At 62.5% G+C, this 109,806-nt stretch carries 123 protein-coding genes (2 of these 123 running past the window's edge); 66 read left to right on the forward strand and 57 right to left on the reverse strand.

Annotated features, from left to right (window positions below):
• The 3 genes from VCK47_RS13135 to phbB form a co-directional block, all read left to right on the forward strand.
• Positions 1–345 carry the 3' portion of an EAL domain-containing protein gene (locus tag VCK47_RS13135; RefSeq protein ID WP_322890425.1) on the forward strand. Its footprint begins 462 nt before the window's first position, so only the last 345 of its 807 coding nucleotides appear in the window; its start codon lies beyond the left edge, outside the window; its stop codon occupies positions 343–345.
• Positions 346–490: 145 nt separating this feature from the next.
• The gene (locus VCK47_RS13140) at positions 491–1,666 is read left to right on the forward strand and encodes an acetyl-CoA C-acetyltransferase (RefSeq protein ID WP_322890424.1); all 1,176 of its coding nucleotides are present in this window, start codon (positions 491–493) and stop codon (positions 1,664–1,666) included.
• Between the two features lie 59 nt (positions 1,667–1,725).
• Positions 1,726–2,451, forward strand: coding sequence for an acetoacetyl-CoA reductase (gene phbB / locus VCK47_RS13145; RefSeq protein ID WP_322890423.1), 726 nt, complete (start codon positions 1,726–1,728; stop codon positions 2,449–2,451).
• A 91-nt stretch (positions 2,452–2,542) separates the two neighbouring features.
• On the opposite strand, the gene VCK47_RS13150 is transcribed toward phbB, so the two are convergent.
• The 3 genes from VCK47_RS13150 to VCK47_RS13160 all read right to left on the reverse strand — a co-directional run bounded on the left by VCK47_RS13150 (position 2,543) and on the right by VCK47_RS13160 (position 3,795).
• Positions 2,543–2,710 carry a DUF465 domain-containing protein gene (locus tag VCK47_RS13150; protein WP_322890422.1) on the reverse strand — a complete coding sequence of 56 codons (168 nt, stop codon included), beginning with the start codon at positions 2,708–2,710 and terminating at the stop codon, positions 2,543–2,545.
• A 118-nt stretch (positions 2,711–2,828) separates the two neighbouring features.
• Positions 2,829–3,605 carry a tRNA1(Val) (adenine(37)-N6)-methyltransferase gene (locus VCK47_RS13155; RefSeq protein ID WP_322890421.1) on the reverse strand — a complete coding sequence of 259 codons (777 nt, stop codon included), beginning with the start codon at positions 3,603–3,605 and terminating at the stop codon, positions 2,829–2,831.
• Entirely contained in the window at positions 3,577–3,795 is a 219-nt protein-coding gene (locus tag VCK47_RS13160; RefSeq protein ID WP_019953444.1) for a DUF2007 domain-containing protein, read from the reverse strand. Before VCK47_RS13160 ends, VCK47_RS13155 begins: the two co-directional genes overlap by 29 nt.
• Before the next feature lie 55 nt (positions 3,796–3,850).
• On the opposite strand from VCK47_RS13160, the gene VCK47_RS13165 reads away from it, so the two are divergent.
• Positions 3,851–4,849 (forward strand): polyprenyl synthetase family protein, encoded by a 999-nt coding sequence (locus VCK47_RS13165; RefSeq protein WP_322890420.1) that lies wholly within the window; start codon positions 3,851–3,853, stop codon positions 4,847–4,849.
• 2 nt (positions 4,850–4,851) lie between these two features.
• On the opposite strand, the gene VCK47_RS13170 is transcribed toward VCK47_RS13165, so the two are convergent.
• The 3 genes from VCK47_RS13170 to map all read right to left on the reverse strand — a co-directional run bounded on the left by VCK47_RS13170 (position 4,852) and on the right by map (position 8,285).
• A complete protein-coding gene (locus tag VCK47_RS13170; RefSeq protein ID WP_416236676.1) occupies positions 4,852–5,883 on the reverse strand; it encodes a TRAP transporter substrate-binding protein in 1,032 nt (343 codons plus the stop codon).
• 86 nt (positions 5,884–5,969) lie between these two features.
• The gene (locus VCK47_RS13175; RefSeq protein ID WP_322890418.1) at positions 5,970–7,469 is read right to left on the reverse strand and encodes an alpha/beta fold hydrolase; all 1,500 of its coding nucleotides are present in this window, start codon (positions 7,467–7,469) and stop codon (positions 5,970–5,972) included.
• A gap of 3 nt (positions 7,470–7,472) precedes the next feature.
• The gene (gene map, locus VCK47_RS13180) at positions 7,473–8,285 is read right to left on the reverse strand and encodes a type I methionyl aminopeptidase (RefSeq protein WP_322890417.1); all 813 of its coding nucleotides are present in this window, start codon (positions 8,283–8,285) and stop codon (positions 7,473–7,475) included.
• 126 nt (positions 8,286–8,411) lie between these two features.
• Between map and VCK47_RS13185 the strand changes: the two genes are divergently transcribed.
• Genes VCK47_RS13185 through VCK47_RS13200 form a run of 4 tightly spaced genes read left to right on the forward strand, consistent with a single transcriptional unit; the run spans position 8,412 to position 11,353 of the window.
• Positions 8,412–9,134 carry a competence/damage-inducible protein A gene (locus VCK47_RS13185; RefSeq protein WP_322890416.1) on the forward strand — a complete coding sequence of 241 codons (723 nt, stop codon included), beginning with the start codon at positions 8,412–8,414 and terminating at the stop codon, positions 9,132–9,134.
• Positions 9,131–9,886: a GNAT family N-acetyltransferase gene (locus tag VCK47_RS13190; RefSeq protein WP_322890415.1), complete on the forward strand. Its 756-nt coding sequence runs from the start codon at positions 9,131–9,133 to the stop codon at positions 9,884–9,886. Before VCK47_RS13185 ends, VCK47_RS13190 begins: the two co-directional genes overlap by 4 nt.
• Positions 9,861–10,427 carry a peroxidase-related enzyme gene (locus VCK47_RS13195; RefSeq protein WP_322890414.1) on the forward strand — a complete coding sequence of 189 codons (567 nt, stop codon included), beginning with the start codon at positions 9,861–9,863 and terminating at the stop codon, positions 10,425–10,427. Before VCK47_RS13190 ends, VCK47_RS13195 begins: the two co-directional genes overlap by 26 nt.
• On the forward strand, positions 10,424–11,353 hold the full coding sequence (locus VCK47_RS13200) for an OmpA family protein (RefSeq protein WP_322890413.1): 930 nt from the start codon (positions 10,424–10,426) through the stop codon (positions 11,351–11,353). The genes VCK47_RS13195 and VCK47_RS13200 overlap by 4 nt, the downstream gene beginning before the upstream one ends.
• 5 nt (positions 11,354–11,358) lie before the next feature.
• Here the strand turns inward: VCK47_RS13200 and VCK47_RS13205 are convergent, their stop codons facing one another.
• The 8 genes from VCK47_RS13205 to ilvD form a co-directional block, all read right to left on the reverse strand.
• Complete coding sequence (locus VCK47_RS13205; RefSeq protein WP_322890412.1) at positions 11,359–12,096, reverse strand: GGDEF domain-containing protein; 738 nt, start codon at positions 12,094–12,096, stop codon at positions 11,359–11,361.
• A 92-nt stretch (positions 12,097–12,188) separates the two neighbouring features.
• On the reverse strand, positions 12,189–13,094 hold the full coding sequence (locus VCK47_RS13210; RefSeq protein ID WP_322890411.1) for a LysR family transcriptional regulator: 906 nt from the start codon (positions 13,092–13,094) through the stop codon (positions 12,189–12,191).
• A gap of 184 nt (positions 13,095–13,278) precedes the next feature.
• Complete coding sequence (locus tag VCK47_RS13215) at positions 13,279–15,303, reverse strand: NADPH-dependent 2,4-dienoyl-CoA reductase (protein WP_322890410.1); 2,025 nt, start codon at positions 15,301–15,303, stop codon at positions 13,279–13,281.
• A 118-nt stretch (positions 15,304–15,421) separates the two neighbouring features.
• Positions 15,422–15,913, reverse strand: coding sequence for a fasciclin domain-containing protein (locus VCK47_RS13220; protein WP_322890409.1), 492 nt, complete (start codon positions 15,911–15,913; stop codon positions 15,422–15,424).
• Between the two features lie 123 nt (positions 15,914–16,036).
• Positions 16,037–16,402 carry a hypothetical protein gene (locus VCK47_RS13225; protein ID WP_322890408.1) on the reverse strand — a complete coding sequence of 122 codons (366 nt, stop codon included), beginning with the start codon at positions 16,400–16,402 and terminating at the stop codon, positions 16,037–16,039.
• An 11-nt stretch (positions 16,403–16,413) separates the two neighbouring features.
• A complete protein-coding gene (locus tag VCK47_RS13230) occupies positions 16,414–17,187 on the reverse strand; it encodes a DUF6478 family protein (RefSeq protein ID WP_322890407.1) in 774 nt (257 codons plus the stop codon).
• 29 nt (positions 17,188–17,216) lie between these two features.
• Positions 17,217–17,816 (reverse strand): dihydroxy-acid dehydratase, encoded by a 600-nt coding sequence (locus tag VCK47_RS13235; RefSeq protein ID WP_322890406.1) that lies wholly within the window; start codon positions 17,814–17,816, stop codon positions 17,217–17,219.
• Positions 17,817–17,820: 4 nt separating this feature from the next.
• Positions 17,821–19,554 carry a dihydroxy-acid dehydratase gene (gene ilvD, locus VCK47_RS13240; protein WP_322890405.1) on the reverse strand — a complete coding sequence of 578 codons (1,734 nt, stop codon included), beginning with the start codon at positions 19,552–19,554 and terminating at the stop codon, positions 17,821–17,823.
• Between the two features lie 108 nt (positions 19,555–19,662).
• Between ilvD and VCK47_RS13245 the strand changes: the two genes are divergently transcribed.
• The 6 genes from VCK47_RS13245 (at position 19,663) to VCK47_RS13270 (ending at position 26,113) form a co-directional block, all read left to right on the forward strand.
• The gene (locus tag VCK47_RS13245) at positions 19,663–20,568 is read left to right on the forward strand and encodes a type II CAAX endopeptidase family protein (protein WP_322890404.1); all 906 of its coding nucleotides are present in this window, start codon (positions 19,663–19,665) and stop codon (positions 20,566–20,568) included.
• A gap of 55 nt (positions 20,569–20,623) precedes the next feature.
• Positions 20,624–21,544 carry an acetyl-CoA carboxylase, carboxyltransferase subunit beta gene (gene accD / locus VCK47_RS13250; RefSeq protein ID WP_322890403.1) on the forward strand — a complete coding sequence of 307 codons (921 nt, stop codon included), beginning with the start codon at positions 20,624–20,626 and terminating at the stop codon, positions 21,542–21,544.
• Positions 21,545–21,573: 29 nt separating this feature from the next.
• A complete protein-coding gene (locus VCK47_RS13255; RefSeq protein WP_322890696.1) occupies positions 21,574–22,815 on the forward strand; it encodes a folylpolyglutamate synthase/dihydrofolate synthase family protein in 1,242 nt (413 codons plus the stop codon).
• Positions 22,812–23,318: a hypothetical protein gene (locus tag VCK47_RS13260; protein ID WP_322890402.1), complete on the forward strand. Its 507-nt coding sequence runs from the start codon at positions 22,812–22,814 to the stop codon at positions 23,316–23,318. The genes VCK47_RS13255 and VCK47_RS13260 overlap by 4 nt, the downstream gene beginning before the upstream one ends.
• Before the next feature lie 250 nt (positions 23,319–23,568).
• A complete protein-coding gene (locus tag VCK47_RS13265; RefSeq protein WP_322890401.1) occupies positions 23,569–25,260 on the forward strand; it encodes a tetratricopeptide repeat protein in 1,692 nt (563 codons plus the stop codon).
• Complete coding sequence (locus tag VCK47_RS13270; RefSeq protein ID WP_322890400.1) at positions 25,247–26,113, forward strand: 4-(cytidine 5'-diphospho)-2-C-methyl-D-erythritol kinase; 867 nt, start codon at positions 25,247–25,249, stop codon at positions 26,111–26,113. Before VCK47_RS13265 ends, VCK47_RS13270 begins: the two co-directional genes overlap by 14 nt.
• On the opposite strand, the gene rsmD is transcribed toward VCK47_RS13270, so the two are convergent.
• Together rsmD and VCK47_RS13280 are read right to left on the reverse strand one after the other, a co-directional pair.
• Positions 26,101–26,664 (reverse strand): 16S rRNA (guanine(966)-N(2))-methyltransferase RsmD, encoded by a 564-nt coding sequence (rsmD, locus tag VCK47_RS13275; RefSeq protein ID WP_322890399.1) that lies wholly within the window; start codon positions 26,662–26,664, stop codon positions 26,101–26,103. The genes VCK47_RS13270 and rsmD overlap by 13 nt on opposite strands.
• Entirely contained in the window at positions 26,661–27,875 is a 1,215-nt protein-coding gene (locus VCK47_RS13280) for an NAD(P)/FAD-dependent oxidoreductase (protein ID WP_322890398.1), read from the reverse strand. Before VCK47_RS13280 ends, rsmD begins: the two co-directional genes overlap by 4 nt.
• An 88-nt stretch (positions 27,876–27,963) precedes the next feature.
• On the opposite strand from VCK47_RS13280, the gene VCK47_RS13285 reads away from it, so the two are divergent.
• A complete protein-coding gene (locus VCK47_RS13285; protein WP_322890397.1) occupies positions 27,964–28,455 on the forward strand; it encodes a peroxiredoxin in 492 nt (163 codons plus the stop codon).
• Positions 28,456–28,678: 223 nt separating this feature from the next.
• A complete protein-coding gene (locus VCK47_RS13290; protein WP_322890396.1) occupies positions 28,679–29,545 on the forward strand; it encodes an alpha/beta hydrolase in 867 nt (288 codons plus the stop codon).
• 117 nt (positions 29,546–29,662) lie between these two features.
• Here VCK47_RS13290 and VCK47_RS13295 read toward each other — a convergent pair whose 3' ends face one another.
• From VCK47_RS13295 to VCK47_RS13325, 7 genes are read right to left on the reverse strand one after another with little or no spacing between them, the layout of a single operon-like run.
• The gene (locus VCK47_RS13295; protein WP_416236677.1) at positions 29,663–30,499 is read right to left on the reverse strand and encodes a mechanosensitive ion channel family protein; all 837 of its coding nucleotides are present in this window, start codon (positions 30,497–30,499) and stop codon (positions 29,663–29,665) included.
• Between the two features lie 10 nt (positions 30,500–30,509).
• Positions 30,510–30,809, reverse strand: coding sequence for a 4a-hydroxytetrahydrobiopterin dehydratase (locus VCK47_RS13300; protein ID WP_322890394.1), 300 nt, complete (start codon positions 30,807–30,809; stop codon positions 30,510–30,512).
• Positions 30,806–31,990, reverse strand: a complete 1,185-nt coding sequence (locus tag VCK47_RS13305) for a GNAT family N-acetyltransferase (RefSeq protein ID WP_322890393.1) — start codon at positions 31,988–31,990, stop codon at positions 30,806–30,808. Before VCK47_RS13305 ends, VCK47_RS13300 begins: the two co-directional genes overlap by 4 nt.
• 30 nt (positions 31,991–32,020) lie before the next feature.
• Positions 32,021–32,773: a glycerophosphodiester phosphodiesterase family protein gene (locus VCK47_RS13310; protein ID WP_322890392.1), complete on the reverse strand. Its 753-nt coding sequence runs from the start codon at positions 32,771–32,773 to the stop codon at positions 32,021–32,023.
• Positions 32,770–33,231: a RidA family protein gene (locus VCK47_RS13315; RefSeq protein WP_322890391.1), complete on the reverse strand. Its 462-nt coding sequence runs from the start codon at positions 33,229–33,231 to the stop codon at positions 32,770–32,772. The genes VCK47_RS13310 and VCK47_RS13315 overlap by 4 nt, the downstream gene beginning before the upstream one ends.
• Before the next feature lie 55 nt (positions 33,232–33,286).
• Positions 33,287–34,591, reverse strand: coding sequence for an HlyD family type I secretion periplasmic adaptor subunit (locus VCK47_RS13320; protein WP_322890390.1), 1,305 nt, complete (start codon positions 34,589–34,591; stop codon positions 33,287–33,289).
• Entirely contained in the window at positions 34,588–36,327 is a 1,740-nt protein-coding gene (locus VCK47_RS13325) for a type I secretion system permease/ATPase (protein WP_322890389.1), read from the reverse strand. The genes VCK47_RS13320 and VCK47_RS13325 overlap by 4 nt, the downstream gene beginning before the upstream one ends.
• Before the next feature lie 300 nt (positions 36,328–36,627).
• On the opposite strand from VCK47_RS13325, the gene VCK47_RS13330 reads away from it, so the two are divergent.
• Positions 36,628–37,611 (forward strand): formylglycine-generating enzyme family protein, encoded by a 984-nt coding sequence (locus VCK47_RS13330; protein ID WP_322890388.1) that lies wholly within the window; start codon positions 36,628–36,630, stop codon positions 37,609–37,611.
• Between the two features lie 131 nt (positions 37,612–37,742).
• The gene (locus VCK47_RS13335) at positions 37,743–38,108 is read left to right on the forward strand and encodes a hypothetical protein (RefSeq protein WP_322890387.1); all 366 of its coding nucleotides are present in this window, start codon (positions 37,743–37,745) and stop codon (positions 38,106–38,108) included.
• Positions 38,109–38,118: 10 nt separating this feature from the next.
• Here VCK47_RS13335 and VCK47_RS13340 read toward each other — a convergent pair whose 3' ends face one another.
• The gene (locus tag VCK47_RS13340; RefSeq protein WP_322890386.1) at positions 38,119–40,275 is read right to left on the reverse strand and encodes a PBP1A family penicillin-binding protein; all 2,157 of its coding nucleotides are present in this window, start codon (positions 40,273–40,275) and stop codon (positions 38,119–38,121) included.
• A 270-nt stretch (positions 40,276–40,545) separates the two neighbouring features.
• On the opposite strand from VCK47_RS13340, the gene VCK47_RS13345 reads away from it, so the two are divergent.
• From VCK47_RS13345 to VCK47_RS13365, 5 genes are all read left to right on the forward strand, one after another.
• A complete protein-coding gene (locus tag VCK47_RS13345; protein WP_322890385.1) occupies positions 40,546–40,884 on the forward strand; it encodes a P-II family nitrogen regulator in 339 nt (112 codons plus the stop codon).
• A gap of 25 nt (positions 40,885–40,909) precedes the next feature.
• Positions 40,910–42,262 (forward strand): ammonium transporter, encoded by a 1,353-nt coding sequence (locus VCK47_RS13350; RefSeq protein ID WP_322890384.1) that lies wholly within the window; start codon positions 40,910–40,912, stop codon positions 42,260–42,262.
• Positions 42,263–42,484: 222 nt separating this feature from the next.
• Positions 42,485–43,486: an N-acetyltransferase DgcN gene (gene dgcN / locus VCK47_RS13355; protein WP_322890383.1), complete on the forward strand. Its 1,002-nt coding sequence runs from the start codon at positions 42,485–42,487 to the stop codon at positions 43,484–43,486.
• Between the two features lie 58 nt (positions 43,487–43,544).
• Positions 43,545–44,504: an N-acetyl-D-Glu racemase DgcA gene (dgcA, locus tag VCK47_RS13360; protein WP_322890695.1), complete on the forward strand. Its 960-nt coding sequence runs from the start codon at positions 43,545–43,547 to the stop codon at positions 44,502–44,504.
• Positions 44,501–45,367, forward strand: a complete 867-nt coding sequence (locus VCK47_RS13365; RefSeq protein WP_322890382.1) for a D-amino-acid transaminase — start codon at positions 44,501–44,503, stop codon at positions 45,365–45,367. The genes dgcA and VCK47_RS13365 overlap by 4 nt, the downstream gene beginning before the upstream one ends.
• Here VCK47_RS13365 and VCK47_RS13370 read toward each other — a convergent pair.
• Genes VCK47_RS13370 through dapD form a run of 3 tightly spaced genes read right to left on the reverse strand, consistent with a single transcriptional unit; the run spans position 45,364 to position 46,803 of the window.
• Positions 45,364–45,696, reverse strand: coding sequence for a hypothetical protein (locus tag VCK47_RS13370; protein WP_322890381.1), 333 nt, complete (start codon positions 45,694–45,696; stop codon positions 45,364–45,366). The two genes, VCK47_RS13365 and VCK47_RS13370, sit on opposite strands and share 4 nt — an antisense overlap.
• Positions 45,693–45,974, reverse strand: a complete 282-nt coding sequence (locus VCK47_RS13375) for a hypothetical protein (RefSeq protein ID WP_322890380.1) — start codon at positions 45,972–45,974, stop codon at positions 45,693–45,695. Before VCK47_RS13375 ends, VCK47_RS13370 begins: the two co-directional genes overlap by 4 nt.
• 1 nt (position 45,975) lies before the next feature.
• Complete coding sequence (gene dapD / locus VCK47_RS13380) at positions 45,976–46,803, reverse strand: 2,3,4,5-tetrahydropyridine-2,6-dicarboxylate N-succinyltransferase (protein WP_322890379.1); 828 nt, start codon at positions 46,801–46,803, stop codon at positions 45,976–45,978.
• Between the two features lie 83 nt (positions 46,804–46,886).
• On the opposite strand from dapD, the gene VCK47_RS13385 reads away from it, so the two are divergent.
• Positions 46,887–47,732, forward strand: coding sequence for an LOG family protein (locus VCK47_RS13385; RefSeq protein WP_322890378.1), 846 nt, complete (start codon positions 46,887–46,889; stop codon positions 47,730–47,732).
• Between the two features lies 1 nt (position 47,733).
• On the forward strand, positions 47,734–48,219 hold the full coding sequence (locus VCK47_RS13390) for a gluconokinase (protein WP_322890377.1): 486 nt from the start codon (positions 47,734–47,736) through the stop codon (positions 48,217–48,219).
• Here VCK47_RS13390 and VCK47_RS13395 read toward each other — a convergent pair.
• Positions 48,202–49,245 (reverse strand): LacI family transcriptional regulator, encoded by a 1,044-nt coding sequence (locus tag VCK47_RS13395; protein WP_322890376.1) that lies wholly within the window; start codon positions 49,243–49,245, stop codon positions 48,202–48,204. The genes VCK47_RS13390 and VCK47_RS13395 overlap by 18 nt on opposite strands.
• 201 nt (positions 49,246–49,446) lie before the next feature.
• Between VCK47_RS13395 and VCK47_RS13400 the strand changes: the two genes are divergently transcribed.
• The 7 genes from VCK47_RS13400 to VCK47_RS13430 all read left to right on the forward strand — a co-directional run bounded on the left by VCK47_RS13400 (position 49,447) and on the right by VCK47_RS13430 (position 57,921).
• On the forward strand, positions 49,447–50,673 hold the full coding sequence (locus VCK47_RS13400; protein ID WP_322890375.1) for an ABC transporter substrate-binding protein: 1,227 nt from the start codon (positions 49,447–49,449) through the stop codon (positions 50,671–50,673).
• Between the two features lie 85 nt (positions 50,674–50,758).
• Positions 50,759–51,679 (forward strand): sugar ABC transporter permease, encoded by a 921-nt coding sequence (locus VCK47_RS13405; protein ID WP_322890374.1) that lies wholly within the window; start codon positions 50,759–50,761, stop codon positions 51,677–51,679.
• Positions 51,672–52,571 carry a carbohydrate ABC transporter permease gene (locus VCK47_RS13410; RefSeq protein WP_322890373.1) on the forward strand — a complete coding sequence of 300 codons (900 nt, stop codon included), beginning with the start codon at positions 51,672–51,674 and terminating at the stop codon, positions 52,569–52,571. Before VCK47_RS13405 ends, VCK47_RS13410 begins: the two co-directional genes overlap by 8 nt.
• A 3-nt stretch (positions 52,572–52,574) precedes the next feature.
• Positions 52,575–53,654, forward strand: a complete 1,080-nt coding sequence (locus VCK47_RS13415; RefSeq protein ID WP_322890372.1) for a sn-glycerol-3-phosphate ABC transporter ATP-binding protein UgpC — start codon at positions 52,575–52,577, stop codon at positions 53,652–53,654.
• Positions 53,654–56,026 (forward strand): beta-mannosidase, encoded by a 2,373-nt coding sequence (locus VCK47_RS13420; protein WP_322890371.1) that lies wholly within the window; start codon positions 53,654–53,656, stop codon positions 56,024–56,026. The genes VCK47_RS13415 and VCK47_RS13420 overlap by 1 nt, the downstream gene beginning before the upstream one ends.
• A gap of 19 nt (positions 56,027–56,045) precedes the next feature.
• The gene (locus tag VCK47_RS13425) at positions 56,046–56,792 is read left to right on the forward strand and encodes a sugar phosphate isomerase/epimerase (protein ID WP_322890370.1); all 747 of its coding nucleotides are present in this window, start codon (positions 56,046–56,048) and stop codon (positions 56,790–56,792) included.
• Positions 56,793–56,802: 10 nt separating this feature from the next.
• A complete protein-coding gene (locus tag VCK47_RS13430) occupies positions 56,803–57,921 on the forward strand; it encodes a Gfo/Idh/MocA family oxidoreductase (RefSeq protein WP_322890369.1) in 1,119 nt (372 codons plus the stop codon).
• A gap of 27 nt (positions 57,922–57,948) precedes the next feature.
• On the opposite strand, the gene VCK47_RS13435 is transcribed toward VCK47_RS13430, so the two are convergent.
• From VCK47_RS13435 to VCK47_RS13445, 3 genes are all read right to left on the reverse strand, one after another.
• Entirely contained in the window at positions 57,949–58,119 is a 171-nt protein-coding gene (locus tag VCK47_RS13435) for a hypothetical protein (protein WP_019953499.1), read from the reverse strand.
• 48 nt (positions 58,120–58,167) lie between these two features.
• Complete coding sequence (rlmN, locus tag VCK47_RS13440; protein WP_322890368.1) at positions 58,168–59,343, reverse strand: 23S rRNA (adenine(2503)-C(2))-methyltransferase RlmN; 1,176 nt, start codon at positions 59,341–59,343, stop codon at positions 58,168–58,170.
• 125 nt (positions 59,344–59,468) lie between these two features.
• A complete protein-coding gene (locus VCK47_RS13445; protein WP_322890367.1) occupies positions 59,469–59,999 on the reverse strand; it encodes an invasion associated locus B family protein in 531 nt (176 codons plus the stop codon).
• Positions 60,000–60,196: 197 nt separating this feature from the next.
• On the opposite strand from VCK47_RS13445, the gene VCK47_RS13450 reads away from it, so the two are divergent.
• From VCK47_RS13450 to VCK47_RS13490, 9 genes are all read left to right on the forward strand, one after another.
• Entirely contained in the window at positions 60,197–61,186 is a 990-nt protein-coding gene (locus VCK47_RS13450; protein WP_322890366.1) for an asparaginase, read from the forward strand.
• A 21-nt stretch (positions 61,187–61,207) separates the two neighbouring features.
• Positions 61,208–61,996, forward strand: a complete 789-nt coding sequence (locus VCK47_RS13455; RefSeq protein ID WP_322890365.1) for an exodeoxyribonuclease III — start codon at positions 61,208–61,210, stop codon at positions 61,994–61,996.
• Positions 61,993–63,018, forward strand: coding sequence for a zinc-binding dehydrogenase (locus tag VCK47_RS13460; protein WP_322890364.1), 1,026 nt, complete (start codon positions 61,993–61,995; stop codon positions 63,016–63,018). Before VCK47_RS13455 ends, VCK47_RS13460 begins: the two co-directional genes overlap by 4 nt.
• 112 nt (positions 63,019–63,130) lie before the next feature.
• Complete coding sequence (gene rsfS / locus VCK47_RS13465; protein WP_416236678.1) at positions 63,131–63,568, forward strand: ribosome silencing factor; 438 nt, start codon at positions 63,131–63,133, stop codon at positions 63,566–63,568.
• The gene (rlmH, locus tag VCK47_RS13470; RefSeq protein WP_322890363.1) at positions 63,568–64,038 is read left to right on the forward strand and encodes a 23S rRNA (pseudouridine(1915)-N(3))-methyltransferase RlmH; all 471 of its coding nucleotides are present in this window, start codon (positions 63,568–63,570) and stop codon (positions 64,036–64,038) included. Before rsfS ends, rlmH begins: the two co-directional genes overlap by 1 nt.
• 103 nt (positions 64,039–64,141) lie before the next feature.
• The gene (gpmI, locus tag VCK47_RS13475; protein WP_322890362.1) at positions 64,142–65,656 is read left to right on the forward strand and encodes a 2,3-bisphosphoglycerate-independent phosphoglycerate mutase; all 1,515 of its coding nucleotides are present in this window, start codon (positions 64,142–64,144) and stop codon (positions 65,654–65,656) included.
• On the forward strand, positions 65,653–66,720 hold the full coding sequence (locus tag VCK47_RS13480) for a hypothetical protein (protein WP_322890361.1): 1,068 nt from the start codon (positions 65,653–65,655) through the stop codon (positions 66,718–66,720). The genes gpmI and VCK47_RS13480 overlap by 4 nt, the downstream gene beginning before the upstream one ends.
• Positions 66,721–66,733: 13 nt before the next feature.
• On the forward strand, positions 66,734–68,071 hold the full coding sequence (locus VCK47_RS13485; protein WP_322890360.1) for a S41 family peptidase: 1,338 nt from the start codon (positions 66,734–66,736) through the stop codon (positions 68,069–68,071).
• 90 nt (positions 68,072–68,161) lie between these two features.
• Positions 68,162–69,379, forward strand: a complete 1,218-nt coding sequence (locus VCK47_RS13490; protein WP_322890359.1) for a PLP-dependent aminotransferase family protein — start codon at positions 68,162–68,164, stop codon at positions 69,377–69,379.
• Here the strand turns inward: VCK47_RS13490 and VCK47_RS13495 are convergent.
• A complete protein-coding gene (locus VCK47_RS13495; protein WP_322890358.1) occupies positions 69,364–71,010 on the reverse strand; it encodes an electron transfer flavoprotein-ubiquinone oxidoreductase in 1,647 nt (548 codons plus the stop codon). The genes VCK47_RS13490 and VCK47_RS13495 overlap by 16 nt on opposite strands.
• A gap of 214 nt (positions 71,011–71,224) precedes the next feature.
• Here VCK47_RS13495 and greA point away from each other — a divergent pair, with 214 nt between their 5' ends.
• Genes greA through zapE form a run of 10 tightly spaced genes read left to right on the forward strand, consistent with a single transcriptional unit; the run spans position 71,225 to position 79,428 of the window.
• Entirely contained in the window at positions 71,225–71,695 is a 471-nt protein-coding gene (gene greA, locus VCK47_RS13500; protein WP_322890357.1) for a transcription elongation factor GreA, read from the forward strand.
• Positions 71,696–71,709: 14 nt separating this feature from the next.
• The gene (locus VCK47_RS13505; protein ID WP_322890356.1) at positions 71,710–72,639 is read left to right on the forward strand and encodes a hypothetical protein; all 930 of its coding nucleotides are present in this window, start codon (positions 71,710–71,712) and stop codon (positions 72,637–72,639) included.
• Positions 72,640–72,643: 4 nt separating this feature from the next.
• Positions 72,644–73,579: an AEC family transporter gene (locus VCK47_RS13510; protein WP_322890355.1), complete on the forward strand. Its 936-nt coding sequence runs from the start codon at positions 72,644–72,646 to the stop codon at positions 73,577–73,579.
• Positions 73,580–73,589: 10 nt separating this feature from the next.
• A complete protein-coding gene (gene fghA / locus VCK47_RS13515) occupies positions 73,590–74,420 on the forward strand; it encodes an S-formylglutathione hydrolase (protein WP_322890354.1) in 831 nt (276 codons plus the stop codon).
• A complete protein-coding gene (locus tag VCK47_RS13520) occupies positions 74,417–74,863 on the forward strand; it encodes a YaiI/YqxD family protein (protein WP_322890353.1) in 447 nt (148 codons plus the stop codon). The genes fghA and VCK47_RS13520 overlap by 4 nt, the downstream gene beginning before the upstream one ends.
• Positions 74,860–75,813, forward strand: a complete 954-nt coding sequence (locus tag VCK47_RS13525; protein ID WP_322890352.1) for a DMT family transporter — start codon at positions 74,860–74,862, stop codon at positions 75,811–75,813. The genes VCK47_RS13520 and VCK47_RS13525 overlap by 4 nt, the downstream gene beginning before the upstream one ends.
• 28 nt (positions 75,814–75,841) lie before the next feature.
• The gene (locus VCK47_RS13530; RefSeq protein ID WP_322890351.1) at positions 75,842–76,465 is read left to right on the forward strand and encodes an HAD family phosphatase; all 624 of its coding nucleotides are present in this window, start codon (positions 75,842–75,844) and stop codon (positions 76,463–76,465) included.
• Positions 76,462–77,376: an ornithine cyclodeaminase gene (locus tag VCK47_RS13535; RefSeq protein WP_322890350.1), complete on the forward strand. Its 915-nt coding sequence runs from the start codon at positions 76,462–76,464 to the stop codon at positions 77,374–77,376. Before VCK47_RS13530 ends, VCK47_RS13535 begins: the two co-directional genes overlap by 4 nt.
• A gap of 16 nt (positions 77,377–77,392) precedes the next feature.
• Positions 77,393–78,316 carry an alpha/beta hydrolase gene (locus VCK47_RS13540; RefSeq protein ID WP_322890349.1) on the forward strand — a complete coding sequence of 308 codons (924 nt, stop codon included), beginning with the start codon at positions 77,393–77,395 and terminating at the stop codon, positions 78,314–78,316.
• Positions 78,317–78,366: 50 nt separating this feature from the next.
• Complete coding sequence (gene zapE, locus VCK47_RS13545) at positions 78,367–79,428, forward strand: cell division protein ZapE (RefSeq protein WP_322890348.1); 1,062 nt, start codon at positions 78,367–78,369, stop codon at positions 79,426–79,428.
• A gap of 121 nt (positions 79,429–79,549) precedes the next feature.
• Here zapE and VCK47_RS13550 read toward each other — a convergent pair whose 3' ends face one another.
• From VCK47_RS13550 to VCK47_RS13560, 3 genes are read right to left on the reverse strand one after another with little or no spacing between them, the layout of a single operon-like run.
• A complete protein-coding gene (locus VCK47_RS13550; protein WP_019953522.1) occupies positions 79,550–79,858 on the reverse strand; it encodes a P-II family nitrogen regulator in 309 nt (102 codons plus the stop codon).
• Position 79,859: 1 nt separating this feature from the next.
• Entirely contained in the window at positions 79,860–80,837 is a 978-nt protein-coding gene (locus tag VCK47_RS13555) for a sodium-dependent bicarbonate transport family permease (protein ID WP_322890347.1), read from the reverse strand.
• A 9-nt stretch (positions 80,838–80,846) separates the two neighbouring features.
• Positions 80,847–81,494 carry a carbonic anhydrase gene (locus VCK47_RS13560; RefSeq protein ID WP_322890346.1) on the reverse strand — a complete coding sequence of 216 codons (648 nt, stop codon included), beginning with the start codon at positions 81,492–81,494 and terminating at the stop codon, positions 80,847–80,849.
• Positions 81,495–81,606: 112 nt separating this feature from the next.
• Here VCK47_RS13560 and VCK47_RS13565 point away from each other — a divergent pair, with 112 nt between their 5' ends.
• From VCK47_RS13565 to VCK47_RS13575, 3 genes are all read left to right on the forward strand, one after another.
• Positions 81,607–82,023, forward strand: coding sequence for a hypothetical protein (locus VCK47_RS13565; protein ID WP_322890345.1), 417 nt, complete (start codon positions 81,607–81,609; stop codon positions 82,021–82,023).
• A gap of 80 nt (positions 82,024–82,103) precedes the next feature.
• Positions 82,104–83,480: a leucyl aminopeptidase family protein gene (locus tag VCK47_RS13570; RefSeq protein WP_322890344.1), complete on the forward strand. Its 1,377-nt coding sequence runs from the start codon at positions 82,104–82,106 to the stop codon at positions 83,478–83,480.
• A complete protein-coding gene (locus VCK47_RS13575) occupies positions 83,477–84,292 on the forward strand; it encodes a C40 family peptidase (RefSeq protein WP_322890343.1) in 816 nt (271 codons plus the stop codon). Before VCK47_RS13570 ends, VCK47_RS13575 begins: the two co-directional genes overlap by 4 nt.
• Here VCK47_RS13575 and VCK47_RS13580 read toward each other — a convergent pair.
• The 4 genes from VCK47_RS13580 to VCK47_RS13595 all read right to left on the reverse strand — a co-directional run bounded on the left by VCK47_RS13580 (position 84,289) and on the right by VCK47_RS13595 (position 85,848).
• Complete coding sequence (locus VCK47_RS13580; RefSeq protein WP_322890342.1) at positions 84,289–84,747, reverse strand: hypothetical protein; 459 nt, start codon at positions 84,745–84,747, stop codon at positions 84,289–84,291. The genes VCK47_RS13575 and VCK47_RS13580 overlap by 4 nt on opposite strands.
• Positions 84,744–84,911, reverse strand: coding sequence for a hemin uptake protein HemP (hemP, locus tag VCK47_RS13585; protein ID WP_322890341.1), 168 nt, complete (start codon positions 84,909–84,911; stop codon positions 84,744–84,746). The genes VCK47_RS13580 and hemP overlap by 4 nt, the downstream gene beginning before the upstream one ends.
• 126 nt (positions 84,912–85,037) lie before the next feature.
• Positions 85,038–85,376: a DUF2794 domain-containing protein gene (locus VCK47_RS13590; RefSeq protein ID WP_322890340.1), complete on the reverse strand. Its 339-nt coding sequence runs from the start codon at positions 85,374–85,376 to the stop codon at positions 85,038–85,040.
• A gap of 205 nt (positions 85,377–85,581) precedes the next feature.
• Positions 85,582–85,848, reverse strand: coding sequence for an I78 family peptidase inhibitor (locus VCK47_RS13595; protein WP_322890339.1), 267 nt, complete (start codon positions 85,846–85,848; stop codon positions 85,582–85,584).
• Positions 85,849–85,946: 98 nt separating this feature from the next.
• Here VCK47_RS13595 and VCK47_RS13600 point away from each other — a divergent pair, with 98 nt between their 5' ends.
• Complete coding sequence (locus VCK47_RS13600) at positions 85,947–87,059, forward strand: S-(hydroxymethyl)glutathione dehydrogenase/class III alcohol dehydrogenase (protein WP_322890338.1); 1,113 nt, start codon at positions 85,947–85,949, stop codon at positions 87,057–87,059.
• Positions 87,060–87,088: 29 nt separating this feature from the next.
• The gene (locus tag VCK47_RS13605) at positions 87,089–87,829 is read left to right on the forward strand and encodes an NYN domain-containing protein (protein WP_322890337.1); all 741 of its coding nucleotides are present in this window, start codon (positions 87,089–87,091) and stop codon (positions 87,827–87,829) included.
• On the opposite strand, the gene VCK47_RS13610 is transcribed toward VCK47_RS13605, so the two are convergent.
• Both VCK47_RS13610 and VCK47_RS13615 read right to left on the reverse strand, forming a co-directional pair.
• Positions 87,826–88,449, reverse strand: coding sequence for a TetR/AcrR family transcriptional regulator (locus VCK47_RS13610; RefSeq protein ID WP_322890336.1), 624 nt, complete (start codon positions 88,447–88,449; stop codon positions 87,826–87,828). The genes VCK47_RS13605 and VCK47_RS13610 overlap by 4 nt on opposite strands.
• 79 nt (positions 88,450–88,528) lie before the next feature.
• Positions 88,529–88,711, reverse strand: a complete 183-nt coding sequence (locus VCK47_RS13615; RefSeq protein ID WP_322890335.1) for a hypothetical protein — start codon at positions 88,709–88,711, stop codon at positions 88,529–88,531.
• Between the two features lie 145 nt (positions 88,712–88,856).
• Between VCK47_RS13615 and mbfA the strand changes: the two genes are divergently transcribed.
• Entirely contained in the window at positions 88,857–89,834 is a 978-nt protein-coding gene (gene mbfA / locus VCK47_RS13620; protein ID WP_322890334.1) for an iron exporter MbfA, read from the forward strand.
• Here mbfA and VCK47_RS13625 read toward each other — a convergent pair.
• The 5 genes from VCK47_RS13625 to VCK47_RS13645 all read right to left on the reverse strand — a co-directional run bounded on the left by VCK47_RS13625 (position 89,774) and on the right by VCK47_RS13645 (position 94,511).
• Complete coding sequence (locus VCK47_RS13625) at positions 89,774–90,409, reverse strand: GNAT family N-acetyltransferase (protein ID WP_322890333.1); 636 nt, start codon at positions 90,407–90,409, stop codon at positions 89,774–89,776. The two genes, mbfA and VCK47_RS13625, sit on opposite strands and share 61 nt — an antisense overlap.
• Positions 90,406–92,487, reverse strand: a complete 2,082-nt coding sequence (gene glp, locus VCK47_RS13630) for a gephyrin-like molybdotransferase Glp (protein WP_322890332.1) — start codon at positions 92,485–92,487, stop codon at positions 90,406–90,408. The genes VCK47_RS13625 and glp overlap by 4 nt, the downstream gene beginning before the upstream one ends.
• Positions 92,487–92,978, reverse strand: coding sequence for a molybdopterin-guanine dinucleotide biosynthesis protein B (gene mobB / locus VCK47_RS13635; protein ID WP_322890331.1), 492 nt, complete (start codon positions 92,976–92,978; stop codon positions 92,487–92,489). The genes glp and mobB overlap by 1 nt, the downstream gene beginning before the upstream one ends.
• Positions 92,975–93,556, reverse strand: a complete 582-nt coding sequence (mobA, locus tag VCK47_RS13640) for a molybdenum cofactor guanylyltransferase MobA (RefSeq protein WP_322890330.1) — start codon at positions 93,554–93,556, stop codon at positions 92,975–92,977. Before mobA ends, mobB begins: the two co-directional genes overlap by 4 nt.
• A 73-nt stretch (positions 93,557–93,629) precedes the next feature.
• On the reverse strand, positions 93,630–94,511 hold the full coding sequence (locus VCK47_RS13645) for a formate dehydrogenase accessory sulfurtransferase FdhD (RefSeq protein WP_322890329.1): 882 nt from the start codon (positions 94,509–94,511) through the stop codon (positions 93,630–93,632).
• Between the two features lie 60 nt (positions 94,512–94,571).
• Here VCK47_RS13645 and VCK47_RS13650 point away from each other — a divergent pair, with 60 nt between their 5' ends.
• Together VCK47_RS13650 and VCK47_RS13655 are read left to right on the forward strand one after the other, a co-directional pair.
• On the forward strand, positions 94,572–95,294 hold the full coding sequence (locus tag VCK47_RS13650) for an AzlC family ABC transporter permease (protein WP_322890328.1): 723 nt from the start codon (positions 94,572–94,574) through the stop codon (positions 95,292–95,294).
• Complete coding sequence (locus VCK47_RS13655) at positions 95,291–95,626, forward strand: AzlD domain-containing protein (protein WP_322890327.1); 336 nt, start codon at positions 95,291–95,293, stop codon at positions 95,624–95,626. The genes VCK47_RS13650 and VCK47_RS13655 overlap by 4 nt, the downstream gene beginning before the upstream one ends.
• Here VCK47_RS13655 and VCK47_RS13660 read toward each other — a convergent pair.
• The 4 genes from VCK47_RS13660 to VCK47_RS13675 all read right to left on the reverse strand — a co-directional run bounded on the left by VCK47_RS13660 (position 95,616) and on the right by VCK47_RS13675 (position 97,371).
• On the reverse strand, positions 95,616–96,224 hold the full coding sequence (locus VCK47_RS13660; protein WP_322890326.1) for a hypothetical protein: 609 nt from the start codon (positions 96,222–96,224) through the stop codon (positions 95,616–95,618). The two genes, VCK47_RS13655 and VCK47_RS13660, sit on opposite strands and share 11 nt — an antisense overlap.
• Before the next feature lie 6 nt (positions 96,225–96,230).
• The gene (locus VCK47_RS13665) at positions 96,231–96,371 is read right to left on the reverse strand and encodes an aa3-type cytochrome c oxidase subunit IV (RefSeq protein ID WP_322890325.1); all 141 of its coding nucleotides are present in this window, start codon (positions 96,369–96,371) and stop codon (positions 96,231–96,233) included.
• A 71-nt stretch (positions 96,372–96,442) separates the two neighbouring features.
• Positions 96,443–96,898: a DUF6173 family protein gene (locus tag VCK47_RS13670; protein WP_322890324.1), complete on the reverse strand. Its 456-nt coding sequence runs from the start codon at positions 96,896–96,898 to the stop codon at positions 96,443–96,445.
• Positions 96,899–96,909: 11 nt separating this feature from the next.
• Entirely contained in the window at positions 96,910–97,371 is a 462-nt protein-coding gene (locus VCK47_RS13675; RefSeq protein ID WP_322890323.1) for an Lrp/AsnC family transcriptional regulator, read from the reverse strand.
• A 105-nt stretch (positions 97,372–97,476) separates the two neighbouring features.
• Here VCK47_RS13675 and VCK47_RS13680 point away from each other — a divergent pair, with 105 nt between their 5' ends.
• Positions 97,477–97,716 (forward strand): DUF6356 family protein, encoded by a 240-nt coding sequence (locus VCK47_RS13680; RefSeq protein WP_322890322.1) that lies wholly within the window; start codon positions 97,477–97,479, stop codon positions 97,714–97,716.
• Positions 97,716–98,507 carry a class II glutamine amidotransferase gene (locus VCK47_RS13685; RefSeq protein WP_322890321.1) on the forward strand — a complete coding sequence of 264 codons (792 nt, stop codon included), beginning with the start codon at positions 97,716–97,718 and terminating at the stop codon, positions 98,505–98,507. The genes VCK47_RS13680 and VCK47_RS13685 overlap by 1 nt, the downstream gene beginning before the upstream one ends.
• Here the strand turns inward: VCK47_RS13685 and VCK47_RS13690 are convergent.
• Both VCK47_RS13690 and VCK47_RS13695 read right to left on the reverse strand, forming a co-directional pair.
• The gene (locus tag VCK47_RS13690) at positions 98,492–99,529 is read right to left on the reverse strand and encodes an MBL fold metallo-hydrolase (RefSeq protein ID WP_322890320.1); all 1,038 of its coding nucleotides are present in this window, start codon (positions 99,527–99,529) and stop codon (positions 98,492–98,494) included. The two genes, VCK47_RS13685 and VCK47_RS13690, sit on opposite strands and share 16 nt — an antisense overlap.
• Positions 99,529–101,235, reverse strand: a complete 1,707-nt coding sequence (locus VCK47_RS13695; protein ID WP_322890319.1) for an acyl-CoA dehydrogenase — start codon at positions 101,233–101,235, stop codon at positions 99,529–99,531. Before VCK47_RS13695 ends, VCK47_RS13690 begins: the two co-directional genes overlap by 1 nt.
• Before the next feature lie 114 nt (positions 101,236–101,349).
• Here VCK47_RS13695 and VCK47_RS13700 point away from each other — a divergent pair, with 114 nt between their 5' ends.
• The gene (locus VCK47_RS13700; RefSeq protein WP_322890318.1) at positions 101,350–102,297 is read left to right on the forward strand and encodes an L-threonylcarbamoyladenylate synthase; all 948 of its coding nucleotides are present in this window, start codon (positions 101,350–101,352) and stop codon (positions 102,295–102,297) included.
• A gap of 8 nt (positions 102,298–102,305) precedes the next feature.
• On the opposite strand, the gene VCK47_RS13705 is transcribed toward VCK47_RS13700, so the two are convergent.
• From VCK47_RS13705 to ubiA, 5 genes are read right to left on the reverse strand one after another with little or no spacing between them, the layout of a single operon-like run.
• Complete coding sequence (locus VCK47_RS13705; RefSeq protein ID WP_322890317.1) at positions 102,306–102,857, reverse strand: AAA family ATPase; 552 nt, start codon at positions 102,855–102,857, stop codon at positions 102,306–102,308.
• Between the two features lie 21 nt (positions 102,858–102,878).
• Complete coding sequence (locus VCK47_RS13710) at positions 102,879–103,637, reverse strand: NAD(P)H-dependent oxidoreductase (protein ID WP_322890316.1); 759 nt, start codon at positions 103,635–103,637, stop codon at positions 102,879–102,881.
• A gap of 5 nt (positions 103,638–103,642) precedes the next feature.
• The gene (locus VCK47_RS13715; RefSeq protein ID WP_087209665.1) at positions 103,643–103,969 is read right to left on the reverse strand and encodes a hypothetical protein; all 327 of its coding nucleotides are present in this window, start codon (positions 103,967–103,969) and stop codon (positions 103,643–103,645) included.
• Entirely contained in the window at positions 103,966–105,882 is a 1,917-nt protein-coding gene (locus tag VCK47_RS13720; protein ID WP_322890315.1) for an OmpA family protein, read from the reverse strand. The genes VCK47_RS13715 and VCK47_RS13720 overlap by 4 nt, the downstream gene beginning before the upstream one ends.
• A 56-nt stretch (positions 105,883–105,938) precedes the next feature.
• On the reverse strand, positions 105,939–106,904 hold the full coding sequence (gene ubiA / locus VCK47_RS13725) for a 4-hydroxybenzoate octaprenyltransferase (RefSeq protein WP_322890314.1): 966 nt from the start codon (positions 106,902–106,904) through the stop codon (positions 105,939–105,941).
• A gap of 12 nt (positions 106,905–106,916) precedes the next feature.
• On the opposite strand from ubiA, the gene VCK47_RS13730 reads away from it, so the two are divergent.
• The 4 genes in view from VCK47_RS13730 to VCK47_RS13745 are tightly spaced (at most 58 nt apart) and all read left to right on the forward strand, a layout consistent with a single transcriptional unit that may run on beyond the window.
• Positions 106,917–107,639 carry a 16S rRNA (uracil(1498)-N(3))-methyltransferase gene (locus VCK47_RS13730; RefSeq protein ID WP_322890313.1) on the forward strand — a complete coding sequence of 241 codons (723 nt, stop codon included), beginning with the start codon at positions 106,917–106,919 and terminating at the stop codon, positions 107,637–107,639.
• On the forward strand, positions 107,609–108,475 hold the full coding sequence (locus tag VCK47_RS13735) for a GNAT family N-acetyltransferase (protein ID WP_322892292.1): 867 nt from the start codon (positions 107,609–107,611) through the stop codon (positions 108,473–108,475). Before VCK47_RS13730 ends, VCK47_RS13735 begins: the two co-directional genes overlap by 31 nt.
• Complete coding sequence (locus VCK47_RS13740; RefSeq protein ID WP_322890311.1) at positions 108,468–108,986, forward strand: hypothetical protein; 519 nt, start codon at positions 108,468–108,470, stop codon at positions 108,984–108,986. Before VCK47_RS13735 ends, VCK47_RS13740 begins: the two co-directional genes overlap by 8 nt.
• A 58-nt stretch (positions 108,987–109,044) precedes the next feature.
• Positions 109,045–109,806 carry the 5' portion of a glutamate--cysteine ligase gene (locus tag VCK47_RS13745; protein WP_322890310.1) on the forward strand. Its footprint extends 609 nt past the window's final position, so only the first 762 of its 1,371 coding nucleotides appear in the window; the start codon lies at positions 109,045–109,047; its stop codon lies off the right edge, out of view.

Below are 109,806 nucleotides of genomic sequence, written 5' to 3' on the forward strand. Positions count from 1 at the left end.
TCCGCGATGATGCTGCCCGATGTGATGATCCGCTTCATGGCGGAAATGCAGCCCAAAGGCGTGGCCTTTGCGCTGGATGGTTTCGGCGCGGGGATGACGGCGTTCCGCCATCTCAAGGATTTCTTTTTCGACCTTGTGAAGATCGACAAAAGCTTTGTACGTGGCATCGACCGCGACCCCGACAATCAGGTTCTGGCCGAAGCGCTGATCACCGTCGCCCACCAGTTCGAAATGTTCGCCATCGCCGACGGTGTCGAGACCGAGGAGGAGGCCGCATTCCTGCGCAGCATCGGTGTGGATTGTCTGCAAGGTTATCTTTACGGCGTGCCCCGGTTCACCTTCTGAGGTTGATTGAAATCAAGGCAGGGAAATTGAATTGCCCTCTATGGTTCAACCCAATAGCATGACCCAAACGGGGGGAAGTGGGCTTGCGCATGTCCGGCGTGTGGGTCGCATCCTTTCGGCGGAACAAACCTGAAGGGACCAATCCATGACCAATGTTGTTATCGCATCCGCAGCGCGCACCGCTGTCGGCAGTTTCGGCGGCGCCTTTGCGAACACGCCCGCGCATGATCTGGGCGCGGCAGTTTTGTCAGAGGTCGTGGCGCGTGCTGGCATCGACAAATCCGAGGTGAGCGAGACGATCCTTGGGCAGGTGCTGACCGCCGCACAGGGCCAGAACCCCGCCCGTCAGGCCCATATCAATGCGGGCCTGCCGATCGAGGCTGCGGCATGGAGCATTAATCAGGTCTGCGGGTCGGGCCTGCGCGCCGTGGCGCTGGGTGCGCAGCATATCCAGCTGGGCGATGCCGATATCGTGCTGGCGGGTGGTCAGGAAAATATGACGCTCAGCCCCCATGCCGCCCATCTGCGCGCCGGTCACAAGATGGGCGATGTGTCCTACATCGACACGATGATCCGTGACGGGCTGTGGGACGCGTTTAACAATTACCACATGGGCCAGACGGCCGAAAACGTCGCCAACCAGTGGCAGATCACCCGCGACATGCAGGACGCATTCGCCGTTGCGTCCCAGAACAAGGCCGAAGCCGCGCAAAAGGCCGGTAAATTCGCCGACGAGATCATGGCCTTTACCGTCAAGACCCGCAAAGGCGACATCATCGTCGATCAGGACGAGTATATCCGCCACGGCGCCACAATCGACGCGATGCAGAAACTGCGCCCCGCCTTCACCAAGGACGGGTCGGTCACGGCCGCCAATGCCTCTGGCCTGAACGACGGGGCGGCGGCGACGTTGCTTATGTCCGCCGATAACGCCGAAAAGCGCGGGATCGAACCGCTCGCACGGATCGCGTCCTATGCGACGGCGGGGCTTGACCCGTCGATCATGGGTGTCGGTCCTGTCATGGCCAGCCGCAAGGCCTTGGCCAAGGCGGGCTGGCGCGTCGAGGACCTTGATCTGGTCGAGGCGAACGAAGCTTTTGCCGCACAGGCCTGTGCCGTCAACAAGGACATGGGCTGGGACCCTGCCATCGTGAACGTGAACGGCGGCGCCATCGCCATCGGCCACCCGATCGGCGCATCCGGCGCGCGCATCCTCAACACCCTGCTGTTCGAGATGAAGCGCCGCGGTGCCAAAAAGGGCCTGGCCACGCTCTGCATCGGGGGCGGCATGGGTGTCGCGCTTTGCGTCGAACGGTTCTGACGACAGGGGCGGTCGGCTGACGGCCGCCCATACGACAATAACAAACGGGAGGAGAGACTATGGGACGTGTGGCACTTGTCACGGGAGGATCGCGCGGCATTGGCGCGGCCATTTCAACAGCCTTGAAGGATGCAGGCTATACCGTCGCCGCGACCTATGCGGGCAATGACGAAAAGGCAGCCGCCTTTAGCGCCGAAACCGGCATCAAGACCTATAAATGGGACGTCGGCAATTACGAGGCCTGCGCCGCCGGCATCGCATCGGTCGAGGCGGATATTGGCCCGATCGAGGTGCTTGTCAACAACGCGGGCATCACCCGCGATGCGCCGTTCCACAAGATGACGCCGCAGCAGTGGCAAGAGGTGATCGACACCAACCTTTCGGGCGTGTTCAACATGACCCACCCCGTCTGGCCCGGCATGCGAGAGCGGAAATTCGGCCGGATCATCACGATTTCGTCGATCAACGGCCAGAAAGGCCAGTTCGCGCAGGCCAACTATGCCGCCGCCAAGGCCGGTGACATCGGTTTCACCAAGGCGCTGGCGCAAGAAGGCGCGCGCGCGGGCATCACCGTGAACGTCATCGCCCCCGGCTATATCAACACCGAGATGATGAGCACGATTCCTGAAAAAGTGATGAACGAAGTGATCCTGCCGCAGATTCCCGTTGGACGTCTGGGCGAAGCATCGGAAATCGCGCGCGCGGTGGTGTTTCTGGCCTCTGACGATGCGGGTTTCGTCACGGGGTCCACAATTTCGGCCAACGGCGGTCAGTATATGTGCTGACCCCGTTCAGGGCAGAATAAAGAAAGGCCGCGCCCTGATGGCGCGGCCTTTTGTTTTTGCTGGCAGCCCGTGGGCCGACGTCAGCGGTTATTCAATGTGTTGCAAGGCGGGTGATCTCTTCCTTGATCTGCAACTTTTTCTTCTTGAGTTTCGCCAGCTCAAGATCATCCACGCCGGGCGAGCGTTGCAACACCTCGACATGGTCCGAGAGGGTTTGGTGCTTTTTCTTCAGTTCCTGCAAATGCGAACTCAAGCTCATGATCTTCCTCCTGCTGGTTGAACGTAACGGAATTGCAACACGATTCAGACCCGCTGTCACGCGGCAGTGCAGCAATTCCCCTCTCACCGCAGCTTGGCAGCCAATTCCTGCCAAAAGATTAACGATCCATGGGCAGATCGGCGCCGTTGCGTAAAATTCGGGCGACCTGCGGGGTATAGCTGTCCTTGTCGCCGTCATGCGCCGTGCCTACATGCATCTCCAGCGCGGGCAGCAGACAGAACGGTGCGCGCCCTTCCTGTCTTGCGCGCAGGATGAACAGGCCGGGCGCTCGCGCTGGCCGCCCGGCGATAGGCAAAACCACCACTGATCCCAGCCGCCCTTGCAGGGCTGACAGGACCTCTGGCAGGCGTTCGATCCGCTGGATCATGGTCAGATACCCCTTGGGCGCAAGCCGCCGCGCCCCGATGTCGAGCCAATCCGCCAAGGGCGTGTCGCCCCCGAGCGCCGTATCCCGCCCGGGGTCGCTGGCCGCCGTACCGGTGTCGCGGTCAAAATAGGGCGGGTTCATGATGACATGATCGAATCGCCTCTGGCGCAGATCAGCAGGCAGCGCGCGCAGATCGGCGGTGATCACCTCAAGCGGCAGGTCATTGGCCACCGCATTGCGCCGCGCAAGATCGGCATATGCGGTCTGCACCTCGACCCCCGTCAGCGCCAGCCCCGGCACCCGCCGCCCGAGACACAAGGCCGCAGTCCCGACGCCGCAGCCCAGTTCCAGCACCGACTGGCCCGCGCGTGCGGTAATACTGGCGGCCAGCAGCACCGGATCCACGCCCGCACGATAGCCGTGGCGCGGCTGCAGTATCTGCAAGCGCCCGCCCAGAAAGGCGTCCTGCGTCACATCCTCAGTCACGCCCCAGATCGATCTCGCCATCGCGCATCACGGCTTCGGCCATGAACAGGTCGCGGTCATGCACCATCAGGCGGCGCGGCATGATGCCGATACTGCCTTCCATGATGCTCATATTGTCGTCGAAGGTGAACCAGTCTATACCTTCCGCGTCCAACAGGGCGGTTGCAAAGGCGATGACGGTCACGTCATTGGTGCGTAAAAGCTCTTTCATACCCAAGGATTAAGGCGCTGCTGCTCCCTTGTCCATTCACATGACGGAACCTCGCATGAGCCTTGATCACGCCGCCACCAAACCACACGAACAATTGGCGGCCGCCTTGGCGGATGACCTGACAGCGGTCAACGCGATGATCCGTGAACGCATGGCTTCCGAACATGCGCCGCGCATCCCGCAGGTCACGGCGCATCTCGTCGAGGCGGGCGGCAAACGCCTGCGCCCGATGCTGACCTTGGCTGCGGCGCGGATGTGCGGCTATGACGGACCTTACCATATCCATTTGGCGGCGACGGTTGAATTCATCCACACCGCGACCCTGCTGCATGACGATGTCGTCGATGAAAGCAGCCAGCGGCGCGGGCGGCCCACGGCGAACCTGCTTTGGGACAATACATCCAGCGTGCTGGTCGGCGATTATCTGTTCGCGCGGTCATTCCAGTTGATGGTGGAAACCGGATCACTGCGGGTGCTCGATATCCTTGCCAATGCCTCGGCCACCATCGCCGAAGGCGAGGTGCTGCAACTGACCGCCGCCGCCGATCTGGCCACCACCGAAGAGATTTACATCAAGGTCGTGCGCGGCAAGACCGCCGCCTTGTTTTCAGCCGCGATGGAAGTGGGTGGAGAGATTGCAGGACAGGACGCCGCCATCAAACAGGCGCTGTTCGATTACGGCGATGCCTTGGGCATATCGTTCCAGATCGTCGATGACCTTTTGGATTACGGCGGTACCAAAGCCACCGGCAAGAACATTGGCGACGATTTCCGCGAACGTAAGCTGACCTTGCCGGTGATCCGCGCGGTCGCGGCTGCGGATGCCGACGACCGCGCCTTCTGGACCCGCACGATCCAGAAAGGCCGTCAGGAAGACGGTGATCTGGACCATGCAATCGCGCTGCTACACCGGCACGGCACGCTGGAAAGCACCCGTCAGGATGCGATTCTCTGGGCGGCCAAGGCCAAGGATGCGCTGGGCGTCATCCCTGACCATCCGCTGAAAACCATGCTGGTCGATCTGGCCGATTACGTCGTCGCCCGGATCAGATAGGATCAGTCTACCAACCCTGTGTTATTCTCGACCGCCAACTGGGCCGCGCTGACCAATGCCGCACCGTCATACCCTTTGGCATTCATCTCCGCGATCCAGCGGCTGGTGACGCCAGCGCCAATGGCCATGATTTCTGCGGTCTCCTCTACCGAAAGTTCGGCGATCGTGTTGCCGCTGGCCGCCATCACGTCGCGCCCGACAGCATCGCCCGTGTCATGCGCGCGCCCGGCCCAGCGGCTGGCCATCAGGCCGGAATTGGCGTCGATCACCGCGCGCAGATCGTCTGGCAAGGCGTCATAGGTGGCCTTGTTCATCGCCCAGAGGAAATAGAGGTTATAAAGCGACCGGTCGCCAGCCACATCGGTATGGCTGTCGGTCAGTTCATCCAGCTTCAGCGACGGGGCCTGTTCCCACGGGATCACGCCGCCATCGACCACACCGCGCGCAATCGCCTCGGGGAACTGCGGGACGGGCATGCCGATAGGCTCCGCGCCTAGTTCTTCCAGCAACAAGGTCGCGGTGCGCGACGGGCCCCGCAGTTTCAGCCCTGCGAAATCTTCCATCGTGGTGGGCGCGTCCCCGCGTTTGTGCAGGATGCCGGGGCCGTGCATGTGGACTGCGATGATATGCACATCGGCGAAATCATCGAGCAGGTAATCCTGTGTGAAGTCCCACGCTGCCGCACTCGCCTCTTCCGCCGATTTGGTGGTCATGAAGGGCAGTTCCAGCGCTTCGGCCTCGGGAAATCGGTTGGGCTGATAGCCGGGGATCACCCAGCCGCCATCAATCGCGCCGTCGCGGATCAGGTCGTATTGGTTGGTGGCCGATCCGCCCAATTGCATGAACGGATAGATTTCGACCTTGATCCGCCCGCCGGATTGCTCCTCGATCGCGTCGGCCCAAGGCTGCATGAAATAGGTCGGGTTGGCACTCGCGGGCGAGACAAAGTGCTGGAACCGCAACGTCACCTCTTGGGCAACGGCGGGTGTCGTCAGCGCCAGCATAGCCAGCATGGCATAGGGGGGCAGGTGCATCGCGTGCATCCTTTCATGGTGATTGGGGGAAAGGTGCCGCCGCTAGCAACGCGATAAAGATAACGATGCGACCCCCGATTTCAAGGTCACACCGCGAAAAGCGGAAAGGTCATGCCCAAGGCCCAGCCCAGAAACACGCCAAGGCCCACGCCTGCCGCCATGGGCCGCTGCGCAGCCCGCCCGATCCAGCCGCCCAAAGTGCCGAACAGCACAAAGAACAGCAGGATGATCGGCATTATCAACAGCAGAAAGAACAGGCTTTCCATGTCCAGTGCCGTGGCAATGCCCAGCGAGACCAGCGCATTGGTGCGCACCACCAGCACCCGCCACAACGGCGCGCGGCCTGCTTCGGTCAGATAGGCATCGGCCAGCATGAACGGCACCGCCCCCGCCGCGATGGCAAGGATGATCCAGATGCGGGCATCGACGGCGAAAAAGGACGCCACATAGATATCCAGCATGCCCCCGAAGATACCGATGCAGAACACCGCGATGGGCAGCGCCAGCAGCAAGCCTGTCGCATCCCAACGCAAGGCCCCCGCGCGGGCAAGGAACAACAACCCGATCAGCCCGAACAGCGCGAAATGCAGCGCAAGGTAGTCGGCAACCAGCACAGGCAGGAAACCGACCTCGAATGGATACAGGATCAGCGGCGTCAGGATCGTCGGCACCAAGGTCGCAGCCCAGAACACACCGCGTGGCAGCCGCACAGGCGGTGTGGCCGCGCGCAAAGGCCGCGCAAGGCGCGCCAAAGGCCATGCGAGCGCCGTCACACTGACGATCAGCAGCGCGATCCAGCCGCCGCGCGCGGCGACGGACGTGTCGTTCGGGCGGTCGAACACCGCGTTCAGCCAGTCGCGTGTCTCGACCATGCTGGTCGGGGAATAGAGCACGCCGACATGCTCCACCGACGGGGCCAGCACCGCGCGTCGCCCTGTGCCCGCCGCAGGATCGCCCAAGGTCTGCGCGACTGTCGCGTCAGGGTCGGTCAGGCGCAGCACACGCAACGCCTCGGCCGCAAGCGCCGTTTCCCATGCGCCGTTGATGACCAGCAGGTTGGCAGGCGCTTCGGCCGTCACTTCGGTTGAAAACATCGACACAGCTACGGTCGCATCCACACGCGGATCGGCAATCGCCTGCCGGACGATGATGTCGGAGGCCATCGAATGCCCCAGCAGCGCCAGTTGCCCGTTCGCGCCACGCAGGCCCAGGCTTGCGTCGATCACGCGGCCCAATTCCTCGACCAAGAGCCGCGTCGTGCCGTCGACGGACGTCACATCGCCCGACATCGGCACCGGATTGCGCCCGTGTCCTTCGAGATCATAGCTTGCGACGATATAGCCTGCCTGCGCCAGCGTTTGCGCGAAACCGATCATCAACTGGCGCGATCCGGCAAAGCCATGGGCGATCACGACAACAGGGGCGTCGGCCACATCGGGCCGCGATACCACCGTGACGGGGGTTTCGCCCACGGCAAGGTCGGATATGACCAGCCCCGCCCCCGCCTGTTCGAGTCGAAATATCGACAGGCCCGCAAGGGCCAGTGCCACGATCAGGACAAGCGAAGGCCAGAACCGGTGCCCCATCAATCAGACGGGATAGGTCGGGTGGAACAGCCCCTTGGGCGAGAGGGTGAAAATCTGGCAACCGTCTGCGGTGATCCCGACCGAATGTTCAAACTGCGCCGACAGTGATTTGTCACAGGTCACGGCGGTCCAGTCATCGGCCAGCACCTTGGTATCGGCGCGACCGAGATTGATCATCGGCTCGATGGTAAAGAACATGCCTTCTTGCAGCACAGCCCCCGTGCCCGCGCGCCCGTAATGCAGCACATTGGGCGGCGCGTGGAATACACGGCCCAGCCCGTGCCCGCAGAAATCGCGCACGACGGACATGCGGTGGCTTTCCGCATAGGTCTGGATCGCATGACCGATATCGCCAAAGGTATTTCCGGGCTTTGCCGCGGCAATCCCTTTCATCAGCGCATCATGTGTCACGTCGATCAGGCGTTCGGCCTTGCGCGACAGTTTGCCCGCGACATACATCCGGCTGGTATCGCCATACCAGCCATCGACGATCACAGTCACATCGATGTTCAGGATATCACCGTCGCGCAGCAGCTTGGTGCCGGGGATACCGTGGCAGACGACGTGATTGACCGAAATGCAGCTGGCGTGCTGATAGCCCTTGTAGCCGATCGTGGCCGAGACAGCCCCCGCATCGCTGACCATCTGGGTAATCATGCGGTCAAGCTCTCCGGTGGTCTGGCCGGGTACGACATGGGCCGCGATCTCGTCCAGAATAGTGGCCGCCAGCGCGCCTGCCTTTGCCATGCCGTCGAAATCGGCGGGTTCGTAAATCCGGATGCCGTCTTTGGTCAGGCGGCCTTTGTTGGTGTCCACGTCGCGTATCCTTTGCCCTATAAGCGTCGATATATTGCAAGTCTCGCAAAAGTTCTAGGGCTGCGAAGGGCATGGCAAAGCGCGTGGCGCGATCTATAAGGTCCGTGACATAAAAAGGAGAGCCAGATGCCCAACCCCACCGCCGCAATGCTGGTCATCGGCGACGAAATCCTGTCGGGCCGCACGCGCGACGCCAATATGCACCATCTGGCGGGGCGGTTGACCGAGGCGGGCATTGACCTGCGCGAGGTCCGCATCGTCAGCGACGACGCCCCTGCGATCATCGCCGCCGTGCAGGCGCTGTCGGCGGGGTTCGACCATGTGTTCACCAGCGGAGGCATTGGGCCGACCCATGACGACATCACCGCCGATTGCATCGCGGCTGCCTTTGGCGACACGATCGACGTACGCGCCGATGCGCGCGCGCTGTTGCAGGCGCATTACGACCGGTCGGGGCAGGAATTGAACGCCGCGCGTCTGCGCATGGCGCGGATTCCCGCCAGTGCCACACTGATCGACAACCCCGTAAGCACGGCACCGGGGTTCAGCATCGGCAATGTGCATGTCATGGCGGGCGTGCCGTCGGTCTTTCAGGCGATGGTCGCAAGCGTTCTGCCGACCCTGTCAGGCGGCGCGCCGCTTTCGTCCCGCACGCTCGAGGTGATGCGGGGCGAGGGCGATATCGCGGGGCCTTTGGCTATTTTTGCGGCGGACCACCCCGACCTGTCCGTCGGGTCCTATCCGTTCCAGCGCAACGGCATTTACGGCGCGAATCTTGTGATCCGTGGGGCCGATTCAGCGCAGGTCGAGGCCGCCTTCGCGCGTCTGCAAGACCTGTTTGCCGGATGACCCTGCCATCCGCGCAGCGGTGCTATCAGGTGATCGAAGGCACGTGGCCGCCCGCGGCGCGGCGCAGCGTTGGCCCTTGGACAGTCCGGCTGGACGCCAGCAACAGCAGCCGGGTCTGTTCGGCCACGGCAGAAGGGCCGTGGACGGCTGACGAAATCACACTGGCCGCCTCCACCATGCGCGCGGCAGGCCAAAGGCCGCTGTTCATGATCCGCGAGGGCGAGGAGGCGCTGGATGACGCGCTGGCGCAGCGCGGCTATCTGGTCAAGGACCCCGTCAATATCCATGCCGTCGCGCTGGACCGCATCGCGATCCAGCGCCCGCCCGCTGTGACCACCTTCGAGGTCTGGCCACCGCTTTCGGCACAGGCCGAGATTTGGGCCGCAGGCGGGATCAGCGCAGGCAGGCTTGCCATCATGGACCGTGCGCCGATGCCAAAAACCACGATCCTCGGGCGCACAAGGGACCGGCCTGCAGGCACCTTGTTTGCGGGCATCCACGGTGATTGCGCCATGGTCCATGCGGTTGAAATTGCGACGGCGTTTCGCCGCCAAGGGTTGGCGCGGCACATGATGGTTGCGAGCGCATTCTGGGCGCAGGGGCAGGGCGCGCGCTGGCTGACGCTGGTCGCGACACGGGCGAATACCGCCGCCAATGCGCTCTATGCTTCCCTCGGGATGGAGGTTGTGGGACAGTACCATTATCGCATCATGCCGGAGGACAGCCTTGACCGACCAACCGACCGCCCTTGATTTGCCGATGGTCGATCCGCTGCCGGAAGCGACACAGAAATACTTTGACATCTGTCAGGAAAAGCTGGGGTTCGTGCCCAATGTCCTGCGCGCCTATGCTTTCGACATCGACAAACTCGATGCGTTTTCGGGGCTTTACAACGATCTGATGCTGGCCCCCTCCGGCCTGACCAAGCTGGAACGCGAGATGATCGCGGTGGCGGTGTCGTCTGCCAACAAATGTTATTATTGCCTGACCGCGCATGGGGCTGCGGTCCGGCAGCTGTCAGGCGATCCGGCCTTGGGCGAAATGCTGGTGATGAACTGGCGGGTGGCCCCGCTCGATGCGCGCCAGACAGCGATGCTGCTGTTTGCCGAAACCATGACGCTGGCCAGCGGGACAATCACCGAAAAGGACCGCGATGCGCTGCGGCAGGTCGGGTTTTCGGACCGCGACATCTGGGATATCGCGGCCGTCGCGGGGTTTTTCAACATGACCAACCGGATCGCATCGGCAACCGACATGCGCCCGAACGACGCTTATCACGCGCAGGCCCGATGATCAGACTGGCCTGTCTTTTGGTGGCGTTTTCGATGGCGGGGGCGCAAGCGCAGGTGCTGGATTTTCCGGCCGATGCCGCCCTGCAGACCGAAGAGCAAAGCCCGCTGGACAGCTATGCCCTGCCCGTCGGGATCTGGCAGGACGGAGCAGTGCCGACCACGCTGATTGAAGGCGAAATGACGCGGCAGGCCTGGCGGATCGACACGGTGTCACTGACCAGTTTGCAATTGCTGCGCCCTTTGCGCGAACAATTGCGCGACGCGCGGTTCCGCATCCTGTTCGAATGCCAGACAGAGGCCTGCGGCGGGTTCGATTTCCGCTTTGATATGGACACGCTGCCGCCGCCCGAGATGCAAATCAACCTTGGTGATTTCAGATTCCTGACCGCTGAACGCACCACTGCGGAAGGGCTCGAATACGTGACCCTCTTTGTCAGCCGCATGGCGGATGCCGGCTTTGTGCAGGTCACACGCGTCGTGCCGAACCAGCCTGAACCCGAACCGCTTGCCAGTGCGTCCGCCCCTGTCACCGGGCAGGTCGCGGCGCCCGAGGGGATTGCGGTGCAACTGGACAGTGTCGGGCGCGCTATCCTGCCTGATCTGGATTTTGTGACGGGGTCGGCGCAGTTGGACGACAGGGCCTATCCCGCCTTGGCAGAGGTCGCCGCCTATCTGGAGGCGAACCCCGACAGAGTGGTCGCACTGGTCGGCCACACGGATTCGGCTGGCGCGCTGGACACCAATATCGCGCTGTCGCAGCGCCGCGCGCGGTCTGTGTTGGAACGTCTTGTCACGGTGCACAGTGTCCCGCGACGTCAGCTTGCCGCCGAAGGCATGGGCTATCTGGCCCCGGTCGCGACCAACCTGACCGAAGCCGGGCGCGACGCCAACCGCCGCGTCGAAGTGATCGTGACATCAACGCAGTAGCGCGATCAGACAGCGATCGGCATCCGTGGCGTGCCCAACTCCGGTCCTGCGAAGATCACGCGCGCGCGCCCTTCGGATTTGGCTTGATAGAGCGCCTTGTCGGCAAGGCTGAACAACTGTTCGAGCGGTCTGTCGGGTGACGTGACGACGGCACCGATCGACAGGGTCACGGTCAGATGCGCGGGGCCTGCGCGGAATGGGATCGGTTTGATCAGCCGTTCTGCGATCACGCGCGCCTGGTCCGGCGTTGAATTGGCCAGCAGGATGGCAAATTCCTCGCCCCCGATGCGACCGCTGACATCTTCCTCGCGCAGGTTGCGTTTGAGCATATAGGCAATCGCTTTCAGGCAGGTGTCGCCTGCCTGATGGCCGTAGGTATCGTTGATCTGCTTGAAATTGTCCGCGTCGAGCATCAGCAGGATGTCTGATTTGTAGTCCTTGTGCCGCTTGCTGGCCAGGTCCAGAAAGGTGCGCCGGTTGTTCAGGCCTGTCAGCCAGTCCTTGCGCGACAACAGCGACAAATGGCGCTGCAAGCGGACCTGATAAAGCATCACGACAAAGAAGAACCACAAGAGCGGACCGCCTACAAAGGCCGATTTCGCGATCTGGTAGAGAACGGGTTTCCCCGGCAGCAACGGGCCGATCAATGTTGCAAAAAGGATATTGGCCAGCGAAATGACTGCCACGAAGAACAGCACCCGCACAACGACACCCCGCCTGCTACGGGGCTCGAGTAGCCGCATCAATTGTTCCATAAGCGCCTCTGTGAACTTGCGAGGCAGGCTAGTCGGAAAGTGTTAATGCTTTATTGATAGGGACGCCACCAAAGCCGTCATTACCATGCATTCGGCCCTTTGTCGGCAAAGGTCCGCGACAGGAAATCGACGAAAGCGCGGACTTTGGGCTGTGTAAAATGCCCCTGCGGATAGACCGCGAAAATCCCTTGGGTTTCCACCGGAAGATCGGGGATCGCTTCTTCCACCAGTCCTTTGCGCATGGCGTCGGCATAGAGGAAGCTGGGCAGATAGGCGATGCCAAGCCCGCCGATACAGGCGTTCAGCAGCGATTGCCCATCGTTCACCGTCAGCCAGCCTGCCGTGCGGACCTGCCGTTTTTCGCCCGACGGCGCAGTCAGCTTCCAGACCGCAGAATTGGCCTGGTTCGAATAATGCAACAACTTGTGGTCATTCAGATCGTCGATCTTTTCAGGGCGGCCGTATTGCGCGAAATAGCCGGGGCTTGCGATCATGCGCCGTGTCGTTTCGGTCAGCTTGTGGGCGCGCAGGGTGCTGTCTTCAAGTTCACCGATCCGCACAGCCATGTCGAAGCCTTCCGAGATCAGTTCGACATAGCGGTTGTTCAGCACCATGTTGACGGTGATGTCGGGATATTCGCCCAGAAAATCCCCCAGCACCGGCGACAGGTGGTTCACGCCGAAATCGGTCGCCACGCTGATCCGCAACAACCCCGACGGTGCCGTCTGCATGGAGGTGACCAGCGCATCCGCCTCGCCCGCGTCGTTCAGCACGCGGCGCGCGCGGTCGTAATAGGCCAGCCCGATTTCGGTGGGACTGACGCGGCGGGTGGTGCGGTTCAAAAGCCGCGCACCCAACCGTGCCTCGAGCGCCGAGACATGTTTGGACACGGCCGATTTGGAAATACCCATTTTTTTCGCCGCATCGGTAAAGCCACCTTGGTCAACCACGGTTGCGAAGGCTTCCATTTCCGTGAGGCGATCCATATTCGACTTCCAACTTAGTTGTGTAGCTAGGATCGTTTTGCCCATCAATTCAGGCAGGAATAGGACAAATGCCTGACAATATGGGGGAAGGAAGCTGCTTTGATGCCGATACGGAAACAGAAACGCCGAAAATCCCTTGTGGCAAAGGGTTTCGGTCGGCGCTGCGTTCCGCTGTTCCGCTACGTCAGAGCGTCGCGGCCAGCCGTGTCCCCTGATCGATTGCGCGCTTTGCGTCGAGTTCCGCCGCCACATCCGCCCCGCCGATCACATGCACAGAACGCCCTGCTGCGATCAATTGATCGGCAAGGCTGCGTTCGGGCAACTGGCCTGCGCACAGCACGATCGTATCTGCGGCAATGACTTTGGGGTCGCTGTGGTCGGCACCGTGGCTGATATGCAGCCCATCTGCGTCAATCCGGTCGTAATTCACGCCGCCGATCATCTGCACGTTCTTCATCTGAAGCCCTGCGCGGTGAATCCAGCCTGTCGTCTTGCCCAGCCGTTTGCCCAGCTTTTCGGCCTTGCGCTGCAATAGCGTGACTTGCCGCACGGGTGCATCGGGCTGCGGCCCCTCTATACGCAGACCGCCGCGCACCTCGGCGGGATCGCCCACGCCCCATTCCTGCAACCAGTCTGGCAGATGGTCCGTCGGGCTGTGGTCGGTCACAAGAAACTCTGCCACATCGAACCCGATCCCGCCCGCCCCGATGATCGCGACCTTTTCGCCGACCTGCACGTTACCGCGCAGCACGTCGATATAGGACACGACATTGGGGCCGTCCTGCCCCGGAATGCCCGGATCGCGCGGCAGCACGCCTGTCGCGATGATGATCTCGTCGAAACCGGCCAAATCGTCCGGAGTCGCGACCTTGCCCAGCGCCAGCGTGATGCCCGCCTTGGCGACCATCGTGTCGTAATAATTGACAAGGCCCCAGAATTCCTCTTTGCCCGGCACCTGTTTGGCAAGGTTCAGTTGCCCGCCGATCCGGTCGGATTTGTCGAACAGCGTGACATCATGCCCGCGCTCGGCCGCAGTCAGGGCGGCGGACAGGCCCGCAGGGCCAGCACCGATGACGGCGATCGTCTTGCGCGTTGTGGCGGGTGCGAGCGTCAATTCGGTTTCGTGGCAGGCACGCGGATTGACCAGACAGGACGACAGTTTGCCGCTGAAAGTGTGATCAAGGCAGGCCTGATTGCAGGCGATGCAGGGGGCTATTTCGGCGGCTTTGCCTTCCATGGCCTTCGCCACGAAATCGGGATCGGCAAGGAAAGGCCGCGCCATACTGACCATATCGGCGCAGCCTTCGGCCAGCACCTGTTCGGCCACATCGGGCGTATTGATCCGGTTCGATGTGATGATCGGGATCGACACCTCGCCCATCAGCTTGCGCGTGACCCATGCAAAGGCGCGGCGCGGCACGGATGTGGCGATGGTGGGAATTCGCGCCTCGTGCCAGCCGATGCCGGTGTTGAGGATGGTCGCCCCTGCCGCCTCCATCGCTTTGGCAAGCTGAACGACCTCTTCCCAAGTCGACCCGTTCGGGATCAGGTCGATCATCGACAGCCGGTAGATCACGATGAAATCAGGGCCGACGGCGGCGCGCACGCGGCGCATGATCTCGACCGGCAGGCGCATCCGGTTCTCGTAGGACCCGCCCCAGCGGTCGGTGCGTTTGTTGGTGTGGGTCACCAGAAACTGGTTGATGAAATAGCCTTCCGATCCCATCACCTCGACCCCGTCATAACCGGCCTCGCGGGCGCGGGTGGCGGCGGTGACAATATCGCTGATCTGTTTTTCGATCCCGTCCTCGTCCAGCTCCTGCGGCGCGAAAGGCGAGATGGGTGACTTGATCGCAGACGGTGCCACGCATTTGGGGCCGTAGGCATAACGGCCCGCATGCAGGATCTGCATCGCGATCTTGCCGCCTGCGTCATGGACGCGGGTTGTGACGATGCGGTGGTTGGCGATGTCCTTGTCGGAATAAAGCCCCGCTGCACCGGGAAAAACGCCGCCTTCAGGGTTGGGTGCCATGCCGCCGGTGACCATCAATGCGACACCGCCACGCGCGCGGGTGGCATAGAATTCGGCCACGCGGTTCCAGTCGCCGGTTTCTTCCAGCCCCGTGTGCATCGACCCCATCAGCACGCGGTTCTTGAGCGTGGTGAACCCCAGATCAAGCGGTGCAAGAAGATGCGGATAATGCGACATGGCGGGCCTCCCTCAATGGGCGAAGAATGGCCAAAGCCGCGGGTCGCGTCACGCCCAACGTGGCGTCACATCGGGTTTGCTGCGCGCCGCCAGCAGGGCCGCGCGCAGCTTGGTCCGTTTATGGCAGCAGAACCGCGTCGATCACATGGATCACGCCGTTCGAGGCAATGATATCGGCGGTCGTCACGTTCGCACCTTCGACGGTCACGCCATCACGGCCATCGATATGGACATTGGCACCGTTCACGGTCGCCACGCTCAGCCGTTGACCGGCCAGCTGGTCGGATGTCACGGCACCGGGGACGACGTGATAGGTCAGGATCGCGGTCAGTTGATCGCGGTTTTCGGGCAGCAGCAGGTTTTCGACCGTGCCAGCGGGCAGGGCGGCAAAGGCGGCATCGGTGGGTGCAAAGACAGTGAACGGGCCTTCGCCTTTCAGCGTATCGACCAGACCGGCCGCCGTCACGGCGGCGACCAAGGTGGTGAAATTGCCGTTGGATGCGGCGATATCGACGATGTCGGGCTCACCGTCCATCATCGGGGTACAGGCGGCGACAGCAGCCATGGCTGTTGCGAAAAAGGCGGATTTCAGTGCGAAACGACGGTTCATGTCGTGCTCCTCTCAAGTTGGTTAACATCTTTGTTACGCGCCGAGAGCAGCTACGGTTCCCGTTCTGACGAAGAGTTGACATCGCGACACATTGTCATCCAGTCCGGATCATTGAACGTACCGCTAGGGTTTGCCCGCATGGTGCTGTTGGCGAAATGCCGCCTTCAGCAGGTCAAGTTCGCAGCGCAGCAGGTCGATTTCGGCGCGGATGTCTTCGGCCAGCGCCTCGCCTGAGAGGATGGCAAGGCTGCCGATGGTGGTGCCGTCAGTGCTGCGGATCACGATGGTTTGTAGCCCTTCGTTCAGGATCGCGGATGGGACGGGCAGGCTGCAAAGCCAGCGGTCAGGCGCATCACCCGGGGCGCAGCGCAGGTCGGGCAAGGGCTGTCCTTCATGGGTTGCGGTCAGGTCGGGTCTTGCCGTGCTTGTAACGCCGAATTCCCAGATACCTGCGCGCAGATGCGATCCTGTCAGAACCGGATGAGACATGAAGCGCCCTTTCAAAGCTGTGCGCGCGGGTAGCGGCAGATGGTCAGATCGCGCAAGGTGACGCGGTTCATGGCAGGATTGTCGAACATCAGGTCGATCCACATGCGCTCTGCGCGCTGTTCGTTCAGTTGCGTATAGGCCAGATCGAAGGCGACGGTCGATTGCGCCCCGTTCTGTGGAAGGGTCAGCAATATCTGTTCGGTATTCGGACCATGGCGCAGGTTCAGCCGCGCGAAAATCGTGATGGGCTGTTCTGTTTCGACCGTGGCCGTCAATGCGATGACATGGTGTTTGCGCAGTCCGGCGCAGCTTTCTGCGGGCAGATCAACAACCACAGACAGATAGTTTCCATCAAAATGGAAAACCTCCAGTCTCAAACCAAACGGGGAAAGGTCAAAATCGCGTAGGTTTCGGATTTGCCTTACGGCAATCTCGGACCGCGGACAGTCGTGATAGATGCCGATCTCGCGTCCGATCTTGGTCTTGTCATGCACGGGCGCACGTCCGGGTCGATCCAGACGCAGCCGCCAGGCCGCAGGTCGCCACGCCCAATCCGTCCCGGCAGGACGAGCAAAAAAATCAGACCCGATCTGGGGCAGGGCGAGCCTGTCATCGGCTTGCTGGCACAGGTCCTGCAAGACTGATTTCAGCTGGCGTGCCTGATAGCGTTGCGCGCGCAGCGCGATCAGATCGGTCTTGCTGGCGCGTCGGGCTGCCGCGCGCCAGCGTGCCAGCGCCCCTTTGTGAAACAGCCGGCCCAGCAAACCCTGTGGTGTGATCGGCATCGCTTCGCGGTCCTTTCCGGCGCGCCCGTCTAAGGTGTGGCGTCTGCCACGGTCGCGCTAGCGGACAAACCACGCAACATCTGATCGAGCAGGGCGCTACCTCGTCCGGCCGACAGCGGCGCGTCATCCAGCCCGCGTACAGAGACCGTGACCAGCCTGCCATTCACATCGGTAAAGGCACGCCATTCGTCGGGGCCAAGCCCGTCCATCGGGGGCTCGCCCGTATCGCGGAAATGGACGACAACGCGCCCGCCGAACGCCTGCGAGGAAACGACCGACACCGTCTCGCCGCTGCCTCCCTTGCTGAGCAAACCCGCCCCTTGCGGGCTGATCAGGAAATCGCGCAGGCCGGTTTCCGCGCCTGCGACCATCGCCGACCCTGCGTCGCCCGCTTGCACTGTGGCAACGCCAAGCACCTGTGGCACGGGTGCGTCGGTGCCCAGCGTCACGCAGGGCGCGAAGACCGCGAAACCGGCGCGCAAACGGCTTGATACGGGATCAGCGCAGTAGCCCGCCGGAGGCGTGGCCACCAGATCGCCACCCAACAGCGCCACCGGCTGGGCAACCCCGACGGGATCGCAAGCGGCAAGCGCCGCGATCCCGAACAGGGCCAGTGCGCGCCTGATCATGCCCTTAAAGGTCCATGTAGATGTGCTTTTCGCCTTTGGCACCCGGATGGGTCAGCGCGCCCAGACGGGTGGACCCGACCAGCTGCGCATATTTCCACAAGGCACCGGACGCATAGATCGTTTCGCGCGGGCCGGTCCATGCCTTGCGCCGTTCTTCCAGTTCGGCATCGGTCAATGCCACCGACAATTCGCCGGTGATTGCGTTCAGGGTAATCATGTCACCGTCTTTGAGCAGCGCGATGGGGCCGCCCTGCGCGGCCTCTGGCCCCACATGGCCCACGCAGAACCCGCGTGTCGCCCCCGAGAAACGGCCATCCGTGATCAGCGCGACTTTCTTGCCCATGCCTTGCCCGGACAGGGCGGCGGTGGTGGACAGCATCTCGCGCATGCCGGGGCCGCCTCTGGGGCCTTCGTTGCGGATGACCAGCACTTCGCCTTCTTTATACTCGCGGGCTTTCACCGCCTCGAACGCGTCTTCTTCGCATTCGAATACGCGGGCGGGGCCAGTGAAAAGCTGTTCTTCTTCCGACATGCCCGCGACCTTCACGATGGCCCCTTCAGGCGCAAGGTTGCCTTTCAGGCCCACGACGCCGCCGGTCTTGGTGATCGGGTTGGCCACGGTATAGATAACGCGGTTGTCCGCCTCGCCCTTGATCATGTCGAGTTCTTCGCCGATCACGCGGCCTGTCGCTGTCATGCAATCCTCGTGGATCAGACCGGCCTTGCGCAGTTCTTTCAGCACGACAGGCACGCCGCCCGCTTCGTACAGATCCTTGGCCACGTATTTGCCGCCCGGTTTCAGGTCGACGAAATAGGGCGTGTCGCGGAAGATGTCGCAGACATCGGACAGATCGAAATCAATGCCTGCTTCGGCGGCAATCGCAGGCAGGTGCAGACCGGCATTGGTCGACCCGCCGGTGCAGGCCACGATGCGGGCCGCGTTTTCCAGCGATTTGCGCGTCACGATATCGCGGGCGCGGATGTTCTTGGCGATCAGGTGCATGACTGCCTCGCCAGAGGCGACACCGTACTGGTCACGCGATTCGTAAGGTGCCGGTGCACCGGAGGAATTGAGCAGCGCCAGACCGATTGCCTCTGACACGCAGGCCATGGTGTTGGCGGTGAACTGCCCGCCGCAGGCACCTGCAGACGGACAGGCCACACGTTCGAGAATCTCAAGCTCGGCATCGGTCATGTTGCCTGCCTGATGCTTGCCCACGGCCTCGAACACGTCCTGCACGGTTACGTCCTGCCCGTTCAACCGGCCCGGCAGGATCGACCCGCCGTAGATGAACACCGAAGGCACGTTCAGCCGCACCATGGCCATCATCATCCCCGGCAGCGATTTGTCGCAGCCCGCAAGACCGACCAGCGCGTCATAGCAATGGCCGCGCATCGTCAGTTCCACCGTATCGGCAATTGCCTCGCGCGATGCGAGCGACGACCGCATCCCCTCATGCCCCATTGCGATGCCGTCGGTGACGGTGATCGTGGTGAATTCGCGCGGTGTGCCTTTGGCGTTCTTGACGCCGACCTTGACGGCCTGCGCCTGCCGGTTCAGCGTGATGTTGCAGGGGGCTGCCTCGTTCCAGCAGGTGGCGACACCGACCCAAGGCTGCGCGATTTCATGTTCGTCCAGACCCATCGCATAGAAATAGGACCGGTGCGGCGCGCGCGAGGCACCTTCGGTCACATGGCGGCTGGGCAATCTGGATTTGTCGACACGGCTGTTAGGCATAACATCTCTCCCCGAAAAACTGTTGGAACTGGTCTAAATAACGGGCGGGACTGACACAAGCGCGAAACCGTTATTGCAGGCCCAACGGATGCCTGTCTAAACATGGGCATGAGTGATCCCTACCGCGCCCATGCACAGTTTGTTCGCCCCGCATGGCCGGTGCGGGATGTGTGGCGCGTTGTCGTCATGATTTATCTGGTCGATCTGATCTTCAATCTGTCGCCGCTCGTTCTGGCGCTGTTCCTGTCCGACGCGGCATTGGATGCCTATTATGAAGGCACCAGCGCCTTCGGGACGCTGGCGCAGTTCTACGGCTTTGGAATCGTGGGGTTGGGAATCGTGGGGTTGCTGCACGTTCTGCACCGGCGCGGATTCTGGTCACTGATCGGGGATCGCGCTGCCGCATGGGACGACCTGAAACGGGTGGGCTGGGCGGTCGGGCTGGTGCTGCTGCTGATCGAGCTTTTGCCGCCTTGGGCGCTGGCTGATGATACGGTGGTGATGCGCGATTTCGGGACATGGATGCTGCTTTTGCCTTTGGGGCTTCTGGCGCTTCTGGTGCAGGTCGGTACCGAAGAACTGTTCTTTCGCGGCTATCTGCAACAGCAGATGGCCTGCCTGTCCTCGTCGCGCTGGGCGTGGATGGTGTTTCCGTCGGTTCTGTTCGGGACGCTGCATTACTGGAATGGCTTTGGACCTGCCGACGGGCTGATCTGGGCGGCATGGGCCGCGGCGCTGGGACTGGCCTGCGCCGACCTGACCGCGCGGACCGGCAATCTGGGCGCGGCCATCGGGCTTCATCTGGCCAACAACGCCTTTGCGCTGCTGCTTTATGCTGTCACGGACTGGCCCGCCTCGGGGCTGGCGCTGTTTCTTTATCCTTACGAAGACCCTGAAACCTACGATTACAGCCTTCAGACCCTGCTCGATCCATGGATGATCCCCTATGCGCTGACCATGGCCGGATCGCTGTTGGTGATGTGGCTGGCCGCAAGAATCGCGATCAGGCGCTGATTGCATTTTCTGCCGCAGGGTCATATCTGACGGGGGACAAGCAAAAGGCCCGCATATGAACTGGATCACCAATTACGTTCGCCCGACGATCAATTCGTTGTTTTCGCGCCGCGAAGTGCCGGAAAACCTGTGGACCAAGTGCCCCGAATGCGGAACCATGCTGTTCCACCGCGAACTGGCCGACAACCTGAACGTCTGCACCAATTGCGAGCATCACATGGCCATCGGTGCGCGTGATCGGCTGCGGTCGCTTTTCGACGGCGGCGTCTTTGTCGAGGTTGCAGTGCCCGAACCTGTCGCAGACCCTCTGCATTTCCGCGACCAGAAGAAATACACCGACCGGATCAAGGAAGCCCGCAAGAAAACCGGCGAAAAAGACGCGATGCTGGTGGCAGAAGGTGACATGGGCCGCACGGGTGTTGTCGTCGCCGTGCAGGACTTTTCCTTCATGGGCGGGTCAATGTCGATGTATGTGGGCAATGCCATCGTCGCCGCCGCGGAACGCGCCATCACGCTCAAACGCCCGCTGATCCTGTTTTCCGCCGCCGGTGGCGCGCGCATGCAGGAAGGTATCCTTGGCCTGATGCAGATGCCGCGCACGACCATTGCCGTGCAGATGCTCAAAGAGGCGGGGCTGCCCTATATCGTCGTGCTGACCCATCCGACCACGGGTGGCGTCACGGCCTCCTATGCGATGCTGGGCGATATCCAGATTGCCGAACCCAATGCGCTGATCGGCTTCGCCGGTGCGCGGGTGATCGAACAGACCATCGGGGAAAAACTGCCCGAAGGGTTCCAGCGCGCCGAATACCTGCTGGATCACGGGATGCTGGACCGCGTCACGAAACGCACCCATCTTAAGGATGAACTGGTCACCATCGTGCGCCTGCTGACCAGGCAGACACCGGCGGTCAAGGGCGACCTGCCTGCGCCGGAACCTGCCCCCGCACCCGAACCGGTGGATGCTGAGAAGTGACACAAGGCTCTGACGTTATCCTGCAAAGGATGATGGCGCTGCATCCCAAGGTCATGGACCTGACCCTGGACCGCGTCTGGCGGTTGCTTGCGGCTGTGGGTGATCCGCAGGACCGGCTGCCGCCCGTCATCCATGTCGCTGGCACCAACGGCAAAGGGTCCACGCAGGCGATGATCCGCGCGGGGCTAGAACAGGGCGGCAGCGTGGTGCATGCCTATACCTCACCCCATCTGGCGCGGTTTCACGAACGGATCAGGGTAGCGGGAGAGCTGATTTCCGAACCCGCGCTGACCGATGTGCTGGACCGCTGCTATCACGCGAACGGCACCGATCCGATCACCTATTTCGAAATCACGACCGTCGCGGCCTTGCTGGCGTTTGTCGAAACGCCTGCCGATTACACCTTGCTTGAGGTCGGGCTGGGCGGGCGGCTGGACGCGACCAATGTGATCGCAAAGCCTGCGCTGACGATCATCACGCCTGTGGACATGGATCACCAGCAATATCTGGGCAACACTTTGGCTGCTATCGCGGGCGAAAAGGCGGGGATCATCAAGCGCGGCGTGCCTTGCGTTGTCGGCCCGCAGCACCCTGAAAGCATGGATGTGATCGAGGCGGTGGCCGCGCGCAACGGCGCACCATTGCTGGCCCACGGACAACATTGGCATGTCAGCACCGAACGTGATCGGCTGATCTATCAGGACGAACGCGGCCTGCTAGATTTGCCGCTGCCGAACCTGCCCGGTCCGCATCAGGTGATGAACGCAGGCGCCGCCATCGCGGCACTGCGCCATCTTGGCAAGGATGAGGCTGCTTGCGAGGCTGCCGTCACCCGCGCCTATTGGCCCGCACGGATGGAAAAGCTGACGCGCGGTGCGCTGGTCGATCTGGCCGCGCCTGCGGAACTCTGGCTTGACGGGGGGCATAACCCCGCCGCTGGCGTGGCCCTTGCCGCGACCTTGCGCGCGCAATCGCCACGCCCCACGCATCTGATCTGCGGGATGCTCAACACCAAGGATATCGCAGGATATCTGCGCCCCCTGGCGGGTATCGCCCAAAGCCTGACGGCCGTGTCCATCCCCGGCGAGGCGAATACGATCCCCGCCGAAGATACGGCGCGCTTTGCAGCGGACGTGGGCCTGCCCGCCACCACTGCCGCCAGCGTGCAGGACGCGATCACCGCGATCCGCGCCAGCCATCCGCAGGCGCGGATCCTGATCTGCGGGTCGCTTTATCTGGCGGGCCATGTCATCCGGGAGAACAGCCAATGATCGCAAGATTTGCCGCCGCTCTGGCGTTGATCGGCACACAGGCGCAAGCCGTCGATTTCTATTTTTGCTGGGACGGGGCCAATGGCTATACCATGACCGGCCAGATGACGGTGAACCCAGCCGCCCTGTCGCAGCCTTTGGTCACAGAGAACGACGTGACCGAATTCCGCATCGCGGGTTATCTGGATGGCATGCTGATCGGCAAATGGGACATGCAGACGCGCGGGGCCGACGACACATGGCAGTTGCATTTCGACCCTACGCGCGGGGCCTTTCTGACGCCCGGTGAATTGGGGCTGGGTGTCAGCCAGGCGTGGAACGCCGATGGCAACGCCGATGATTGCGGCAATCCGGGCTTTGGGTTCAATCTTGGCAACTATGCGCAGGATTTCTGCCTGAATGGTGTCTGGGTCGAAGAAAGCGGGATGCCGCCTGAAACCCCGTTTCTGGTCAGCCCGACCCCCGTCAGCCCGATTTGCGAAGTTTACGCGCCGACCAGCTAAAAACGAATCAGTCCCTTGACGGCGAATCACTTCGTCGCGTAGGGTTTACCAAACGTTAAGCGCCGTAAAAACAGGCGTGCCGGGCAGTGGGGCGGGACGAGAAGGCAGGCTTTCGGGCCTGCCTCTTTGTGTCGGGGCATGATGAACCAGCGGTGATCCGCAGCTTATCGCCGCACTCGGGTTTGCGCATTTACAAGATGTCCCGTCACCCGTTAGCGTGACAGCACACTCCTCAACGATAGGCTTTGACGTGCTCAAAAACACCCTGACTGCTGGCGTGATCGCCATGATGTGCGCTGCGGCGTCACCTGTCATGGCGCAGCCCGACCTTGGGGCCTATCTGGCCGGGCGGCAGGCAGCGGGTGTCAACGATTTCGCAGGGGGTGCCCGGTACTTTGGTGCAGCGTTGGCCGCTGACCCCGGCAACCCGCTGCTGCTGGAAAGCGCGCTGACGTCTTTCGTGGCACTGGGTGATTTCGAGCAGGCCGAGGGTCTTGCCCGCGAAATGGTGCGCCTGCGGCTGCCCAGCCAGGTTGCGGATCTTGCGATCAATGTCGCCGATGCAAAGGCGGGTAACTGGGACGGCATTTTCGAAGCGCTTGAAAGCGGACGGTCGATCGGCCCCTTGGTCGATGGGTTGACCCAAGGCTGGGCGCATATGGGCAACGGCAATATCCGGCGTGCGCTTGGGCAGTTTGATCAGGTGATCGAAACGGAAGGCATGACGACGCACGGGATCACCCACAAGGCCTATGCCCTTGCGTCGGTGGGAGATTTCGAAGGTGCCGCCGCGTTGTTTTTGTCGCGCCCCGGTCTGCAATACAGCCGCAAAAGCGCCATCGCTCATATCGAGATCCTCAGCCAGCTTGGCCGCAGTGCAGAGGCGCTCGCGCTGCTTGATGACATCTTCGGCAGCCAGATTGACCCGGGGATGATGGTCTTGCGCGATGCGCTTGTCGCGGGTGACGCTGTGCCTTTTGCGGCTGTGCCAACCCCCCGTGCAGGGCTGGCAGAGGTTTATATCACCGTCGCAGGGTTGATGCAGTCCGATGCGCCCGAGGCTTATACGCTGCTTTTTGCGCGTGCAGCGACCCACCTTGCCCCCGAAAATACACCCGCTGTACTGATGACAGCTGCCCTGCTGGAAGACCTTGGTCAATACGATCTGGCCAATGTGGTCTATGCCGGTATCTCGCGTGACGATCCGGCCTTTCCCTCTGCCGAACTTGGTCGGGCCGAGGTTCTGCGCGCTGCCGGTAAACTGGAAGCCGCCGTCGAGGTGATCGAGGCGCTGTCGCGCAGCTATCCCGATATGCCGCAGGTCTTTGCCCGAAAAGGCGACCTGCTGCGGCAAGTAGACCGGTTGGACGACGCCAAAGCCGCCTATAGCCGTGCGCTTGCGCTCTATGGCGATACTGCCCCTGCGCGGTGGATCGTGCTTTATGCGCGCGCCGTCACGAACCACCAGCTTGACCTCTGGCCCGAAGCCGAGGCCGATTTCCGCGCCGCATTGGTCTTGCAGCCCGACAACCCGCAGATCCTGAACTATCTGGGCTATTCGCTGGTCGAACGTGGCGAAAAGCTGGACGAGGCACTGACGATGATCGAAACGGCTGTCGCGGCCATGCCCGACAACGGGGCCATTGTCGATTCTCTGGGGTGGGTGCTGTTCAAGCTTGGCAACTACGAAGAGGCGGTCCAAATCCTTGAACGCGCCGCCACGCTGGAACCGGTCGATCCGGTGATCAACGATCATTTGGGCGATGCCTATTGGGCCGTCGGGCGCACGACCGAGGCGCGTTTCCAGTGGCAGCGCGCCTTGTCCTTCAACCCGACCGAGATTGATGCGCAGCGCATCCGCGACAAGCTCGACCGCGGTCTTGATCTTGTGCTGATCGCAGAGGGCGAAGAACCGATCAGGCTGGCCCGTGGCAACGATTAAGGCCACAGCCCCGGCCAAGGTCAACCTGACCTTGCATGTCACCGGCCGTCGCGATGACGGCTATCACCTGCTGGACAGTCTGGTGGTCTTTGCCGGTGTCTGTGACCAACTCAGCGCCACCAGTTCCCCCGACATGCGGATCAGCGTCAGCGGGCCGTTTTCACCCGGTGTGCCGACCGATGACGGCAACCTGATGATGCGGGCGGCGACCGCGTTGCAGCAGGCGCGCGGGGTCGAGATGGGGGCCGCGCTGACGCTGGAAAAACATCTGCCCCATGCGGCGGGTATCGGCAGCGGGTCGTCGGATGCGGCGCTGACCCTTGCGATGCTGGCGGAGCTTTGGGGCGTGGTTCCCTTGCCACCAGATGCACCCGAGGTGGTCGCCTTGGGCGCAGATGTTCCTGTCTGCCTGCAAGCCCCTGCGCCCACACGGATGACGGGCATCGGCGAAACACTGTCTGATGTGCCGCGCCTGCCGGATTGCGCGCTGGTGCTGGTCCGCCCGCCTGTCGATGTCCCGACCGCGGCCGTGTTTCAGGCGCTGACCAGCCGCGATGGCAGCGGCATGGATGATCTGCCTCTGGGCCTTGATTACGACGGTTTCGCGCAATGGCTGGCCGCACAGCGCAACGACCTGCAAGCCCCTGCCGAAGGGATCGCGCCCGAAATCACCGAAGCGATTGCCGCACTGCGCGCTTTGCCGGTGGTCAGTTTTGCGGGCATGTCAGGGTCAGGGGCGACCTGTTACGGGCTGGTCAAGGACATGGCCACCGCCCGTCAGGTCGCGCGCCGGATGCAGGTGGCGCATATGAATTGGTGGGTGGCCCCTGCGGCGGTGCTTCAGCCCGCCTGATCGCGGCGCATCAGGGTCACGAACGTATCGCCATAGCGTCGCTGATCCTCGACCGTAAAGCCTTTGGGGGCGACTTGCCCGCGGCCTTCTTCCCAGACGATCAAGGCGCCCGGCGCGATCCAGCCTTGTCGCAGGGCCGCGTCAAGCGCGGCATGCCCCAGCGCCAGACCGTAGGGCGGGTCCATAAACACCAGATTGCAGGGCTGGCCTGCGGGGATCGCCACGGCGCTGGTCGGGATCAGCCGCGCATCCCGCTCGCGCCTGAGCTTGACGATATTGGAGCGGATCAGCGCCTGTGCCGCGCGTCCGTTATCGACGAATGTCGCATGGACCGCACCGCGCGACAAAGCCTCCAGCCCCAAGGCACCTGTGCCTGCGAACAGGTCCAGCACCCGCGCGCCGCGCACGGCATCGCCGAACCGTCCGCCTTGCAACACGTTGAACAGGCTTTCGCGCACGCGGTCGCTGGTCGGGCGCAGATGGGCTGCATCGTCGCCTGCGCCGACATCGGCCAGATGGGTGCCGCGATGGGTGCCTGCGATGATCCTCATGCGGCCAGCAGCGCCTTCATATCGGTGGCAGGGTCGGTGATAAGTGCAGGATCAGGGCTGCGGCCCGCCTCGATCAGGCGCTTGCCGATCATGTAGTTGCGCGGGTCGTTCATCGCATCGACCGCCAGCAGGTCACTGCCGCGATAATACCAATGCGACTGGCTGCCGGGCGCATCGCCCTTGCGCACATGCACATGGGTATAGCCCGTATTCAACCCCGCGATCTGTAACTTGCAATCATACTGATCCGACCAGAACCACGGCTTGGGCTGGTAGGGCAGGTCGCGGCCCATGATGTTCAGCGCCACCGCCTCGGCCTGATCAATCGCGTTGCCCACGCTTTCCAGACGGATGCGGAGCCCCTGAAACAGGCAGGACGCACAATCGCCCGCCGCCCAGATATGCGGGTCGGACGTGCGGCCGTGGCTGTCGGTGGTGATCCCGTTGTCCACATGTAGGCCCGCACTGTCGGCAAGGATCGTCGCAGGCGTGATCCCTGCGCCGACGATGGCGAAATCAATGCCGAGTTCGGTGCCATCGGTCAGCCGTGCCCCCGTCACACGGGTATCGCCCAGTAGCCGGTCCAGCCCCACGCCTTCGCGGATGGTCACGCCATGCGACCGGTGCAGCGCGCGGAAATAATCCGAGGTTTGCGGCGCCGCCACCCGTTGCAGGATACGGTCGGCCATTTCCACCAGCGTCACGCGCAACCCGCGCTTGGCCGCGACCGCCGCCGCCTCCAGCCCAATATAGCCACCGCCGACGATCAGCACCTGCCGTCCCGCGACAAGTTCGGGGGCCAGCGCATCGGCGTCAGCCAGATCGCGCATGGCATAGACCCCGTCCAGATTGCCGCCGATCGCGGCGGGCAGGGTGCGCGGATGCGCGCCGGTGGTCAACACAAGCGCGTCATAAGCCACCGTCTCCTCGCCCGTCAGCGTGACGGTTTTCGCAGTCGGGTCGATGGCGACTACGCGGGTATCCAGACGCAGGGCGATATCCTGATCGGCGTAAAACTCCGCGGGCCGCAGATAGAGCCTTTCCTGCGTCATATCCCCAAGCAGATAGGCCTTTGACAAAGGCGGGCGCTGGTAGGGCGGCACCTTTTCGGCACCGATCAGCGTGATCGCGCCTGCGAACCCCTCGGCGCGCAATTTCGCCACAACCGAGGCGCCGGCCTGCCCTCCACCGACGACGACAACATGCGTCATGAAACTGTTCCCTTGGTGTCACCACTTGTTTTGCAGCACTCTATATGGGAAGCAATCGGCTATACAACGCGAAGAGGGGGCGAAAGCCATGACAATCAAGACAGGCGATACACTACCGGATGCGACATTTTTGCAGATGGGCGACAACGGGCCGGAATCAGTGACGCTGGCCGACAAGCTGAAGGGCCGCAAGGTCGTGATCTTCGGTCTGCCCGGGGCCTTTACCGGCACCTGCACCACGGCCCATGTCCCGAGCTTCATGGTCACCTATGACGAGTTCATGGCCAAAGGCGTGGATGAAATCATCTGCGTGTCGGTCAACGATCCTTTCGTGATGAAGGCATGGGGCGAAAGCACCCGCGCGACCGAAACCGGCATCACGATGCTGGCCGATGCCGAAAGCACCTTTACCACCGCCATCGGGATGGATTTCAGCGCAGCCCCCGTGGGCTTCGTCAACCGCTCCAAGCGGTATGCGATGCTGGTCGAGGATGGCGTGGTCAAGATCCTGAACGTCGAGGCCGGACCGGGCCAGTGCGAGATTTCGGCAGGCGAAACCCTGCTGGCGGAACTGGGGTAAGGGCGGACATTCACAGGAATGACCGCGCTTGAGGGGGAACCCTCTTGCGGCAGCGGAACCGAGTAGAACAAGGGCTTCCGGAGATATCGTCGGGAGCATTCGCGTGCTGGGTGTCCGCTGTGCGGGACGGAGCAGACTTTCGCTGCGCTTGCGCCGGCGTCTGGTTTTCTAGGGTGGTCCATCCAGCGGCATTGTGATCTGCTTCGACGCACAGAAGGCAGGCATGTATACAATCGTCAATGGAGCACGCATTTATTTCGACGTCGATGGCGAAGGGCTAGCACCCGACGGAGCAGTGATGCGGGAGAAACCAACCGTTGTCATGGTTCATGGCGGCCCAGGCGCAGATCACACCGTTTCAAAGCCATATTTCAGCCAACTCACAGATATTGCACAGGTGGTTTTCTATGATCATCGTGGGAATGGGCGCAGTTCCGGGGATGATCCCAAGGAATGGAACCTCGCACAATGGGGCGATGATTTGCGCGGCCTGTGCGAAGCTTTAGGTATCGAGCGGCCGATTGTCATTGGGACTTCTTTTGGTGGCTTCGTGTCACTGGCCTATGCGACCCGCCATCCCGACCATGCTGCGGGTCTCGTGTTGATATCTACTGCAGCCAAGGTCGATTTTCATGAAGTCTACCAAGCTTTCGAACGCCTTGGCGGTCCTGAGATCGCAAAAATCGCGCAGGACTATTGGGACAATCCGACGGACGAGGGTAGAGCGCTCTACCGAGACCGCTGCGTGCCGCTTTATCAGCGCAGCCCATCTGCATCAACGGACTGGCTGTCCCGCATCCTTTGGCGGAATGAAACGGCGCTGCATTTCAATGGTCCGCATGCAGAGCATGGGCAGATGGATTTCCGAGGCGACCTACATCGGATTGCCTGCCCAGTTCTTCTTATGGTCGGTGACGAAGATCCAATTACGCCGCCGGTGTTTGCGGAGGTTATCTCCGACAGCCTGCCCAATAGCCAAGTGACTTATCATCGCTTTGCAGATTGTGGGCACGGCGTTATCTCAGACAAACCTGACGAAGCCTTGCAGGCTGTAAGGAGCTTTATCGAGCGTGTCGCAACAGAAACCTGACCTTGGAGCAAGGTGCAGCATTGGTGACTCTGGGCTCAAAGCGGACGTTGAACGCCAAGCTTCGACTGCATTCATCTTTCCCATTCACCACGAAATACCGGGAAACGTGCCGCCTATTCACTCCGCCGCACTCAGCACCGTGCGCGTCGGGAAAGGGATTTCCACACCGGCCGCATCCAGCGCCTCTTTTACCTGCCGCTTCATATCGGCCTGATACTGAAAGAAATCGCCGCTCGAACACCACACCCGCACCAGAAAATCGACCGAGAAATCGCCGAGGTTGTTGACCTGAATGAACGGCGCAGGCTCGGCCCACGACCGTGGGTCCGACAGGATCGTCGTGCGGATCGTCTCCTCGGCCAGTTTCAGGTCCGCGCCATAGCTGACGCCGAACACCCATTCCGCGCGACGGCTGTCATAGGCGGAATAGTTGACAATCGTATTGCCCCAGACCTGGCTGTTGGGAATGATGATCTGCACATTCGCGACCGAGGCCAGCTCGATGAAGTTGAGGTTGATTTCCTTGACCGTGCCCATCTGGCCGTTCACCTCGACGAAATCACCCAGTTTCACGGGGCGGAAGAAGACGATCATCACACCCGCCGCGATGTTTGACAGCGTGCCTTGCAAGGCCAGACCGATGGCCAGACCGGCCGCACCGATGACGGCGACAAAGGATGTCGTCTGCACCCCGAAGGTGTTGAGAACGAACAGAAACGCAAAGCCGATGACGACATAACGGACGATATTGCCCAGGAAGCTGAACAAGGTGTCGTCCAGATGCCGGTTCATCTGGCCGACCCGCACCAAGCGTCCGCGCAACCAGCCGCCAATAATGAACCCGGTGATCAGGATCAGGATCGCGGCTAGCACGCTGCCGAAGATCGAGACCAGAAACTCCAGCGTCAGCAGATCGGCAAGCGTGCGCCCGTTGATGATTTCGGTCGTCAGCATGTTTTCCAAGTCAGCCCCCGGCGAGCGCGTCCATCTTGGCGCCCAGTTTGGTATCCAGCGCCGACAATCCGCCAGCGTCATGGGTCGTCAATGTCACCTCTACTGTTTTGTAGACATTCGACCATTCGGGGTGGTGATTCCATTTTTCCGCCCAAAGGGCAACCTTTGTCATGAATCCAAAGGCTTCGATGAAGTTGCGGAACACGAATTGTTTATGGATCGCGTCGCGCCCTTCGACCATCTGCCAGCCATTTGCCAGAAGGGGGGCAAGGTCGCTGTCGCGTTCGGATTGGGTCAGTGCGTCGGTCATTGTTGTTCTTCCCTGTCGGTTTTGCGGAACGGACCATAGCTGGTCAGCACCTCGATTTCATGATCCACCGCGTCGCGTTCGGCCACCAGATAGCGGGCAATCGCATCGCAAAAGCCTGCATCCGCGAACCAGTGCAGCGAATGCACCGGCACCGGCAGATAGCCGCGCGCGAGCTTGTGTTCGCCCTGCGCCCCTGCCTCGACCCGCGCCATGCCATGGGCGATGGCAAAGTCGATGGCCTGATAATAGCACAGTTCGAAATGCAGGCAGGCGTGGTGTTCGGTACAGCCCCAGTACCGGCCAAATAACGTCTCGCGCCCGATAAAGTTCAGCGCGCCTGCGACAGGCACGCCATCGCGGATCGCGAGCACCATCAGTATGTCGTCCCGCAGGGTCTGGTGCGCAAAGTGGAAGAAATTGCGCGTCAGATACGGCGTGCCCCATTTGCGGTTGCCGGTGTCCTGATAGAATTGCCAGAACGCATCCCAGTGTTCCGGCTGGATCTGGTCGCCCGTCAGCGCCACGATCTGCCCGCCGAACCCCTGCGCTGTCTCGCGTTCCTTGCGGATGTTCTTGCGCTTGCGGCTGGACAGGCTGGCAAGGAAATCGTCGAACCCGCCATAGCCTTCGTTGACCCAGTGAAACTGCTGCCCGATCCGCGATTGCAGGCCCATTTCGGCCCCCGCCAGTGCCTCGGCCTCGGTGCAGAAGGTTGCGTGCAGCGACGACAGGTTGTTATCAGCTGCGATCTGGACCGCGCCTTGGATCAGGGCCGCCATACCCACGGCCTCGAACCCCGGACGGGTCAGGAACCGCCGCCCTGTGGCTGGCGTGAACGGCACCGCGATCTGGAGTTTCGGGTAATACCGCCCGCCCGCGTTTTCATAAGCATGCGCCCAGTTGTGATCGAAGATGTATTCGCCCTGACTATGCCCCTTGGCATAAAGCGGGGCAACGGCGATGATCTGGCCGTCCTGTTGCGCGGTCAGATACCGCGGCTGCCAGCCCGTGCCCGGGCCAACGGAATAGCTGTCCTCCAGCGCCTTTAGAAAGCGGTGCGTTGTGAACGGGTCATTCGGGCGGCCGCTGTTGGCCTCGGGGCAGGCGCAGGCATCCCAATCGGCGGGGCTGATGCCGTTGATGCTGGCATGGGTAGTGATTTCGATCGCTGATCCGTCCATCTGCTTTAACTGGAGGGCGCAGGGCGCGCGTCAAGCAAGATAACCCTCGAAGGTGACATTATCCGCGATTTCTCGGGCCTTCGCCTCGGCCATCGCGGACCGGATCGTCCAGCACAGGACAGGGGCGCCAGTCGCCTTGATCTCGGCCACGCGGGGGCGGGCCAGATCAAGCGCCTCGTGGCTGATGAAACAGGCGTCAACGCGGTCGTAATCGGGGATCTGGCGCAGATGGTCACACACAGCGCGGGTCAGTTCGGGCCAGAACACCGGATCATAGGCCGATGTGACCAGCCCGCGTGCAATGGCCGGGGCGAGGGCCCGGCAGGCCGCCATGCTGTGCGGGTTGAAGGACATCAGCGCCACGTCGCCTTTGTAATCCGCGAGCGCCGCGCAGGTCGCTTCTTCTAGAGGACCGACATCCGGCCCCATATTGCCATCCTGATCCTTGATCTCGATCAGCAGCGGCACCTGCCCTGCGACCAGCGCCAGAACATCCGCCAGCGCGGGGATCGTGCCGGTGTCATCCTTCAGCGCGATCTGTTCCAGTTCGGCACGGCTGCGCGCACGCACCGGTCCGGTTTGCGCGGTCAGCCGGTCCAGCGTGTCGTCGTGAAACACCATAGCCTGCCCGTCACTGGACAGTTGCACGTCGATTTCGATGCCGTAACCGGCGGCAATCGCGGCCTTAATTGCGGCGATGGAGTTTTCCACGCGCCCCGCCTTGCGGTCATGCAAGGCGCGGTGCGCGATAGGGCGGGACAGGAACGCTAAAGGCAGCATCATGCGATCTCGAAAATGCCTTCGATTTCGACGGCCACGCCAAAGGGCAAGCTTGCCGCACTGACGGCAGAGCGTGCATGGCGGCCTTTGTCGCCAAGGGCAGCAACCATGAAGTCGGAGGCGCCGTTGATGACCTTGGGCTGGTCACCGAAATCGGGGGTCGAATTGACGAATCCCACCAGTTTGACCACCCGCACCAGCCGGTCGATATCACCTCCACAGGCGGCCTTGAGCTGTGCCAGCAGGCTGACCGCACAGGCGCGCGCGGCGGCGGCACCGGCCTCGACGTCCATGTCCACACCCAGTTTGCCTTTGATCATCCCATCCGCATTGGCCGAGATTTGCCCCGACACATGCACCAGATTGCCTGTCTGCACGAAGGGCACGTAATTCGCCGCAGGGGCAGGGGCGTCGGGCAGGCTCACGCCCAGTTCGGCCAGACGGGTTTCGATCACGCTCATGTCACACTCCTTGGCTGTTTGGCCGGACGCTAGCGGGCAAAGCCGGACTGTGCAATCACCGGTCGCGGAAGGCGCGGGTGAAATAATCCGCCAGCGGCTTGAGCAGGTAATCCAGCGGGCTGCGGTCGCCGGTGCGCACAAAAGCCTCGACCGGCATGCCGGGGATCAGGGTCAGGTCGGCAGGCAGGCGGTCGATCTGGCCGTCGTTCAACTGCACCTCGGCGCGGTAATAGGACACGCCGGTCGCGTCGTTCTGGAAGGCATCCGCCGACAAGAGCGTCACGCGCCCCGTCAGTTCCGGCGTGCGCCGCTGGTCAAAGGCGGAAAAGCGCAAGGTCACGTCCTGCCCGACAAAAATCTGGTCGATATCGACCGCCTGCACCTGCGTCGCAATCACCAATGGGCGGTCCTGCGGGATCAGGTAAAGAACCGGATCGGCAGGCCGGATCACCGAGCGCGGTGCAAAGACCTGCATGCCATAGACGATCCCCGACACGGGCGCGCGGATATCCAGCCGGTCAAGCTGACGCAGCAGGATCTGCCGGCGTTCGGCCAGTTCAAGCTGGTTGAATTGCAGGTCGCGCAGGCGGGTGATCGCCTCTTCGCGGCGGGAGGATGCAAGGCCGAGCACCTGAATTTCGATCTCGGTCATGCGTTCGGCGGCTTGGGCGGCCATCGCCGTCAACTCACCGACGCGACCTTGCAGGCTGGCCTGTTCGCGTTGCAGGGCCAGCACGCGGCCGGCCTGCGCCAGCCCGCGATCCAGCAGGCTTTGCTGGTCGGCCAGTTCGCGTGCGATCAGGTCCTGTTGGGTTTCAAGCGCAGTCTGCTGGGCGGTGATGCCGGTGATCTGGCTGGCGATCTGGGCACGTTGCTGTGTCAGCTGTTCGACGGATTGCAGGCTGGTTTCCAGCCGCGCGGCAAACAGGCGGTCCTGCCCTTCCATCAGCTCGGCCGCCTCCGGCCTGTCGGAGGCCAGCAGCACGGGGTCAAATGTGAGGGCGGTTGCGTCATCGCGTTCCGCCTCAAGACGGGCGCGGCGGGCAAGGATTTCGAACAATTGCCCTTCGACGATGGACAGGTCCGATCGCAGATCGGTCGGGTCAAGCCGGATCAGCACGTCACCTTCCGCCACGCTGTCGCCTTCAACCACAAGGATTTCCGCGACCACGCCGCCGAAGGGGTGCTGCACGACCTGCCGGTTGCGGTCCACCTCGATCTGGCCGCTGGAAATGACCGCGCCGTTGATCTGTGCCATGACCGACCACGTGCCAAAGCCGCCGACCAGCACGGCCAGAGCCGCGACACCGATCACCATATATCGCCGGACAGGCCAGCCTGCGGGCTGTTTTGTGGTCATGCCACGCCCCCCGATTGCGGCGTGCCGCGTTTGATCTGCGCGTGGTTCTGGACCAATTCGGCCAGTACATCATCCTTTGGCCCGAAGGCGCGGCGCATTCCGTTGTCGATCACCAGCAGAAGGTCGCATTCCTGAATCGCCGCAGGCCGGTGCGCCATGATAAACACGATCCCGCCCGCCGCCTTGAACGCGCGGATCGCGGCGTTCAGCGCCAGTGACCCGTCGTTGTCGAGATTGGAATTCGGCTCGTCCAGCACCAGCACGACAGGGTCGCCATACAGCGCGCGGGCGAGGCCGATCCGCTGGATCTGCCCGCCTGACAACCGGCCTGTCGTCGCGGATACACGGGTGTCGTAGCCGTCGGGCAGTTTCAGGATCATGTCATGCGCCGCGGCTTTCTGTGCAGCCAGCACGACCGCCGCATCGTCGGGGGCCATCGCCATGCGGGCGATGTTGTCCTTGATCGTGCCGTCGAACAATTGCACGCGCTGCGGCAGATAGCCGATATGCTGGCCCAGCACGTCCGCGTCGTATTGATCCAGCGCCGCGCCATCCAATCTGATCTGCCCGCCCGCCGGTTGCCAGACGCCAGTCAGCGCGCGGGCCAGCGTGGATTTGCCCGCGCCCGAGGTGCCGATGACCCCCACGGCCTGCCCTGCGCCCACATCGAAACTGACCATGCGCAGGGCGGCAACGCTCTCTCCCGGAGGGACGACGGTGACCTGTTCGGCGCTCAGCCGCGCCTTGGGTCGTGGGAGGCGGGTGCGGGGTGCCTCGGGCGCGACCTGCCCCAGCAGGACCGCCAGATTGCCCCAGCCTTCGCGCCCGCGCTGGAACACCGCCCATTGGCCCACGATCATCTCGATCGGGGCGAGCGCGCGGCCCAGCAGGATCGAGCCTGCGATCATCGCACCGGGGGACAACTCCCCTAGCAGCACCAGATAGGCGCCGAGCCCCAGCATCGCCGATTGCAGGAATAGCCGGAACGCCTTGGTCAGCGCGGTATAGCTGCCCGCGGCATCCGACGCGCCGATACTGGCATCAAGCGACGCATTGCGCGCGACTTGCCAGCGGTCGAAGGCCGCTCCGCGCATGCCCAGCGCATGGACCATCTCGCTTTCCTGCCGGATCTGGCTGCCCATCTGTTCAGACGCAAAACTGGCCGCATTGGCCTGCGCCAAGGGCGCGCGGGTGGTGATCTGGTTCAGCACGGCGACAACGACCAGCACCAGCGCGCCGCAGACAGCCAGCACCCCCATCAGCGGATGAAAGATGAAAATGCCAAGGAAGAACAACGGTGCCCAAGGCAAATCAAACACCGCCATCAGCGTGGGCGAGGTGATCAGCCGCTGTACGGATTCCAGATCGCGCAGGCCCGTCGCCGCCTCGCGCGGGGCGCGTTGCAAGGTCGTGGCGCGCATCACCGCCGCAAACACGCGCCGGTCCAGCCGCGCCTGAAACCGCGCGCCGACCCGCGCCATCACACGGCCGCGCACATGGTCGAGAATGCCCATCATCGCGTACAGAAACGCCACCAGCACCGTCAGCGCGATCAGCGTTTCCACCGAGCGCGAGTTCAGCACGCGGTCATAGACGTTGAGCATATAGAGCGGGCCGGTCAGCATCAGCAGGTTGACGAAAAAGCTGAAGATGCCGACGATCCAATAGAGCAGCCTGCTTTCGCGCCGCGCGCTGCGCAGTTCCGACCGTCCTTGTGCCGCTGGATTATCCGTCATTTTGCGCAATCAATTTCCGCTTATGCGAGGACCATAATACACTTGGGCCAGCCGCAACATGCCCGAATTGAACCGAGCAGAGGCACCAAGGTCAAGAAACAACCGCCTTCGCAGGACAATCGCGCCTGATGCGTGCCAAGGCCGACACAGGCTAATAGGATAGGCGCAAATGCTTGCGGTCCTGTAAAGAAATCCTGTCCGACCCTCTATCGCTTTGGACTGTTGGTTGCGGGGAAGAGCGTGTAGCGTTTGATACATCTCATGATTGCGAAGCGGTCGATCTACATGCCCAAAACCCACATGACGATCCTTGGCGGTGCCGTCGCGCTGGGCTTGCTGCCATTGGGCGCGCTGGCCGAGGAGACACCGACCTACCTGCTCACCAACGGCACGGCGGTCACTGACCTCGACATGTTCAAGGAATGCGATGTCTGTCCGGAGATGATCGTCATGCCGCTTGGGGCGTTCATGATGGGGGCCAGTGAAGGTGAATCCTGGTCTTCGCTTTGGGATGTCGAGGGAAACGGTCCGGTCGGCCGGGATGGACCAGATGGCCTCTATAACATTCCGAGTGAAGGACCGCGGCACAGAGTGGAAATGGACACGCCCTATGCGATGGGCGTGAATGAAGTCACCCATGCGGAATGGATGGTCTGCGTCCAAGAAGGCGGGTGTCGTCATGACCCCGATCATTCGGTACTGACGTTTGAAAACGGCTATATAGCACTTGGTCCTGATCATCCTGCGATCAATGTCTCCTTGCGCGATATTGAGGAGTATGTGGCTTGGCTCAACGCCCGTGTCGGCGTTGAGGTTTATCGTCTGCCGACAGAAGCGGAGTGGGAATACGCCGCACGGGCCGGTACAACAACACGGTTCGCGCAAGGGGATGTGCTGACCTCGGATCAGGCGAATTTCTCTGGTGAAACGACAGCGCATAATCGCGGCCGTCCCTTTCCTGATCTGGTCACCCGCGCGATCCCGGTGCCCGTGGACACTCTTGATGCGGCCAACCCTTGGGGGCTGCGGCACATGTCGGGCAATGTCTACGAAATCACCTTGTCCTGTTTTACACCGCAACATCTGGGGTTGCCCACCAACAGCGCCTATCTGGCCCATGCCGAGAAAGGCTGTGACAGGTACGTCGCCAAAGGCGGGTCCTACAATATGGCGATGGACGCTCTAAGGCTTGGCTCTCGTAAAAGGCCACTAGCCGATAGCCGTAATAGCTATCGTGGCTTTCGTCTCATCCGCATTTTTGCAATCGAAGGGCCAGCATCATGACATATCAACTCTACAACATCCGTTACTTGCAAAGCGGTGGAAAGCAGGGCCTGCACCAAACCACATGACAACCTTGTGCATCGCCCCTGCCCCCTGTTGATTGCGCGCGGAATTTGCCGCATGAGTGGAGCATGTTCAAATTTTTGCGCCAATCCGCCATTCTGATCGGCCTTCTGCCTGCCGTGCTGTCGGCGGCGCCCTATGATGGCGTCTATCGCCAGACCGCCAATGCCGAATGTGCGCTGATCGGTGCCAATGGCGGGTCGGTGCGGATTGCGGCGGGCATCTTTTATGGTGTCGGCACACAATGCCAGATGACCCGCCCTGTGGACGTCAACGGGATGGAGGCGACGCTCTACACGATGGAATGCGTGGCCGAGGGTGAACAATGGTCCGAACGGGCGATGCTGATGCGCACTGCCGACGGCGAAGGGCTTTACATGATCTGGGACGGATTTGTTTTTGTCTACAGCCTGTGTCCGGAAGGGGCGCCATAGCGCCCCGTTCTCAGTTCGTCGGATCGCCGCCTACCAGCAGGTCCAGCAGGTTGACGATGTCGTCATCCACGACTTCACCGCCGGGGCTTTGCAGAACACCTGTAGGGGCCGCCACCTGCGGCACCATCATCGGCAATGGCGTAGGCATCCGCCCGTCCAGCACACGCACCATGGTTTCGCGCCAGATCTCGGCGGGCAGACCGCCGCCCGTCACACCGCGCAGGGGCGTGTTGTTGTCGTATCCCATCCAGACGCCGGTGACGTAATCGCCGGTGAAACCGATGAACCATGCGTCGCGTGACGAGTTGGTCGTGCCGGTCTTGCCTGCAATTTCCCAGCCGTTGATGCGGGCGCGCCGTCCGGTGCCTTCCTCGACGACGCGGGTCATCATCCATGTCAGCTGGCGTGCGGCCTCTTCGCTGATGATCCGGTTGCCGATGCCCGCACCTTGCGAATCCATCAGTACCGCGCTGTCACCCTGAATGCGCAGATCGAGCAGGCCGTAAGGCGTCACCTGCGACCCGCCGTTCAGGATGCCCGCATAGGCGCCCGTAATGTTGAGCAGCGTGCTTTCGGACACGCCCAGCGCCAGTGCCGGCCCCTCGGCCAGTTCGCCTTGCAAACCGAAGCCGTTGGCGACGTTGCGGACATATTCACGGCCGACATCCTCGGACAGGAAGATGGCGGGAAGGTTCCGGCTTTCGGCCAGCGCCTGTGTTAGCGAGACTGGCCCCTTGAACGTGCGGTCATAGTTTTCGGGGCACCATTCGCGCGATCCACGGATCGACCAGCATTGCGGTGCGTCGTTGACCATCGCATAGGGCGACACGCCCAGATCAAGCGCTGCTGCATAGATGAAGGGCTTGAAGGCCGATCCGGTCTGGCGCAATGCCTGCGTCGCGCGGTTGAACGCACCCGTGGCCCGCAGGTTGCGCCCGCCAACCATCGCCCGGACAGCGCCATCTGCTGACATCACCACGATTGCCGCCTGCGCCTCTGACCCTTCGGACACCTGGTTCTGGAACACTGACACCAGCGCCTCTTCGGCGGCACGCTGGATGCGTTGGTCAAGCGTGGTGCGGATGATCACGTCTTCGGTTGTGTTGCGGGTAAAGAATTCCGGCCCGCTTTCCATCACCCAATCGGCAAAGAAGCCACCCGACCGTGCCTCGGCGGCGCGTGACAGGGCGGCTGGGTTGGCGATCGCCTCTTGCGCCTGCGCTGCGGTCAAATAGCCCTGATCCTGCATCAGGCGGACCACAACGGCGGCGCGTTCGCGCGACCGTTCGATGTTGGCAGTCGGCGCAAGGGTGGATGGTGCCTTGAGAAGCCCGGCCAGCATCGCGGCCTGCGCGGGGTTCACCTGCGCGGCAGAAATACCGAAATACCGCTGAGCTGCTGCCTCGAAGCCGCGGCTGCCCGCACCCAGATAGGCACGGTTCAGGTAAAGCGTCAGGATTTCCTCTTTGGTGTAGGCGATTTCCATGCCCATAGCATAGAACGCCTCGCGGACCTTGCGGGCTAGCGTGGTGCGCCGGCAGTCCGCCTCGTAGGCAGCTTCTGATTCCCACTGGGCGGCGTTATAAGGCACGCCCAGACACAGCAGTTTGGCCGTCTGCTGGGTGATCGTAGACCCGCCGTTGCCGGACAAGGGACCGCGGCCCTCGCTCAGGTTGATGCGGACGGCAGAGGCGATACCGCGTGGCGAGAGGCCAAAATGGCTGTAAAACCGCCGGTCCTCGGTCGCGACGACCGCATTGTGCAGATGCGGGGACACGGTGCGCGCCGTGACCATGCCGCCGAACTGATCGCCGCGCCAGGCGAAGACTTCGCCTGTCAGATCGGCCATCGTGACGGAGCCGCGTGCGCGCTGGTCGATGATGTCTTCGATCGGGGGCATCTGCTGGGCGAAATAGACAGATATACCCCCGACGATCAGCGCGGCAACAAGCCCCACACGCCAGCTGATGGCCCAGATAACCCGCAGCAGGATACGGAACGGCCATAGCAACCAGCCCAGAACGGTTGTCGGGCGACCGGACCCACGCGACTTGCGGGCCGTGCGTTTGGGGGCAGGTTTGCGGGCCGCGGGCTTTTTCGGGGCTGCCTTGCCCTGATAGCGCTTTTCGGCCACCAGAGGTGCCCGTCTTTTGTCGTTGCCACTCATGATCCGCTCGACTGTTTGTGCGTCTGTTTTGCTGCACCATAAACGGATCGAAACGAATTGTAGAGACGCGATGAGTCGCCCTCTCCGTTTTTTGCTTTGCTTATTAATTAAGCATAAGAGTTAAAATGTGCAATAATTGTGCAAACTCGCTCGATCTGCACCCGTTCCGACATAGGCAGAACCTTGCCGATGCTGCACTGCCGCGTTCTTTGTTGCGTGCAAGCGGTCGCCGGGCTGGGCGTTGCCGCAATCCATTGCGAGGGGAAGAACGTGAAACTCATCATTGCAACAATCAAGCCGTTCAAGCTCGAAGAGGTCCGCGAAGCGCTGACCTCTGTGGGCGTGCGCGGCATGATGGTGTCAGAAATCAAAGGGTTCGGATCGCAGTCGGGCCATACCGAAATATACCGTGGCGCGGAATATGCCGTGAACTTCGTGCCCAAGGTGAAGCTCGAGATCGTCGTGCCTGACAGCATGGCCGATCAGGTCGTCTCCACCATCGCCACCACTGCCAAGACCGACAAGATCGGGGATGGCAAGGTTTTCGTTCTCGACGTGCAAAGCGCAGTCCGCGTGCGCACCGGCGAGACCAATGATGACGCGCTTTGATCGCGGCGTAACGAGGAACAGAACCATGAATACGAAAAAACTACTTTTGCTGGGGGCGGGGCTTGCGCTGCTTCCGGTCATCGGTTTCGCGCAGGAAGCGACCGAGGCAGTCGAAGCTGTCGAGGAAGTCGCAGAGGTCGCACCCTCTTTCGACGAGATCGGCCCCTATATCATGACCACGCTGCTGTTCCTTGTGGGCGGCTTTCTCGTGTTCTGGATGGCGGCAGGGTTCACCATGCTGGAGGCCGGTCTGGTCCGGTCCAAGAACGTGACCACGCAGCTGACCAAGAACATCGCGCTGTTTTCCATCGCAGGCATCATGTACTGGCTGGTCGGCTTCAACCTGATGTATCCGGGTGAATTCAACGGCTATATCGGCGGATTCTTCAACATCACCGTGCTGGAAGCTGTCGGTCTGGCGGCGGACGAGGCATCGCTGGATTACGCATCCGTTGCGTCCGACTTTTTCTTCCAGCTGATGTTCGTTGCGGCCACTGCATCCATCGTGTCGGGTGCGCTGGCTGAACGGATCAAGCTGTGGCCGTTCCTTGCCTTTGTCGTCGTGCTGACCGGCTTCATGTATCCGATCTCGGGTTCGTGGCAGTGGGGTGGCGGCTGGCTGTCTGAGCTGGGCTTCTCTGACTTCGCAGGTTCGACGGTTGTTCACTCTGTCGGTGGCTGGGCTGCGTTGGCTGGTGCGATCGTGCTGGGTCCGCGTCTGGGCAAGTACAAGGATGGCCGCGTCAACCCGATGCCCGGTTCCAACCTGGCACTAGCAACACTGGGTACATTCATCCTGTGGCTGGGCTGGTTCGGTTTCAACGGCGGTTCGCAGCTGGCTGCGGGCACCGTGGGTGACATCACCGATGTCGGCCGGATTTTCGCGAACACCAACATGGCGGCGTCTGCCGGTGCTGTAACCGCGCTGATCCTGACGCAAATCCTGTACAAGAAGGTCGATCTGACCATGGTGCTGAACGGCGCACTGGCTGGTCTGGTCGCAATCACGGCGGAACCGCTCTATCCGTCGCTGTTCGGCGCGCTCTGGATCGGTGCTGTCGGTGGTGTGATCGTGGTCTTCGCTGTGCCGCTGCTGGACAAGTTCAAGATCGACGACGTGGTCGGTGCGATCCCTGTCCACCTGTTCGCCGGTATCTGGGGCACCATCGCCGTTGTCTTCTACAACGAAGGCACCAGCCTGATGACCCAACTGACCGGTATCGCGGCCTACGGTGTGTTCACCTTCGTTGTGTCCTTCATCGTGTGGTACATCTTCAAGATGACGATCGGCATCCGCGTTAGCCAGGAATCGGAAATGACCGGCCTCGACCTGAGCGAGCTGGGCATGGAAGCCTACCCCGAATTCTCCAAAGGGTAAGCGTTTCCACCGCGCAAAACAAAACCCGGGCGTTCGCGTCCGGGTTTTTTGTTGTAAGATGTGTCGAGGCATCTTTTTAATCGCGATGGATTCTTCGAATAATCGGGGGCGGCGCGCAGGTTTCATCGAATGAATCGCATTTACGCGGTGTTTTTGCAAAGATTGCCCCCGCATTTTTGCGATAAGCTACCAAAGACAATTACCAGATAACCGGAGCTTGCGATGATCCAGACCCCTTACCTTTTGTTTCTTGGCGATGCGCCTGACCAGCTGGCCGCGAAGGTGGCGCAGGGGATCAAGGACTGGCGCCCGGACAATGCCGTGGGCCAGTACCGGATGCCCGGTTGTGGTGCAGATGTCGGCATTGCCGACATGACGCTGCAAGAAGCCAGATCCGCCGGTGCAAAGACGCTGGTCATCGGTGTGGCCAACCGTGGCGGCGTGATCTCTGCCGCGTGGAAAGAGGTGTTGTTGCAAGCACTTGGCATGGGGTTCGATCTGGCGTCGGGCCTGCACAACCTGCTGCGCGATGAGGCCGATCTGGTCGCTGCCGCCGAAGTGCATGGCCGGTCGTTGTTCGACGTGCGCGTGCCTTCGGTCGCCTATCCGATCGCCAATGGCGTGAAGCGGACCGGCAAACGCTGTCTGGCTGTCGGCACGGATTGTTCGGTGGGCAAGATGTACACCGGCCTTGCCATGGATATCGAGATGCGCAAGCGCGGCATGAAGTCGACCTTCCGCCCCACCGGTCAGACCGGCATCCTGATCACCGGCGGTGGCGTGCCGCTGGATGCAGTTGTCGCGGATTTCATGGCGGGAGCGGTGGAATATCTGACGCCGGACAACGACCCCGATCACTGGGATCACATCGAAGGGCAGGGCAGCCTGTTCCACGTGTCCTATTCCGGCGTGACCATGGCGCTGATCCATGGCGGCCAGCCCGATGCGCTGGTGCTGGCGCATGAACCGACACGTAAGCATATGCGCGGATTGCCCGGCTATGCGCTGCCCTCGCTTGAGGCGCTCCGCGACATGGTTCTGCCGATTGCCCGTATCGCGAATCCGGCCTGCAAGATTATCGGCGTGTCGGTCAATACCCAGCATCTGTCCGAGGATGACGCTTTGGCCTATCTCGCCGAGGTTGAAGGGCGGATGGGGTTGCCGACAGTCGATACGTTCCGGCAGGGGGCGGCGCGGCTGGTTGATGCGCTGGAGGGGATTTGATGTCGGATTTCTTGCGAAATCCGACGCCTCCGGCGGGGATATTTGGGCTCGGAAGATGATGAAAGTGGATGTGACACGCGATGTGTTCCGTCTTGCGCAGGTATTCACCATTTCGCGCGGGTCGCGGACCGAAGCGCAGGTGCTGACCGTGACGGTGGCGGATGGTGGCTTTGTGGGTCGCGGCGAATGTGTGCCTTATGCGCGCTATGGCGAGACGCTGGAAAGTGTGGCCGCGCAGATTGCGGGCTTTGCGGGGGCGTGGCCTGACTTGCAGGACGCCCTGCCCGCAGGGGCCGCACGCAATGCGCTGGATTGTGCGTTCTGGGACCATGCGGCGAAAAAGGCAGGCAAGCGCGTCTGGGACCTGCTGGGTCTGCCTGTGCCGCTACCTGCGATCACCGCCTACACGCTGTCGCTTGATACACCCGAGGCGATGCAGGCCCAGGCGGCGCAAAATGCGCATCGCCCGCTGTTGAAGATCAAACTTGGCACACCCGACGACATGGCGCGGCTGGAGGCTGTGCGCCGTGGCGCGCCCGCCGCGCGCATCATCGTGGATGCCAACGAAGGCTGGACAGCAGAGGTTTACGCCGATCTTGCGCCCCATCTGATCCGGCTCGGTGTGCAGATGGTCGAACAGCCGCTGCCTGCGGGGGCGGATGACATGCTGGCGGAAATCGCGCGGCCTTTGCCGGTGTGTGCCGATGAAAGCTGCCATGACCGCGCCAGCCTGCCCGCCCTGCGCGGCAAATATGACATGGTGAACATCAAGCTCGACAAGACCGGCGGGCTGACCGAGGCGCTGGCGCTGAAGGCGCAGGCGCAGGCCGCAGGTTACGGGATCATGGTCGGCTGCATGGTCGGATCGTCGCTGGCGATGGCACCTGCGACGATTCTGGCGCAGGGCGTGGCCTTCACGGACCTTGACGGGCCGCTCTTATTGGCCGAAGACCGTGCTGCACCTTTGCACTATGACGACACTGGCGTGCATCCGCCCGCCGCCGACCTTTGGGGATGACCATGCGCACAGTTTACGTCAACGGCACCTATCTGCCAGAAAACGAAGCCACGATTTCGATCTTTGACCGCGGTTTCCTGATGGCCGATGGCGTTTACGAGGTCACCTCGGTGCTGGATGGCAAGCTGATCGATTTCGCGGGCCACGCCAAACGGCTGGAGCGGTCGTTGAACGAACTCGACATGCCGCACCCCGATTGCCTGCCTGACCTTTTGGAGATTCACCGCGAACTGGTGCGCCTGAACGGGATCGAGGAAGGGATGATTTATCTGCAGATCACCCGTGGCGCGCCCGGTGACCGCGATTTTGCCTTTCCCGACCCTGAAACCTGCACGCCGACGGTGGTGCTGTTCACCCAGAACAAGCCCGGACTGGCCAACAGCCCTGTCGCCAAGACCGGCATCAAGGTCATTTCGGTCGCCGACCAGCGCTGGGCGCGGCGCGACATCAAGACGGTGCAGCTCTTGTATCCGTCGATGGGCAAGATGATGGCCAAAGCCGCCGGTGTCGATGATGCCTGGATGGTCGAGGACGGGATGGTGACCGAAGGCACATCCAACAACGCCTATATCGTCAAGGGCAACACGATCATCACCCGCCATCTGGGCAATGAGATCCTGCACGGGATCACCCGCGCCGCCGTGCTGCGCTTTGCTCGCGAAGCGCAGATGCAGGTCGAGGAGCGCAGCTTTTCGATCGAAGAGGCGCAGCAAGCCGATGAGGCCTTCATCACCTCGGCCAGCATGTTCGTCATGCCGGTGGTGGAGATCGACGGGGCCGCTGTCGGCACCGGCACGCCCGGGCCTGTCGCGGCGCGTCTGCGCGAGATTTACCTTGATGAAAGCCGCAAGGTCGCGGTTTAATCCGCCTTGTCGTAGAACGGCGTCATCTGGGCCACGATGACGCTGTTTTCATCCAGCGCGCGCTGCATCAATTCGCGTTCCTCGTCCGAGATATCGTGCCCTTCGGCCAGCCGTTCATCGAGTGTGCCATAGCCCGACACATCCAGCGGTGCCAGATCGGCCTGTTTCAGGATCGCCACGGTTTCGCGCACTGCCTCTGCCTCGTCCACGCCGGAGGCATAGCACATCAGCGCCGCACCCGTCGCCCCGTCGGGCAGGCCGTCACCGGCGCTGCGCCCGACTTCGACCAGCAGGGTGAATACCTTCTGGCGGCTTTCCTTTTTGGTCATTTGCTGTCTTCCTCGATCCAGCGGGATTTCACGGCCCAGATCGTCGATATCACGACGACGATGTGAAAGGGCAGGTAGATGGTAAAGAACAGCACAAAGATCGTCCCGACAAGCGGCAGACCCGCAACATAGACCGCCGTCAGGATCGGCTGCCAGAGCAGCGCCAGCACCAGCGCGATCATGGCGATATCAACCGCCACCAGCCCCCATGCCTTCAGGAACGTGGGTTGTTGGCCCGCAGCCAGCCGCCTGCGCGCAATGGTCCGGCTAAGGATCATGTCAGTCGCGCAGCAATTCGTTGATGCCGGTCTTGGAACGGGTCTTTTCATCGACGCGTTTGACGATCACGGCGCAGTAAAGGTTGATCCCGTTGGTGGATGGCATGGAGCCTGCGACGACCACCGAATAGGGCGGCACTTCACCGTACATGACCTCGCCCGTGGCGCGGTCCACGATTTTCGTCGACTGGCCGATGAACACGCCCATGCCCAGCACCGACCCTTCGCGGATGATGCAGCCTTCGACGACTTCGGAGCGTGCGCCGATAAAGCAGTTGTCCTCGATGATGGTGGGGCCGGCCTGCATCGGTTCCAGCACGCCGCCGATGCCGACGCCGCCCGACAGATGCACGTTCTTGCCGATCTGCGCGCAAGACCCGACCGTGGCCCAACCGTCAACCATGCTGCCTTCATCGACATAGGCTCCAAGGTTCACGAAGGACGGCATCAGCACCACGCCTTTGCCGATGAACGCAGAGCGGCGCACGATGGACCCCGGCACAGCGCGGAAACCGGCCTTGCGCCAGTCAGCCTCGGTCCAGCCGTCGAATTTCGATGGCACCTTGTCCCACCATGTGCTGCCGCCATTGCCGCCGGAAATCGGCTCCATGTCATTCAGGCGGAAGGACAACAGCACCGCCTTTTTCGCCCACTGGTTCACATGCCACGACCCGTCGCCCTGCTTTTCCGCCACGCGCAAGGTGCCGCTGTCGAGCGCATTGAGCGTCGTTTCGATCGCATCGCGGACCTCGCCTTTTGTCGCGGGGGTGATCGTGTCGCGCACGTCCCAAGCGGCTTCGATGGCGGTCTCAAGGGCGGCGTTGGACATGGGATTCTCCGGATAAGGTGTGGTCTATGTTTACAAGGGGCTATAGACCGGAACAGCCCGATTGCGCAATGCGAGGAAGAATGATGAAAGACGACCGCCGCCATCCGTTCCGTGACAGCCAGCAAGATTGCGAGGCCGCGACCCATATTCCCGACACACCGCAGACGCGTGCGCCGTCCTATGCGCTGGCCTTTGCCGATCAGGAATTCCTCTTGCGCGAGGAGTTGCGCCCTGTGCGCCTGCAGCTTGAACTGCTCAAGCCCGAGATGTTGATGAACGAAGCGGGGATCAATTCGACTGTCGTCCTGTTCGGCGGCGCGCGCATTCCCGAGCCCGCGCAAAAGCACACCGCCAAGACCGAAACGCTTGCGGGCTTGTCGGCCTATTATGACGAGGCGCGCACATTCGCGCGGCTGATTACCGAACGGTCGCTGAAGGACGGCGGGACCGAAAACGTCATCGTCACAGGCGGCGGCCCCGGCGTGATGGAGGCGGGCAATCGCGGCGCGCTGGATGCGGGCGGGCGGTCCATCGGGCTCAACATCGTGCTACCGCACGAACAGGCACCCAACGCTTATGTGACGCCAGAGCTGTGCTTCAACTTTCACTACTTCGCCATTCGCAAGATGCATTTCCTGATGCGCGCCTCGGCGGTCTGCGTGTTTCCGGGGGGCTTCGGCACGCTCGACGAAACCTTCGAGGCGTTGACGCTGATCCAGACGGGCCGGATGGGCCGGGTGCCGTTCCTGCTGTTTGGCCGCGCGTTCTGGGAAAAGATCATCAACTGGGATGCGCTGGCCGATGCGGGCACGATTTCCGCCGCCGACCTTGATCTGTTCCGTTTTGTCGAAACCGCCGAAGAGGCGCTGGAGGCGATGGACACCTGGGAAGGCACCGGCACCAAGCGCAGCGCGATCCCGGGGCGCTAAGATGCATCCCGCGATCATGGTCATGGGCGTGTCGGGCTGCGGCAAGTCCACGGTCGGGGCCGGTCTGGCCACAGCCATCGGCGGCCGTTTTCTGGATGGCGACGATTACCACCCGCCGCAGAACGTGGCGCATATGGCGGCAGGCCAGCCTTTGACCGATGCGATGCGCTGGCCGTGGCTGGATGCGCTGGGGCAGGCGGTGCAGACCGCGCGGCAGGACGGGCCGGTGGTGTTCGCCTGTTCGGCGCTGCGCAAGCCTTACCGCGACCATCTCCGCGCGGCCATTCCCGACCTGCGGATCGCCTATCTTGATGCGCCGCGCGACGTGGTGATGGCGCGATTGGCGCAGCGGCAAGGGCATTACATGCCCGCAAGCCTGCTCGACAGCCAGTATGCGACGCTGGAAATTCCGCAGAACCCGACGATTGCCGTGCGGATCGACCAGCCCGTCGCTGCGATCATCGCGGCGCTAGAGCAGATCGTCTGACGGTACTTCCAGAGCCTGCATCGGCGGCAGATCGGGGGTGCGGATCGCCTGAATCGCGGCCTTGGCCAGGAACTCGCCCGCGATCCCGATCTTTTCCGCCAGCGTCAGGATATCCGCGCGAAACAGTTTGAGGAACGGCACTGCTTCCTTGGCGAAGACATCGACTTCTTGACCGACGGTCTTGCCGCATTGTTCGATGGCCGACACCGCCGCCATGGCCGATGTGGTCGATCCGACGATGACCGCGTCGATGGCCGGATTGCGCGTCAGTGTGTCGATGATGAAGGTCACGACCTCCGCACTTTTTGTGTCGCTGGACACCGCGCTCGAGATCGTCAGGTCGATCCCGCCTTCGCGCACGGCACTGCTGACGCCTGCGATCATGTGCTGGGCGTAGTTGTGTTCCTTGGGTGGGGCGATCAGCAGGATATGCTTGCGCCCGCGCGCGATCAGGCGCTGGGCAGCTAGGGTGCCGAAGGCCTGATTGTCATAGTCGTAATAGGGGTGCAGGTCGGCGCGGTTGGTGCGCCCGTGCGTCGCAAAGGGAAACTGCCGTTCCATCATGTAATTGACGCGCGGATCATCGGGGCGGATCTGGTTGAGGATGACCGCATCGGCCGATCCGGTTTCGACGATGTACCGCACTGGCGCCATCGGGTCCTGATCGGGGAAATAGGGCGTGACGATCAGGTGATATGGCGTGTCGCGCAACGCCCCTGCCACCGACGAGATCAGCCGCGCGGTATGGCTCATCAAATCCATCTCGGTGGACATCACAAGGCTGATGACATTGGTCCGGCCAGTGCGCAGGCGCACGCCTGCGCGGTTTGGGACATAGCCGATGTCGCTGGCGATCTTGCGGATCAGTTTCTTGGTCTCGGTGCCGATATCTGGGGCGTCGTTCAAGGCGCGAGAGACTGTTGGCACGGCAAGCCCGCTGATCCGCGCAATCGTTTTGAGCGTCGGCTTGCCGCTGACGGCGGCGGTCGAGGCCGCGATTTCAGCGCTGGTTCTGCTTGACGCCATGGCGTGTCTTTCCTTGCGTGGCGCCAGCTTGTCACGTCAAAACCCGTGACCAGACCCCCATTCCGGCCGAAAACCCATATAGGGCAGGACGTTACCGAAGCGCCACCTCTGATGTCTTATATTGTCGTATTTTTTCTTGCGAGGTCAATCTAAATCGATATAGGCTGATCTATAACGATTTAGGCCAGGGAGGAAAGAATCGTGAAACTGACAACAAAATTGCTTGCGGCGACGTGTATCGTCAGCGCATCTGCTGCATCTGCCGTCGAACTTGAAGTCACGCATTGGTGGACATCCGGGGGGGAGGCCGCCGCTGTCACGAAATTCGCCGAAGCCTGGAACGCCACGGGCAACACATGGATCGACGGCGCGATTGCCGGGTCCGGCGGAACAGCGCGCCCCATCATCATTTCACGCATTCTGGGCGGCGACCCGATGGCCGCGACCCAGCTCAACCATGGCCGTCAGGCCGAGGAACTGATCGAGGCGGGCCTGATGCTCGACCTGACCGAAGTGGCCGAGGCTGGTGGCTGGCGCGATATCGTCAACCCGTCGTCGCTGCTCGACAGCTGCACGCTGGATGGCCGGATCTATTGCGTGCCGGTGAACATCCATTCCGCGCAGTGGCTGTGGCTCAGCCATGCCGCTTATGAAACCGCTGGCGTGCCAGTCCCGACCAACTGGACCGAATTCGTCGAGACCGCCCCCGCATTGCGCGAAGCTGGCTTGCAGCCGCTGGCGATGGGGCAGCAAGGCTGGCAGCAGAACCTTGCTTTCGGCGCGATCACCATTGCCGTTGCCGGGCTTGATTCTTGGCGCGAAGTCACGGTGAACAAGAACGCCGATGTCGCCGCCGGCCCCGAATATGCGGCCGTGTTCGAAGCTGTCGCAGATGCGCGTGAATTCGCGCGCGGATCGAACGTGCAGGACTGGAACCAGGCTACCAACATGGTGATTACCGGCACGGCCGGTGCGCAGCTGATGGGTGACTGGGCGCAGGGTGAATTCTCGGTCGCGGGGATGCAGGAAGGCGTCGATTATTCCTGCCTGCCGGGGCTGGGCCTGAACGCCATTCTGGATACCGGCGGGGATGCTTTCTATTTCCCTGTGAACCGCGATCCCGAAATCACTGCTGCCCAGCTTGAACTGGCCGCCTTGCTGATCTCGCCGGAAGTGCAGGTTAGTTTCAACCTCGCCAAAGGGTCGCTGCCGGTGCGCGGTGACATCGACATGGCTGCCGCAAACGGCTGCATGCAGAAGGGTCTGGAAATTCTGGCAAACGGCGGCATCCTGCCATCGGGCGACATGTCGCTGACACCTGACAGCCAGACCCAGATCGAGGATCTGATGGCCGAATTCTGGTCTGGTGACATGTCCGCCGCCGACGCACAGGCGCGTTACGCGGCAATCATCGCCAGCGCCGACTAAAGTCCTCTCCCGAGAGGTGGGTCCGGCATCCGTGCCGGGCCCGCTTTAGCCCAAAAACAAAAAGTCATGCCGGGGGGAACGGACAATGACCACTACACTCGCACCATCGCAGGCCCGCCCTGCGAAGCGACCTATCCGGCTGTTCCGCAATCTGATGTCAAAGGTCGCGCTGGTTCCGATGATCCTGACCGCATTGGTCATCTTTGTCGGCGGCACGGCATGGACGGTCGTTCATTCCTTTACCAATTCGCGTCTGTTGCCGCGGCTGGAATTTGTGGGGTTCGATCAGTACGAACGGCTTTGGTCAACGGCGCGCTGGATCGTGTCGATCCAGAACCTCGCCCTTTACGGCTTTCTAAGCATGGTCCTGTCGCTGGTGATCGGCTTTACACTGGCCGCATTGCTGGACCGCAAGATCAGGTTCGAAGGCGCGTTCCGTACCATTTTTCTTTATCCTTTCGCGCTGTCCTTTGTTGTGACCGGCGTGGCATGGCAGTGGATTTTGAACCCCGATTTCGGCCTGCAAAACCTTGTGCGCGATTGGGGCTGGACCAGTTTCACCTTCAACCCGCTCAACGACCCTGACACGGTCATGTTCGGCCTGCTGATCGCGGGCATCTGGCAAGGCTCGGGGCTGATCATGTGCATCATGCTGGCCGGTCTGCGCGGGATCGACGAGGATATCTGGAAAGCCGCCCGCGTGGACGGGATCGGCACGGTGAAAACATATTTGCGGATCATCATCCCTATGATGCGGCCTGTTTTCGTCACCGCACTTGTCCTGATCGCGTCCGGCATCATCAAGCTTTACGATCTGGTCGTTGCTCAAACCAATGGCGGGCCGGGGATTTCGTCCGAAGTGCCTGCGAAATACGTGATCGACTATATGTTCCGCGCGCAGAATCTGGGGCAGGGCTTTGCTGCTTCGACCATGATGCTGGTGTCGGTGCTCATCATTCTTGTCCCTTGGGCATATCTGGAATTCGGAGGCAAGAAACGTGGCTGACGCAACCTTGCACGCTGGCCCGCGCGGGCCGAAACCAAAACGCGCCTTTTCGCGCGCCAATATCTTCATCTATGGCACGCTGCTGCTGGTCAGCGTCTATTACCTGCTGCCGCTTTACGTGATGATCGTCACATCGCTGAAAGGCATGCCCGAAATTCGCATGGGCAATGTGTTCGGCCCGCCGATGGAAGTGACGTTCGAGCCTTGGGTCAAAGCCTGGTCGCAGGCCTGTACAGGTATCAACTGCGATGGCCTCAGCCGTGGTTTCTGGAATTCCGTCAATATCCTGATCCCGTCCGTGATCCTGTCGATTGGGATTGCATCGGTGAACGGCTACGCGCTGTCCAACTGGAAATTCAAAGGGTCGGAGGTGTTTTTTACCATCCTCATCATCGGCGCCTTCATTCCCTATCAGACGATGCTGTATCCGATCGTGATCCTGCTGCGTGAAATCGGGCTGATGGGTGAATTGTCGGGATTGGTGCTGGTGCATACGGTGTTCGGCATGCCCATTCTGACGCTGCTGTTCCGCAATTATTTCGCATCCGTGCCAGAGGAATTGTTCAAGGCGGCGCGTGTCGATGGGGCAGGGTTCTGGCGGATCTATTTCCAGATCATGCTGCCGATGGCGCTGCCGATCTTCGTGGTGGCGATCATCTTGCAGGTCACGGGTATCTGGAACGATTTCCTGTTCGGCGTGATCTACACTAAGCCATCCACCTATCCGATGACGGTGCAGCTCAACAACATCGTCAACTCGGTTCAGGGGATCAAGGAATACAACGTCAACATGGCAGCCACGCTGCTGACGGGCCTTGTCCCTCTTGTCATCTACTTTGCCTCTGGCAAACTTTTTGTCCGCGGTATCGCCGCCGGCGCAGTCAAAGGCTGATCCATGACCTATTCCGTTGAAATCAAGAAACTGCAACTGAACTTCGGGGCGGTGAATGTCCTGAAGGATCTGGACCTGAACATCCACGAAGGCGAATTTCTGGTCCTGCTGGGCTCGTCCGGTTGCGGCAAATCCACCTTGCTGAACTGTATCGCGGGCTTGTTGGAGGTCAGCGACGGGCAGATCTTCATTAAGGGCCGCAACGTGACTTGGGCCGAACCGTCCGAGCGCGGGATCGGCATGGTGTTCCAGTCCTACGCGCTTTATCCGCAGATGACGGTGCGGGGTAACCTGTCGTTTGGCCTGAAAAACGCGCGCCTGCCCAAGGCCGAGATCGAACAGCGCGTTGCCCGTGCCGCGTCGATCCTGCAGATCGAACCGCTTTTGGACCGCAAACCGGGGGCCTTGTCGGGTGGCCAGCGCCAGCGCGTTGCCATCGGTCGCGCCCTGGTGCGTGACGTCGATGTGTTCCTGTTCGACGAACCCCTGTCCAACCTTGACGCCAAGCTGCGCGTCGATCTGCGGGTCGAACTGAAGCGCCTGCACAACCAGTTACAGAACACCATGATCTACGTCACCCACGACCAGATCGAGGCGATGACACTGGCCGACCGCATTGCCGTGATGAAAGGCGGTAAGATCATGCAGCTGGGCACCCCGGACGAGATTTATAACCGGCCCCGCAACCTCTATGTCGCGGATTTCATCGGCAGCCCGTCGATGAATTTCCTGCACGGGCATGTGCAAGGCGGCCAGTTCAAGGTCGATGACATGGTCATGCCCCTGACGGGGTACGAATTCGCCGCCCCGCAGGTTGCGGACCGCCCTGCCGTCATCGGCATCCGGCCCGAACATGTCGTCACAGGCGAGCTGGTGCGCAATGCGCCGCTGCAATTCAGCGTCGATGTCGATCTGGTCGAGCCGATGGGGTCCGATACGCTGATCTATGCCAAGCTGGGCCAGCATCCGTTCCGCATCCGCATGGACGGGCAGGCTCGCGTCAGATCGGGCGAGGCTCTGGCCATCGGGATCGACCCGTCGCGCGCGTCGCTCTTTGATAAAGCCACCGAGGATCGCCTCTGATGCACCTTGATCTGGCAGGCGAATGGTCGCTGTCGGACGACAGCGGCACCCATGCTTGCGCGATGCAGATGCCCACTGACGGGATTTCTGCACTGCACGCGGCGGGGCTGATCCCCGATCCCTATTGGGGGCGCAACGAATTTGATCTGCGCTGGATTTGCGAACGTGACTGGACCGCGACCCGCGATTTTGACCTGTCGGAAACGGAGGTTGATCTGGTTCTGTCAGAGGTGGATTGCGTTGCCACTGTGCGGGTCAACGATCAAGTCGTCTTGCAAGCGGAGAACGCGTTCCGCAGCTACCGCATGCCTTTGGCGGCTGTCGCACGCCTCGGGCGCAACAGCATCAGCGTGACTTTTCATTCGCCTGTCAGGGTGGGTGCGGAAAAACAGGCGGCCTTGCCGTTCACCGTGCCGCATCATCCCGACAATTGCCCGATCCCCAACGGCAATATGCTGCGCAAACCCGCCTGCGATTTCGGCTGGGACTGGAACATCGCGCTGGCCCCCTTCGGGATTTACGGGCTGATGCAGGTGGTGCCATCGCAGGCCGCGCGGATTGACAGCGTGATGGTCGCACAGAGCCATGCAGACGGGGCGGTGGTGCTGGATGTGACCGTGGCAACGGCCCATCACACGGGTGATGTGACGGCGACAATTGCAGGTCAAAGCGTGACGGCCCCTGCCGTGAACGGCGAAGCGCGACTGAGGCTGACCATTCAGAACCCCGACCTTTGGTGGCCTGCGGGCCAGGGGGACCAGCCGCTTTATGACCTGACGATCACGGCAGGTGACGCCACCGCCCGCCGCCGGATCGGGTTGCGGCAGATTGAACTGGTGACGACACCCGATGCCGCTGGCCTTGGTTTCAAATTCCGCGTCAACGGGCGGGATGTGTTCTGCAAAGGGGCAAACTGGATTCCCGCCGATGCGCTGGCGGGCCAGATCAGTGATGAAAAGACCCGCGACCTGCTGCAATCGGCGGTCGATGCCAACATGAACATGATCCGCGTCTGGGGCGGCGGCCGGTACGAGCGCGATAGTTTTTATGATGCCTGCGATGAACTTGGCCTGCTGGTCTGGCAGGATTTCATGTTCTCTTGCAATCTTTACCCCTCGACCCCCGATTTTCTGGCCGAGGTCACGGCAGAGGTCGCCGAAAACGTCGCCCGCATCCAGCATCACGCTTGTCTGGCGCTGTGGTGTGGCGACAACGAACTGATCGGCGCGCTGAACTGGTACGAGGTCAGCCGCAAGGACCGTGACCGCTATCTGGTGAATTACGACCGGCTGAACCGCTGTATTGAAACTGCGCTGAAAGAGACCGACCCCGCCGCGATCTGGTGGCCGTCGTCACCATCGCCGGGCCTCATGTCCTTCGGCGACGCATGGCATGACGACGGGTCCGGCGACATGCATTTCTGGTCGGTCTGGCATGAAGGCCGCGATTTCGACCATTACCGCGACGTGTCTCCACGCTTTTGTTCCGAATTCGGGTTTCAAAGCTATCCGTCGATGAATGCGATCCGGCGGTTCACCGGACCGCAGGACCAGAATATCGCGGCACCCGTGCTGGAAAGCCACCAGAAGAACAAAGGCGGCAATGCGCGGATCGCTGAAACCATGTTTCGTTATTTCCGCTGGCCCAAGCATTTTGACGATTTCGTCTATCTGTCGCAGATCCAGCAGGGGCTGGCGATCAAGACCGCCGTCACCCATTGGCGCAGCCTGAAGCCGCATTGCATGGGCACGCTGATCTGGCAGTTGAACGACACATGGCCGGTCTGTTCATGGGCCTCGCTCGATCACGGTGGCGACTGGAAGCTGCTGCACCACATGGCGCTTGCCTTCTATGCGCCGGTGCTGGTGACAGCGGTGCCGGTGGGTGACCGGATCGTGCTGCGCGGGATCAACGACAGTGCCGGTGCGCGACAGGTGCAGGTGACCGCGCAGGCGATCACGCCCGCTGGCGCGCGGCGCGATCTGTGGGCGGGCGGGCAGAGCATTGGCGCAGAGGCGGTTGATCTGCACAGTCTGCCCTTGGCCGATCTGGCGCCCGATGAAATGCTGACCTTCCACTGGCAGGATGACAGCGGTGCTTCAGGCCGCGACATCCACGCGCCGCGCCCGTTCAAATCCTACGACCTTGTCGCACCCGAACTGACGATGCTGCTGGACGGCCTGTCCGTGACACTGACCACCCAAAACCTCGCGCTTTTCGTCGCGCTCGAGGCGGATGTGGCCGGGCGCTGGTCGGGCAACGTCCTGCACCTGCTGCCGAGTGAGACACGGACCCTGACCTTCACCCCTGCCGATCCGGCCAGCACCCCCCAATTCACGCTGCGCGACCTGCACAGCGCCACCTATGCCTGAATGAACAAAGGAAACGACCATGCCACGCATCGCCTATCAGCTCTACTGCTCCCGCAATTTCCCACCCCTCACCGAGACCATGCGCAAGCTGGCTGAGATCGGTTACAAGGATGTCGAAGGCTATGGCGGCCTTCTGGCGGATGCCGACGGGCTGAAGGCCGCGCTTGGTGACAGCGGCCTGCAAATGCCAAGCTGCCATTTCGCGCTGGACATGCTGGAACAGGACAGCGCGGGGGCCATCGCTACGGCCAAGACGCTGGGCATCGGCAAGGTGATCGTGCCATACCTCACCCCCGAAAACCGGCCCACCGATACCGCTGGCTGGACCGCCTTTGGCGCGCGGCTCGCCGAAGCAGGCAAGCCTGTGCAGGATGCGGGGCTGGTGTTCGGCTGGCACAACCATGCCTTCGAGCTGGACCCCACCCCCGAAGGCGATATGCCGCTTGACCTGATCGCCGCGGCCTCTCCTGACCTGATGCTGGAGCTTGATCTGGGTTGGGTGCGTGTCGCTGGCCATGATCCGGTAGCATGGATTCAGAAATACGCGGGTCGCCTGACCGCCGCCCACATCAAGGACATCGCCGCCGACGGGACCGCTGTCGACGAAGACGGCTGGGCCGACGTGGGCCACGGCATCATGGACTGGGCCGCCATCCACGCCGCACTGCAAGAGGCCGGTGTCGATCACTATGTCGTCGAACATGACAACCCCAGCGATGACGCCCGTTTCGCCCGCCGCAGCCTTGCTGCCGTGCAATCATTCTAAGGACCATTCCATGACACAGCTTGGCGTCGGCATCATCGGATGCGGCAACATCTCGACCACCTACCTGAAATTCGCACCGATCTTCAAATCTTTGCGGCTGGTGGCGGTGGCGGATATCAACATGGACGCAGCGCGCGCGCGGGCTGCGGAATACGGTCTGCGCGCGGAAACCGTCACTGACCTGCTCAAGGCGCCCGATGTTGATGTGGTGGTCAACCTGACCATTCCGGCGGTGCATTTCGCCGTGACAAAGATGATCCTCGAGGCAGGCAAACACGCCTATTCGGAAAAGCCGCTGGTCCTGACGCTGGCCGAGGGTGAGGAATTGCGCAATCTGGCGGCTGCCAAGGGCCTGGCCATCGGGTCCGCGCCCGACACTTTCCTTGGCGGCGCGCATCAACAGGCGCGCGCGGCCATCGACGCGGGCGATGTGGGCCGGATCATCGGTGGCACCTGCCATGTGATGGGTCACGGCATGGAAGCCTGGCATCCCAACCCCGATTTCTTTTTCCAACCCGGTGCGGGGCCGGTGCTGGACATTGGCCCCTATTACATCACCAACCTGATCCAGCTGATCGGGCCTGTGAAATCGGTGGCGGCCCTTGCCACCGCGACCTTTGCCGAACGGACCATCGGTAACGGCGCGCGGTTGGGTGAAAAGGTGCCCGTGGATACGCCTACGAACATCCACGCGCTGCTGGAATTCGCCAATGGCGCGACCGTGACCCTGGGTGCCAGCTGGGACGTCTGGGCGCACCGGCATGCCAATATGGAGCTTTACGGCGAAACCGGATCGCTGTTCATCCCCGACCCCAATTTCTTTGGCGGCACGGTGGAAATCGGCGGACAGGACAAGGCGATCACGGCGCTGCCTGCATGGGATCACCCCTTTGGCATCCCCAATCAGGACGACCGCGCCAATTACCGCTGTGCAGGGCTGGCCGATATGGCCACCGCGGTGACAGAAGGCCGCGCGCATCGCTGTAACATCGACCTTGCCGTCCATGCGGTGGATGTGATGACCGGCATCCTGCGCGCAGGCGAAGAACGGCGGTTCATCGACATGACCACGACCTGTGATCGCCCCGCAGCGCTGTCGCCCGATCAGGCGCGCGCGCTGCTGGTCTGACGGTGTTATGACCCGTCGCCGCCAGTTTCAGGCGGCGACGGATTTGCGCCCGCGATCCCGCGCCATTTTGGCACGGCGATTGAAATCGTTGCGCAGGGCTTCGCAGATGATCCTTCGGATCTCTGTATCGTCGCGGCCGCCCAGATGTTGCAGGGCGTCCATGATTTCGGGCGGAAGGCCAAGGATGATGTGTTTCATCCCCCTTTTTCACCATGAATTGGTAAATTTTCCGTTAGCCAGAAAGCGTTAAAGTCCCGCGTCCTGCGCGATCTGGGCCTTGGACTTTCGCGCACGTTCGGTCGCCGATTTCAACTGGCCACAGGCGGCCATGATATCCTCGCCCCGCGGGGTGCGGATGGGCGACGCATAGCCCGCCTTGTAGATGATATCGGCAAAGGCGCGGATCCGGTTGTTCGACGACCGCTTGTACGGCGCGCCGGGCCATTCGTTGAACGGAATGAGGTTGATCTTGGCGGGGATGCCGTCGATCAGCTTGATCAGCCGGCGCGCATCGGCGTCGCTGTCGTTCACGCCGTCCAGCATCACATACTCAAAGGTAATGCGTTCCGAATTGCTGACCTTGGGATAGGTGCGCAAGGCGTCAAGTAAGTCTGCGATCGGCCAGCGCTTGTTGATCGGCACCAGCTTGTCGCGGACCTCATCCGTGGTGGCGTGGAAGGAAATCGCCAGTTGGCAACCGATTTCCTGCGCCGTGCGCGCGATTTCCGGCACGACACCGGATGTCGACAGGGTGATCCGGCGGCGCGACAGCTGGATGCCATGCGGGTCCATCGCGATTTTCATCGCGTCGCGTACGTTTTCGAAATTGTACAAAGGCTCGCCCATACCCATCAGCACGATATTGGACAAAAGCCGCGTTTCATCCTTGGGCGCGCCCTGCACAGGCCATTCACCCAGATCGTCGCGGGCGACCATCACCTGCCCGATAATCTCGGCGGTGGTCAGGTTGCGCACCAGTTTCTGCGTGCCGGTGTGGCAGAACGAACAGGTCAGCGTGCAACCGACCTGCGACGAAATACAAAGCGTGCCACGGTCGGTTTCGGGGATATAGACCACCTCGACCTCATGCCCGCCTGCGATACGCACCAGATATTTGCGTGTGCCGTCGCCGCTCAGCTGACGGGTGACGACCTCGGGGATGGCCACGATGAAATTGTCGGCCAGCATGGCGCGGTAATCCTTCGCCAGATTTGTCATCAGGGCGAAATCGCGCACGCCCCAGTGATAGATCCACTGCCAGATCTGGCCTACGCGCATCTTGGCCTGCTTTTCGGGCGTGCCTGCGGCGATCAACGCCTCGCGCATCGCATCGCGGGTCATGCCGACAAGGTTCGGCAACCCTTCGACCGCCTTGCGCGGAATGGTCAGCACGTCTTGCGTGATCGGGGTTTGGGCGTCCATCATAGGTCTTTCTGGCAGGATATCCCCGCCATATAGGCGAAAGGGCCGGTTTCCACAAGAAAACCGCCCCCATCGTTCGAGCATAAATATCCCCGCCGGAGGCAGAGAAGTTTTTTACAGATCCATCAACCCGCGCAGCGGCTGGCCGCTTCATCCACAGCAGCCGTGAAACCGATCAGGCTGAAGCGGTCGCTGGTCTGCGTGCCGCGCGCCGAACGCCCCACAACTGTGGCATCGGCCCCGCGCTTCATCGCCGCGACCATGCGCGCGTCATCTTCGGCCGATGCGGGCCATGCGAAATTGCCTTCGGTGAACAATTCATAGGTTGTGTCGCCGATCCGCACCGTCACGACCGATCCGGGAGCAAACGGATAGCCGCCCGCGAACATCACCTGCCCTGCGATGCTGTCACCGGGGCGGTAAAAGATGATCAGCTGGATATCGCCTCGGTTCACATCGACCGTGTTGCCGTCGCGGGTGTTGATCGTCTCGACTGGGGCGGACACGGCCCAGCATTCACGCGGGCTTGCCTCCACATAGACGGCCCAGTCGGATGTCGCCGCAACGCGGTTTTCACTTTGCTCTTGCGCGACTGCCATGCCCGACACCGTCACCGCCGCCAGAACCGCACCCATTTTCATCGTCTTCAAGATCATCCTGTAGCCTCCAAACCGCCTTTGCCTCTGGACGTCCACCTGCGCCCCGGATGCATCTTGCGGCACCCTTTGGACTGGCAGGAACGTCATTAACCCGATACCTTGCTTGCTATCAAGAAAAAGCACCTCGGGGAAAGCCCCGAAAAATTCACTCGGCAAAGTAACGCAGTGAAGGTAACAAACCAAGAAGGTATCTCATGACACAACCTGTTGATCTGGTCGAAGTTTGGCGCGGTGACCTGTGCGAAAGCCTGCATCAGGGCCATGCCGTGGTCTGCGATCACAATGGCGCGATTGTGCAGGCCTGGGGCAACCCGCAGGCGGTCATCTATCCGCGCTCGTCCTGCAAGATGCTGCAGGCGCTGCCGCTTCTGGAAAGCGGCGCAGGCGCGCATCTGAAAGGCGAACAGCTGGCCTTGGCCTGCGCCTCGCACGAAGGCGCGCCGCTGCATGTGTCGATGGTGGGCGACTGGCTGGCGGGTCTCGGGCTGGGGGATGACGATTTCCGCTGCGGCCCGCAGGCGTCGCGCGACAAGGACCTGTATCTGTCGATGATCCGTGCGCATCGCGAGCCTTGCCGCATCCACAACAACTGCTCGGGCAAACATGCGGGTTTCCTGACGCTGACCAAGCATTTGCAGGCAGGGCCGGAGTATACCGAGATCGACCATCCCGTGCAGGTCGCCTGCAAATCCGCCTTCGAGGAGGTCACACAGGAAACCAGCCCCGGTTACGGGATCGATGGTTGCACAGCCCCAAACCATGCCTGCACGGTCCACGGCCTTGCCCGCGCGATGGCGTTTTTCGCCTCGGCGCAGGATCGCAGCGACACCCGCAGCACGGCGGCGCAGAAACTGACCGAAGCGATGATGGCCTTTCCCGAGCTTGTCGCAGGGCAGGGTCGCGCCTGCACGGAGCTGATGCGCGCGATGGACGGCAAGGTCGCGGTGAAAACCGGGGCCGAGGGCGTGTTCATCGCGATCATTCCCGAAAAGCGGCTGGGTGTCGCGCTCAAGATCACCGATGGTGCCACGCGCGCCAGCGAATGCGCGATGGCCGCCATTCTGGTCAAGCTGGGCGTTCTGAACGCCGCGCATCCGGCGGCCAAGGCACGGATGACGCCGCCTGTGCTGAACTGGGATGGCCGCGTGACGGGCCATATCACGCCCACCGCCGCCCTTCTTTGATCTGCTGATAGAAAGCCCGCCATGCCCTTTACCCTTGCCACTTGGAACATCAATTCGGTCCGCCTGCGCGAAGAGCTTGTGCTGCAATTGCTGCGCGACGAATCCCCCGACATCCTGTGCCTGCAGGAATGCAAAAGTCCGGTCGATCTGATCCCTGTCGCGCAGTTTCAGGCGCTGGGCTACACCCACATGGTCGCGCGCGGGCAAAAGGGGTACAACGGGGTCGCCATCATCTCCAAGCTGCCGTTGCAGGAAGCGGGAGCCGAGGATTACGCGGGGCTGGGTCATGCCCGCCATGTCGCGGCAAAGCTGGAAAACGGTGTGACGATCCACAACCATTATGTCCCTGCCGGTGGCGATATCCCTGATCGCGAGGTCAATGCAAAGTTTGGCAACAAGCTGGATTACCTGACCGATATGCGCGACGCCTATCACGCGATGAAGCCGGAAAAATCCATCCTTGTCGGCGATCTGAACATTGCGCCGCGCGAAGACGACGTCTGGAACCACAAGGCACTGCTGAAAATCGTCAGCCACACGCCGATCGAGGTCGATCATTTCGGGCAGGTGATGGATGCAGGCGCTTGGGTTGACGTCACGCGACAGGACATCCCGCAGGGCAATCTTTACAGCTGGTGGTCCTACCGATCACCTGATTGGGATGCCGCCGACAAGGGGCGAAGGCTTGATCATGTCTGGGCGACACCCGACATCAGTGGGGCGGCACACGGTTCGCGTGTGTTGCGTCATGTGCGTGGCTGGGACAAACCCAGCGACCACGCCCCTGTATTTGCGAGCTTTGATCTATGACACTACCCCAAACGATGCGCGCCCTTGTGCAATTGCACGATGGCTATGCCGGCACACAGACCGGCCCCGACCTTGCCGATCCTGCGCCATTCGTGGCCCTGCGGGACATTCCCGTGCCAACCCCCGGCAAAGGGCAGGCGCTGATCAAGGTGAAACTGGCCGCTGTGAACCCGTCGGACATCCATTTCATCAAGGGCGAATACGGCCAGCCGCGCGTGGCGGGCCAGCCTGCCGGTTTCGAAGGCGTGGGCGAGGTTGTCGCCGGTGACACCCCGCTGGTGGGCCAGCACGTCAGTTTCTTTGCCGGTGCTTCCGGCACTTGGGCCGAATATGCGATGACCGATACCAGCGGGCTGATCCCCTGCCGCCCTGATCTGGCGGATGTGGATGCCGCAGGGCAGCTGGTGAACCCGCTGACCGCGATTGCGATGTTCGATATCGTCAAGGACAGCGGTGCGGACAGTTTCGTGCTGAACGCGGCAGGCTCGCAACTGGGCAAGCTGTTGATCGCGCTTGGCCGCGACGCGGGGATTGCCCCCATCGCCGTGGTGCGCCGTGTGGAACAGGCCGATGCCTTGCGCGCGCTGGGCGCGGCTGATGTGATCGTCACCGGCGAGGGCGATCCGCTGGCGCAGGCGCGCGCCGCCTTCAAGACGCATAAACCCCGCATCCTGCTGGATGCTGTCGGTGACCAGTTCACGGCCGATCTGTTTTTCGCGATGCCGAATGGCGCGCGTTGGGTCAATTACGGCAAATTGTCCACCGATGCGCCGAAACTTGCCGAGTTGGGGCAACTGATCTTTCAAGGCAAGCGGATCGAGGGCTTCTGGCTGACGCGCTGGATGAAAGAGGTGGACCCCGCCCGCATCCCGCAGGCCTTTGCAACCATCCAAGAGCGTTTCGTCTCAGGCAGTTGGACGACCGATGTGGCGGGTATCGTGCCGTTGTCGGGCGCGATGACAGGGCTGGCAAAGGTGCTGGCCAAGCCCGATGGCAAGGCCTTTATCGACCCCACCGCCTGATCGGGCATTGCAAAGGCGTGGCAATTGCGCCAAAGGGGCGCCTTCGCCTCTCGGATTTGTTGAAAAACGGCAGGGCGATTGCTAGTTTATAGCTACGCCCTGCGCCGAGGCTTTGTCGGCGCCAACCCAGGAGGACAATGCACTGTCTCTTTCCCAATCGGCTGCACCGGCAGCCAACACCGGAGCCCATGCCATGCAGGCTCTGAAAAACGTCAACAGCGAAACCATTCTGGCGGCTGTTCTGCAATCTCTTGATGATGACAAAGGCGAAGACATCGTGCAGATCAATCTGCGCGGCAAGTCGGAAATGGGTGACTATATGGTCATCGCCTCCGGCCGGTCGACCCGTCAGGTCAGCGCCATGGCGGAAAAGCTGACGGACAAGCTCAAGCAGGACCTTGGCATCATTTCCAAGACCGAAGGCAAGGATACCGGCGATTGGGTGCTGGTGGATACAGGCGACGTGATCGTCCATATCTTCCGGCCCGAAGTGCGCGAGTTCTACCAGCTTGAAAAGATGTGGCAGCCGGGCAAAGTCACCGCGGGCTGATGCGCGTCCAGATTTGCGCCGTGGGCCGGCTGCGGCAGGGTCCGGAGCGTGAATTGTACGAAGATTACCTCACCCGGTTCGACCGGACGGGGCGCGCGCTGGCGCTTGGCCCTGCGCAACTGATCGAGGTCGAGGATAAAAAGGGCGGCGGCATGGCGGCAGAGGCCGCACTGTTGCGCCGTGCGGTGCCCGATGGCGCGCTGATCTGCACGCTTGATGAACGCGGGCGCGTGATGACTTCGCCGCAATTCGCCGACTTGCTGGCAAGCTGGCGCGATCAGGGGCGGCAGGATGTGGCCTTTGTCATTGGCGGCGCGGACGGGATCGACCCTGACTTGCGTGCGCAGGCGGATGCGTCCTTGAGTTTCGGGGCGATGGTCTGGCCGCATATGCTGGTGCGGGTGATGCTGGCCGAACAGCTTTACCGTGCGGCGTCGATCCTGTCGGGCGGGCCGTATCACAGACTTTGATGCGCTCCGCGCGGGGAGTATTTTTGGAAAAAAGAAGGTGCCGGTCGGGTTGGCGCTGGGCTGATCCGGCGGTATGACACGCGGGCACCTGAAGGAGTTTCCCATGTCCGCACCCAAACCTGTCGTTTTGTGTATTCTGGATGGCTGGGGCCTGCGGGATGGCATTGAAGGCAATGCGCCCAAGCTGGCCCATACCCCGCATTTCGACGCGATCATGCAGGGGCCGCATGCCAAACTGCTAACCCATGGCAATGATGCGGGCCTGCCCACCGGCCAGATGGGCAATTCCGAGGTGGGGCATACCAATATCGGCGCGGGTCGCGTGGTGGCGATGGATCTGGGCCAGATCGATCTGGCGATCGAGGACGGGTCGTTTTTTCACAATCCCGCGCTGACAGGATTTATCGCCAAGCTGCGCGCCAGCGGCGGGGCGGCGCATCTGATGGGGCTGGTGTCCGATGGTGGCGTGCATGGCCATCTGTCCCACATCGCCGCCGCCGCGCGCGCGATCACCGACGCAGGTGTGCCGGTGGTGATCCATGCGATCACAGACGGGCGCGATGTGGCCCCGTCCTCGGCCCGCCATTTCATGACTGCCTTGATCGCGATGCTGCCGCCGGCGGCGCGGATCGCCACGGTGACAGGCCGCTATTTCGCGATGGACCGCGACAATCGCTGGGAGCGGGTTGAGACCGCCTTTCGCGCGATGGTTCTGGGGCAGGGCGTCCCTGCCGCCGATCCGCTGGCGGCGGTCGCGGCGGCGCAGGAGGCCGGTCAGACCGACGAATTCATCCCCGCCCATGTGATTGGCGATTATGCGGGATTTGCGCAAGGTGACGGGCTGTTTTGCCTGAACTTCCGGTCCGACCGCGCGCGCGAGATTTTGGCGGCCATTGCCGATCCTGAATTTGATGGCTTTGCGCGCGCACAGCCCGCGCTGGACGCACTTTTGGGCATGGTGTCCTATTCGGACCGGCATGACGGCTGGTTCGACACCGTCTTTCCCAAGCGCGACATCCAGAACACGCTGGGCGCGTGGGTCGCCAAGCACGGTCTGCGCCAGTTCCGGCTGGCCGAGACCGAGAAATATCCGCATGTGACGTTTTTCCTCAATGGCGGGGTCGAGACGCCCTATCCCGGCGAGGACCGCCATATGCCGCAATCTCCCAAGGTCGCGACATATGACTTGCAGCCCGAAATGTCCGCCGCCGCTGTGACACAGGCGTTTGTGGAGGCGATCGGCGCGGGCTATGACCTGATCGTCACGAACTACGCCAACCCCGATATGGTCGGGCATACCGGCGACATCGCTGCGGCCGTGAAAGCCTGCGAGGCTGTCGATGCGGGGCTGGGCGCGGTGCTGGCAGCCTTGCAAGAGGCGGGCGGCGCGATGATCGTCACGGCGGATCACGGCAATTGCGAAACCATGATTGATCCGGTCACCGGCGGGCCGCATACGGCGCATACGCTGAACCCTGTGCCTGTGGCACTGGTCGGCGGGTCTGAGGGCGTGACCTTGCGCGACGGGCGTTTGGCCGATCTGGCACCCACAGTGCTTGACCTGATGGGGCTGGACTTGCCACCTGAAATGACCGGCCGGACGTTGATCCAGCGATGAAATGGGCCGCTGTCCTGATCCTGCTGGCGCTGCCTGTGGCGGCCCAGCAAACGGCGGATGATGCCGCCCAGCAGCTCTTGGCGGCCAATGCCCGGCTTGGTGCTGCGGAAGGGGCCGCCGATCAGGTGACCGCGCTGACGCAGACCGTGCAGGCCTATGAGGCGGGGCTGATCGCCATGCGCCAGAGCCTGCGCGACCTGACCGCGCGCGAGGCGGTGCTGGCCGCCGAACTGACCGCGCGGCGGGACGAGATTGCGGGGCTGTTGATGGTGCTGGCCAGCATCGGGCAAAGCCCGCAGCCTGTAATGCTGGCCAATCCCGAAGGGCCGGTGGGGGCGCTGCGTGCGGGCATGATGATCGCCGATCTGACGCCCGCGCTGCGCGATGATGTGGCACGGTTGCAGGGCGAGCTTGACACATTGCGCGACTTGCGTGACCGGCGGGTCGCTGCGGCGGATATGCTGCGCGAAGGGCTGGATTTTGCGCAAACGGCGCGTGCGTCGCTGGGACGGGCGATTTCCGAACGGCAGGACGTGCCGCGCCGCTTTGTCGAGGACCCTGCGCAAAGCGCGCAACGTGTCGCCGCGGCAGAGACGCTGGCTGCACTCGCGTCAGAGCTTGCGGCGCTCAGCTCGCCCGGGGATGAGGCGGTGGCGCCGACGGCAGACCTGCCCTTGCCTGTGGCGGGAATCATCAGCACCGGCAGCCGTGAACGCCCCGGCATCACCATTGCTGCGGCCCCGCGTGCGCTGGTGGCCTCGCCCGTGCGCGCGACGCTCTTGTTTCGCGGACCGTTGCTTGACTATGGCAATGTCGTCATTCTGGAACCGGCCGAGGATGTGCTGTTCGTGATCGCCGGCATGGCCGAAGCGTTCGGCACGCCAGGCGAGATTATCGACGCCGGTGCGCCACTTGGTCTCATGGGGGGCGAAGTTGGCATGGAAGACGCTAGTCTTGGTCACAATCAGGCGATTGAGACAGGCCAAACCACGCAACCCCTTTATCTTGAGGTCAGAGGCGGGCAAGGTTCGATCAACCCGGATGCATGGTTCGCGCTGGAATAGAATGGGAAATGCGATGAAAAAGCTGATGATGGCCGCGACAGGCGGTGCTGTGCTGGGGCTTTTGGTGACAAGTCAGGTCGCCGGACCACTGCTGGCGCAGGACACGGGCCAGAGCAACGTCTATGAACAGCTTGACCTGTTTGGTGACATTTTCGAACGTATCCGTGCGGGATATGTCGAAGAGGTCGATGACAAGGCGCTGATCGAGGCGGCGATCAACGGCATGCTGACATCGCTGGACCCACATTCGAGCTATCTTTCGGCCGAGGATGCCGCCGCGATGCGGGTACAGACCTCGGGCGAATTCGGCGGTCTGGGGATCGAGGTCACGCAGGAAGAAGGCTGGGTCAAGGTCGTCTCGCCCATGGATGGCACACCCGCCGATGCGGCGGGCATCATGGCGGGCGATTACATCACGGCTGTGAACGGTGAAAGCGTCATGGGTCTGACGCTGGATGATGCGGTGAATTTGATGCGCGGGCCGGTCGGGTCCGAGATCGTGATCACCGTCGTGCGCGAGGGCGAGGTGGAACCGTTTGATGTGTCGATTATCCGCGACACGATCAAGCTGACCGCCGTGCGCACCCGCACCGAAGGCAATGCCGTCGTACTGCGTGTGTCCACCTTCAACGAACAGACGTTCCCGAACCTGCGTGACGGCATGGCCGAACAGGTGGCCGCCGCCGGAGGGTTGGACAACATCGACGGGATCGTGCTGGATCTGCGCAACAACCCGGGCGGTTTGCTCAATCAGGCGATTTTTGTGGCCGATGCTTTCCTTGAAGCGGGCGAGATTACATCGACACGCGGGCGCAACCCCGAGGACGGCGACCGTTTCAATGCCACACCCGGTGATCTGGCCGAAGGCAAGCCCATCGTCGTGCTGATCAACGGCGGGTCTGCATCCGCGTCGGAAATCGTGGCGGGGGCCTTGCAGGACCACCGCCGTGCGATCATCGTGGGCACCAACTCCTTTGGCAAAGGCTCTGTCCAGACTGTCGTGCCACTGCGGGGCGAAGGGGCGATGCGCCTGACTACGTCGCGTTATTACACGCCGTCGGGCCGCTCGATCCAGGCATTGGGCATCTCGCCCGATATCATCGTGCAACAGCCGCGCCCCGAACCCGCAAGCGACGAAGAAGAAGAGGCGCCAGTCACACGCTCCGAGGCGGATCTGCGTGGCGCGTTGAACAGCGGCCTTTCCGAAGATCAGCTGCGCCAGGTCGAAGAAGAGCGCGCCCGCGCCGAGGCCGCCGCGGAACTGCGCGAACAGGACTACCAGCTTGCCTATGCGATCGACATTCTCAAGGGATTGAACGCATTGGGCCCGCTGGCCGCCAACAGGAACTGATCCTGCAGGTATGTCAGCATTGTTGACATAGAACGCGCAACAGCTAATCCTTTCCGGTGACCGGATCAGCGGTCCTCGGGGAGGGGTGTCATGCAGTGGGAACAGATTTTCGCGACACGGATCGCGCGGATGAAGGCATCCGAGATCCGCGAATTGCTGAAATTGCTGGATCAGCCCGACATCATTTCATTCGCGGGTGGCATCCCCGATCCGGCGCTGTTTCCGGCGCAGGCGTTCCAAGCCGCCTATGCCGCAATCTTCGCCGGGGATGACCACAAGGACGCGTTGCAATATTCCGTCAGCGAAGGATATGCGCCGCTGCGGCGCTGGCTGGCGGATCATATGACGGGGCTGGGCGTCCCCTGCGGGATCGACAACATCCTGATCACCTCGGGTTCGCAACAGGGGCTGGATTATCTGGGCAAGCTGTTCCTGTCGCCCGGTGATACCGCGCTGGTGGGATGGCCGACCTATCTGGGAGCTTTGGGCGCGTTCAACGCCTATGAGCCGCAATATGACCGCCTGCACACGCACGGCAACCGTGCGCCTGCCGATTATGCACAGGCAGCGGCGGAAAAGGGCGGGGCGGTGAAATTCGCCTATATGTCCGTCGATTTCGCCAATCCGACAGGTGAAACCATCGACCGTGCGGGCCGCGACAACGTGCTGGCGCTGGCCGAGGCGCTGGATATCGCCGTGATCGAGGACGCCGCCTATCAGGCGCTGCGCTATGACGGCGACGCGATCCCGCCGATCCTTGCGCTGGAAATCGCGGCCAAGGGCGATATCGACGCCTGCCGCACGATCTATTGCGGCAGCTTTTCCAAGACGCTGGCACCGGGGTTGCGGGTGGGCTGGGTGGTGGCGGCCAAGCCCGTGATCAGCCAGCTGGTGCTGATGAAACAAGCCGCCGACCTGCATTCATCCACGATCAACCAGATGGCCATCGCGCGGGTGGCGGAAACAGTTTTCGCCGATCATGTGGCGAATTTGCGTGCAACCTACCGCGCGCGGCGCGATCATATGCTGAAACGATTGGCCGAGAACATGCCCGCAGGTGTGACATGGACCAAACCCGAAGGCGGGATGTTCGTCTGGATCACCCTGCCTGCCCATGTCGACGGGGCCGAATTGCTGGCGAAGTCACTGCAAACCGCGCGTGTGGCTTTTGTGCCCGGCCGCGCGTTTCACGCGGACGGATCGGGCGGGAACACGATCCGTCTGAGCTTTTCACTGGCCGATGAGGCGACGATTGATACAGGGATCAGCCGCCTTGGCGCGTTGATCCGCGATCACATGTTGGGGTAATTCGGCCCGTCGCCACCCTGCGGAACGGTCCAGACGATGTTCTGGCTGGGATCCTTGATGTCGCAGGTTTTGCAATGCACGCAGTTCTGGAAATTGATCTGGAACCGCGTGTCATCCCCCGTGCCCACGAATTCATAAACCCCCGCCGGACAATAGCGCGCTGACGGCCCCGCGAATTTCGGCAGGTTCACGGCCACCGGAATGGTGGGGTCTTTCAGTTGCAAATGCGCAGGCTGGCTTTCTTCGTGGTTGGTAAAGCTGAAGGCGACATTGGTCAGCCGGTCGAACGACAGCTTGCCATCGGGCTTGGGGTAATCGATGGGTTTGTGCTTGTCGGCGGGTTCGGTCGCCAAAGCATCGGATTTGCCGTGCTTGAGCGTGCCCAGAACGCCGATTCCCAGCGTGTTCATCCACATGTCCGCGCCGCCGATTCCCAGCGACGCCATCAGCCCGTATTTCGACCAGAGCGGTTTGACATTGCGGACCTTTTTGAGATCCTTGCCAATCTCGCCCTTGCGCACGGCGCTGTTGTAATCGTCCAGCGCGTCACCGCTGCGCCCTGCCTTGATCGCGGCAACGGCGGCCTCGGCGGCGGCGATGCCCGACAGCATGGCGTTATGGTTGCCCTTGATGCGCGGCACGTTGACCATGCCCGCTGCACAGCCCAGCAGCGCACCCCCCGGAAAGGCCAGTTGCGGCATCGACTGGAACCCGCCTTCGGAAATCGCGCGCGCGCCGTATGCCACGCGTTTGCCGCCCTTGAGCAGCTCTGCCACCATCGGGTGATGCTTGAACCGCTGGAATTCCATGTAGGGGAACACGTAAGGGTTTTTATAGTTCAGGTGGACGACGAAGCCGACATAAACCTGATTGTTGTCAAGGTGATAGATGAACGACCCGCCGCCTGCGTTGCTGTCCAGCGGCCAGCCCATCGTATGCGTTACCGTGCCGGGCTTGTGCTTGGCAGGGTCGATTTCCCAGATTTCCTTCATGCCGAGGCCGTATTTCTGCACGTCGGATTTCGCATCCAGATCGTATTTCGCGATCACCTGCTTGGACAAGGATCCGCGCACGCCTTCGCCAAGGAACACGTATTTGCCGTGCAGTTCCATGCCGGGTTCATAGCTGTCGCCGGGGGTGCCATCGGAGTTCTTGCCGAATTCACCCGCGACGACGCCTTTGACCTCGCCATCGGCGCCGTAAACCAGTTCCGAACAGGACATGCCGGGGAAAATCTCGACGCCAAGCGCTTCGGCCTGTTCGGCCATCCAGCGGCAGACATTGCCCATCGACACGATGTAATTGCCGTGGTTGTTCATCAAGGGCGGCATCAGCAGATTGGGGATGCGCAGTTGTCCAGCCTGCCCCAGCATATAGAAATTGTCTTCGGTCACAGGCACGTTCAAGGGCGCGCCTTTTTCCTTCCAGTCGGGGATCAGCTTGTTCAGGCCGACAGGGTCCAGCACTGCGCCCGACAGGATATGCGCGCCGACTTCGGACCCTTTTTCCAGAACGACCACGTTCAGATCGGCATCAAGCTGTTTCAGCCGGATCGCGGCCGACAGCCCGGCAGGGCCTGCGCCGACGATGACGACATCATATTCCATCGCTTCGCGTTCAATCTGGGTCATTGTCTGTCCTTTAGAAAACGGGCCTCAAAGATCGGGGGCAGTCCCCTTTTATCCGGTCGCAGCAAGCGTTACCTGATGCTTTATCAAGGGGCAATCAAGACACGGCGTCAAAATGCGCCGCTGCGCCGACTTATCGCGGCAGGCCTTGACTTTGCTCTGCCCTGATAGGCTATGAACGTCGGACTGATAATTTTCGCCCGGGAGGGACGACAAGATGGAAAAGATTCCACTGACCCGTGCGGGTTTCGACAAACTCGATGCCGAGTTGAAGCACCTGAAAACCGTGGAACGTCCCGCGATCATCCGCGCGATCTCTGAAGCGCGCGAACATGGCGATCTGTCGGAAAACGCCGAATACCATTCTGCAAAGGAAAAGCAGTCCTTTATCGAAGGGCGCGTGAAGGAACTGGAAAGCGTGATCTCGCTGGCCGAGGTGATCGACCCGTCGAAATTCTCGGGTCCGGTCAAATTCGGCGCGACCGTTTTGCTGGTCGACGAGGACACCGACGAGGAAAAAACCTATCAGATCGTCGGTGAATACGAGGCCGATATCGAAAGCGGCAAGCTGAACATGAAATCGCCCCTGTCGCGCGCCTTGATCGGCAAGGACGAAGGCGACAGTATCGAATTCAGCACGCCGGGTGGTGTGCGCAGCTACGAGATCCTGAAGATCACCTACAAATAGAAAGCGGGCATTGCATGGCGCAGGGGCCGCACATCGACCAACCGCAGGGTCCGATCCTGACAGACGCCGCCGCTGTCGGGCTGTCCGTGCTATGGGTTGCCGGTGTCGCGCTGGCCTTCTGGTTGTGGCCGTCGCAGGCAGGCGGTCTGCGTCATGTCGTGATGTTGCTGGTGATGGCCGTGCCTGTCGGTATGGGTTGGTTTGCGCTGGTGAACGCCCGTGCCGTGCGGCGGATGGCGGCTGAAACGCGCCGCCTGCAAGCTGCACTTGCGATGCTGCAAAAGGCGATCATCGATGCGCAACCGCCCCCCGCCGCCCCGCCCCCCGTGACAGAGCCGAAGCCTGACCCCGCGACATCGCGCTTTGCTTCCCGCCGCGAGGTGTCGCGCCTGATCGTGCCGCGCGCCGCCCCGCAGCGCCAGCCCGACCAGCCCGCGCTGGCACTTGGCCCCGGACCCGAGGATGACGATCCGCCGCTCGAACGCCCCGATCTGGTGCGCGCGCTGAACTTTCCTGAAAATCAGGATGATACCGAGGGTTTCGCGGCACTCCGCCGTGCCTTGCGCGACAGGGGCGCGCGCCGTCTGGTGCAGGCCAGTCAGGACGTGCTGACGCTGTTGTCGCAGGACGGCATCTATATGGATGACCTGCGCCCCGACCCCGCAAGCGCCGATCTCTGGCGCCGCTTCGCCAAAGGTGAACGCGGGCACAGCATGGACGGTCTGGGCGCGGTGCGCGACCATGCCGCGCTGTCGCTGGTGGCAGCCCGCATGCGCGAGGACACGATTTTCCGCGACGCCGTGCACCATTTCATGCGGCGTTTCGATGAAATCCTCGTGACGTTTGAGGAACACGCTACCGATACCGACCTGCTGGAACTGGCCGAAACGCGCACCGCGCGGGCTTTCATGCTGCTTGGGCGCGCCAGCCGGACGTTCGACTAGGCGCATGTGGGATATCTTTCTCAAGACGCTGCCGTTCTTCATGCTGATCGCCCTTGGCTATGGATCAGGCCGGACCAAGTTCTTTTCCGCTGAAGCGACCGCCTATCTGACGAAATTCGTCTTTTACTTCGCGCTGTCGGCAATGCTGTTCCGGTTTTCGGCCAATCTGTCGCTGGACGCGATCCTCGACTGGCAATTCGTCTTTGCCTATCTGGCGGGGACATCGGTGGTCTATGTGCTGGCTACACTGGTCGCGCTGCGCCGCAACCGCCCCATGGCCGAAGCCGCCGTCGAGGCGCAATGTGCCGTCATCGGCAATGTCGGTTTTCTTGGTATCCCGATGCTGGTTCTGCTTTTGGGCGAACCTGCCATCGGTCCCATCATGCTGGTGCTGGCGGTCGACCTGATCGTCTTTGGCAGTCTGATCGTGATCCTCATCACCGGATCGCGCGACGGGCGCATGTCGCCGCTGATCCTTGTCACCGTGTTCACGGGGCTGATCAAGAACCCGATGATCGTGTCGATCACGCTGGGCCTGATGGTGTCGTCCTTTGGCTGGACTGTGCCCGTGCCGATCAATGATTTCATGATCCTGCTGGGTGCGGCCGCAACCCCTGGGGCCTTGTTCGCCATCGGAGCGTCGCTGGCCACAAAATCCGCCGAACGGGTTGCGGTTGCGGGCTGGCTGACGTTCTGCAAGCTGTTTTTGCATCCCGCAGCGGTGGCGGTCGCCGCACTTTTGGTGTTTACGGTCGACCCATATGCCGCAGGTGTCATGATCGCGGCCGCCGCCTTGCCGGTGGCGGGTAATGTGTTCATTCTGGCGCAGCATTACGGTGTCGCACCTGCGCGGGTGTCGGCGTCGATCCTGCTGTCGACGGCGGCCAGCGTTGTCACCCTGTCACTGGTTATCGGCTGGGTGACAGGATTCATGGGATAGGACGGAACAGATGAAAACAATCGCGGAAAACCGCTGCTTTGGCGGCACACAGGGCGTCTATAGCCATGCCTCGAACGCTTGCGGCGTTGATATGACCTTTGGCCTGTTCCTGCCCGAAGAGGCCGCCATCGGCCCCGTGCCAGTGCTGTGGTTCCTTTCGGGGCTGACCTGCACGCATGAAAACGCGATGATCAAGGCGGGCGCACAAGGCTGGGCCGCCGAACAGGGTATCGCAGTGGTGTTCCCCGACACATCGCCCCGCGGCGAAGGTGTCGCCAATGACGAGGCTTATGATCTGGGGCAGGGCGCGGGTTTCTATGTGAACGCGACACAGGACCCTTGGAAACCGCATTTCCAGATGTGGGATTATGTAAGCCGCGAATTGCCCGACCTGATTGGGGCCAACTTCGCGCTGGATATGGAGCGCCAAGCCATCACCGGCCATTCGATGGGCGGGCATGGCGCGCTGACGTTGGCGATGGGCCTGCCAGGGCGGTTCCGGTCGGTGTCGGCCTTCGCGCCGATCTGCCACCCAACGCAGAGCGATTGGGGCCGCAAGCAGTTCACCGCCTATCTGGGCGCGGACGAGGGCGCATGGGCCGCCCATGACGCAACGTTGTTGATGAAAGACCGTGGCTTTGACGGCCCCGTGCTGATCGACACCGGCACGGCGGACCAGTTCGGCGATCTCTTGGGCACCGAGCATTTGGCCGCTGCCATGGCCGCGCGGCGGCAGGACGGGGTGTTGCGCCTGCAAAAAGGCTATGACCATTCCTATTTCTTCATCGCGACTTTCATGGAAGACCACGTCGATTTCCACGCGCAGGCGCTTTACGCATGATCTTTATTGACGCCGATGCCTGTCCTGTGAAGGCAGAGGTGGAACGCGTCGGCACCCGCCACGGGTTGCGGATGTTCGTCGTCTCGAACGGCGGCATCCGGCCTTCGGCAAATCCGCTGGTCGAAACCGTGGTGGTGCCGGACGGCCCCGATGTCGCCGATATGTGGATCGCGGATCGCGCGACCAAAGGCGATGTGGTGATCACGGGTGACATCCCCTTGGCCGCGCGCTGCATTGAAAACGGTGCCTTGGTGCTGAAACACAACGGAGAGCCGCTGACGCAGGCCAATATCGGCAATGTGCTGGCGACGCGTGACCTTATGGCCGATATGCGCGCCGCCGACCCGTTCCGGCAAGGCGGCGGCAAACCGTTCAGCAAGGCCGATCGCGCGCGGTTCCTCGACGCGCTCGAACGCATGGTCCGCGCGGCGGCCAAGGCATGAAAACGCTGACGCCAGCAGCCCTTGGCGCGCTGTGTGCGGTGCTGTCGGTGATTTTCTTTTCGGCCAATGACGTCGCGATCAAATGGCTCAGCGATGGCTATGCCCTGCATCAGGTTGTGCTGATCCGGTCCATCATCGGGCTGGCCATCATCCTTACGATCATCGCCCCGATGACCGATGGCTGGGCCATCGCGCGCACCAAGCGGCTCAAGATGCACCTCTTGCGCGGCAGTTTCGTGGTCTTTGCCAACCTGACCTTCTTTCTAGCCCTTGCCGCCATGCCGCTGGCCGAGGCGGTGGCGATCTTTTTCATCAGTCCGCTGGTCATCACGATCTTTTCGGTCCTGTTTCTGGGCGAAAAGGTCGGGCCGCGCCGCTGGGCCGCCATTGCGCTGGGCTTTGCGGGTGTGCTGATCATGGTGCGCCCCGGGACAGCGGCGTTTCAACCGGCTTCGGTGCTGCCTTTGGTCTCGGCCACCTGCTATGCCGCGATGCATGTGCTCACGCGCCGGATCGGTGGTACGGAAAGTGCGGCGACAATGGCGTTCTACATCCAGATCGTGTTCATCGTGGTCTGCACTGCCATGGGGCTGACCGTGGGCTGGGGCCAGTTCGCGGACCAGTCCGACCCGTCGCTGGCGTTCCTGCTGCGCCCATGGGACTGGCCGCTGATGGCGGATATGCCGGTGTTTGCGGTGATCGGGGCAGGCACGGCCTTTGCCGGTTACCTGATTTCGCAGGCGTATCGCGTGACCGAGGCCTCCTTTGTCGCCCCCTTCGAATATCTCGCCCTGCCGATGGCGGTGGTCTGGGGCATGGTGGTGTTCGACGAATATCCGGCGCTGACCGATTACCTTGGCATGGCGCTGATCATGGCGGCGGGGCTGTTCATGCTGTGGCGCGATGCGCAAAAGCCGCCAGCAGGTTTACAGCGCCCGTTGCGGCGCTAAGCTGCGCACAACCAAAGCAGGAGCACCCATGTCCCAGATCAACGCGGTCATCTTTGACATCGGCAATGTGCTGATCGAATGGCAGCCGGAACGGTTCTTCGATAGCGTGATCGGTGCGGACCGCCGCAAGGCCATGTTCGCGGAGATCGACCTGCACGGGATCAACGATGTCGTGGACCGTGGCGGGCATTTCCGCGACACGATCCATGCCGCCGCTGACGCCAACCCCGACTGGCGCGACGAGGTGCTGATGTGGCACGACCGCTGGATCGACATGGCATCGCCCGCCATCGACCATTCCGTGCGCTTGCTGCGCGCGTTGCGCACCAACGGCGTGCCGGTCTTTGCGCTGACCAACTTCGGCATCCAGACCTTCGAGATTGCAGAACCCGTCTATCCGTTTCTGCGCGACTTCGACCGGCGCTATATCTCGGGCCATTTGGCCGTCATCAAACCCGACCCCGCGATTTACGCGATGGTCGAGGAGGATTGCGGGCTGGACCCTGCAACGCTGTTGTTTGCCGACGACCGGATCGACAATATCAACGCCGCCGCCGCGCGCGGTTGGCAGACGCATCTGTTCACGCATCCGCAAGGCTGGGCCGACCGGCTGGTGGACGCAGGCCTTTTGTCAGAAAGCCAAGCCCGATGACCGTGATGATCCCCTTCGCCGAAGCCGATGCCATGCTCGACTGGCTTGCCCTGACCGATGCGCTGGCCGCAGGGCATGAAGGACCGAAGGCCGATGTCGCCGATGTGTTCCTTTACGAAGGGGCGAATACCCTGCTGAATCGTTCCGCGTGGATCGCGGGACTGGGGCTCGCGGTGAAATGCGCGACCATCTTTCCGGGCAACAAGGCGCTGGGCAAGCCTGCTATCGGTGGCGCCGTGAACCTCTTTTCAGGGCAGGACGGCGCGCTGGAGGCGATCCTTGATTTCCATCTGGTGACCAAATGGAAAACCGCCGGTGACAGCCTTTTGGCTGCGCGCCGTCTTGCGCGCCCAGACAGCCGCAACATCCTGATTGTGGGCGCGGGCACCGTGGGCCAGTCGCTGCGGCAAGCCTATGGCGCAGCCTTTCCGGATGCGCGCTTCACCGTCTGGAACCGCTCCGTCGAAGCGGCAGAGGCGTTCCGCCAGACCTTTCCCGGTGTGACCGTCGCGGGTGATCTGGAACAGGCGGTACGCCGCGCGGATATCGTGACCTCTGCCACCATGTCCACTGACCCGCTGATCAAGGGTGACTGGCTGCAACCCGGCACCCATGTCGACCTGATCGGCGCCTACCGCCCCGACATGCGCGAGGTCGATGACGCGGCCTTGCAAAAGGCGCGGATCTTCGTCGACAGCCGCGAGACGACGACCCACCATATCGGCGAGCTGAAGATCCCGATTGCGGCAGGTGTCATTACGCCCGCGGATGTCATCGCCGATTTCTATGCGCTGGATCGCTTCATCCGCCATAATCCCGACGAGATTACCCTGTTCAAGAACGGGGGAGGGGCGCATCTCGACCTGATGACGTGCCGCTACATTCTGGACGTCTGGCAGGCGCGCCACTGACGAAGGACGCAGGCGTATGTGGTATATCGGTTTCTTGCTCGTGTTTGTGGGCGCGGTCGCGGCCTTGCCGATACTGCTGGAACGGCGGAGGGTCACCATCGGACCCGAGGCGCGCCAAAGCGCCAAAGGCGAATTCGCCGTGCTGTCCCAAGGGGTCACCTATTACCGCTGGCTGGGGTCGGCGCGCGGCCCTGTCGCGGTGCTGGTCCACGGGATCGCAACACCTTCGGTTGCGATGTACGATCTGGCCGAAGGGCTGGGGCGGATGGGCTACCGCGTGCTGGTCTATGATCTTTACGGGCGGGGATTGTCGGACGCACCGCGCGGGCGGCAGAATGGTGCGTTCTTCGTGCGGCAGTTGTCGGACCTCTTGACACATCAGGACGTCCCCGAGGAAGTGACGCTGGTCGGCTATTCCATGGGTGGCGCCATCGCCACGCTGTTTGCCGCGCGCAATCCGCACCGCGTGACGCGGCTGATCCTGTTCGCCCCTGCCGGTATCGTGACGCCCGAGGATGATTTCGCCCGCTTTTGCAGGCGCTGGCCCGTGATCGGTGACTGGGTGCACGGGATGTTCGCGCGCCGCCGGATACTTGCGGCGATCCCTGCGGACGGACCAAACCTGAACCTGAACATCGTGCGCTATGCCCAGCGGGCGGAACTGAACCGCAAAGGCTATCTGCGCGCCATCCTGTCCAGCAGGCGTGGCGTCCTGTCCGAACGGCTGGAGAAAGAGCATCGCAAGATCGCCAAGATGGCGCTGCCCGTCGTCGCGATCTGGGCCGAGAAGGACGAGGTCATTCCGCTGTCGGCCCTTGGGCTGCTGGCCCAGTGGAACCGCGGGGCCCATCAGGAGGTCGTGCCGGGGGCGGGCCATGCCATGCCCTACAGCCACCCCGCCGAGGCGATGAAGGCCCTGCGCGTCGGCCTGCGCGACTGACCCGAAGGTCGGTCCTTTTCAAGGCTGGACCGTCAGGCTATGCAGCGCGCATGACAGTCCAACAGGCATATGAGGCCGCCGACGTAGCGGGCAAACTGACGCCCGATCCGGCGCAGATCGCGGCTCTGCCGGAATTGGAACGGATCAGGGTGGCGCTGTCCGCGCCTGTCAAAACCGGATTTTTCCGCAAGGCACCGCCGCCTGCAAAGGGGCTTTACCTTTGGGGCGGGGTCGGGCGCGGCAAATCCATGCTGATGGATATGCTTTTCGCGGCCGTGGACGTGCCCAAGGAACGCCGCCATTTCCATGCTTTCATGCAATGGGTGCATGCTGAAATCGCGCTGGCGCGCAAGGACGGGGTGGATGACGCCATCGCGCCGGTGGCTGCAAAACTGGCAGGGCGCGTGCGGTTTCTGGCTTTTGACGAGATGCAGATCAGCGACATCACCGATGCGATGATCGTGGGGCGGCTGTTTACCGCACTGATGGCGGCGGGGGTCGTGGTAGTGACCACCTCGAACCGCCCGCCCGATGATCTCTATCTCAACGGGTTGAACCGCCAGCTTTTCCTGCCCTTTATCGCCTTGCTCAAGGACCGAATGGTCGTGCATGAACTGGCCAGTGCGCAGGATTACCGGCAGGACCGGCTGGCCGGCAGCCCCAGCTATTTCACCCCGATCAACGCCGAGGCCCGTGCCGCGATCAACGCCATCTGGGACGATTTCAGCATGGGCCAGTCCGAAGCGCTGGTGCTGCATGTCAACGGACGGCAAGTGACGCTGCCGCGATTTCACAACGGGGTGGCGCGGGCGACATTCTATGATCTGTGCGGCCGCCCGCTGGGCCCTGCGGATTACCTGACGCTGGCTGATGCCGTGCGCGTCCTGATCCTCGAGGATATTCCCGCCCTGTCGCGCAGCAATTTCAACGAGGCGAAACGCTTTGTCACGCTGATCGACGCGCTTTACGAGGCAAAGGTTCGGTTGATCTGCTCGGCCGCCGCCAGCCCCGAGATGCTGTATCTTGAAGGGGAAGGCACGTTCGAATTCGCCCGCACCGCCAGCCGCTTGCGCGAAATGCAATCGGCGGGATGGGGGCAGGCGGCAGGATAGAAACTTTCCGGCCTCCGGCGGGGATATTTCTACTCCAACGATGAAAGGATACAAATTCCCATCGTTCGAGCCTAAATATCCCCGCCGGAGGCATAAAAGTTTTTCCGCGCGCCCGCGCGGATCAGAACCGTTCGGCGCGCAGCACATGCGCGTCTGTCACGCTGACGACGCCGATGTGTTTCTTGACCACCGCAAAGATCGCATCCAGCAGCCCGTCCAGCCGTTCGGGCTTGATCAGGCACACGACGCTGACCATGCCCGCGCGCCCGACCTGACCGTCACGCGACCACTGGCCCGACCGTCCCGACCCGCCCAAGACCGGCAGCACCGTGTATCCGGTGACGCCCGCTGCCGTCAGCGCATCGGTCAGGCGGCGCTCCAGCGGGGCTTCGATGACGATCTCGACGCGTTTGGCGATATGGGTCTGCATGTCAGGCTCCGGTCACGGCTTGGGCGATGGCAAGATAGAGCGGGATGCCCAGCGTCAGGTTGAAAGGAAAGGTCACGCCCAGTGACAGGGTCAGATAAACAGCCGGATTGGCTTCTGGCAAGGCGACGCGCATCGCGGCGGGCACGGCGATGTAGCTCGCCGAGGCGCAGAGCACCATCATCAGCACGACACCGCCCAGCGACAGCCCGATCAGCGCGCCAACACCAAGGCCGATCATCCCACTGGCAAGCGGCATCGCGATGGCGAAACCCACAGCGCCGAGGCCCAGCACCCCGCGCGACTGGCGCAATCCGCGCCCCGCGATCAGGCCCATATCAAGAAGGAACAGGCAAAGCACACCTTTGAACGGGGCGTCGATAAAGGCGCTGATCTCGGTAAATCCTTTTTCGCCGGTGATCGCGCCGATGAAGAACGCCCCCACCAGCAGCACGATCGACCCGTTCAGCAGCAATTCGCGGATCAGGCCGGGTTCCATCCGCGCCTCGCCGCCCGAGCGCGCGACCAGCCAGAGGGCGGACAGGATGGCGGGGGCCTCCATCACGGCGGCGACGGCGACCATATAGCCTTCGGATGAAATCATCCGGCCTTCCAGCACCGAGGTTGCGGCCACGAAGGTCACGATGCTGATCGAGCCGTAATGCGCCGCGACCGCGGCGGCATCGACAGCCGAAAGCCCCGTCATCACCCGCAGCATGGCGAAGGCCAGCAGCGGCAATAGGAATGACAAGACAAGCCCCGCTAGCAGCGCCAGCACCAGCGTCTGGTCTATGCCATGCGCGCTGACCGCGACGCCGCCTTTGAACCCGATGGAGAACAGCAGATAGATCGACATGCCCTTGGCCACCGCTTCTGGGATGGTCAGGTCGGAGCGTGCCAGCGCTGCAAGCAGCCCTAAGGCAAAGCTCAGGATGATCGGCGAGATCAGGTTTGACCCGGCGAGGGACAGGATTTCGGTCATGTCAGGCTTTCACAATGGCACAAAGCAGTCGTCGGTCGGGTCGTAGGTTTCAAGCAGGCCTTCGCCGATGTTTTTCCACAGCCCGTGCAGGCTGATCGTGTCAGCAAGGACTGCGCTGCGGATGAAGGGGAATGTCATCAGATTCTGCAAGGAAACGAGGATGGATGCCTTTTCCAACGCCCGTTTGCGGGTTGCGTCATCGCCAGTTGGCAGGGTGTCATAAGCAGGGCGCATGATATCGAGCCAGCGGCCGACGAAACTGGTCCGCTCATCAAGATCGGGGGCGTGGCCCGCACACATGTTGTAGCAGCCTTCGACACCGCCGCAGCCCGAATGGCCCAGCACGATCAGATGTTCCACCTTCAACGTGCGCACCGCATATTCCACCGCCGCCGATGTGCCGTGGTGCAGCCCGTCGGGTTCGTATTGCGGGATCAGGTTGGCGATATTGCGGTGGATGAACAATTCGCCCAGATCGGCCCCGAAGATCGACGTGACATGCAGGCGGCTGTCACAGCAGGACACGACCATGACGCGGGGCCGCTGGCCTTGGGCTGCCAGTTCGCCGAAGACGGTGCTGTTGGCGGCAAAGACCGTCGCTTTCCAGCCGTGATAGCGGTCAACCAGATAGGCCGGAAGCGGGCGGACGTAGTGCATGCATCAATCCTTGCAGTCTGTTGAGGGGATACGTCGCATTTTCCAGAATTTCGAGCAATTTTTCACTTGTGCATCAACCTTCTGGGAACATTGACAACGTAAGGCTTGGGCTATGGACAAGACAATACCTTTCCACACGGCCAGACCGCGCCCCGCGGCCGAGATCGTGATCCTGCCCTTGCGCGACAGTGCGCAGCACAATCCGGCGCTGCTGGCGCAGGCCCTTGCGGGTCACAGCCCGCATGAGGCCGAGGATATGCTGTGCCAGATCCTCGAAGGAATAGCCGACTGGCTGGATCTTTTGCAGCAGGGGCTGGCCTCGGGGGATCATGCCGGCATGGGCAAACCTGCGCGCCGGATCGCGCTGGTGGCGGGGCAGATCGGCCTGACCGATGTGGCGGTCGCCGCTGGCCATATCGCGCGCATCGCCGCATCAGGTGACAGACATGCGCTTGCGGCGGTGCTCGGGCGGCTGGAACGCGCCTTTGACATCGCCGTGACAGAGGTGTGGGATTTCCGCGATCCCTGACGCAATACGGTTTCGGGATGCCCCTTGCGGCGCCCTGACGGGTGGTTAGTCTGGCAGCGAATGACCTGACTGGATGACCCATGCCCCTTGCCTTTGCCGCCGCCGATGCCGTCGCGATCCCCGTTCACGTTCTGCAAGCCGCCGAGGCTGCGGCGTTTGTTGCCGACCTGCCCGCGCCTGCGCAGACTTGGGCAGGGCTTCAGGGGTTCAAAGGGGCATTGGGGCAGGTGCTAGTTGTGCCCGATGCGCAAGGCGGGATCGCGCAGGTGCTGGTGGGCTATGGCACACCGCAGGCGCGGGCACGCGGGCGGTTCCATATGGGGGCTGTCGCGCGGCAATTGCCCAAGGGCGTCTACCGGATCGCATCGGGGTTGTCCGGCCTTGATCTGGAAGAAGCGGCCCTTGCGTGGTTGCTGGCGGGCTATCAGTTCGACCGCTACCGCAAACCGGCCGAGCCGATCGCGGGGCTGGTGGCCCCCGATGGCATCGACGCCGCACGGACCCAGATTATCGCGCAGGCCGAGGCGCTGACGCGTGACCTGATCAACACGCCTGCATCAGACATGGGGCCGCAGGAGCTTGAGGACGCGGCGCGCGATCTGGCACAGGCGCATGGCGCGGCGATCACTGTCACGACGGGCGACGACCTGATCGGGGCGTTTCCGCTGATCCATGCGGTCGGGCGCGCCAGCACCCGTGCGCCGCGCCTGATCGACATGCGCTGGGGTGACGCGGGGCCAACCCTGACGCTGGTCGGCAAGGGCGTGTGTTTCGACACCGGCGGGTTGAACATCAAGCCCGGTGCCTCGATGGGGCTGATGAAAAAGGACATGGGCGGGGCGGCGACGGTGCTGGGGCTCGCGCAGATGATCATGGCGCTGGGCGTCCGGCTGCGGCTGCGCGTGCTGATTCCCGCCGTCGAAAACAGCATCGCGGGCGATGCGTTCCGCCCGCAGGACATCCTGCCCTCGCGCAAGGGGCTGACGGTCGAGATCAACAATACCGATGCCGAAGGCCGGCTGGTGCTGGCCGATGCGCTGGCACTGGCGGATGAGGAAACGCCCGATCTGGTGATTTCCATGGCGACCCTGACGGGGGCTGCGCGGGTTGCGGTGGGGCCGGACCTGTCGCCGTTTTTTACCGATAGCGACGATCATGCTGCCGCCATCGCGCGCGCCGCGCGGCAGGTGGCCGACCCTGTCTGGCGGATGCCGTTCCATGACCCTTACGAGGCGCTGATCGAACCCGGTATCGCCGATCTGGACAATGCGCCGGGCGGTGGCATGGCGGGCAGTATCACGGCGGCGTTGTTCCTGCGGCGCTTCGTGCAAAGCCCCTATGTGCATTTCGACATCTACGGCTGGCAGCCATCCGCAGCGCCATCGCGCCCCAAAGGCGGCGTCGGCATGGGCGCGCGGGCGGTGCTTGCGGCCTTGCCAAGCCTTTTGAAGCTGTGACCGACCGCCGCCTGACGCCCGCGAACGGCCGTGTCGCTGCCTTGCATCTGGCAGGGCAGGTCACGGCGGACCGCTATCTGGCCGGACAGCCGATGATGCTGATCCGCCCTGTCAGCGATCTGTGCGCGGCACCTGCGGGGGCGCGCGACCGGCAGGTGCTGCTGGGTGCCGTTGTCACCGTGTTCGAGGATCGGGACGGCTGGTCGTTCGTGCAAGGCGCGGATGGCTATGTCGGTTATGTCGCGTCCGACCGGCTGGGCACGGTGCAAGCGGCGACCCATATGGTCGGCACGGCGGCGACCCATGCCTATCTGGCCGAGGATATGAAATCGCCCGATGTGATGGCGCTGCCGTTCGGGGCGCGTGTCACCGTGGTCGATGAACGGGCAAAGTTCTTTGAAACCACGCTGGGCTATGTCCCGAAAAAGCATCTGCGGCCGCTGGACCGGCCTCTCACCGATCCCGCCACTGTCGCGCAGTTGCATTTCGGGGTGCCATACCTTTGGGGTGGCAACTCCACACGCGGCATTGATTGTTCGGGGCTGGTGGCAGCAGCGCTCGGGGCCTGCGCCATCCCGAGCCCTGCCGACAGCGACCTGCAATGTGCGGGGCTGGGGGCCGATTTTACCGGCACGGCACGACGGGGCGATCTGATTTTCTGGCTGGGCCATGTCGCGATGATGGTGGACGAAGCGACGCTGATCCACGCCAATGCGCATCACATGGCCACCGCCTATGAACCGCTGGAGGCTGCGACATTGCGCATCGCGGCACAGGGTGGCGGTCCGGTGACCGCGCGCCGCCGGATCTAGTGCAAATAGGCCGGTGTTTCGGGCCGTTGCACCAGCATCTGCCTGATCCGCAGGCCGAACGACCCAGCCGCCGCCGTCAGTTGCGGGGCCAGATCGGCGCGGACCATTTGCATCGCCATCCAGAGCGCACCTTCGCGGTCGTCGCTTGCCGCACTTGCCACGAAATGCGCGAAACAGCCCTCGTCGGGATGCAGACAGGCGCACTGCAGGGCATGGCGGTGCAATGGACGGCGGCGGTGATGGGTCAAGATGTCGACCATCTCGGAAAACGCCTGTGTTGCCGTGGCGGCGCGCGCGGCGCCCAGCCCGTTCGCCAGATCGGTCCGCATGGCGCAGCGCCCTTCGGGCCCTGCACACCAAAGCCGCAGATAGATCACAACGCAGGCTTCCAGATCATCCAGCTGGGACAGGCGCGCTGTCGTCTCACGGCCCAGCAACGGATCATGCAGGCTCATTTCGTCAGGATCAGCTTGCCTGCGCGGGTGATCCGCAAGGTATAGGTCTGATCGCCCAGCACGATCAGCGCCTGATTGCCGCCTTCGGTCAGGTTTGATGCGTCATGCGCCGGCAGCACGCGGGTCGCCTGCGCCTCTGACGGGGGAAGAGTGTGAACTGTCATTTGCCACGGACCTTTCAAATCAGTTGATCGGGCTTGCCTGCACGGGGGAACAGGCTGGCTGGACACGGGCATATCATCCCGTTCACCGGAGCAATTGTCAATCCGAGTTTTTTAGTCAGGAATAAATTATTTGTCGACCAGCCGGATCAGCTTGCGTTCGAGCACTTGCAAAACGGCCTTGAGGTCGTTGCCGCGTTTGAGCACCTGTCCGTCCATGCCGATCACCGCATATTGCCCTTGGCGCAGGCGCAGACGGGGATGTTTTTCGATCCGGTACAGCGGATTTTCGGCCGTGCGCCGGAAGATCGAAAAGACCGCCATGTCGCGCAGATTGGAAATGCCATAGTCGCGCCATTCGCCCGCTGCGACCATGCGTCCGTAAAGCCCGAGAATCAGACCAAGCTCGGTGCGTTGGAAGGCCACCTGTGCGGGTGTATGAAAAGGTGAGGGGGGCTGAACGGTCATCCCGAATCTTCGCCTTGTCCGGCTTTGAAATCAAGCCGTGTTACAATGCGGCCATCCTTCCGCCGTAATTATACCGCCGGAATGCCCCATCGACAGCCAAATTGGGACACATGTCGTCGCAATAGTTAACGCATAGCGAAATGCTACCTCGATGTCGCGGCCAACAGCCCCCACCCAGTTCGCGGCATCGAGGACTTTCGCGGTTTCACCCGCATGTGACATCTGCGATGCGGCCTTGGGCGTCGATCTTGAAATTGATCCGTTCTGGCCGGAAATCCATCGTGACCATCGTGTCGGGGCGGATGATACGCACTTCGTCCATGATCAGCACGCGTTGCAATGCCGTATCGGGCTGGCCCACCAGATAGGTATATTCACTTGCCCCGCAGGTATCGGGCAAGGTCGGCGCGGTGCCGGGATTGTCAACGGTGGCACAAGCGGCAAGTAGCAGGAGGGGGATCAGAATACGCATGAGTTCGGGTCCTGTGATGGCGGTCTTTGGCACGAGGGAGGTTGAATTCCCTGCCGGTTTCGCAGATCAACATGACACAACATCAAGGAGAGGTCGACATGCGCACAAGAGCAGCAGTGGCAATGGCGGCAGGGCAGCCGTTGCAGGTGATGGAAGTCAACCTCGAAGGCCCGCGCGCGGGCGAGGTTCTGGTCGAGATCAAGGCGACGGGCATCTGTCACACCGATGAATTCACCCGGTCCGGTGCCGACCCCGAAGGGATGTTTCCTGCGATCCTTGGCCATGAAGGGGCGGGCGTCGTCATCGAGGTCGGCGAAGGTGTCACTTCCTTGAAGCCCGGCGACCACGTGATCCCGCTTTACACGCCCGAATGCCGTGAATGCGAATATTGCCTGAACCCGAAAACCAACCTTTGCCAGTCGATCCGCACGACCCAAGGCAAGGGCGTCATGCCCGACGGCACCAGCCGGTTTTCCATGCTCGATGGCACGCCGATCCTGCATTACATGGGCTGTTCGACATTCGCCAACCACACGGTCCTGCCGGAAATCGCACTGGCCAAGGTCCGCAAGGACGCGCCTTTCGACAAGATCTGCTACATCGGCTGCGGTGTGACCACCGGTATCGGCGCTGTCATCAACACCGCCAAGGTCGAAATCGGCAGCCGAGCCATTGTGTTCGGTCTGGGCGGGATCGGGTTGAACGTGATCCAGGGCCTGCGTCTGGCGGGGGCCGACCAGATCGTCGGCGTTGACCTCAACGAGAGCAAGATCGAAATGGCGACCCGTTTCGGCATGACTGATTTCGTGAACCCCTCAAAAGTGTCGGGCGATCTGGTCGCACATCTGGTCGCGCTGACCAAGGGCGGGGCCGATTACACGTTCGATGCCACCGGCAATGTCGGCGTGATGCGCACGGCGCTGGAATCCGCGCATAAAGGCTGGGGCGAAAGCATCATCATCGGTGTGGCGCCTGCGGGGGCTGAAATCTCGACCCGGCCGTTCCAACTGGTGACAGGGCGCAGCTGGCGGGGCACCGCCTTTGGCGGCGCGCGCGGGCGCACGGACGTGCCCAAGATCGTGGACTGGTACATGCAGGGCAAGATCGAGATCGACCCGATGATCACCCACAAGCTTAAACTTGAGGACATCAACCATGGCTTCGATCTGATGCACGAAGGCAAAAGCATCCGCGCGGTCGTCGAATTTTAAGCCGCATCAGCGGCACAGAAAGGGCAGACATGGCCAAGGATCGTATGTTGTTGGCCGTGTTGATCGACGCGGACAATATCCCCGCCAAATACGCAGGTCCCATCCTGCGCGAGGTCACGACCTATGGCGAACCGGCCTTGCGCCGCGTCTATGGCGACTGGTCCAGCCCCGCCTTGGGTGGCTGGAAGAAAGAGGTCATGGAACTGGGCCTTGTGGCCAATCAGGAAACCGCCAACACCCGTGGCAAGAACGCCAGCGACATCGGGCTGGTAATCGACGCGATGGATATCCTGCATTCGGGGCGGTTCGACGGTTTCGTGCTGGTCAGCTCCGACAGCGATTTCACGGCGCTGGCCAACCGGCTGCGCGAAAACGGTGTCGTTGTTATCGGGATCGGTGAAGGCAAGGCGCCCGTCAGCCTGCGCAATGTCTGCAACCGGTTCATTCTGATCGAAAACCTTGTGGATCAGGACAAGGACCAACCGGTCGCAGCCAAAGGCGAGGTCGCCAAGCCCGCGCCCGCAGGCGCGCCGCTGCGCAACCCGCCGTCTGCCGCGATCCCGATGGTGATCAAGGCGATGGAAAGCATCGACGCCGAAGGCGAATGGTATTCGCTGGGCCAGTTGGGCCAGTATATCACGCGCGCTTCGCCTGATTTCGACCCGCGCACCTATGGCAGCGCGAAGCTGTCGGACATGCTGGTCAAGTCAGGCCGGTTCGAAGTCCGCAAAGGCCAGGGCAACCACCTTGAAGCCCGCAGGCTGGATTAGCCTTTGACCCCGTAACGGGCCATGAACATATCGACCGCACCGTCGATGACACGATCCTTTTCCGCGCGGGTAAAGCTGTCTGACATGCTGAACACCATGCGCGGGAACAGGTCTGCCTTGCACAATTCATGGAACTGGTCGGCTGCCAGCAGCACATCGTCGATCTTTAACTCGCCCCTGTCCATCGCGATGCGAAAGAAATCCGCCATGCGTTCGCGGATCAGCATCGGGGCGCATTCATAGAATTCGCGCGCCAGCTCAGGGAACCGTCCGCTCTCTGCGACGCAGATGCGAAAGACGCGGGTGCCGAATTCAGAGGTGATGAAATCAACCATTTCGGTTGCGATCTTGCGCAGCACCAGTGTCGCAGGCGCGTTAAAATCAACGGTTTCAATCACATGCTGGGTCTGGCGGTGGCAGGCGGTTTTCGCCACCTGCATGAACAGGAATTTCTTGTCGGGAAAATAGCTGTAAAGCGTGGCTTTTGATACGCCTGCGGCGCGCGCGATATCGTCGACGGACGCCCCTTCATATCCATCGGACATGAACACTTGGCGTGCGCCTTCCAGAACCTGATCGAATTTTCGGCCCTTTTTGGGCTCAATCGCACCATCTGGCATTATATTCTCCCCTCGTGTGCTATCTTAAACCGATCAGTTCACTTCGGGCAAGGCGATAACACCAGACGACGATCCGGCCTTATTTCAGGGGCGCTGTACAGGTCTCTGCCACAGGGGCTGCGACCGTCCCGCAGGGCTGTGTCACGTCGGGCATTGGTGCGGGCGGGAAGGTCAGCGTCGGCAGGCTGACGGAAGTCGAGAAGGCGCTGGCAGGGGCGGCAAAGGCTGCGCAAAGGGCGAGGGCAAGGGTCAGGCGGGTCATGGGTGATCTCCAATGTTGACTGCTGCAATTAACTAAACAGTTCAGTTTAGTTTGCAAGAATAAATGAACTGATGGGTTCACTTTTGTGGCTTGCCAGATCGCGCGATGGGCGTAGATTAGAACTATTCTAAAGTTAGGGTCCCCGATGATTCCCGGTTTTGCAGAACGCCGCCGCTTTAACGACCTGTCGGAACAGGAAATTCTGGCGCTTGCCATATCCTCGGAGGAAGATGATGCGCGCATCTACCGCGTCTATGCAGAGAAACTGCGCGCTGGCTATCCAGCCTCTGCCGCCGTGTTCGACGGCATGGCCGTCGAGGAAAACGAGCATCGCCGCCGTCTGATCGACCTGCATGTCGCGCGGTTCGGTGACGTCATCCCCCTCATCCGGCGCGAACATGTGGCGGGGTTCTATGCGCGCCGTCCGGTCTGGCTTGTCGAGAACCTCAGCCTCGAGCGTATCCGCGACGAAGCCGCGCGCATGGAACGTGACGCCCAGCGGTTCTATGAACTGGCCGCAGGGCAGGCGAGCGATGCCGCGACCCGCAAATTGCTGGGCGATCTGGCCGCCGCCGAGGCTGGCCACACCGACAAGGCGGCGAAACTATCCGCGACCCATCTGGGCGACGACGTCAAAACCGCCGAGGAATCCGCCGCCTATCGCCAGTTCGTGTTGACATGGGTGCAGCCGGGGCTGGCGGGGTTGATGGATGGCTCTGTCTCCACGCTCGCTCCGATTTTCGCGGTGGCCTTTGCCACGCAGGACACTTGGACGACCTTTCTTGTGGGGTTGGCCGCGTCGGTCGGTGCGGGCATTTCGATGGGCTTTACCGAGGCCGCATCCGATGACGGCAAGATCTCGGGGCGCGGCTCACCGTATAAGCGCGGGCTGGCGGCAGGCGTGATGACGACCATCGGCGGTCTGGGCCATGCGCTGCCTTACCTGATCGCGGACTTCTGGACCGCCACAACCGTGGCGTTGATCGTCGTTATCGTCGAGCTTTGGGCGATTGCATGGATCCAGAACAAATACATGCAGACACCTTGGGGGCGGGCGATCTTTCAGGTGGTTCTGGGCGGGGCCTTGGTCTTTGCTGCAGGGGTGCTGATCGGTTCGGGATAGATGTCGCGCACCATGGTCGTGGCGGCGTTGAAGCCAAAAACATGCCGCCAGAGCCCCAGTTTATGCGTGTGCATTTCGACAAAGCCCTGATGCAGATAAAGCGCGCGCGCCCGCGGGTTCGTGTCGATGACGTCAAGCCGGACCTGCCTGTAGCCGCGGGTTTTGGCCTCTGCCGTGATCGCATCGAGCAGTGCGGTGCCCACGCCGCGCCCACGATATTCGGGGGCCACGAATATCCCGTCCATCAGGAAACGGTCGTTGTCGGTGTCGCGTTCCAGCGCAGACAACAGGCCCATCCGCACCGCCGCGCCGACATAGCCGTAAACCCGCCGCAGGTCGGTGAAATTGCCGCTGACCAGCGCGCCGTGATGTGTCTTGAACCCTGCGACCCCCAGCAGGCGACCATTGGCGTCATGCGCGCAGATGCCGTGATCTGACCGCAGCACGCGGCCGATGAACACCAGCGCGCGGTATTTCGGCCCCATCACAAAACCCAGCTTTTCGCCGAAGGCTTCCCAATAGAGGGCCGCCACCTCGGCCCGGTTTGCATCGGGGATGCCGACGGTGATCTTCATGTGAAACTGCCGAATGGTATATAGGTGACAGGATCGCCGGGGGTGATCGTCATGGCCGCATCCGGCAGCACGACCAGCCCTTCGGCCCAAGCGAGCCCGCTGACCCGCCCCGACCCTTCCGAGGCGAAAACCTCTGCCTTGCCATCCCTGATCCGCGCGCGCAGGTATTCGCGCCGCCCGGCCTTTTTGGACTTGGCAAAAGCGGCGGGCACGATGAACCCCTGTGGTTCCGGCCAGTCGCCGCCGGCCATCAGGGCCAGTGCTGGATGTGCAAAGACCAGCGCGCAGACCATCGCCGCGACCGGATTGCCGGGCAGGCCCAGCACCGGCTTGCCGCCCCAGAGGCCCATCGCCAAAGGCCGCCCCGGTTTCATCGCCACCCGCCAGAGCGCGAGCGACCCGGTGCCTGCAAGCAAGGCGGACATATGATCTTCGTCCCCGCCTGACGCACCGCCCGAGGTCAGGATCACGTCGCAGTCCGCAGCACCCCCGTCCAGCATCGCGCGCAAGGCGGCGCGGTCATCTGGTGCGCGCCCCAGATCAATCGCATCGTGGCCCCATTGCCGGACGAGTGCGGTTAGCATCGGGCGGTTGGCGTCGAAAATCTGCCCCTCGGCGGCCTGACTTCCCGGTTCGCGCAGTTCATCGCCTGTGGACAAGAGGCCGACCCGCAGGGGGCAATAGACGTGAAGGTCCCCAATGCCGACCGCTGCGCACATGCCCAGATCGGCGGGGGTCAGCCTGCGCCCTTGCCGCGCGATGGTCTGGCCTGCGGTCATATCCTCGGCCGCTGCGCGCGCATTGGCACCGCGTTTCAGCGGGCCTTGAAAGGTGATCGCGGTGTCGGTGGCCTGCACGTCTTCCTGCATCACGACGGTATCCACGCCCTGCGGCAAGTTTGCGCCGGTCAGGATGCGGATCGCATGACCTGCGGGGATGATGCCTGCGAATGGCTGGCCAGCGGCGGCGCGTCCTTGCACCAGCGTCAAGGTCTGTGCGCCGGTGCCTGCCGGTCCGGCAAAGGCGTATCCATCAACTGCCGCATTTGGGCTCGGGGGATGCGCGCGCAAGGCGGTGACATCCTGCGCCAGATACCGCCCTGCTGCAGCCGTCAGCGGTCGGGTTTCAGCATCGGCCACAGGGCGCAGATGCTGGCGCAGGTGAGCGAGAGCCTGATCGACCGGCGTCCAATGCACGCCTTGCGGCAGGGCAAAGCAATCGTTGCGCAAAACGGGCACGCTGGCTGCCTGTTCCAGAAGCGGGACATGCCCCAGCCCGAGGATCGACCCTTCGGCATTCGCAGGCACGGCGAGCATGCGGGCCAGATCGTCCGGTGCCAGCGTTGAGAGCGCGCGTGCTAAAACACGCACCTGATGCGCATCCTTGATCGCATCCGGCGGGCAGGTCGCGGCAATGGTCTTGGCGATGAGCGAGGGCCAGACCTCGACCAGCGCGATTGGCGGCGTCAGCGGTTCGAACGGCCAGACGGCAAGCTCTGCGCCAAAGCGGTGCCGCAGCCGCGCCAGAACGGGAAGCCCCATGATGACCTGACTGCCGACAGCCCCCGCACCAGAGAGTTGCCAAACCGGAAAAGCCCCCTTGGCATTCTGTTCGGCGGCGCGTTTTTCGGGCATGACGCAGGTGCGGTCACGCCCCTTGCGCGGCAGGTCGGGAATGTCGCGGGCCAGCCCGTTGCCCCAGAACGGCCCGATCCCGGGGAAAAGCGCGTTGATCTGCCCCGCCAGATCGAAACGGTTGTTGGCCTTCGGGCTGTCCTGCACGCGCGCGGCGAACCAGTCCCAAATCGCAAAAGGATCGTCCGATCCGGTCAGCACCTGCCCGAACCCCGCCGGATAGCCGAAGGCGAAATCGAACCCTGCCAGCACGCGCCGTCCGGCCTTGCGTTCCGCCGTCAGGAATTGCGTGATCCAGTCCTCGGCCCGTTGGCGGTTGCGGTGATAGACGGGGTCCTCGGCCATGCCTGCGCGGGCCACACCTGACCAGATCGCGTCTTTCTTGGGGCTGGCCCCGCGGTCGTTGCCGCCTGACCAATCGACGATCAGCACCGTGTCCCACATCACAGGCCGACCTCGGACAGGATGAAATCGGCGATGGCGCGGGTATCGTCCAGATCGAAAACCGGTCGGTCGAGTGTCAGGGCGGTGTCGCTTGCCACCGCGCGCACGGTCGGATCGTCAGGCGCAATCAGCGGGTTGCCTGTGGCGGTGCGGAAGGCTTCGACCTTGGGATGGGCGTCGCGTTTGTAGCCTTCGACCAGCACCAGATCGACGGGGGACAACAGGCGCAAAAGATCGGCCAGCGGCGGTTCATCCGCACCGCGCAATTCGGTCATCAGCGCCCAGCGGTCGCGCGAGGCCAGCAGGACCTGACTTGCCCCCGCCTGCCGGTGACGAAAGGAATCCTTGCCGGGCTGGTCCACGTCGAAGGTGTGATGCGCGTGTTTCAGGGTCGAGACGCTGAACCCGCGTGCCGCAATTTCCGTGACCAGCCGTTCCATCAACCCGGTCTTGCCTGCGTTCTTGTAACCGACGACGCCGTAGACCTTCATAGCAACGCCTGCGCGCGGGCCAGATCATCGGGCGTGTTGACGTTGAAAAAGGCCAGATCGTCGGGGAATTCCGCCGTGCCCGCGCCATGCCTTTCGGTCCAGAGCACGACCTTGCGCAGCCCGTCCTGCAACGCCGCGCGCAGATCATCGCGCAGCGCAACAGGCCAGAGGCCGAAGGTCGGCTGCCGCCCACCCGGGCTTGCCGCCAGCGCGAGCCCCAGATCGCCACCCGCCAGTTGCAGGCGCGGCACCAGATCGCAGGGCAGAAACGGCGTGTCGGCAGCAGCGGTGACGATATGGCTGGCCCCTTGCGCTGCCGCCCAGTCAAGACCGGCCAGCACGCCGGACAATGGTCCCGCAAAGCCTGCGATGCTGTCCGCGATCACGGGCAGTCCGAGATGCGAGAAACGGGCGGGATCGCCGTTTGCGTTCAGCGCCAGTGCTGCGACCTGCGGATGCAGCCGGTCGATCACGGACCCGAGGATCGTGCTGTCGCCCAAGGGCAAAAGGCCCTTGTCGCCGCCGCCCATGCGCGTGGCGAGACCGCCCGCAAGGATCACCCCCAAAGGCGCGTTCACCGCGCCACCTGCGTGTGTGGAGGGTTTGGGAGCCTCCGGCGGGAGTATTTTTGGAAAAAAGAAGCTGAAAGGGTCATGGGGCGGCCTTGCGCCCCAAGCGCGCGGGTTCATCCGGGATCAGGCTGGGGTCGGCGTCGCGGATCAGCCGGTGATCGCCGGCCAGACAGACGAAGCGCTGGCCTTTCATCCGCCCGATCAGGGTCAGCCCCACCTGTTGCGCGATCTCGACGCCCCAAGCGGTGAAGCCCGAGCGCGAGGCCAGCGCGGGAATGCCCATCAGCGCGGTCTTGATCACCATTTCCGAGGTCAGCCTGCCGGTGGTGTAGAGCAGCTTGTCACCTGCTGGCACGCTGTGGTGCAGCATCCAGCCTGCGATCTTGTCGACGGCGTTGTGGCGGCCGACATCCTCCATATAGACAAGCGGGCGGTCGCCCTGGCAAAGGACTGTGCCGTGGATGGCACCCGCCTCGAGGTAAAGCGAGGGGGTGCGGTTGATCGTGGCGGCCAGCGCGTAAAGCTCCGAGGTGCGCAGCGCCAGATCGGGCAGGGTCACGCCTGCCAGCCCTTCCATCATGTCTCCAAAGACAGTGCCGACAGCGCAGCCGCTGGTGCGGGTTTTCTTGCGCAGTTTGTCCTCAAACGTGGTCTTTGACGCGGTGCGCACGACCACGGTGTCGAGTTCCTCGTCATAGTCGATGCCGGTGACGGTGTCGTCGTCGCGCAGCATCCCCTGATTGCGCAGAAAGCCGAGGGCGAGATACTGCGGATAGTCCCCGATCGTCATGGCGGTGACGATTTCCTGGGCGTTCAGGTAGATCGTCAGCGGCCGTTCCTCGACCACGCGCAGGGCGACGGGCGCGCCGGTCTGGTCGGTGCCGGTGACCGCGCGGGTGAGCCGCTCCGAGGCCGGATCGGGCGCGATCAGATAGGACGAGAGATCATCAAGCCGTGCCAATTGTCATTTCCAGTCTGCGGGGTTAAGCCTGCCGCACCGCTGCCAAGCTAGGCCAAAGCCATGACAAGTTCTACCGTCAAATCCCCTGCAAAATCCGCCTATTGGGCAGGTGTCCGCGACGGCAGCCCGTTCATCCTGATGGCCGTGCCGTTTGCCACCCTTTTCGGTGTGGTGGCGACAGATGCGGGGCTGACCGTGGCGCAGGCGATGGGGTTTACCGTGCTGGTGATCGCAGGCGCCGCGCAATTCGCCGCCGTGCAGATGATGATGGAAGATGCGGGCATCGCCTTTGTGCTGCTGGCCGCCTTGGCCGTCAATCTGCGGATGGCGATGTACTCGGCGTCACTCGTGCCCTATCTTGGGGCGGCACCTTTGTGGAAACGCGCGCTGGTGGCCTATCTGAATTTCGACCAGACCTTCATCACCTCGGTCGCCCGTTACGAAGCCCGCCCCGAGATGAGCGTGCAGGACCGTGTGTCCTATTTTCTGGGTGTGGCGACCCCGATCACACCCTTGTGGTTCATCATGACGCTGGTCGGGATCATGGTCGGGTCCGCCATCCCCGAGGCCTGGGCATTGGATTTCATCGTGCCGATCATGTTTCTGGCGATGGTGTCGCCGATGCTGAAATCATTGGCGCATGTGGCGGCGGCGGCGGTGTCGGTGATCGTGGCGCTGGCCTTGGTGGGCCTGCCATCGGGCACCGGTTTGCTGATCGCGGCAGGGGCGGCGATGGTCACGGGTGCGCTGGTCGAGACCTGGATGGAAAGGCGCAAGGCATGACTTATTCCACCTTCGAGATCTGGCTGATCATCGTGATCCTCGGGGCGGGGACATTTCTGATCCGGTTTTCGTTTTTGGGGCTGATCGGCGACCGCCCGATGCCGCCTGTGGTGCTAAAGCTGTTGCGCTTTACGCCTGTGGCGGTGCTGCCGGGGATGGTCGCACCGCTGGTGCTGTGGCCTGCGGCGACGCAGGGCGTACCTGACCCTGCACGGATGATCGCGGCCATTGTCACCGTGGCCGTGGGCATCAAAACCCGCAGTGCGATCTGGGGGATCGGCGCGGGGATCGGCACGCTCTATCTGGCGCTGTGGGTGTTCGCTATTCGCTAAGCGCCGCGTTGATCCGGGCGGCGGCGATGGCTTTGTCGTCTGGATCGTCCTCGCGGTATTCGCGGGTTTCAACACCGGGCAAAGTTGCGAAGTCATCCGACAGGCGGTTGGGTGACCATGTCTGTCTGATCCCCTCGAAACCGGGTAGTTGCCGCAACAGCCGCGACGTGGCGCGCGAACAATGCGCTTGTGGCACAGCACCGTTCGCCAGTGCCAGTTGCAGCGCACGTTCGGCGACCTCGGGTGCGACCTGCACCTTTTGACCCACGACGTGATAGGTCACGCGGGCGTGGTAGCTGATGTAGAACTGCTCCAGCTCTGGCGTCACGCCGAACAGCACGTCGTTGCGTTCGGGCATCCGGTTCTGCACGAAAGACCCTGCCGGATCGAACAGCACCCGCTGGCTTGCATTGATCAGCAGCGCCGAATGGGCCCCGTTGCCGGAGCCGTTGTTCTTCATCGTGTACAGCGTCAGGTAGCTGTTGTCGGGGTCGCGAAAGATCGCGCGCGAGACGATGTCGTCAGGCGCCCAGACCTCTTGGCCCGTGCAAGCCGACAGCGCCAAAGGCGCAGCAATCAGGAAAAAGCGCCGCTGCACGCGAAATCAGGCGTTTACGAGGGCGAGAAAGATCAGCACACCGATACAGACCGCGGCAGTCTTGATGGACAGGCTGATGAAGCCGTTGAAGGTCTTTTCCTGTTCGGAGATGTCCATTTTTCCGGGCTCGTAGTCGTGGTCGGCCATCGTATGTTCCTTGTTGCGCTGGTTTCGTTCCGCTTAACCGATTTGAACCGGGCTGTCACCCGGTCAGGTGGTCACTTTTTCTCGCGTTCGAGTGCTGCGGCAAACTGAAAGCCGATGCGCGCGGGCTCTGGCTGGTCAAGCTGTTTGGCGCTGGCGATCAGTGTCACGTTCAGCTGGCTGACATGCTGGACCAGTTGCGTTTTCGCGCCTTCCTCGTTGATGCCGTAGAAGGTGATGATGTCCGGCGCGAAATAGCCCAACCCTTCGATGCGGATGACACCGGCATTGCTGCCTGCAAGGCTGATCCCGACCTCGTGGTCATTGTCGAGCTGGGACTCGAAATGCTGGATATACATGATGACGCGTTCATAGGCCCATTGCGCGGCAGACTTGTCCTTGGTGGGTTCGCTCAACGCGCGCGGCAGGTCACCTTGCGACACACAGGGCGTGTCGGGGTCGGTATGGACCTCTTGCATCAACGGCAGATAGGCGTTTTCCAGATGTTCTGCCGAGGTGTCGATCGTCATGTCGGGGTCTGTCATAATGGCACTGCCGTGGTTTCCTTGATTTCTTCCATAACAAAACTGGCCGAGATATCCGAGACCGAGATCCGCGCCGTCAGCCGTTTATAGAACGCGTCATAGGCGGGCACATCGGCCACGCGCACACGCAGGACGTAGTCTAGATCACCCGTCATCCGGTAGGCCCCCACGACCTCGGGCAGGCTGCGCAGGGCGGTCTGGAACTTGTCCATCCATTGCGCGTCATGCGCGTTGGTGCGGATCAGGACCATCGCCATCAGCGGCACGCCGACCTTGGCCGGATCGACGAGCGCCACACGCGCGCGGATCACACCCGCTGCCTCCAGCGCCTTGATCCGCCGCCAGCAGGCATTGCGCGACAGATGCACGGCGGCGCTGACGTCATCGACGGACAGGCTGGCGTCGGTTTGCAGCAATTGCAGGATGCGGCGGTCTGTTTCGTCGATGATATGGGCCATATGGTGGACTGTATCCCAATCAGGGCGCAAGATACAGCCGTATTTGGGACCGGATTCGCCCCGATCTTGGTTAGGCTGCCTGAAATGCCACCAACAGAGGTTTCCATGTCAGACGCATCCCAAGACTCCACCCGCAGCACGCTGGTCGCCACCCTGTTCCTTGATCATCCGGCGAGCGTGAACGAGACCTATTTCGGGCATATGCGTTTTGCCTTGGGGTTTGCGTTCTGGCTGGGCGTTGCGGCCTTGGCGGCACTGGTCCATGCGTTCATCCCCGCGCTGTGCGAAACAACGGCCAGCCGCATTCTCAAGCGGTTGCACGCGCGGATCACGGACCGCCACTGATGTGTCGCATCGCCGCCTATACGGGGCCGGCCATTCCGCTGGAAAACATCATCGTGCGGCCGCGCCATTCGCTTTTGACGCAAAGCCAGCACGCCAACGAGGCCAAGCTTGCGGTGAACGGCGACGGGTTCGGGATCAGCTGGTACGGGCAGGACGACAGGCCCGGTCTCTACCGTGACGTGCTGCCTGCATGGGCCGATGACAACCTGACGAATCTGTGCCGGATGGTGCGGTCGCACCTGTTTATCGCGCATATCCGCGCCTCGACCGTGGGCGAGACAAGCCGCGCGAATTGTCATCCTTTCGCGCTGGACCGCTGGTCGTTTTGTCACAACGGCCAGATCCCGCATTTCGGCCGGATAAAGCGGCGGATGATGGCAGCGTTACCCGATGCACTGTTCGATGCGCGGCGCGGCACAACCGACAGCGAGTTGGTGTTCCTGACGATGCAGGCGCATGGGCTGGACTCTGACCCCGCCGCCGCCATCGCCGCCACCCTGCGCGATATCGGACCCGAGGACGGCAGCGGTCCGGTCAAGCTGACCTGCGTGTTCTCGGACGGGCAGTCGCTGTTTGCGTTCCGCCACGCCTCGAGCGGGGCGAGCCCGACACTCTATCTGTCCGGCGTGCTGGACAATGGCGGGCGCGCCGTGGCGTCAGAGCCTTTGTGCGGGATGACCGACCGCTGGACAGCGCTGCCTTGCGATGTGCTATGCCGGATCACGGCGAACGGTCTGCAAACCGAGGGTGTCGGGCTGGACGGCGCGGCCGCCCTTCAGGCCGCTGAATAGACCCATGCCCCGTCATCGCGCAGATGCTGTCTGGCGCGGCCTGTCTGGTGCAGGTGGTTCAGATGCGCCACCGCCTCGACCAAGGCCAGCCCGTATTCGGCGGGGCCGATCTGGCGTTTGAACAGCGGCAGGAAACAGTCGCCTGCCGCACGCGGCTGATCGAGATGCGCCAGCAGCCGGTCCAGCGCGCCGTGATGATTGTCGATCATCTGCGTCAGCCGCAGTGGCAGGCCGGTGAACGGCAGTTTATGCCCGCCCAGCACCAGATGATCGGCCCGCGCGACGGTCTGGAATCTCTCGCAGGACGCGATCCAGTCACCGACGGGGTCGGCATCGGGTTCGGTCGGATAGACGCCCAGATTGGCGCTGATCGAGGGCAGCAACTGGTCGCCGCCCAGCACCACCGCATCGTCGCGCGACCAGAAGGTCGCATGTTCGGGCGCATGGCCATCGCCCATGCGGATATCCCATGTCCGCCCGCCCATGCGGATCGTGCCACCATCGCGCAACCGCTGGTAGCCAAGCGGCAGAGGAGCGACGCAATCGGCAAAGTTGAAAGGGCGTTCGGCCTTGCGCCGCGCCAGTTCATCGGCCGCCATGCCCGCGCGTTCGTAAAAGGCGATGGTTTCTTGCGTGGGCCGGTCCTGAACGTCTAGCGTCAGCATCCGCGCCATCAGCCAGCCGGTGCGCGGCATGTGCAAGGCGGCCCCTTGGGCGACAAACCAGCCCGCCAGACCCACATGATCGGGATGATGATGCGTGACGATCACGCGGGTGACGGGCTTGCCTGCCAGCGGTCCGTCAAGCAGGCTTTGCCAGATCGCCTTGGACTTTGTGCTGGCGAAACCTGTATCCACCACGGTCCAGCCATCGCCGTCATCCAGCGCATAGACATTCACATGATCGAGCGCCATCGGCAGCGGCAGACGCATCCACAGGATACCCTCCGCAACCTCGATCGCCGTGCGGGTCGCAGGCGGATCGGGATATGGATACCGGATGCCGACCGCGCCATCGGGCATCAGGCGGCGGCCAGATCTTGCGGCGTGATCGCGGCCAGATCGGCCGCACCTTCGCGCGCATGGGCCAGCAAGGCCGCATGTTCGGGCAGCATCCGCTTGATATAGAAGGTGGCAAGCCGCAGGTGGCCTGCATCGCCTGCCACGGCGCTGGCCAGATGCACATGCCCGCCCAGCACCCGCGCAAAAGCGCGCAAGTAAGGCACGGCACCGGCGAAACGGTCGTTCAAGTCGGGGCGGCCGACGAGCCATTCGGTCGCTTCGCGCAGGGTTTCGGCGGCTTCCCAGACGGCATTGGCCAGATCGGGATGGGTTGCCTTCGCAGCCTCGGCCCCGCGCACGACGTCATCGAGCAAGCGGAACGCGGCATCGCCGCCATCCATCAGCTTGCGCGCGACAAGGTCCATCGCCTGAATGCCGTTGGTGCCTTCGTAAATCGTGCTGACGCGGACATCGCGCACGAACTGTGCGGCGCCTGTCTCCTCGATAAAGCCCATCCCGCCGTGGATCTGTACGCCGGTATTTGTGGCCTCGACGCCGACATCGGTGCCGAAGGCCTTGGTGATCGGGGTCAGGAAGGCCGCGCGCGCGTCCCATGCGGGATCACTGGTTGCTGTCGCCATGTCGATAGCAACGGCATTCATCAGCGATATGGCGCGGGCGGCATAGATATCGGCGCGCATCGTGGTCAGCATCCGGCGCACGTCCGCATGTTCGATGATGGCCCCCGTGCCTTCCGCGCGGCCTTGCTTGCGGTCCTGCGCATAGGCCAGCGCGTGTTGCAAGGCACGTTCGGCGGTCCCGATCCCTTGGGTGCCGACACCCAGACGAGCGTTGTTCATCATCGTGAACATCGCGGCCATCCCGCCATGTGCGGGCCCCACCAGCCAGCCGGTCGCACCCGCATATTCCATCACGGCGGTGGGTGAGCCATGCAGGCCCATCTTGTGTTCCAGACTGACGACGCGCAGGTCGTTTTTCTGCCCCGGGTTACCATCTGCATCCGGGATCAGCTTGGGCACCATGAACAGGCTGATCCCTTTGGTGCCGGGCTTGCCGTCGGGCAAGCGCGCCAGCACCAGATGACAGACATTGCCGGTGAAATCGTTGTCTGCCCAAGAGATGTAAATCTTCTGTCCCGTGATCGCATAGGTGCCATCGCCGTTGGGTTCGGCCTTGGTGCGCAGGGCGCCCACATCGGACCCCGCCTGCGGTTCGGTCAGGTTCATGGTGCCGCACCATTCGCCCGAAATCAGTTTCGGCAAATAGACCGCCTTGATTGCATCGGACGCGTGGTGTTCCAGCGCTTCGATCTGGCCTTGGGTCATCAGCGGGTTCAGTTGCAACGCAAGACAGGCGCCCGACAGCATCTCGTTCACGGTGGTCGTCAGCGTCATCGGCAGGCCAAGGCCGCCGCTTTCCGGACGGGCGGACATGCCGATCCAGCCGCCCTCGGCAATGGCGCGATACCCTTCGGCAAACCCCGGCGGCGTGCGCACGACGCCGTTTTCCAGATGCGCGGGATGCTTGTCACCGATCTGGTTCAAGGGCGCGAGGATGTCCTCGCACATCTTGGCCGCCTCGGTCAGGATCGCGCTGGTCATGTCGGGCGTGGCTTCGGCAAAGCGGTCGGTGGCGGCCACCTCGGCAAAGCCCACGACATGATCCAGCAGGAACCGGAAATCACGGATCGGTGCGCGATAGGGCATTGGGACAACTCCGACTGAATGGTCTGCTTGGCAAGGGCGGGTGCTGCCGCTATGCAGAAACGATTATGGCAAAGTTATCCATCCCATGACACCCTTCAACCTGAACGCCACGTCATGACTTTGCGCAGGGCAGAGCTTTTGCGGCCTGATGCGGCCGGTCTTGCGCGCGCGGCAGAGGTTCTGGCGCAGGGCGGGCTGGTGTCGTTTCCAACCGAAACCGTCTACGGTTTGGGCGCCGATGCGCGCAATGACACGGCGGTCGCCGCGATCTTTGCAGCCAAGGGCAGGCCGTCGTTTAACCCGCTGATCGTGCATCTGCGTGATGTCGCCGCAGCCTCTGTCATCTGCGAGTTCAACGATGATGCGCGCCGTCTGGCGGCTGCCTTCTGGCCCGGCGCGCTGACGCTGGTGCTGCCGTTGCGCGCGGATGCGGGCATATCACGGCTTGTCACGGCGGGGCTCGACAGTATCGCGGTGCGGGTGCCGGATCATCCTGTCGCGGCAGGTCTGCTTGCAGCCTTCGGCGGACCTGTCGCAGCACCTTCGGCCAATCCGTCAGGCCGGATCAGCCCCACAACAGCGGCCCATGTGCGCGAAGGCTTGGGCGACCGGATTGACGCGCTGGTCGATGGCGGGCCTTGCGCTGTGGGTCTGGAATCGACCATCATCGCCTGCCTTGGCGCGCCCACATTGCTGCGCGCGGGCGGCATCCCCGCCGAGGCGATTGCCGCCTGTCTGGGGCGTCCTTTGGCCACATCGGAAAACCCCGAGGCACCCGTCTCGCCCGGTCAGTTGTTGTCGCACTACGCTCCGCTGGGGCAGGTCCGGCTGAACGCGACTGACAAGCGAACGAGCGAGGTGATGCTGGGCTTTGGCGCGATGGAGGCCGATCTGAACCTCTCCCCTTCTGGCGATCTGACCGAGGCCGCGGCACGCCTTTTCGACTGCCTGCACCAGCTCGATGCCATGGGCGCGACACGCATCGCGGTCGCCCCTATCCCTGATCACGGGCTAGGCCGCGCGATCAACGACCGGCTGAGACGCGCGGCAGCGCCACGGTAGGGCGGGGTTCACCCCGACACGGCCAGCCTGCCAAGCACCATGTCAGCCCGCGCGCCGACATCTGTTTTCGGCAAAACCACCGTCGTATAGCCAAGCCGTTCATAGACCATCAACAGGTGGCGGTATTCATCGACCGCCGCGGCCATGCTGTGTTGGCGTTCACCATCGGTCTGGTAGATCGCGGGCCAGGGCGGCGTTACAAAAACAAGCGCATGAAAACGCGGCTGACCGTGCAGCGTGTGCATGACTGGCACACGTGCCGCCCGCTCCAGCGCGGCTGCGGCGTCAATCAGGCCGCGATCAAAAAAGACAAAGCCGTCAGCCCCCGCGACCCCCGCGCGATCCGCGATCGCCATGGCAATGGCTCGCTTTGCAAAGGCCGTGGGATCGACCCAGGGCAGGGCCTTGCCTGTTCCACGGCTCTCTTCGGCAACGATCCTCCTGCCGGGTTCGGCAACCGTTGCATAACCACGCCGCCCCAGTTCGGCGAGCAGGGTCGATTTGCCGCCGCCAGAGCAGCCGGACAGGATAACTTGGCAAGACGGTGGTTCACCTTGCATTGGGCCGTTCTCCGCCCCGACCTAAGGTTGATGCCGGATAAAGGGCGTCACGCTGGGTCTGTCAGCGCGCAGCCGGCCCTTGGCGTCGAAATCGTCATCGGCGTTGAAGGCGATGTCCGGCAAGGCGTCGAACCCTGCGATCAGGTCAGCCTGTCCTTCCAGCGCCTTGCCCAGCCTGTCCGCGAGGGCTGTCGCGCGGTCGCCGCGGTGATAGCCATGCACGCCATGCACGCAGACGGGCTGCAATACCGTCAGCCCGAGATAGCGCAAAGTATAAGCCAGCGGCCAGAGCAGCAGGTTCACATCGCCTTCCTTGCCGTTGTAGGCGCTTTCGTCGGCGCTTGATCCGGTGGTCACGCAAAGCAGCGCCTTTTTGCCTTTCAGCATGCCAGTGTCGAACCGTTCCGCCGTCGTATGCAGCGCGCCATGCGCCAGCGCGCGGTCGCACCAGCCTTTGAGCATGGCAGGCGGCGAAAACCACCACATGGGAAAGTGAAAGATGATCCGGTCTGCGCGGCGCAACTTGTCCACCTCTGCCGCGACATCCGCAGGCAGCACCGTTTGCGCAGCATGGCCCTGCGCCTTGAGCGGATCGAAAGGCACATCGGCAGGGTGGTCATAATGCGCGGCGCGTTCGGCAGGGTCAAAACCTGAGGCATAAAGGTCTGACCAGATCACATCATGGCCAAGTGCAGCGCTCGCATCGGCGCTCGCCTGCGCCCATTGCGCGTTGAAAGACCGGGGTTCGGGATGGGCCAGAACGATCAGCGTGGTGGGCATCCGCCTTAGCCCGCGTGCTGGCGTTCGATATAGCCGCGCAATTCCTCGGCCTCGCGGCGGGCCTCGCGCAGGCCATCCATCGCGGCGCGCAATTCAGCCTCGGTCTGTGACAGCTGGTTGGTCATTTCGGCCTCGCGCTGTTGCAGATAGGTGATCGCCTGATCGCGCGTTTCCTCGGCCTCGTGCAGGGCTTGCGCCATCTTGTCGAGCTCACCGATCTCAGAGGTGGTCACGCGGGTGAAGCGGTTGACCAGCCAGCTTGCGAACCAGCCCAGCGCGAAGGCCACGAACAGGATCACTGCCGTCGCGATGATGAATTCGGTTCTGTTCAAGGTGTAGCCTCTGCCGCGTCGTCGTCCCCTGCACCGTCTTGGGCGGTTTCGGCGTCGGTTTCAAGCTCTTCGGGCAGAGTTTCGTCGGAGATGGCCTCTTCGTCCTCGGGCAGGATCAGGCTGAATTCGATCCGGCGGTTGGCCTCGCGGCCTTCTTCGGTGGCGTTGTCGGCGATCGGATCGGCGATCCCGTAGCCCACGGCCTCGAAGGTGGACACAGGCACGCGACGCGCGCGCAAGGCTGTTAGCACGGCATCGGCGCGGTCTTGGGACAGGCGCAGGTTCATTTCCTCGCGGCCTTGGCTGTCGGTGTAACCGGCCACACGGATACGCAGATCCCCGCAAAGCCGCAGGACTTCGGCGATATCGTCGATCACAGGCTGGGCGGCTGCCGTGATACTGGCAGAACCGGGATCAAAGGTAATCTTGCGCCCTTCGGTCATTGCGATGATCTGCGCAATGCATTGTTCGGGCGTGGGCAGGGCGGCGATAGGGTCCAGCGCCTCGACATAGGTGATATCGAGGTTGTAATCGGCGGACTGCCCCAGCTTGTCGATCATCAGCCGCGAGATTTCGGCGGCGGCGGTTTGGTTGCCGGTGTTGCCACGCACGGTGATCGTCTCGGGTTCGACGATGACGGCACCGTTGGACAGTTCCGACAGTGCCTCGATCCCCGCAAGGACGCGGACTGACCAGCCTGCTGGCAGGTCCTCGACGACGCGGGTGCGCATCGTGATGTTGCGCTGGCCGAATTTGGCGGCGGCGAAATTCTCGGCGACCATATTGGTCAGGTCATCAGGCATCCGCCCGCGCAACTGCACAAGCCCTTCGGGGCTGAGCGTGGCAGTGAACTGCGGCGGGCCTTCAGCGCCCTCATCGGGCAGGGCGGGCAGTTCGGCGTTCAGCGCAAAGACATCGGGAAGGCCGTTTTCAAGCTGTCCGACTGCATTGTCAAAGGTTGCCTGATCCGTGCCGGGCAAGGCCACAAGAATAACATCTGTATCGGTCAGCGTGACGGTCCCGCCGCCAAGTTCACCGATTGCAGCGATCGCAAGCGCGACAGCCTCGCCCCAATCCTGCGACGGTGCGCCAAGGGCCAGCGTGCAGTTGACGCGCCCTTCAAGCCCCGCGGCTGTCGCGGCATTCAGCACCAACTCGCGGGCTTCGACGGTATCGACCGCACAGGCGTCGAATCTTGCGCTGTCCTCGTCCAGAATGAACCGCGCCGTGAAAGGTGAGATCACAGGCCGTGGCGCGCTGATTTCAAAACCTAACCGCACGCCATCGGGCCTGCTGCGGGCGAGGGCGGCCTCGAGCCTGCGCTTTTCGATCAGGTTGTCCGCGATGCCGCTGACGGTGACACGGTCCGCTGTCACGGAAATCTTGGAACGCGGCAGCATTTCCAGCGCGACGATCGCGAAATCCACGGCAGCGCGCCATGTTTCCGGGACCGGATAGTCGCCTGTGTCCAGAAGGTCGGTTACGCTTTGTCCGTTTGCAATCCGTGTGATCCGGCGGGCAAGCGTGTCCCTGTTCATGCTGGCGGGGATCAGACCGATCAGCGACACGCCGCTGTCGTTGCGCAAAATCTCGATCTTGAATTCGGGCGGGGCGAAATCGGCGGCATCCGCAACCGACAAGTTGTCGATCACGCGGCTGGCATCGACGACCCCGCCTGCCGCCGATATCGCGCGAAAGCGCACGGCCTCTGTCGGGGCGGTGCCTTCAAGGATCACCTGCAACCCGTCGCCCAGCACCTCGGCCCAGTCGTGGCCGTTTTCGGAAAGCGTCTGACGGACGGCATCGACTGACCTGTCCTCGACCGTGGCGACCGTCAGCTGTGCGGCCGCGACCGATCCGACCGCCGCCACGCTGAAGGCGATGATCCGTATAAAAATGGCAGAGAGGCGCATTCAATCCCGTTTCTTTTGTCCCGGTCCTGCATAGGCCCTGTGGCCGGGGTGTTCAATCATACCAGAAAAGCCACGGCGAAAAACGGCAGAGGGATGAGGCCCGCATCGCGGTTTGACCGGAAAATGCGCAAAAGGCCTTCATTGTCGCCTGCGTCAAAGCGGTGGAGCTGCCATGTCAGGTGCCAGCCCATCGCCCAAGGCCCGCCCAATGCGATGACCAGCGACAGGATCGACCGGTCATGCGCGGCCAGCACCACCGCCGCCCCGAAGAGAATCACCGTCAGCGTCAGGAACAGCCGCAACCATAGCCGTGCCTGATCGCCGAACAGACGCGCGGTGGATTTCACGCCGATGAGTGCGTCATCCTCGGCATCCTGATAGGCATAGATCGTGTCGTAAAACAGCGTCCACGCGATCCCCGCCAGATACAGAACGACAGGCACAGGCCCAATGCTGCCCGTATGCGCGGCCCATGCCAGCAAAGCGCCCCAATTGAACGCGAGCCCCAGAAATACCTGCGGCCACCATGTGAACCGTTTGGCGAAAGGATAGACCGCCACTGGCAGCAGCGCGAGGATGCCCAGCACAATCGCCGCAGGCGGGAACGTGATCAGAATGCCAAACGCCACCAGTGCCTGCGCGATCATCCAGATCACCGCCGCTTTTACGCTGGTCTGGCCAGAGGGAATCGGCCTCGATCTTGTGCGCGCCACCGAGCCGTCGATGTCGCGGTCGGTGATGTCGTTCCATGTACACCCTGCGCCGCGCATCAAAAACGCCCCGATCCCGCAGCCTGCGATGATCCAGACGGCGAAACTGTCGAGGCGCCCCGTCGCCAGCACCGCCAGCGCCAGCGCCCAAAGGCAGGGCAAGTAAAGCAGCCAAGTGCCGATGGGCCGGTCTGCGCGCGACAGGCGCAGGAACGGCCGCGTCGGCGCGGGTGCGAAACGGTCCACCCAGTTTCCGCTGACCGCATCGGCGACACTGCCCGCAGGCTCTGGCATCCGGGGATTTTGGGTCATATGCTCCGCTTCATGGCATCCAAGGTCCGGCTTTATGTAGATCACCCCTTGGGGGTAGGGCAATCGGTTCCGCTGAACCGCGATCAGGCGCATTACCTCTTCGGGGTCATGCGGCTGGGGGCGGGTGACGTGCTGTCGCTGATCAACAGCCGTGACGGCGAATGGGACGCTGTTGTGGAAAAGGCAGGTAACAAGGGCGGCGTGCTGGCCTGTCAGGCGCAGACGCGCCCTTTGCGGACCCCGCCTGACCTGTGGCTGGTTTTTGCCCCGATCCGCAAGGAACGCACCGCCTTTATCGTGGAAAAGGCGGTGGAACTGGGGGCTGCGCGGATTATCCCCGTGCAGACCGACTTTACCCAATCGGCCAACCGTATCCGCACTGACAAATTGCAGGCCCATGCGGTCGAGGCGTCCGAGCAATGTGGCGGGACCTTCGTGCCCCCTGTCGATGATCTGGTGAAACTCGACCGGCTGCTGGCTGGGTGGCCCAAGGACCGCCAGCTGATGTTCTGTGATGAAACCGCCATCGGCGCGCCGGTGCGCCTGCCCGCCATTCGGGGCCCTTGGGCGGTCCTGATCGGCCCCGAAGGCGGGTTTTCCCCCGCCGAACGCGACAAATTGCGCGCCTTGCCTTTTGCCCATCCTGTCAGCCTTGGCCCGCGTATCCTGCGCGCTGACACGGCGGCGGTCGCGGCGCTGACGCTGTGGCAGCAGGCCTTGGGCGACTGGGGATGATCCGCGCCACGCTGGCCGACAGGGCCGAGGTTGAAGACTTCCTGCGCCACCATCTGCAAATTGCGATGTTCCCGCTGGCGAACCTGCACCGGCACGGCATGGCGGGCGGCCATCCGCGCGCGATGGCGTTCTGGCTGCGCAAGGACGGTGGCGCGATCACCGATGTCGCCGCGATCACCGATGGCGGTTTTCTTTTTCCGGTCTGCCCGACGCATCCTTGGGCCGATCTGCGCGTCGCCATGCAGGGCAGCGCTATTGCCGCGATTCTGGGCGAGGCGGGACAGGTCACCAGCCTGCGCGCCGCACTGGGTCTGGAATCGGCGGCTGGCCATGCAACGACAGAGCCGCATTACGACCTGTCCTTGGCCGATCTTGTCATGCCTGACACCGCGGGCTTTACCCTGCGTCCGCTGGCCCATGCCCCGCGCGATCTGGTGATCGGCTGGCGGCGTGCCTATCTGTTGGAGACGATGTTCGGGCAGGAGAGTGACGTGGACGCAACGGCGATCAAGGATATCGACAGCTATCTTGCGGCGGACAGCCACAGGGTGCTGTGCGACGGCGATACGCCTGTGGCGATGACGGGCTTCAACGCGGTTCTGCCCGATGCGGTGCAGATCGGCGGGGTCTATACGCCGCCGGACTTGCGCTCGCGCGGCCATGCACGGCGGGCGGTGGCGCTGCATCTGGCGCAGGCCCGCGCCAGCGGCGTGACCCGCGCGATCCTGTTCGCGGCAACGGCTTCGGCCAGCAAGGCTTACGCCGCGATCGGGTTTCGCCGGATCGGGGCCTTCGGCATCGTGCTGCACGCAGAACCGCAGGTAGTCCATGGCTGATTTCTTCCGCCCCGAGGCGCGCGCGTTTTTCTGGCGCTGGCGCGAGGTGCTGGCGGCCGCCGGACTGGCGCTGTTCGGCCTGTGGTGGGGGCTGAACGCGGCGGGTGTCACGGTCTGGCTGGGCTATCTGGTGGGGGCCATCGGTCTGGGCTGGGCCTTTGCCGCCATCCAGCGCGCGCGCTTTGCGCAGGATGGTGAAGGGCCGGGGGTGGTGCAGGTGCGCGAACGCAGGCTTGCCTATTTCGGCCCGCTCGACGGGGGTATCCTCGATCTGGACGATCTGACCGAGGTGGCGCTCGACCCACGCAGCTATCCTGATCCAAGCTGGATTCTGACCGGTATCGGCGGCCAGCGCATTGCCATTCCGATCAACGCCGCTGGCGCGGATGCGCTTTTCGATGTCTTTGCGGGCTTGCCCGGGATCAAGACAGGCACCGTGCTGGATGTGCTTTCGCGCACACCCGATGCGCTGGTTGTAATATGGTCGCGTGCGCGTCCTCTCTTGCATTGACAGATGCGCTGGTGCAGGTCACGGATACGTCCCCTGATCCCTGAACGGAGCCTTCCCGATGTCCATCCCACAAACCGGCGGCGGCCCGATCGAACATCACGACCAGCTGGCCGAGTTGTTGTCCAAAGGCTGCAAGCCCAAGGACCAGTGGCGCATCGGGACCGAGCATGAAAAATTCGGCTATTGCGCCGACACGCTGCAACCCTTGCCCTATGACGGCGACCGTTCCATCAAGGCGGTGCTGGAGGCCTTGCACAGCCGGTTCGCGTGGGACCGCGTGGAAGAGGACGGCAAGATCATCGGTCTGACCAAAGACGGCGCCAATGTCAGCCTTGAACCGGGCGGCGCGCTGGAATTGTCGGGCGCACCGCTGGAAACGATCCACCAGACCTGCGACGAGGTGAACAGCCATCTGGCCGAGGTCAAGGCCGTGTCCGACGAGATCGGCGTGAAATTCATCGGCCTTGGTGCCGCCCCCGTCTGGACACATGACCAGATGCCGCTGATGCCCAAGGGCCGTTACAAGCTGATGGACAGCTACATGCAATCCGTCGGCACCATGGGCACCGCGATGATGCGCCGGACCTGCACCGTGCAGGTGAACCTCGACTTCGGATCAGAGGCGGACATGGTCCAGAAAATGCGCGTCGGCGTGGCTTTGCAGCCAGTGGCGACCGCGTTGTTCGCCAATTCGCCCTTTTTTGAAGGCAAGGTGAATGGCCATAAATCATGGCGCGCGCGGATCTGGCGCGATCTGGACGCTGCACGCACCGGCATGGTGCCGTTCATTTTTGAAGACGGTTTCGGCTTCGAGGCCTGG

Origin of the sequence: Yoonia sp. 72 (genome assembly GCF_034652275.1) — a bacterium.
GTDB lineage: Bacteria > Pseudomonadota > Alphaproteobacteria > Rhodobacterales > Rhodobacteraceae > Yoonia.

Coding starts and splice junctions, on each gene's coding strand:
- VCK47_RS13350 (WP_322890384.1), top strand. CDS start 40,910: ATGAATACGAAAAAACTACTTTTGCTGGGGGCGGGGCTTGCGCTGCTT.
- VCK47_RS13230 (WP_322890407.1), bottom strand. CDS start 17,187: ATGCCGATCACACCACAGGGTTTGCTGGGCCGGCTGTTTCACAAAGGG.
- VCK47_RS13425 (WP_322890370.1), top strand. CDS start 56,046: ATGCCACGCATCGCCTATCAGCTCTACTGCTCCCGCAATTTCCCACCC.
- mbfA (WP_322890334.1), top strand. CDS start 88,857: ATGATTCCCGGTTTTGCAGAACGCCGCCGCTTTAACGACCTGTCGGAA.
- VCK47_RS13655 (WP_322890327.1), top strand. CDS start 95,291: ATGACTTATTCCACCTTCGAGATCTGGCTGATCATCGTGATCCTCGGG.
- VCK47_RS13310 (WP_322890392.1), bottom strand. CDS start 32,773: ATGATGCTGCCTTTAGCGTTCCTGTCCCGCCCTATCGCGCACCGCGCC.
- VCK47_RS13675 (WP_322890323.1), bottom strand. CDS start 97,371: ATGGCCCATATCATCGACGAAACAGACCGCCGCATCCTGCAATTGCTG.
- VCK47_RS13320 (WP_322890390.1), bottom strand. CDS start 34,591: ATGACCACAAAACAGCCCGCAGGCTGGCCTGTCCGGCGATATATGGTG.
- VCK47_RS13535 (WP_322890350.1), top strand. CDS start 76,462: ATGACCGTGATGATCCCCTTCGCCGAAGCCGATGCCATGCTCGACTGG.
- VCK47_RS13605 (WP_322890337.1), top strand. CDS start 87,089: ATGGCCAAGGATCGTATGTTGTTGGCCGTGTTGATCGACGCGGACAAT.
- rlmN (WP_322890368.1), bottom strand. CDS start 59,343: ATGGACGCCCAAACCCCGATCACGCAAGACGTGCTGACCATTCCGCGC.
- dapD (WP_322890379.1), bottom strand. CDS start 46,803: ATGTCCAACGCCGCCCTTGAGACCGCCATCGAAGCCGCTTGGGACGTG.
- hemP (WP_322890341.1), bottom strand. CDS start 84,911: ATGACAGTTCACACTCTTCCCCCGTCAGAGGCGCAGGCGACCCGCGTG.
- VCK47_RS13340 (WP_322890386.1), bottom strand. CDS start 40,275: ATGAGTGGCAACGACAAAAGACGGGCACCTCTGGTGGCCGAAAAGCGC.
- VCK47_RS13375 (WP_322890380.1), bottom strand. CDS start 45,974: ATGATCCTTAGCCGGACCATTGCGCGCAGGCGGCTGGCTGCGGGCCAA.
- VCK47_RS13550 (WP_019953522.1), bottom strand. CDS start 79,858: ATGCAGACCCATATCGCCAAACGCGTCGAGATCGTCATCGAAGCCCCG.
- VCK47_RS13510 (WP_322890355.1), top strand. CDS start 72,644: ATGTGGGATATCTTTCTCAAGACGCTGCCGTTCTTCATGCTGATCGCC.
- VCK47_RS13560 (WP_322890346.1), bottom strand. CDS start 81,494: ATGCACTACGTCCGCCCGCTTCCGGCCTATCTGGTTGACCGCTATCAC.
- phbB (WP_322890423.1), top strand. CDS start 1,726: ATGGGACGTGTGGCACTTGTCACGGGAGGATCGCGCGGCATTGGCGCG.
- VCK47_RS13690 (WP_322890320.1), bottom strand. CDS start 99,529: ATGCCCGATGGCGCGGTCGGCATCCGGTATCCATATCCCGATCCGCCT.
- VCK47_RS13170 (WP_416236676.1), bottom strand. CDS start 5,883: ATGCACCTGCCCCCCTATGCCATGCTGGCTATGCTGGCGCTGACGACA.
- VCK47_RS13520 (WP_322890353.1), top strand. CDS start 74,417: ATGATCTTTATTGACGCCGATGCCTGTCCTGTGAAGGCAGAGGTGGAA.
- VCK47_RS13305 (WP_322890393.1), bottom strand. CDS start 31,990: ATGGACGGATCAGCGATCGAAATCACTACCCATGCCAGCATCAACGGC.
- VCK47_RS13670 (WP_322890324.1), bottom strand. CDS start 96,898: ATGACGATCGACACCTCGGCAGAACATCTGGAAAACGCCTATCTGCCG.
- VCK47_RS13450 (WP_322890366.1), top strand. CDS start 60,197: ATGACACAACCTGTTGATCTGGTCGAAGTTTGGCGCGGTGACCTGTGC.
- gpmI (WP_322890362.1), top strand. CDS start 64,142: ATGTCCGCACCCAAACCTGTCGTTTTGTGTATTCTGGATGGCTGGGGC.
- VCK47_RS13480 (WP_322890361.1), top strand. CDS start 65,653: ATGAAATGGGCCGCTGTCCTGATCCTGCTGGCGCTGCCTGTGGCGGCC.
- VCK47_RS13700 (WP_322890318.1), top strand. CDS start 101,350: ATGACTTTGCGCAGGGCAGAGCTTTTGCGGCCTGATGCGGCCGGTCTT.
- VCK47_RS13215 (WP_322890410.1), bottom strand. CDS start 15,303: ATGTCGCATTATCCGCATCTTCTTGCACCGCTTGATCTGGGGTTCACC.
- VCK47_RS13175 (WP_322890418.1), bottom strand. CDS start 7,469: ATGGGGCACCGGTTCTGGCCTTCGCTTGTCCTGATCGTGGCACTGGCC.
- VCK47_RS13365 (WP_322890382.1), top strand. CDS start 44,501: ATGACCATGCGCACAGTTTACGTCAACGGCACCTATCTGCCAGAAAAC.
- VCK47_RS13335 (WP_322890387.1), top strand. CDS start 37,743: ATGTTCAAATTTTTGCGCCAATCCGCCATTCTGATCGGCCTTCTGCCT.
- VCK47_RS13245 (WP_322890404.1), top strand. CDS start 19,663: ATGAGTGATCCCTACCGCGCCCATGCACAGTTTGTTCGCCCCGCATGG.
- accD (WP_322890403.1), top strand. CDS start 20,624: ATGAACTGGATCACCAATTACGTTCGCCCGACGATCAATTCGTTGTTT.
- VCK47_RS13290 (WP_322890396.1), top strand. CDS start 28,679: ATGTATACAATCGTCAATGGAGCACGCATTTATTTCGACGTCGATGGC.
- VCK47_RS13600 (WP_322890338.1), top strand. CDS start 85,947: ATGCGCACAAGAGCAGCAGTGGCAATGGCGGCAGGGCAGCCGTTGCAG.
- VCK47_RS13300 (WP_322890394.1), bottom strand. CDS start 30,809: ATGACCGACGCACTGACCCAATCCGAACGCGACAGCGACCTTGCCCCC.
- VCK47_RS13420 (WP_322890371.1), top strand. CDS start 53,654: ATGCACCTTGATCTGGCAGGCGAATGGTCGCTGTCGGACGACAGCGGC.
- VCK47_RS13625 (WP_322890333.1), bottom strand. CDS start 90,409: ATGAAGATCACCGTCGGCATCCCCGATGCAAACCGGGCCGAGGTGGCG.
- VCK47_RS13235 (WP_322890406.1), bottom strand. CDS start 17,816: ATGATCAGGCGCGCACTGGCCCTGTTCGGGATCGCGGCGCTTGCCGCT.
- VCK47_RS13185 (WP_322890416.1), top strand. CDS start 8,412: ATGCCCAACCCCACCGCCGCAATGCTGGTCATCGGCGACGAAATCCTG.
- greA (WP_322890357.1), top strand. CDS start 71,225: ATGGAAAAGATTCCACTGACCCGTGCGGGTTTCGACAAACTCGATGCC.
- VCK47_RS13260 (WP_322890402.1), top strand. CDS start 22,812: ATGATCGCAAGATTTGCCGCCGCTCTGGCGTTGATCGGCACACAGGCG.
- VCK47_RS13490 (WP_322890359.1), top strand. CDS start 68,162: ATGCAGTGGGAACAGATTTTCGCGACACGGATCGCGCGGATGAAGGCA.
- ilvD (WP_322890405.1), bottom strand. CDS start 19,554: ATGCCTAACAGCCGTGTCGACAAATCCAGATTGCCCAGCCGCCATGTG.
- VCK47_RS13415 (WP_322890372.1), top strand. CDS start 52,575: ATGACCTATTCCGTTGAAATCAAGAAACTGCAACTGAACTTCGGGGCG.
- VCK47_RS13155 (WP_322890421.1), bottom strand. CDS start 3,605: ATGGCGAGATCGATCTGGGGCGTGACTGAGGATGTGACGCAGGACGCC.
- VCK47_RS13730 (WP_322890313.1), top strand. CDS start 106,917: ATGGCATCCAAGGTCCGGCTTTATGTAGATCACCCCTTGGGGGTAGGG.
- fghA (WP_322890354.1), top strand. CDS start 73,590: ATGAAAACAATCGCGGAAAACCGCTGCTTTGGCGGCACACAGGGCGTC.
- VCK47_RS13530 (WP_322890351.1), top strand. CDS start 75,842: ATGTCCCAGATCAACGCGGTCATCTTTGACATCGGCAATGTGCTGATC.
- VCK47_RS13285 (WP_322890397.1), top strand. CDS start 27,964: ATGACAATCAAGACAGGCGATACACTACCGGATGCGACATTTTTGCAG.
- VCK47_RS13695 (WP_322890319.1), bottom strand. CDS start 101,235: ATGCCCTATCGCGCACCGATCCGTGATTTCCGGTTCCTGCTGGATCAT.
- VCK47_RS13455 (WP_322890365.1), top strand. CDS start 61,208: ATGCCCTTTACCCTTGCCACTTGGAACATCAATTCGGTCCGCCTGCGC.
- VCK47_RS13205 (WP_322890412.1), bottom strand. CDS start 12,096: ATGCGGCTACTCGAGCCCCGTAGCAGGCGGGGTGTCGTTGTGCGGGTG.
- VCK47_RS13395 (WP_322890376.1), bottom strand. CDS start 49,245: ATGGCGTCAAGCAGAACCAGCGCTGAAATCGCGGCCTCGACCGCCGCC.
- VCK47_RS13200 (WP_322890413.1), top strand. CDS start 10,424: ATGATCAGACTGGCCTGTCTTTTGGTGGCGTTTTCGATGGCGGGGGCG.
- VCK47_RS13295 (WP_416236677.1), bottom strand. CDS start 30,499: ATGCTGACGACCGAAATCATCAACGGGCGCACGCTTGCCGATCTGCTG.
- VCK47_RS13280 (WP_322890398.1), bottom strand. CDS start 27,875: ATGACGCATGTTGTCGTCGTCGGTGGAGGGCAGGCCGGCGCCTCGGTT.
- VCK47_RS13505 (WP_322890356.1), top strand. CDS start 71,710: ATGGCGCAGGGGCCGCACATCGACCAACCGCAGGGTCCGATCCTGACA.
- VCK47_RS13485 (WP_322890360.1), top strand. CDS start 66,734: ATGAAAAAGCTGATGATGGCCGCGACAGGCGGTGCTGTGCTGGGGCTT.
- VCK47_RS13555 (WP_322890347.1), bottom strand. CDS start 80,837: ATGACCGAAATCCTGTCCCTCGCCGGGTCAAACCTGATCTCGCCGATC.
- VCK47_RS13385 (WP_322890378.1), top strand. CDS start 46,887: ATGAAAGACGACCGCCGCCATCCGTTCCGTGACAGCCAGCAAGATTGC.
- VCK47_RS13190 (WP_322890415.1), top strand. CDS start 9,131: ATGACCCTGCCATCCGCGCAGCGGTGCTATCAGGTGATCGAAGGCACG.
- VCK47_RS13370 (WP_322890381.1), bottom strand. CDS start 45,696: ATGACCAAAAAGGAAAGCCGCCAGAAGGTATTCACCCTGCTGGTCGAA.
- rsmD (WP_322890399.1), bottom strand. CDS start 26,664: ATGAGGATCATCGCAGGCACCCATCGCGGCACCCATCTGGCCGATGTC.
- VCK47_RS13225 (WP_322890408.1), bottom strand. CDS start 16,402: ATGTCTCATCCGGTTCTGACAGGATCGCATCTGCGCGCAGGTATCTGG.
- VCK47_RS13255 (WP_322890696.1), top strand. CDS start 21,574: ATGATGGCGCTGCATCCCAAGGTCATGGACCTGACCCTGGACCGCGTC.
- VCK47_RS13710 (WP_322890316.1), bottom strand. CDS start 103,637: ATGCCCACCACGCTGATCGTTCTGGCCCATCCCGAACCCCGGTCTTTC.
- VCK47_RS13325 (WP_322890389.1), bottom strand. CDS start 36,327: ATGACGGATAATCCAGCGGCACAAGGACGGTCGGAACTGCGCAGCGCG.
- VCK47_RS13720 (WP_322890315.1), bottom strand. CDS start 105,882: ATGCGCCTCTCTGCCATTTTTATACGGATCATCGCCTTCAGCGTGGCG.
- ubiA (WP_322890314.1), bottom strand. CDS start 106,904: ATGACCCAAAATCCCCGGATGCCAGAGCCTGCGGGCAGTGTCGCCGAT.
- VCK47_RS13650 (WP_322890328.1), top strand. CDS start 94,572: ATGACAAGTTCTACCGTCAAATCCCCTGCAAAATCCGCCTATTGGGCA.
- VCK47_RS13595 (WP_322890339.1), bottom strand. CDS start 85,848: ATGCGTATTCTGATCCCCCTCCTGCTACTTGCCGCTTGTGCCACCGTT.
- VCK47_RS13210 (WP_322890411.1), bottom strand. CDS start 13,094: ATGGATCGCCTCACGGAAATGGAAGCCTTCGCAACCGTGGTTGACCAA.
- VCK47_RS13525 (WP_322890352.1), top strand. CDS start 74,860: ATGAAAACGCTGACGCCAGCAGCCCTTGGCGCGCTGTGTGCGGTGCTG.
- VCK47_RS13680 (WP_322890322.1), top strand. CDS start 97,477: ATGTCAGACGCATCCCAAGACTCCACCCGCAGCACGCTGGTCGCCACC.
- VCK47_RS13460 (WP_322890364.1), top strand. CDS start 61,993: ATGACACTACCCCAAACGATGCGCGCCCTTGTGCAATTGCACGATGGC.
- VCK47_RS13330 (WP_322890388.1), top strand. CDS start 36,628: ATGACGATCCTTGGCGGTGCCGTCGCGCTGGGCTTGCTGCCATTGGGC.
- rlmH (WP_322890363.1), top strand. CDS start 63,568: ATGCGCGTCCAGATTTGCGCCGTGGGCCGGCTGCGGCAGGGTCCGGAG.
- VCK47_RS13160 (WP_019953444.1), bottom strand. CDS start 3,795: ATGAAAGAGCTTTTACGCACCAATGACGTGACCGTCATCGCCTTTGCA.
- VCK47_RS13315 (WP_322890391.1), bottom strand. CDS start 33,231: ATGAGCGTGATCGAAACCCGTCTGGCCGAACTGGGCGTGAGCCTGCCC.
- VCK47_RS13445 (WP_322890367.1), bottom strand. CDS start 59,999: ATGATCTTGAAGACGATGAAAATGGGTGCGGTTCTGGCGGCGGTGACG.
- VCK47_RS13570 (WP_322890344.1), top strand. CDS start 82,104: ATGCCCCTTGCCTTTGCCGCCGCCGATGCCGTCGCGATCCCCGTTCAC.
- VCK47_RS13165 (WP_322890420.1), top strand. CDS start 3,851: ATGAGCCTTGATCACGCCGCCACCAAACCACACGAACAATTGGCGGCC.
- VCK47_RS13435 (WP_019953499.1), bottom strand. CDS start 58,119: ATGAAACACATCATCCTTGGCCTTCCGCCCGAAATCATGGACGCCCTG.
- dgcN (WP_322890383.1), top strand. CDS start 42,485: ATGATCCAGACCCCTTACCTTTTGTTTCTTGGCGATGCGCCTGACCAG.
- dgcA (WP_322890695.1), top strand. CDS start 43,545: ATGAAAGTGGATGTGACACGCGATGTGTTCCGTCTTGCGCAGGTATTC.
- VCK47_RS13430 (WP_322890369.1), top strand. CDS start 56,803: ATGACACAGCTTGGCGTCGGCATCATCGGATGCGGCAACATCTCGACC.
- VCK47_RS13150 (WP_322890422.1), bottom strand. CDS start 2,710: ATGAGCTTGAGTTCGCATTTGCAGGAACTGAAGAAAAAGCACCAAACC.
- VCK47_RS13140 (WP_322890424.1), top strand. CDS start 491: ATGACCAATGTTGTTATCGCATCCGCAGCGCGCACCGCTGTCGGCAGT.
- VCK47_RS13565 (WP_322890345.1), top strand. CDS start 81,607: ATGGACAAGACAATACCTTTCCACACGGCCAGACCGCGCCCCGCGGCC.
- VCK47_RS13580 (WP_322890342.1), bottom strand. CDS start 84,747: ATGAGCCTGCATGATCCGTTGCTGGGCCGTGAGACGACAGCGCGCCTG.
- VCK47_RS13665 (WP_322890325.1), bottom strand. CDS start 96,371: ATGGCCGACCACGACTACGAGCCCGGAAAAATGGACATCTCCGAACAG.
- VCK47_RS13615 (WP_322890335.1), bottom strand. CDS start 88,711: ATGACCCGCCTGACCCTTGCCCTCGCCCTTTGCGCAGCCTTTGCCGCC.
- VCK47_RS13705 (WP_322890317.1), bottom strand. CDS start 102,857: ATGCAAGGTGAACCACCGTCTTGCCAAGTTATCCTGTCCGGCTGCTCT.
- VCK47_RS13390 (WP_322890377.1), top strand. CDS start 47,734: ATGCATCCCGCGATCATGGTCATGGGCGTGTCGGGCTGCGGCAAGTCC.
- glp (WP_322890332.1), bottom strand. CDS start 92,487: ATGTGGGACACGGTGCTGATCGTCGATTGGTCAGGCGGCAACGACCGC.
- VCK47_RS13405 (WP_322890374.1), top strand. CDS start 50,759: ATGACCACTACACTCGCACCATCGCAGGCCCGCCCTGCGAAGCGACCT.
- VCK47_RS13495 (WP_322890358.1), bottom strand. CDS start 71,010: ATGACCCAGATTGAACGCGAAGCGATGGAATATGATGTCGTCATCGTC.
- VCK47_RS13540 (WP_322890349.1), top strand. CDS start 77,393: ATGTGGTATATCGGTTTCTTGCTCGTGTTTGTGGGCGCGGTCGCGGCC.
- VCK47_RS13740 (WP_322890311.1), top strand. CDS start 108,468: ATGGCTGATTTCTTCCGCCCCGAGGCGCGCGCGTTTTTCTGGCGCTGG.
- VCK47_RS13220 (WP_322890409.1), bottom strand. CDS start 15,913: ATGAACCGTCGTTTCGCACTGAAATCCGCCTTTTTCGCAACAGCCATG.
- zapE (WP_322890348.1), top strand. CDS start 78,367: ATGACAGTCCAACAGGCATATGAGGCCGCCGACGTAGCGGGCAAACTG.
- VCK47_RS13685 (WP_322890321.1), top strand. CDS start 97,716: ATGTGTCGCATCGCCGCCTATACGGGGCCGGCCATTCCGCTGGAAAAC.
- mobB (WP_322890331.1), bottom strand. CDS start 92,978: ATGAAGGTCTACGGCGTCGTCGGTTACAAGAACGCAGGCAAGACCGGG.
- VCK47_RS13610 (WP_322890336.1), bottom strand. CDS start 88,449: ATGCCAGATGGTGCGATTGAGCCCAAAAAGGGCCGAAAATTCGATCAG.
- VCK47_RS13590 (WP_322890340.1), bottom strand. CDS start 85,376: ATGACCGTTCAGCCCCCCTCACCTTTTCATACACCCGCACAGGTGGCC.